General features: G+C 61.8%; 87 protein-coding genes, 1 tRNA gene and 1 pseudogene. 58 read left to right on the top strand and 31 right to left on the bottom strand.

Going from position 1 to position 107,987, the window contains the following annotated elements; all coding sequences use genetic code 11:
• Window positions 1–119: 119 nt before the first annotated feature.
• The 5 genes from spoIVA to H8711_RS06355 all read right to left on the bottom strand — a co-directional run bounded on the left by spoIVA (window position 120) and on the right by H8711_RS06355 (window position 7,840).
• Complete coding sequence (gene spoIVA / locus H8711_RS06335) at window positions 120–1,598, bottom strand: stage IV sporulation protein A (RefSeq protein WP_249282627.1); 1,479 nt, start codon at window positions 1,596–1,598, stop codon at window positions 120–122.
• 19 nt (window positions 1,599–1,617) lie between these two features.
• On the bottom strand, window positions 1,618–3,150 hold the full coding sequence (locus H8711_RS06340; protein WP_249282628.1) for a DUF3794 and LysM peptidoglycan-binding domain-containing protein: 1,533 nt from the start codon (window positions 3,148–3,150) through the stop codon (window positions 1,618–1,620).
• A 163-nt stretch (window positions 3,151–3,313) separates the two neighbouring features.
• On the bottom strand, window positions 3,314–5,278 hold the full coding sequence (locus tag H8711_RS06345) for a sensor histidine kinase (protein ID WP_249282629.1): 1,965 nt from the start codon (window positions 5,276–5,278) through the stop codon (window positions 3,314–3,316).
• Window positions 5,271–7,112 (bottom strand): hypothetical protein, encoded by a 1,842-nt coding sequence (locus H8711_RS06350; protein ID WP_249282630.1) that lies wholly within the window; start codon window positions 7,110–7,112, stop codon window positions 5,271–5,273. The genes H8711_RS06345 and H8711_RS06350 overlap by 8 nt, the downstream gene beginning before the upstream one ends.
• Window positions 7,109–7,840 (bottom strand): LytR/AlgR family response regulator transcription factor, encoded by a 732-nt coding sequence (locus tag H8711_RS06355; protein WP_249282631.1) that lies wholly within the window; start codon window positions 7,838–7,840, stop codon window positions 7,109–7,111. The genes H8711_RS06350 and H8711_RS06355 overlap by 4 nt, the downstream gene beginning before the upstream one ends.
• Before the next feature lie 178 nt (window positions 7,841–8,018).
• On the opposite strand from H8711_RS06355, the gene H8711_RS06360 reads away from it, so the two are divergent.
• The 27 genes from H8711_RS06360 (at window position 8,019) to H8711_RS06490 (ending at window position 47,457) form a co-directional block, all read left to right on the top strand.
• A complete protein-coding gene (locus H8711_RS06360; RefSeq protein WP_249282632.1) occupies window positions 8,019–8,474 on the top strand; it encodes a hypothetical protein in 456 nt (151 codons plus the stop codon).
• A 3-nt stretch (window positions 8,475–8,477) separates the two neighbouring features.
• The gene (locus H8711_RS06365; RefSeq protein ID WP_249282633.1) at window positions 8,478–9,962 is read left to right on the top strand and encodes a helix-turn-helix transcriptional regulator; all 1,485 of its coding nucleotides are present in this window, start codon (window positions 8,478–8,480) and stop codon (window positions 9,960–9,962) included.
• 144 nt (window positions 9,963–10,106) lie between these two features.
• Window positions 10,107–10,943, top strand: a complete 837-nt coding sequence (locus H8711_RS06370) for a hypothetical protein (protein ID WP_249282634.1) — start codon at window positions 10,107–10,109, stop codon at window positions 10,941–10,943.
• Window positions 10,940–12,766: an ATP-binding protein gene (locus H8711_RS06375; protein ID WP_249282635.1), complete on the top strand. Its 1,827-nt coding sequence runs from the start codon at window positions 10,940–10,942 to the stop codon at window positions 12,764–12,766. The genes H8711_RS06370 and H8711_RS06375 overlap by 4 nt, the downstream gene beginning before the upstream one ends.
• Window positions 12,767–12,768: 2 nt before the next feature.
• Window positions 12,769–21,033 carry a chitobiase/beta-hexosaminidase C-terminal domain-containing protein gene (locus tag H8711_RS06380; RefSeq protein ID WP_249282636.1) on the top strand — a complete coding sequence of 2,755 codons (8,265 nt, stop codon included), beginning with the start codon at window positions 12,769–12,771 and terminating at the stop codon, window positions 21,031–21,033.
• 47 nt (window positions 21,034–21,080) lie between these two features.
• Window positions 21,081–22,889, top strand: coding sequence for a hypothetical protein (locus H8711_RS06385; RefSeq protein WP_249282637.1), 1,809 nt, complete (start codon window positions 21,081–21,083; stop codon window positions 22,887–22,889).
• Window positions 22,890–22,922: 33 nt separating this feature from the next.
• On the top strand, window positions 22,923–23,819 hold the full coding sequence (locus H8711_RS06390) for a hypothetical protein (protein WP_249282638.1): 897 nt from the start codon (window positions 22,923–22,925) through the stop codon (window positions 23,817–23,819).
• Window positions 23,820–23,866: 47 nt separating this feature from the next.
• Window positions 23,867–26,533, top strand: a complete 2,667-nt coding sequence (locus H8711_RS06395) for a HAMP domain-containing protein (protein ID WP_249282639.1) — start codon at window positions 23,867–23,869, stop codon at window positions 26,531–26,533.
• Between the two features lie 25 nt (window positions 26,534–26,558).
• The gene (locus H8711_RS06400; protein WP_249282640.1) at window positions 26,559–28,367 is read left to right on the top strand and encodes an MORN repeat-containing protein; all 1,809 of its coding nucleotides are present in this window, start codon (window positions 26,559–26,561) and stop codon (window positions 28,365–28,367) included.
• Between the two features lie 13 nt (window positions 28,368–28,380).
• A complete protein-coding gene (locus H8711_RS06405) occupies window positions 28,381–28,989 on the top strand; it encodes a Pvc16 family protein (RefSeq protein ID WP_249282641.1) in 609 nt (202 codons plus the stop codon).
• Between the two features lie 32 nt (window positions 28,990–29,021).
• The gene (locus H8711_RS06410; RefSeq protein ID WP_249282642.1) at window positions 29,022–29,696 is read left to right on the top strand and encodes a hypothetical protein; all 675 of its coding nucleotides are present in this window, start codon (window positions 29,022–29,024) and stop codon (window positions 29,694–29,696) included.
• Window positions 29,663–30,052 carry a DUF4280 domain-containing protein gene (locus H8711_RS06415; protein WP_249282643.1) on the top strand — a complete coding sequence of 130 codons (390 nt, stop codon included), beginning with the start codon at window positions 29,663–29,665 and terminating at the stop codon, window positions 30,050–30,052. The genes H8711_RS06410 and H8711_RS06415 overlap by 34 nt, the downstream gene beginning before the upstream one ends.
• Window positions 30,053–30,143: 91 nt before the next feature.
• Window positions 30,144–31,832 carry a phage tail sheath family protein gene (locus H8711_RS06420; protein ID WP_346728186.1) on the top strand — a complete coding sequence of 563 codons (1,689 nt, stop codon included), beginning with the start codon at window positions 30,144–30,146 and terminating at the stop codon, window positions 31,830–31,832.
• Window positions 31,833–31,888: 56 nt separating this feature from the next.
• Window positions 31,889–32,338: a phage tail protein gene (locus H8711_RS06425; protein WP_249282645.1), complete on the top strand. Its 450-nt coding sequence runs from the start codon at window positions 31,889–31,891 to the stop codon at window positions 32,336–32,338.
• 65 nt (window positions 32,339–32,403) lie between these two features.
• The gene (locus H8711_RS06430; protein WP_249282646.1) at window positions 32,404–32,778 is read left to right on the top strand and encodes a Trm112 family protein; all 375 of its coding nucleotides are present in this window, start codon (window positions 32,404–32,406) and stop codon (window positions 32,776–32,778) included.
• Entirely contained in the window at window positions 32,775–32,954 is a 180-nt protein-coding gene (locus H8711_RS06435; protein WP_249282647.1) for a DUF6760 family protein, read from the top strand. The genes H8711_RS06430 and H8711_RS06435 overlap by 4 nt, the downstream gene beginning before the upstream one ends.
• A 2-nt stretch (window positions 32,955–32,956) precedes the next feature.
• The gene (locus H8711_RS06440; protein ID WP_249282648.1) at window positions 32,957–33,490 is read left to right on the top strand and encodes a phage tail protein; all 534 of its coding nucleotides are present in this window, start codon (window positions 32,957–32,959) and stop codon (window positions 33,488–33,490) included.
• A 23-nt stretch (window positions 33,491–33,513) separates the two neighbouring features.
• Window positions 33,514–35,592 carry a hypothetical protein gene (locus H8711_RS06445; RefSeq protein ID WP_249282649.1) on the top strand — a complete coding sequence of 693 codons (2,079 nt, stop codon included), beginning with the start codon at window positions 33,514–33,516 and terminating at the stop codon, window positions 35,590–35,592.
• A complete protein-coding gene (locus tag H8711_RS06450) occupies window positions 35,593–36,375 on the top strand; it encodes a CIS tube protein (protein ID WP_249282650.1) in 783 nt (260 codons plus the stop codon).
• A 33-nt stretch (window positions 36,376–36,408) separates the two neighbouring features.
• A complete protein-coding gene (locus tag H8711_RS06455; RefSeq protein WP_249282651.1) occupies window positions 36,409–37,512 on the top strand; it encodes a phage late control D family protein in 1,104 nt (367 codons plus the stop codon).
• On the top strand, window positions 37,509–38,294 hold the full coding sequence (locus H8711_RS06460; RefSeq protein ID WP_249282652.1) for a phage baseplate assembly protein V: 786 nt from the start codon (window positions 37,509–37,511) through the stop codon (window positions 38,292–38,294). The genes H8711_RS06455 and H8711_RS06460 overlap by 4 nt, the downstream gene beginning before the upstream one ends.
• Window positions 38,295–38,322: 28 nt before the next feature.
• The gene (locus H8711_RS06465; protein WP_249282653.1) at window positions 38,323–38,736 is read left to right on the top strand and encodes a GPW/gp25 family protein; all 414 of its coding nucleotides are present in this window, start codon (window positions 38,323–38,325) and stop codon (window positions 38,734–38,736) included.
• Window positions 38,737–38,746: 10 nt separating this feature from the next.
• Entirely contained in the window at window positions 38,747–41,638 is a 2,892-nt protein-coding gene (locus H8711_RS06470; protein WP_249282654.1) for a baseplate J/gp47 family protein, read from the top strand.
• Window positions 41,639–41,653: 15 nt separating this feature from the next.
• Window positions 41,654–43,759: a baseplate J/gp47 family protein gene (locus H8711_RS06475; RefSeq protein ID WP_249282655.1), complete on the top strand. Its 2,106-nt coding sequence runs from the start codon at window positions 41,654–41,656 to the stop codon at window positions 43,757–43,759.
• 12 nt (window positions 43,760–43,771) lie between these two features.
• On the top strand, window positions 43,772–44,890 hold the full coding sequence (locus H8711_RS06480; RefSeq protein ID WP_249282656.1) for a phage tail protein: 1,119 nt from the start codon (window positions 43,772–43,774) through the stop codon (window positions 44,888–44,890).
• 29 nt (window positions 44,891–44,919) lie between these two features.
• Complete coding sequence (locus H8711_RS06485; protein WP_249282657.1) at window positions 44,920–46,857, top strand: hypothetical protein; 1,938 nt, start codon at window positions 44,920–44,922, stop codon at window positions 46,855–46,857.
• 42 nt (window positions 46,858–46,899) lie between these two features.
• Window positions 46,900–47,457 (top strand): hypothetical protein, encoded by a 558-nt coding sequence (locus tag H8711_RS06490; RefSeq protein WP_249282658.1) that lies wholly within the window; start codon window positions 46,900–46,902, stop codon window positions 47,455–47,457.
• Between the two features lie 106 nt (window positions 47,458–47,563).
• Here the strand turns inward: H8711_RS06490 and H8711_RS06495 are convergent, their stop codons facing one another.
• Both H8711_RS06495 and H8711_RS06500 read right to left on the bottom strand, forming a co-directional pair.
• Complete coding sequence (locus H8711_RS06495) at window positions 47,564–49,699, bottom strand: ATP-binding protein (protein ID WP_249282659.1); 2,136 nt, start codon at window positions 49,697–49,699, stop codon at window positions 47,564–47,566.
• 81 nt (window positions 49,700–49,780) lie between these two features.
• The gene (locus H8711_RS06500) at window positions 49,781–50,269 is read right to left on the bottom strand and encodes a deoxycytidylate deaminase (protein ID WP_249282660.1); all 489 of its coding nucleotides are present in this window, start codon (window positions 50,267–50,269) and stop codon (window positions 49,781–49,783) included.
• Window positions 50,270–50,422: 153 nt separating this feature from the next.
• Here H8711_RS06500 and rsmA point away from each other — a divergent pair, with 153 nt between their 5' ends.
• From rsmA to H8711_RS06565, 13 genes are all read left to right on the top strand, one after another.
• Window positions 50,423–51,271, top strand: coding sequence for a 16S rRNA (adenine(1518)-N(6)/adenine(1519)-N(6))-dimethyltransferase RsmA (gene rsmA, locus H8711_RS06505; RefSeq protein ID WP_249282661.1), 849 nt, complete (start codon window positions 50,423–50,425; stop codon window positions 51,269–51,271).
• Between the two features lie 116 nt (window positions 51,272–51,387).
• Window positions 51,388–52,563: a hypothetical protein gene (locus H8711_RS06510; RefSeq protein WP_249282662.1), complete on the top strand. Its 1,176-nt coding sequence runs from the start codon at window positions 51,388–51,390 to the stop codon at window positions 52,561–52,563.
• Window positions 52,564–52,681: 118 nt separating this feature from the next.
• Complete coding sequence (locus H8711_RS06515) at window positions 52,682–53,134, top strand: adenine nucleotide alpha hydrolase family protein (protein WP_249282663.1); 453 nt, start codon at window positions 52,682–52,684, stop codon at window positions 53,132–53,134.
• 13 nt (window positions 53,135–53,147) lie between these two features.
• The gene (locus tag H8711_RS06520) at window positions 53,148–54,080 is read left to right on the top strand and encodes an alpha/beta fold hydrolase (RefSeq protein ID WP_249282664.1); all 933 of its coding nucleotides are present in this window, start codon (window positions 53,148–53,150) and stop codon (window positions 54,078–54,080) included.
• Window positions 54,081–54,197: 117 nt separating this feature from the next.
• On the top strand, window positions 54,198–55,703 hold the full coding sequence (gene cls / locus H8711_RS06525) for a cardiolipin synthase (RefSeq protein WP_249282665.1): 1,506 nt from the start codon (window positions 54,198–54,200) through the stop codon (window positions 55,701–55,703).
• A gap of 314 nt (window positions 55,704–56,017) precedes the next feature.
• Entirely contained in the window at window positions 56,018–57,577 is a 1,560-nt protein-coding gene (locus H8711_RS06530; RefSeq protein WP_249282666.1) for a Na+/H+ antiporter NhaC family protein, read from the top strand.
• Window positions 57,578–57,973: 396 nt separating this feature from the next.
• The gene (alaS, locus tag H8711_RS06535) at window positions 57,974–60,628 is read left to right on the top strand and encodes an alanine--tRNA ligase (protein ID WP_249282667.1); all 2,655 of its coding nucleotides are present in this window, start codon (window positions 57,974–57,976) and stop codon (window positions 60,626–60,628) included.
• Window positions 60,629–60,650: 22 nt separating this feature from the next.
• Window positions 60,651–61,010, top strand: a complete 360-nt coding sequence (locus tag H8711_RS06540; protein ID WP_249282668.1) for an HIT domain-containing protein — start codon at window positions 60,651–60,653, stop codon at window positions 61,008–61,010.
• Between the two features lie 28 nt (window positions 61,011–61,038).
• Window positions 61,039–61,578 carry a phosphoribosyltransferase family protein gene (locus H8711_RS06545; protein WP_249282669.1) on the top strand — a complete coding sequence of 180 codons (540 nt, stop codon included), beginning with the start codon at window positions 61,039–61,041 and terminating at the stop codon, window positions 61,576–61,578.
• 486 nt (window positions 61,579–62,064) lie between these two features.
• Window positions 62,065–63,582, top strand: a complete 1,518-nt coding sequence (locus H8711_RS06550) for an efflux RND transporter periplasmic adaptor subunit (protein ID WP_249282670.1) — start codon at window positions 62,065–62,067, stop codon at window positions 63,580–63,582.
• On the top strand, window positions 63,579–64,937 hold the full coding sequence (locus tag H8711_RS06555) for an ABC transporter permease (RefSeq protein ID WP_249282671.1): 1,359 nt from the start codon (window positions 63,579–63,581) through the stop codon (window positions 64,935–64,937). The genes H8711_RS06550 and H8711_RS06555 overlap by 4 nt, the downstream gene beginning before the upstream one ends.
• A 13-nt stretch (window positions 64,938–64,950) precedes the next feature.
• On the top strand, window positions 64,951–65,580 hold the full coding sequence (locus H8711_RS06560; RefSeq protein ID WP_249282672.1) for a hypothetical protein: 630 nt from the start codon (window positions 64,951–64,953) through the stop codon (window positions 65,578–65,580).
• Between the two features lie 13 nt (window positions 65,581–65,593).
• Window positions 65,594–66,268 (top strand): ABC transporter ATP-binding protein, encoded by a 675-nt coding sequence (locus H8711_RS06565; RefSeq protein WP_343252775.1) that lies wholly within the window; start codon window positions 65,594–65,596, stop codon window positions 66,266–66,268.
• Window positions 66,269–66,335: 67 nt separating this feature from the next.
• Here H8711_RS06565 and H8711_RS06570 read toward each other — a convergent pair whose 3' ends face one another.
• Complete coding sequence (locus H8711_RS06570) at window positions 66,336–66,512, bottom strand: TraY domain-containing protein (protein ID WP_249282673.1); 177 nt, start codon at window positions 66,510–66,512, stop codon at window positions 66,336–66,338.
• A gap of 722 nt (window positions 66,513–67,234) precedes the next feature.
• Here H8711_RS06570 and H8711_RS06575 point away from each other — a divergent pair.
• Window positions 67,235–67,456, top strand: a complete 222-nt coding sequence (locus H8711_RS06575; RefSeq protein WP_249282674.1) for a helix-turn-helix domain-containing protein — start codon at window positions 67,235–67,237, stop codon at window positions 67,454–67,456.
• Between the two features lie 47 nt (window positions 67,457–67,503).
• On the opposite strand, the gene H8711_RS06580 is transcribed toward H8711_RS06575, so the two are convergent.
• The 3 genes from H8711_RS06580 to H8711_RS06590 form a co-directional block, all read right to left on the bottom strand.
• Window positions 67,504–69,735 (bottom strand): heavy metal translocating P-type ATPase, encoded by a 2,232-nt coding sequence (locus tag H8711_RS06580; protein ID WP_249282675.1) that lies wholly within the window; start codon window positions 69,733–69,735, stop codon window positions 67,504–67,506.
• A gap of 33 nt (window positions 69,736–69,768) precedes the next feature.
• Window positions 69,769–70,134 (bottom strand): ArsR/SmtB family transcription factor, encoded by a 366-nt coding sequence (locus H8711_RS06585; protein ID WP_249282676.1) that lies wholly within the window; start codon window positions 70,132–70,134, stop codon window positions 69,769–69,771.
• A 133-nt stretch (window positions 70,135–70,267) separates the two neighbouring features.
• Window positions 70,268–70,540, bottom strand: coding sequence for a hypothetical protein (locus tag H8711_RS06590; RefSeq protein ID WP_249282677.1), 273 nt, complete (start codon window positions 70,538–70,540; stop codon window positions 70,268–70,270).
• 314 nt (window positions 70,541–70,854) lie between these two features.
• On the opposite strand from H8711_RS06590, the gene H8711_RS06595 reads away from it, so the two are divergent.
• The 3 genes from H8711_RS06595 to H8711_RS06605 all read left to right on the top strand — a co-directional run bounded on the left by H8711_RS06595 (window position 70,855) and on the right by H8711_RS06605 (window position 74,215).
• The gene (locus H8711_RS06595) at window positions 70,855–72,255 is read left to right on the top strand and encodes an MATE family efflux transporter (RefSeq protein ID WP_343253224.1); all 1,401 of its coding nucleotides are present in this window, start codon (window positions 70,855–70,857) and stop codon (window positions 72,253–72,255) included.
• 212 nt (window positions 72,256–72,467) lie between these two features.
• Window positions 72,468–73,481 (top strand): uroporphyrinogen decarboxylase family protein, encoded by a 1,014-nt coding sequence (locus tag H8711_RS06600; RefSeq protein ID WP_249282678.1) that lies wholly within the window; start codon window positions 72,468–72,470, stop codon window positions 73,479–73,481.
• A 527-nt stretch (window positions 73,482–74,008) separates the two neighbouring features.
• Window positions 74,009–74,215 carry a helix-turn-helix domain-containing protein gene (locus H8711_RS06605; protein ID WP_249282679.1) on the top strand — a complete coding sequence of 69 codons (207 nt, stop codon included), beginning with the start codon at window positions 74,009–74,011 and terminating at the stop codon, window positions 74,213–74,215.
• Window positions 74,216–74,520: 305 nt separating this feature from the next.
• Here the strand turns inward: H8711_RS06605 and H8711_RS06610 are convergent.
• From H8711_RS06610 to H8711_RS06620, 3 genes are all read right to left on the bottom strand, one after another.
• Window positions 74,521–74,596, bottom strand: a tRNA-Lys gene (locus tag H8711_RS06610).
• A gap of 103 nt (window positions 74,597–74,699) precedes the next feature.
• Window positions 74,700–75,644, bottom strand: a complete 945-nt coding sequence (locus H8711_RS06615) for a glycosyltransferase family 2 protein (protein WP_249282680.1) — start codon at window positions 75,642–75,644, stop codon at window positions 74,700–74,702.
• 21 nt (window positions 75,645–75,665) lie between these two features.
• Window positions 75,666–78,272: a YfhO family protein gene (locus tag H8711_RS06620; protein ID WP_249282681.1), complete on the bottom strand. Its 2,607-nt coding sequence runs from the start codon at window positions 78,270–78,272 to the stop codon at window positions 75,666–75,668.
• Between the two features lie 253 nt (window positions 78,273–78,525).
• On the opposite strand from H8711_RS06620, the gene yfbR reads away from it, so the two are divergent.
• Complete coding sequence (gene yfbR, locus H8711_RS06625) at window positions 78,526–79,107, top strand: 5'-deoxynucleotidase (RefSeq protein ID WP_249282682.1); 582 nt, start codon at window positions 78,526–78,528, stop codon at window positions 79,105–79,107.
• Between the two features lie 203 nt (window positions 79,108–79,310).
• Entirely contained in the window at window positions 79,311–79,898 is a 588-nt protein-coding gene (locus H8711_RS06630) for a hypothetical protein (protein ID WP_249282683.1), read from the top strand.
• A 75-nt stretch (window positions 79,899–79,973) separates the two neighbouring features.
• On the opposite strand, the gene H8711_RS06635 is transcribed toward H8711_RS06630, so the two are convergent.
• The 3 genes from H8711_RS06635 to H8711_RS06645 form a co-directional block, all read right to left on the bottom strand.
• Entirely contained in the window at window positions 79,974–80,711 is a 738-nt protein-coding gene (locus tag H8711_RS06635) for an N-acetylmuramoyl-L-alanine amidase (protein WP_249282684.1), read from the bottom strand.
• A 67-nt stretch (window positions 80,712–80,778) separates the two neighbouring features.
• Window positions 80,779–81,468: a superoxide dismutase gene (locus H8711_RS06640; RefSeq protein ID WP_249282685.1), complete on the bottom strand. Its 690-nt coding sequence runs from the start codon at window positions 81,466–81,468 to the stop codon at window positions 80,779–80,781.
• Window positions 81,469–81,625: 157 nt separating this feature from the next.
• Window positions 81,626–82,102 (bottom strand): TspO/MBR family protein, encoded by a 477-nt coding sequence (locus H8711_RS06645; protein WP_249282686.1) that lies wholly within the window; start codon window positions 82,100–82,102, stop codon window positions 81,626–81,628.
• 170 nt (window positions 82,103–82,272) lie between these two features.
• On the opposite strand from H8711_RS06645, the pseudogene H8711_RS14345 reads away from it, so the two are divergent.
• Together H8711_RS14345 and H8711_RS06650 are read left to right on the top strand one after the other, a co-directional pair.
• Window positions 82,273–82,341 (top strand): annotated as a pseudogene (locus tag H8711_RS14345) (zinc-ribbon domain-containing protein); the annotation flags it as partial.
• 36 nt (window positions 82,342–82,377) lie between these two features.
• Window positions 82,378–82,644 (top strand): hypothetical protein, encoded by a 267-nt coding sequence (locus H8711_RS06650; protein WP_249282687.1) that lies wholly within the window; start codon window positions 82,378–82,380, stop codon window positions 82,642–82,644.
• A 107-nt stretch (window positions 82,645–82,751) separates the two neighbouring features.
• Here the strand turns inward: H8711_RS06650 and H8711_RS06655 are convergent, their stop codons facing one another.
• The gene (locus H8711_RS06655; RefSeq protein ID WP_249282688.1) at window positions 82,752–84,386 is read right to left on the bottom strand and encodes a DUF7743 domain-containing protein; all 1,635 of its coding nucleotides are present in this window, start codon (window positions 84,384–84,386) and stop codon (window positions 82,752–82,754) included.
• 159 nt (window positions 84,387–84,545) lie between these two features.
• Between H8711_RS06655 and H8711_RS06660 the strand changes: the two genes are divergently transcribed.
• Window positions 84,546–85,244 (top strand): response regulator transcription factor, encoded by a 699-nt coding sequence (locus tag H8711_RS06660; RefSeq protein WP_249282689.1) that lies wholly within the window; start codon window positions 84,546–84,548, stop codon window positions 85,242–85,244.
• Window positions 85,241–86,302: a sensor histidine kinase gene (locus H8711_RS06665; protein ID WP_249282690.1), complete on the top strand. Its 1,062-nt coding sequence runs from the start codon at window positions 85,241–85,243 to the stop codon at window positions 86,300–86,302. The genes H8711_RS06660 and H8711_RS06665 overlap by 4 nt, the downstream gene beginning before the upstream one ends.
• Before the next feature lie 37 nt (window positions 86,303–86,339).
• Here H8711_RS06665 and H8711_RS06670 read toward each other — a convergent pair whose 3' ends face one another.
• The 8 genes from H8711_RS06670 to H8711_RS06705 form a co-directional block, all read right to left on the bottom strand.
• Complete coding sequence (locus H8711_RS06670; protein ID WP_249282691.1) at window positions 86,340–86,684, bottom strand: hypothetical protein; 345 nt, start codon at window positions 86,682–86,684, stop codon at window positions 86,340–86,342.
• A gap of 13 nt (window positions 86,685–86,697) precedes the next feature.
• Entirely contained in the window at window positions 86,698–87,711 is a 1,014-nt protein-coding gene (locus H8711_RS06675; protein ID WP_249282692.1) for an NAD(P)H-dependent glycerol-3-phosphate dehydrogenase, read from the bottom strand.
• A gap of 12 nt (window positions 87,712–87,723) precedes the next feature.
• The gene (plsY, locus tag H8711_RS06680; protein ID WP_249282693.1) at window positions 87,724–88,383 is read right to left on the bottom strand and encodes a glycerol-3-phosphate 1-O-acyltransferase PlsY; all 660 of its coding nucleotides are present in this window, start codon (window positions 88,381–88,383) and stop codon (window positions 87,724–87,726) included.
• A 188-nt stretch (window positions 88,384–88,571) separates the two neighbouring features.
• The gene (gene der / locus H8711_RS06685) at window positions 88,572–89,891 is read right to left on the bottom strand and encodes a ribosome biogenesis GTPase Der (RefSeq protein WP_249282694.1); all 1,320 of its coding nucleotides are present in this window, start codon (window positions 89,889–89,891) and stop codon (window positions 88,572–88,574) included.
• Window positions 89,892–91,229: a DUF512 domain-containing protein gene (locus tag H8711_RS06690; RefSeq protein ID WP_249282695.1), complete on the bottom strand. Its 1,338-nt coding sequence runs from the start codon at window positions 91,227–91,229 to the stop codon at window positions 89,892–89,894. It abuts the gene before it with no gap.
• Between the two features lie 139 nt (window positions 91,230–91,368).
• On the bottom strand, window positions 91,369–91,551 hold the full coding sequence (gene rpmF / locus H8711_RS06695; RefSeq protein ID WP_249282696.1) for a 50S ribosomal protein L32: 183 nt from the start codon (window positions 91,549–91,551) through the stop codon (window positions 91,369–91,371).
• A gap of 37 nt (window positions 91,552–91,588) precedes the next feature.
• Window positions 91,589–92,086: a YceD family protein gene (locus tag H8711_RS06700; RefSeq protein WP_249282697.1), complete on the bottom strand. Its 498-nt coding sequence runs from the start codon at window positions 92,084–92,086 to the stop codon at window positions 91,589–91,591.
• A gap of 129 nt (window positions 92,087–92,215) precedes the next feature.
• Window positions 92,216–93,109 (bottom strand): diaminopimelate dehydrogenase, encoded by an 894-nt coding sequence (locus H8711_RS06705; protein WP_249282698.1) that lies wholly within the window; start codon window positions 93,107–93,109, stop codon window positions 92,216–92,218.
• A 602-nt stretch (window positions 93,110–93,711) separates the two neighbouring features.
• Between H8711_RS06705 and rny the strand changes: the two genes are divergently transcribed.
• The 3 genes from rny to H8711_RS06720 all read left to right on the top strand — a co-directional run bounded on the left by rny (window position 93,712) and on the right by H8711_RS06720 (window position 98,087).
• Window positions 93,712–95,268 (top strand): ribonuclease Y, encoded by a 1,557-nt coding sequence (gene rny, locus H8711_RS06710; RefSeq protein WP_249282699.1) that lies wholly within the window; start codon window positions 93,712–93,714, stop codon window positions 95,266–95,268.
• A 188-nt stretch (window positions 95,269–95,456) separates the two neighbouring features.
• A complete protein-coding gene (locus H8711_RS06715; RefSeq protein WP_249282700.1) occupies window positions 95,457–96,425 on the top strand; it encodes a hypothetical protein in 969 nt (322 codons plus the stop codon).
• 177 nt (window positions 96,426–96,602) lie between these two features.
• Entirely contained in the window at window positions 96,603–98,087 is a 1,485-nt protein-coding gene (locus H8711_RS06720) for a DUF1846 domain-containing protein (RefSeq protein WP_249282701.1), read from the top strand.
• Window positions 98,088–98,147: 60 nt separating this feature from the next.
• On the opposite strand, the gene H8711_RS06725 is transcribed toward H8711_RS06720, so the two are convergent.
• Together H8711_RS06725 and pyk are read right to left on the bottom strand one after the other, a co-directional pair.
• Window positions 98,148–99,014: a class B sortase gene (locus H8711_RS06725; RefSeq protein ID WP_249282702.1), complete on the bottom strand. Its 867-nt coding sequence runs from the start codon at window positions 99,012–99,014 to the stop codon at window positions 98,148–98,150.
• A gap of 150 nt (window positions 99,015–99,164) precedes the next feature.
• Complete coding sequence (gene pyk, locus H8711_RS06730) at window positions 99,165–100,925, bottom strand: pyruvate kinase (protein ID WP_249282703.1); 1,761 nt, start codon at window positions 100,923–100,925, stop codon at window positions 99,165–99,167.
• Window positions 100,926–101,268: 343 nt separating this feature from the next.
• On the opposite strand from pyk, the gene H8711_RS06735 reads away from it, so the two are divergent.
• From H8711_RS06735 to H8711_RS06755, 5 genes are all read left to right on the top strand, one after another.
• Window positions 101,269–101,646 carry a GntR family transcriptional regulator gene (locus H8711_RS06735; RefSeq protein ID WP_249282704.1) on the top strand — a complete coding sequence of 126 codons (378 nt, stop codon included), beginning with the start codon at window positions 101,269–101,271 and terminating at the stop codon, window positions 101,644–101,646.
• Entirely contained in the window at window positions 101,639–102,538 is a 900-nt protein-coding gene (locus H8711_RS06740; protein WP_249282705.1) for an ABC transporter ATP-binding protein, read from the top strand. Before H8711_RS06735 ends, H8711_RS06740 begins: the two co-directional genes overlap by 8 nt.
• Complete coding sequence (locus H8711_RS06745) at window positions 102,513–104,840, top strand: hypothetical protein (RefSeq protein WP_249282706.1); 2,328 nt, start codon at window positions 102,513–102,515, stop codon at window positions 104,838–104,840. The genes H8711_RS06740 and H8711_RS06745 overlap by 26 nt, the downstream gene beginning before the upstream one ends.
• A gap of 15 nt (window positions 104,841–104,855) precedes the next feature.
• Window positions 104,856–105,011, top strand: a complete 156-nt coding sequence (locus H8711_RS06750; protein WP_249282707.1) for a hypothetical protein — start codon at window positions 104,856–104,858, stop codon at window positions 105,009–105,011.
• Between the two features lie 198 nt (window positions 105,012–105,209).
• Window positions 105,210–106,142: a polysaccharide deacetylase family protein gene (locus tag H8711_RS06755; protein WP_249282708.1), complete on the top strand. Its 933-nt coding sequence runs from the start codon at window positions 105,210–105,212 to the stop codon at window positions 106,140–106,142.
• 196 nt (window positions 106,143–106,338) lie between these two features.
• Here the strand turns inward: H8711_RS06755 and H8711_RS06760 are convergent, their stop codons facing one another.
• The 3 genes from H8711_RS06760 to H8711_RS06770 form a co-directional block, all read right to left on the bottom strand.
• Entirely contained in the window at window positions 106,339–106,749 is a 411-nt protein-coding gene (locus H8711_RS06760) for a DUF2500 domain-containing protein (protein ID WP_249282709.1), read from the bottom strand.
• Window positions 106,750–106,766: 17 nt separating this feature from the next.
• The gene (metA, locus tag H8711_RS06765) at window positions 106,767–107,681 is read right to left on the bottom strand and encodes a homoserine O-acetyltransferase MetA (protein WP_249282710.1); all 915 of its coding nucleotides are present in this window, start codon (window positions 107,679–107,681) and stop codon (window positions 106,767–106,769) included.
• 88 nt (window positions 107,682–107,769) lie between these two features.
• A partial coding sequence (locus H8711_RS06770) for a hypothetical protein (protein ID WP_249282711.1) occupies window positions 107,770–107,987 on the bottom strand: 218 nt, incomplete at its 5' end.

A 107,987-nucleotide genomic window follows, 5' to 3' on the forward strand; every position in this document is an offset into this window, starting at 1 on the left:
ATTCCCCTGAGCGGTCGATATTGTCGAAAAAGCTGCCGCCTGCGGGCATTTTACCCGACGGAGGAACCGAGCGATCACCCTGCGGATAAGCCACCACCGAAAAAAATGGGTGAACCCGGTTACAGGATGATGCAGATGAGGCCGGTACAGCCCTCGTTGATGATGCGCTCGATCGTCTCCTGCAGCTTGATGCGGGCGTCCTCGGGCATGCGATAGAGCTTGTTGTGCAACCCCTCGTTGACCAGCTCGTGCAGGCTCTTGCCGAAGATGTTGGACTCCCAAATCTTGGCCGGGCTCTCCTCGAACTCCTTGAGCAGGTACATCACCAGGTCCTCGCTCTGCTTTTCCGAGCCCACGATGGGATTCACCTCGGTGTTTATGTTGGCGCGCATCATGTGGATGCTGGGCGCGCTGGCCTTGAGGCGCACGCCGTAGCGGCCGCCCTGCTTGATGATCTCGGGCTCCTCGAGGGAGAGCTCCTCCAGCGAGGGCATCACGATGCCGTAGCCGGTGGCGGCCACCTGGTCGAGCGCGCCCTTGACCTTCTCATATTCCTTCTTCATGCGGGCCAGCTCGATCATACAGGGCATCAGCGCCTCTTCCGATTCGATCTGGATGCCGGTGGTCTCGCCCAGCACCTTGTAGAACAGCGAGCTCTGGATGTTGACGCACAGCCGCGCCGATCCGCTGCCCAGGTCGATGCCGACGATCTGCGCGCTGGAGACATGCTCGCATTCGCACATCACGTCCAGCCTGGCGCGCAGCTCGCGCATGTGGGCGATATCATTGCACGCGCCGAAGATCGAGCCCATCAGCGCGCTCTTGAGCCAGTGGTCCTTGCCGAGCGAGAGAATCCAGCGGGGCATCTCCACGCTGATCTCCCGCACCGGGAACTCATACAGCACCGACGCGAGGATTTCGCGGATATCCGGCTCCTGCAATTCCAGGCAGTTGACGGCGATCACCGGCACCTGGTAGCGGGCCGTCATCTCGTCGCGCATGGCGCGCGCGTCCGGGCTGTTTGGATACATGCAGTTGAGCAGCACCACGAACGGCTTGTTGATCTGGCGCAGCTCGTCGATCACCCGCATCTCGGCTTCCTCATATTCGGCGCGCGGGATGTCGCTGATGCTGCCGTCGGTGGTCACCACTAGGCCGATGGTGCTGTGCTCGGTGATCACCTTCTGAGTGCCGATCTCAGCCGCCATGTTGAAGGGAATCTCCTGCTCGAACCAGGGGGTCATCACCATGCGCGGGGCGTTGTTTTCCACATAGCCCAGCGAGCTTGGCACGATGTACCCCACGCAGTCGATCATCCGCACCTGCAACGAGGCCGCGTCGTCCACCTTGATCTGCACGGCCTCCTCCGGGATGAACTTGGGCTCGGTAGTCATGATGGTGCGCCCGGCGGCCGATTGGGGCAGCTCGTCGGTGGCGCGTTCACGGCGGTAGTCGCTGTCGATGTTGGGGATGACCAGCGTCTCCATGAACTTTTTGATGAAGGTGGATTTGCCGGTGCGCACCGGGCCGACCACGCCGATGTAGATATCCCCGTCGGTGCGGGTCGCGATGTCCTGATAGATGCTCTTCGTTTCCATATCTCTCGCTCCCCTCCTCTCAGACAACCAGCGGGATCAACAGCGTTGCCCGGTCCCTGAGCTGTTCTTTTTCGATGGCGTTCTCCTCCATCACCGCGGCCATCGAGGTGTGGTAGCGCTTGGCGATATCCCACACGTTCTCGCCCGGCTGCGCAAAGTAGATGGTGAGGGCGGCAGAGCCGTCCTGCTGGCGGGGTTTGTTTTCATCCACCGCGAGTTCCCCCATCACCGTGCATTGCACCACACTGTACAGCGCGCCGCAGATGGAAATCTCCGCCCGCACCTCGATGCCGCCCCCGGTCGGTGTGAACTCGCAGGTAAGCGCGCGCATCGCGATGTCCGCGAGCAGGTTGTTTTCGTCGCCGGTCAGCTCCACATGGTGCGAAAACTCCACCGGCTTTTCAAAATAGACCGGGCTGCCCTCGCTGTCCAGTGCGAACATGCACAGGGTCAGGCGGCCGTCCAGCACCGCGGCCTTCTCCTCCAGCTTTCCGCCGGTGAACGCGGCGTCGCACCAGAGGTGGAGCACCGAGCTCACCTCGTCGGGCAGCTCGAGCTGTTCCTTGTAGGTGTGCCGGTCGTCCACCAGCTCGATCAGGCGCAGCGCAGTGACCGTGCGGTCCGCGTAGCTCGCTTCATGCGTGGTGGAGTAGGCGTCAGACACCGCGGAAACCCGCGTGGCGCGGTAGGCCTTGGCGCAGGCGCACAGCGTCACCTCGGCGGACAGCATGGTCGTTTCGCCGTCCAGGTCGGCCTTGGGTTGGATGTCGCAGGAGAGCACCCGCAGGCGAACGTCGCAGCGGCAGTCCTCATCCACGCCGGGCAGGTCGATGATCTGGCTGACCGGCAGGTTGTAGCTCATGGTTTCGGGCTTTTCGTCCTCCTCGGAGAGGTAGAACAGGTCGATCATCAGTTCGCCCTTGATGACCACCTTGTTGGAGATCACCTTGCAGTCGGTGACGACCGCCTGGGCTTGTTTGCGCACGATCGCGCCGAGGGCCGGCTTGCCGTAACCGAGCTCGAGATCCTCGCGCACGGTGAACTGGCGGTCGGCGCAGCCTTCCACACGGGTGGTGTCGATCGCCTCGCGGCGCAGCTGGATGCCCCCGCCCTGGGCGTCGCACACGACGTTTTCGTTCTTCTGGCCGATCACCTTGACCGACAGGGTCATCGCGCCCCGGATATCCACCCGGCGCTGGTTCACCGCGCGGCAGTTGAGGTAATCCACTGTGGCCGATACGCTCACCGCTGGGTTTTCAGGCGTGGTCTTGAGGTCGAGCACGCGCGAAAACGGCATCTTGTGCTCGCTGCACCGGATCTTCATGCTGTCCGACAGGTAGTAAAGCTCCAGAAGGGCGTACCCCTCCACCGTCAGGCTGCTGCCCTCGGTCGTCGTCTGGGTGAACACCGGCGTGGCGCAGCACTTGAGAACCTTCATGATGTCGGGGCAATAATCCGGCAACAGAACGTCGCACTCGATGGGAAGCTCTGTAAACGAATCGTAGACCACCTCGTTGAGGGCAATCGATTCCTTGATAACCTTTAGCTCCATAAGGATACTCTCCCCTTCTTTCAGTTTCTACCCTAACTATATTCGCCCGTTGTCCGGGATATGCAGGAGAGATGCAGAGAATGTCCGCGCGCATAAAAAAATCGCGGCTGCAAACCGCGATTTTTGATGGAGTTGGAGGAGGACCGCCACAAAGCGGATGGGATCAGCGGCGGTTTTGGTTCATCGGCCGCTCGTCCGCTGCCGGTGCGCCGTCCGGTGCGGCAGCGGGCAACGGGATCATCAGCGAGACGCGAAAGACCTCCCCATCCGGTTCAAACAAACAGAGGCCGCCGTGTTGTTCCACAATGGCCTGCACCGAACGCACGCCAAAGCCGAACCCCCGGCGCTTTGAAGAGCAGTACCGGCCCCGCTTTTCCACCACGGCGCCGTCAAAGCTGTTGTCCAGCACCAAGCGGAACCGCCCGCCTGCCGTGTCGCCGCGCAGGTAGATAAACCGCCTGCCCGTCTGTTGGCGCTCGCAGGCCTCCACCGCGTTTTCCAGCAGGTTGCCCAACAGGATGCACAGCTCGTCGTCGGGGAAGCTGAGGTCGGGCGGCAGGGCCAATAGCACGTCGAATGTGGCCCCCGCCCGGCGGGCGGCCGGTGCGAAGTAGCGCAGCAGCGCGTCGGCCAGCGGATGGTTCGAGAAGGTTTCGATCTCCTGCGCGGTCAGGCGCGGCTCGTAGCTCTGCAGATAGGCCCTGATCTTTGCGAGGTCGCCTTGTTCGGCGAAGGCGCTCAGGGCACGCATGTGGTGGCGCAGGTCGTGCGATGCGGCGCGCGCCGCATCCACCTGGCTGGATAGCTGGCGGTAGTGGTCGCGCTGCATCAAGAGCTGGTGCTCCATCTGCTCAAGCTCGATGGCGTAGCTCAGGCGGAAGCGGTAGGCGTCGGCCAGATCGAACCAGAGCGCCCCCGCGAGGGAGGCCGCTAGCACGCTGCCGCCGATCTCGTAGAACCAACCGCCGCAGACCGGCTCATAGAGCGGTAGAAGGCGGTCGAACAGGAGCGAGAGCGAGAGGAACAGCGACGCCCCCAATAGGATAGGGGAGTGCCGCGTGCCGCGCCAGAGGGCCCAGCCGGATACGGCGATGAGATGGAGGGCAGCGTACCATTTGAGGCAAGTGGAAAGGACCGAGAAGGCGCGCACCGCGCCGGCGCCCCACACCGCTGCGCCCGCAGAGCACACCGCCGCAGCGATCAGGCCGAACAGGCAGGGCAGCGGGGTGAGCCATTGGGCCCGCCCACCGACCTCGCACAGCTCGTTTTGCAGCATCACCGCGAACAGCAGCAGGGCGTAAAAGCTGGTGATCTCCAGCGGATACCACGGCTGGTAGGTCGTGGGCGTCAAGGTGTGCAGCAGGGGATAGCAGGTCGTGCCGGCATAGCATAGGCAGCACAGGGCGGACAGAATCCCGCGCTTGAGGCGCCCGCGCAGGCCGAAGCAGAGGGCCAGCGCGCTGCCCAAAAATGCAAGCAGTACCCCCGCGAGGTGCAGCAGATACTGGATATTCCGGGTGTACAGCACCGCGTCGAGCGAACCGAATGCGGGCGGATGGGTGAGCCCGCCGTAGAGGCCGGAGTGGTCGGAGACCGCCAGCAGAAGCTGCACCCGCCCCGCGGCGGACAGGGTGACGATGCGGGTTTGAATCTCCTCGCGGTAGCCCGCCGGGTCGGGATCGCCCATCTCAAGGACCAGGTCGCCGCCGATATACAGCCGGTAAGCCGAAAAGATTTCGGGCAGCTCTAACGCATATTCCCCGGCGGATTCTGGCAGGTCAAGCGTCAGGCGGTAGGTTGCGCTGCCGTGGCGCGCCCGCCCAGGCTGCCCCAAATCCAGCCCGCCGAACCGGCCGACCGGGACGTACCGCCGGTAGAGGTCGGGCGCGCCGCCGTCGAAGTCGTCCGGGGTGAGCAGCACGCCGGGATAGACCTCCCACTCGTAAATCAGATAGTGCAGCGGATTTTCGCGGAGTTCGGCTTCTGAGAGGGTGAGTACGCCGCCGATCGGCTGTCTGCCCGGCCGGGTGTATTTGTTGTCGCAGCGGTAGAACAGGGGGAACAGGGCCAATGCGGCCAGAACCATCAGGAGCGGGACGAGCAGCGGGCGCAGTTTTGATTTATCCATGCCGCGCCCTCCGCCAAAGCCAGAGCGCTGCGGCCGCAATAACGGCAGCTCCGACGGCAAGCAGCACCGGCCACAGCCGTCCGCTGTTGGGCGGGGCGGGCTCCGGCGTGCCCGTCGCAGCGGCGGGCGGCACATCGCCGGCGGAAACCGGCGGATCAGGTTCGCTGTAAACTACGCGGTAGGTGCCGGCGGCGCGGATTGTCATTTTCCCCACCGCATTTTGCGCGTCGTAGGTCACGGCCGAGACCTCAGCGCCGCCGGCGTCTGTGCAGACCAGCCGAGATGGGTCCTCTGCGGGTTCCAGCAGCAGGGGGAGGCGCACCGCCGTTTCGCCGATCTCCGAAACCGGCAGACCGCTTACCTCCACTTTCAGCCGGAACGACCGCTCGTCCGGCTGCTCGATGCGCACCTCCAGCGTCCCGCCGTCAGATAAATTGAGCCCCCGCAGAAACGCCGACGGGAGCTCAACCGCAACCCCTTGCTTTTCAAACAGCACGGAATCCCCGTTGGATGCGAGCATCTTGGCAAGCTGTGCGCCCGAGATCAGGGTGGAGGTCTCGGTCACCTGCTCCCACAGATCCTCCCCGGCAGGGGGAGCCGCTGGGGGCTGCACCGGCTCTGCTTGGGCGGGCGGGGCGATCGCGTCCGCCGTTTCCTCGCTGGTGGCTTCGGGTTCGTCCAGCTCTGGTTCGGGGTCGCGCGAAGAGCCCCCCGAGGATCCGCCCGACGGCGGTGGCTGGATCAGCGGCGGCGGGTCCTCGGGGTTGTAATCCCCGCCGTCCCGGTCGCCGCCGATCTCGCCGGACCATATCTTTTGGTGGCCGTCGTACCAGATGTGCAGGGCGTCGGTGGTCTTGCCCTGGTAGGTCAGGCGGAAATAGAAGTTGTCGCCCTCCTCGCCCGGCAGATAGGCGGTGGACACACCGAACGACGTGGGGGTGATCACCGCGCTTGTGATGTTGCCGGTGGCCATCGGAGGCTCCATGTTGACGGACAGGGTGGTTTCATCCCTTTGCCACGCGCCGTCGTTCACCGCATATTCCAGAGTGACCTGCAAGGGGTCCTCGATCTCGTAGTACCACTGGCAGTAGATGGTGTGGGTGCGCTCGTGGAAGAGGGGAGCGGAGAAGTCGATCCAATCGGTGCGCAGCACATGCAGCGAGGTGATGAAATAGGGCTGCGACTCGGGCATGGCGAAACAGGGCGGCAGCTCCGGCGTGTAGCGCAGGGTGTAGCTGCCGGTCTCGTTGGGGTCGCAGGCCGAGAGGTCCCAGCGCAGCGGCGCCGAGAAGGTCATCCCATTTTGCGCCGTGCAGACCGCGTGGTAGGCGAGAAAGGGCAGCGCGTCCTCAATCACGCCGCCCTGTGGCATCAGTACAGGGGTGATCGGCCGGGCGAACCCATTTTTGTCGCATATGAGGATATTGTCGCGCAGCGATTCGGGCTCCATGCCCTCGTCGTACACCATGACCGGCAGCTCCACGGTGGGGTCGTCGGGCAGCTCAAAGCGGTCCGGGACCGGCAGCAGGATGCCGCGCAGCGCCGTCCATCCGGCGCGGGTGGTGTCCACCGACTCGAGCGGCTCCCACGCCACCGGGCAATTATAGCTTCGGTTATAGCCCACTTCGCAGCGCAGTTGTTCCGGCAAAATGATGTTGGTAAGCGCCTCGCCCCGCCGCACAAGCGGCAGCTCGATATCTTCCACACAGGCGCGGAGAATCTTGGGCGGGGCCGAAACCTCGGGCGGCGCGCCCGTATCCGCAAATGCGGAGAGCGGGCACAGGCAGAACAGTGCGGCCAGCAGCAGGGTCAATGCACGGATGGCAACCTTCACAGAGTTCCCTCCTTTCTGCGCAGCGTTTGCAGCGAATACTCTAAGTATGTTTTTTTGAGCGCGCTCTTTCCGCGGTGGCGGATGGGGGCGCGCTCACCGTTTTTCAGCAGAAAGTCGCCTCCCTCCACCTGGGCGATCTGGTCCATGTTGATCGCGATATCCCGGTTGCAGCAGAGAAAGCGCTCGTCCCGCAGCAGGATGTCGATCACCTCGCCGATCGGGTTGTCCACCTCGACGACCTCGCGCTCCAGGTGGATGCGGGCGCGCCGGGCCGAGCAGTCGGCATAGAGGATATCGCGCAGCGGTATGCTGGTTTCGACCGAACGCACCTGGATAGCCAGGCCGCCGCCGTCGCGCCAAAGGGCGGCACAGGAGGCGTCCAGCGCCTCGGCGAGCTGGCGGTAGGCGAGCGGCTTGGTCAGGTAGTAGGCGGCGCGCACCGCGTAGCTTTCCACCGCGTGGGCGTGGCTGGTGGTGAAGAACAAGAGGCGGCAGCGCGGGTCGTCGCGGCAGACCTGCCGCGCGGCCTCCATACCGGTGAGGCCGCCCAGGTAGATATCGAGAAAGGCCAGGTCGTATTTTCCCGGCACAAAATCTGTCAAAAATTCCTCCGCAGAGGAAAACTCACAATATTTTGCACAGACGCACTTGGCCGCAAAGTAGCGCGTCAGCATGGCGATCAGCTCGGCCCGGTCGTCGGGCCGGTCGTCCACCACCGCGATATACATAGTACCCCTCCATCCGATCAGTTCCGTCTTATTTTAGCATGTCAAAGGGGTAAAACCAACGACGTTCGGTCAAAAAAAGTGATTTTCAGTAGAAAAGGCTTTTTGCCATAAGAATTTTTTGTTAATTTGAATGTAAAAGTTGTTTACAGCGAGCAGAGAGACGGGAGGGGGGACGCGGATGGAACGCCTGTATATCGCAGTCTGCACCGATCGGTGCGGGGACATAATCCAACAGGGAGCGATGATGTTTGAAGCCCAGACAGGGCGGCACACAGAACTGGAATGGTATGCCAGATGCGAGGACCTCCTCTACAGGCTGCGCGAAACGCGCTACAGCGCGGTGATCGTGGATATAGGCGGCGCGCAGGGGATGGAGATTGCGATCGGTGCGCGGGGCATCGACGAGGCGGTTCCCCTTGTTTGGATCTCGGACGACGAGGGCTTTGCCCTGCAGAGCTACCGGCTGCGGGCTAAGCTGTTCCTGGTGCGGCCGGTGGACGCGCAGCAGATCACAGAAGCGCTGCTGCGCTGCGCGGAGCCGGACCCGTACGGGCAGGCCGCAGGTCCACAGATGTTTTTGGCGCAAAGCGGCTTTGCGGTCAACAAAATTTTGAAGGATGGGCAGGGTGTGTAGACGATGGATATATTGGAAGAAATGCGCGGCGCCCTCGTGCAAGGCAGCAGCGAAAGGCTGTCCCGAATATTGGCGCCAGGGGTGTACGGGCGCATCGGTGCAGCGGAGCGCGCCGGCTGCGTCGCGTTGCTGCGCGATCTGCCCTCAGATCAGCTCAAAACTCAGCCGAACCTCTGCCTGTTTCTGGCGCTCGACGCGTTCGAGCGGGGCGAAATACCCGAGGGCAGAAGGTGGCAAAGCGTCCTGGCCGCCCTGCGCGACGCGGCGCCCGACGACTCCGAGGAGCGCAGGCGCCTGGATTACGCGGTGTTCCGCCTGAGCGCGCAGTCGCCCCAGACCGACAACGCGAACCTCCTGCTGATCCTCGCCATCCTGTACAACGAATTTCTCGGCCAACCGGCCGAATACGGCTGGCTGTCCGCCACCGACGGGTTCCCCTCTGTGCTGCGCGGCGCGAAGGACCTCTCGGACTGGGGCAAGAACTACCGCGCCGTGCGCAGTATCGTCAAGCCGATGCTGCACGTGCTGCTCGAGGATGAGGGTCTCGGGGTGTGCGAAGCGGCTGTCGCCGAGCTGCTGTACGAAAAAAACTGCATCAACGAGGCGTCGATTGAAGTAGCGGCGTCGCTCACCGCCGCCGCGCCCGAAATTTTCTTCGCGGGCATGGCCCAGCTCGCGCGCATCAACCGGTTCGACCCGGCTGCAACCCCCGCGCGGGTGATCCTGCGCCAGCTGGGGGAACAGCTAGAGCAGCGCGGCGCGGAACACCTGATAAAAAACTACCGCGCCCTGTGCGTCCGCTTTTTGATCGAAGAAGGGGAGCTCGAGCCGGTGCGGGAGTGGCTGCAGCACTGTGAATCCGACCTGGCCGAGAGCCGCCACCCGCGGGAGGGCTATCTGCTGACCACCCGCGCCAGGGCCTACATCGCGTTGGGCCGCTACCGCGACGCAGCCACCCTGCTCGAGAGCGTTACCCTGATGCTTGAGCGCGGATTCCGCCCGCTGGATACGGCCGATTGCCTGGCCAATTCCGCCATCGCCTGTGAACTGCTGGGCAGCAGCAGCCTGGCGATGGAAAAGCTGGAGCGCGCCCTGGAGCTCACCCGGCCTTATGGTTACATCCGGGTGTTCGCCGACCTCGGCGGCCAGATGCTGCGTCTGCTCGAGCGCTTGAGGGGCTCCCGCCGTGCGGGCGACCCCTACCTCGCCGCCATCTGTGCGGCGACAGAGCAGTTTGCACAGCTGCGCCCGGCGCTATATGCCCCGCCCGCACAGGCTGAGGCCGCCCCTCTGGCCGAAGGGCTCACCCAGGCAGAACTGGGCGTGCTGCGGCTGATCGGCGAGGGCCGCACCAACAACGAGGTGGCCGCCGCCATGCAGATCAAGCTGACCACCGTGAAATTTCATATGAAAAACATCATGGGCAAGCTGGGGGCGAAGAACCGCACCGAGGCGGTGAGCATCGCCAGGAGGCAAAAGATCATTTGAATTTGACAAAATCATCCATAATATTGGAAAAACACACAGAATTATTTATAAAACCTGTACTTTTGGATGGTTTCTTAGGGAAATTTTCCTGATATTCTGAAAATAAAATCAAAATGGCGTCTAAGCGCCGGGGGAGGGATCGCCGTGACCGAACAGCAGAGGCTCGAACATCAGCAGGACCGGGAGACCTACGCCCGGCTGACCGCGCCGCGCCATGTCACGCTCGATCACTTCCGCGGGCACCAGAAGGTCGAAGGATATTTTGAAAACCGCGATCTGCCCGATTTTATGGGCTGCGACCGTCTGCTCAAGATCGACCACCTGTACGGCACGGTCCAGATGGGCTACGACCCGCGCAAGGGCCAACCGTTTCTGTTCGCCAACATCAAAACCTCGCTCTACGATACAGCGGCGTCCCGCTACCAGCGCGAAATCAAGGAATACCGGATGATGCGCAACAGCAAGGCGGGCAACGAAAACCTTTCGTACAGCGCCAATCGCCGCGCGGATACCGCAGTGATCCTCTACCGGGCGGAGCGCAAACCGTGGTCGGAGCTGTCGCTGCTGCCCCACCTCAAACGGATGGACCAGGGGGCGTTGCGCAAGACGATGCCGTTTTTGCTGCGCGACGCCGAGCGGGAGCGCCTGGAGGAAGGGCGGGAACGCAAAAAGGAGCTGGAGCGGGAAATCCGCGGGACCACCGCGGCGGGCGGCTTTGCCGGGCTGTACGCCCTGCGGCGAGAGGAGCTGGAGCTCTCGAAGGAGCGGGAGACGCTGCAATCGCTGCTCACCCGCAAGCTCCAGCAGAGCCGGTTGTTTTTCCGCAGGATCAACATGGCCTACGACATACAGAAACACGAGATGTTCGACTACTACCGGGAGGTGCGCGAGCGCAGACAGCTTGCGTCGGCCGCGCCGCTCGACGAGCCGCCAAAAAAGCCGGCGGACGACCGTGGGAAAGAGGGTAACGGGTACGAATGAGTGAGCACGATCTGGAGGCGCTTTTATCCGCGGGCAAATTGGCCGCGGCGCTGGATATCCCCGCAGCGCTGGAGGCTTGCCGCAGCGCGGCGCAGGATACCGCGGACGGTTCCCCATCGCCCGTCGGGCAGATGCGCTGGGCCCTCGGTTTGGACGACGCGGATATCGTATTAACCGCCCTGTTCCTCTATGAGCTGGTGGAGCGCGCCGGCGTGCCCAGCCCGGAGAGCTACCGCGCGGCCTGCTGTGCGCTCGGCCGCCGGTGCGGTGGAACGCTGCCCCCCATGCTGCGGTGGGGCCGCGGCGGGGTGGAGCTGAGCCCGGTCTGCCGCGACTTTTTGCTGGAGCGCGAGCCCGAGCTGCCCGCCTGTGCGCGGCTGGATTTCTGCGAGGAGCAGCTGGTCTACCACGGCGAGCACCTGATTGAGGAGGTTTGCCGCTTTGTAAACCGCTACACCGCTGTCCCCAAAGGCCCCGCAGCTGTGCTGCTGCACGGCGAGGCAGGCAGCGGGCGGCGGTTCCTGCTGGGCCAGGCAGCCCGTCGCCTGGGGGGATGTCTCCTGCTGGCGCAGGGGGAGAAGCTGGGCGGGGAGGACCTCGAAGAGCTCACCCTGGCCGCCGCGCTTTATAACGCCTTTTTTTGTATCGAAAACTACGCCAGCCGCAATGCGCAGCACCTTCGGGCGCTGGAAAACCGCCTGATGCTGGTGTTTCTCACTGCGGATGACCGCGCAACATCGGCGCCGGGGCGTATGGTTTTGCGCCGCGCGGTCGAGCCGCTGACCCGTTCCGAGCGCCTGTGTGCGATGCGCGCGCTGTTTGCGCCGTTCGGCTTTATACCCGCGCTGTTGGAGCGCGCCGCCGGGCTGTATCCGCTGCGCGTGGGGCAGATGCAAAGCGCCGCCGCGCATCTTTCGGCCGACCTGCTGTGCAGACCGGACGAAAAGCCGGACGAGGAACTGCTGCTGAGCGCGCTGCGGGGGGAGAACCGGCCGGGCTTTTCCGGTTGTGCGCATCCGCTTTCTACAACCAAGCGGATGGCCGACCTGGTGCTGCCAGCGCCGCAGAAGCGGGAGCTCGAGCGCATCTGCGCCTTTGCGCGGGCGCGTTCGGCGGTCTACCGCGACTGGGGCTTTGCGGAAAAAATTCCCTACGGCCGGGGCATCTCGGTGTTGTTTTACGGAGCCAGCGGCACCGGCAAGACGATGGCGGCCTCGGTGCTGGCCAACGAGCTCGGCCTGGAGCTCTACCGGGTGGACCTCGCGCAGATCACCAGCAAATATATCGGGGAGACCCAGAAGAATATCGGAAGGATCTTCGACGAGGCGCAGTCGAGCAACTGCATCCTCTTTTTTGACGAGGCGGACGCCCTCTTTGCGAGGCGTTCAGAGGTAAGCGACGCGCAGGACCGCTACTCCAACGGCGAGGTGGCCTACCTGCTGCAAAAAACCGAGCAGCACGAGGGGGTCACCATCCTCGCCACCAACCTGCTGCAAAACTTCGACGAGGCGTTTCGCCGCCGCATCACCTTTATGCTGCGCTTCCCCCTGCCCGATGCGGGGCTGCGCGAGGCGCTTTGGCAGGGCATCTTCCCGGCCTCCGCGCCGCTGGACGAGCTCGACTACCGGCTGCTGGCCGAGCAGTTTGAGCTTTCGGGCGCGGGCATCAAAAATTGCGCGCTCAACGCCGCGCTGCTCGCCATGTCCGAGGGGACGCGCATCGGTATGCGCGAGATCGTCTTTGCGGTCAAGGGCGAATACGACAAGCTGGGCAAAACCTTGAACCCGCAGATCATCCAGATGTTTTTACCGGAAGGGGTTTGATTATGAACAGACGAAGACGTTTTCTCTGCCTGCTGTTGGTTTTCTGCCTGCTGTTTAGCCTGACGCCCACGGGCGCGGGCGCGGCGGCGTTTTTGCCGGCCCCGGAGGATGCCATCGAAATCCCGGACGCTGCCACCTGGAAGGAGATCGCCGCCTCCGGCGGCTTTGCTGTGGCGACAAACACCTACCGGCTCACCGGCAGCTTCACCCTCAACTGGCAGGATACCGGAGTTCTGCATCAGGATTTGAACGCCAAGCTCTACGGCGAGGGGCATCAGATCACCCTGAACGGCGGGAGCACGCCGGGCAATGTCGGCTCGGTGGTGCGCGCGGGCCTATTCGCCACCGTCGGGCCGACCGGTATCGTCAACGGGGTGTGCGTGTATGTGAACGGGACGCTGGAGGTAAAAGACTCCAGCCGGCACCTGTATGCCGGCATGATCGCCGCACAGAACAGCGGCCTCATCAACCAGTGCTCGGTGACCGGAGGCGCGCTCTGCACCGACCGCGACAACAGCGACACCGAGACCTATCTGGGCGGCGTCGCGGGGATGAATGCGGGCGATATCACCGAATGTTCAGTCACAAATATAGGGCTGCGCTTCAGCGGCTGGGACGTCACCTCAGCCCTCTTTCTGGGCGGCGTGGCCGGCAGGAACTCCGACGCGATCACGGCGTGCCTTGTCAAGGGCGTTGAGCTCAACGCAACCGGCACCGATTTTCCCAGGATGTTTTTCTTTTTCCTCGACACGGAGGTCGAGCCCTATTTTGCAGGCGGCATCGCGGGCTATTCCGACAATGGCCTGATCGATTCCTGTTATTCCGCGCTGGGAAAGGTGAATTTGCAGCGCACCACCTCGACCGGCCGGTACGAGATTAAAAATTATCAGGACTTCTCCAATCAGGTGATCCACCTCAATACTCTGGCGGCCGGAACGGTTTCTCACGGGACGGATAGCTATGTACAACGGCCGGCCTTTACGGTGAGTTGGAGGGATTACTACTCAACGCGCAGCGGCATCTGCGGCGATGTGAACAGCCAGACCGCCGCGTGGGCACGGGAGATGGATGAACAGGAGGCCTACGAAAACCTCTCGGCCGCGGCGGAGGACGTCTGGGCCTACAGCAGCGGGAACGGGCTGGTACTCAGATGGCAGTATGTGCCGGCCCCGCTGGTCGACCTCGCCCAAAACGGCGACGATTACGACATCTCAGTTACCCGTCGGGACGATCTGCCTGAAGATGTCAAGATCGATATCGCCTATTCCGAAAAGGGGATCACCGCGTCGCCCGGCGCGCCGGAGATCACCGCCGCCGACCCGGTGGTGGACGCGGTAGAGAGCCTCTATCTCGGCGGCAAGGAGCTTTCGACGGCGGTGCAGACCATCAAGCAGGGCACCGAGGCGCAGATGATCGCAAAGCTCTCGGGCAGCTACCTGTCGGACGCGGATGCAGCGGAGGTCGAGTGGTCGATCGCCAACGACCCATCCGGCACCCGCGCGCAAATCGACGCCAAGACCGGCGTTTTGAAGGTGAACGGTGCGAGCGGCACCTTCAGCGTGATGGCCACCCCGAAGAACAACAGGGCGGTGGCCAAGGTGGCCAACTTTAGAATCGAATCCAACACCATTTCGGTGACGCCCGAGGTCACCTCGGTGAACCTCGGGGATTCCGCGTCGGGCATCGACGTGCGGCTCACCGTGGACATCGCGGGGCCCGAGGTGCACCCAGCCATCACCGGGTGGTCGGTCACCCGCAAGGACGGCGCTCCGGTCGCGAGCGGTACGCAGGTGATCGATGCCGACTATACCGACGGGCGGGCAATCCTGCACATCGATGCGCGCGAAGACGAGGGCCAGCTGACCATCGTGGCCACCGGCAGCGACAACCAGACCAGCGTCAGCTCCTACCCGGTGAGCGTCGCTGTGCTGCGCCCCAACCTGGGGGATCTCAACCTCTCGGTGGTCGAGGGTACCGGAAAGCTCATCTTTGTCCCGGGGGATACCGGGTCTTACCCGGTAAAGCTGTCGGTTTCGCCCAAATGGGAGAACGACGCGGAGATCACAAATCCGGCGATCACCTGGAGCCTGGCGGGCAGCTACGCGGGGGTGACCCTCTCGAGCGCCAGCGGGCGGGAGACCACGGTGAACATCCCCGCATCGTTCGGCCTGCTCGAGGGCAACGACCAGGTCGAGGTGGAGGTGCAGGTCGCATCCCAGGGCGGGGTGAGCAAAAGCGGCCTCGCCACGATCGAAATCCGGCGGGTGACCGGCTTCTCGATCACCCCGCAGAATCCCACCCTCACCTTTGCTGACCGCGACCCCGCAAACCTGACCTTTACGGCCACGGCCACCCTCTCGGACGGAACCACCGCACCTGCCCAAAGCGCTACCGGCTGGACTGTGACCCCCGATGAGGGATTCACATTGAGCGCCACAGCCGGGCCGCAAACCACGGTGCGGGTGCAGCCCAAATTGGAAAACCCCGGCGCGCCGGGGAAAAGCTACATAATATCCGCCTCGCTGGGGAGCCTCCCCAAAGCGACGGCTGTTTTCACCGTTCTGCCGCCCACCGCGACCATCACCATCACCGGCGGAAAGGCCGAATATGACTTCAACACGCTGAACAACGCGCAGCAGGCCTCCTATTCCGCTGCGGTCATCATGGGCAGCAGCCTGCTCAGCGACCGGCCGGAGTGGTCGGTGGCGCTGGCCGATTCCTCCCCGGTTCCGCCCGAGGGGGATTCCCGCCCCACCATCAGCAGAACCGGCGTGCTCACCGTGCCGATGCCCTCGCGCACCAACACATCGCAGACCTACACCTATGTGGTGACCGCGCAGCTCGAAAACGCGGTGAGCACCGCGACTTTCACCGTCAAGAGCGGGGTGAGCGCCACGCAGACGACTCGGTCAGTGGATATCTCGCCCGCTCTGGTGCAGGCCAAGAGTACCCAGCAGGTCGAGGCTCAGGCCACCCTGAGCGGTGCACCGGGCGGCGGGGTTGCATCCTGGTCGGTGGAACCGGGCGACTCGCTCGTCTCGATCGACCAGACCGGCAGGATCACAGTAGCCCCCTGGATCGACGGGGCGGAGACCGCCTACACCGTCAAGGCCACGCTCGCAGAGGGTGGCGAGACCGTCCAGGCGGGTTTCACGGTAAACGAACCGGTGTCGGCCGCAGGCTATCTGGTGGAAAGCCCGCTGATGAATTTTGCGACGGTGCTGTCCGGCGGGAACCCCATTGCGGAGGAGCCCGATCCCCAGCCGAGCCCTGAGCCCGGGCCGCCCGTGCGGGAGGAGTCCGAGGAGCAGCCGTATACGACGGACTCATTCGCCCAGGTATACGGCGAGCCGCTCCCCGCCGCGGAGGGGACGGCCTCTCTGCCGGATATCCCTGCGGAGGATGTTCTCTACAACGGCAACGTTTGGGTCACGGCCGAGGGCCGGGCGCCCAAGTCGCTGGTCGTGTTTCGGAATATCCCGCAGAACACCAATTATCACTACTTAATTTTGGATGAGGGAACTCCGCCTTACGGGATGGAATACGGGCAGGAGGAGCTGAGCGGTACCCTACAAATGGTGGCCTCGGGGGGCGACGGCATCACCCCGGTGGGCGAGGTGTACGACCCCAGCCAGCCGGTTGAGGTGGTCGGCGACTGTTCCCTAGCGGTTTGCGCCAAGGAGACCGGCGCGGATGCGATCAACATCGAGCACAGCAATACGCAGATATACAACATTGTTTTGGGCGAATCCGGGCTGTCCATCGTGTTGGACGAGCAGCGCAGCCAGCCGGCCAACGCGCGGGCGGACGTGACCCGGCACACCTACGCCGGTATGCTCAGCGACGGAATGTTCACCCAGTCGCCCGACGGGTCCTATTCCACCAGCCTGAATGCCCTGCGCCGCAAGGTGAGCGGCGACAGCTGGTATGAGGTCGGCGATGCCCTCAAACAGCGCGACCGCAAGCTCGCCGAGGCGGAGAGCGTCACCGTGACTGCCACAGTGGACGGCGACTACCAGTTTAACGACGCGGGCAGCGACAGCTCGTCGGTGGGCAGCCGCATCCCGCTGCCGGTCATCAGCCCGTCGCCCAGCGGGGTGGTGGGCCCGGAGGGTATCACCATCACCTGCGGGCGCGAGAATACCACCATCTACTACACCATTACCGACAGCACCACCGTGGCGATCCCCGATCTGAACGCGGTGTCTGTCCCGACCGGCGACATCTTCCAGGACCTCAACAAGACGTTTGTCTACGACCCGCAGGCGGGTATCCCGTTCTATGAGTCGCTCGCGGTGATGACGGTCACCGCCATCGCGGCGGAGACCGGGGATATCACCAACACCAGCAGTACGGTCGCGTCGGCCAGCTACACCGTGGCCAACCGCCCCGTGCCCAGCGGGCCCGTCCTGCTGCTGGGCGCCTCGCGCGAGGAGGCCCAGGAATATTCGAGCACGAGGTACTACAGCGCCACAGGGCTCAAGGTGTTCTTCCAGCATGAGGACCTCGAGAAAGACGGGGCCGTCATCTACTACACCGCGGGCAGCGGCAACGAGGAGCCCACCCGGCTGTCGCAGCAGTACAATCCCAACGATACCGGGGGCATCGCACTGCCCGACCTCAATACCCTGAGCGCACTGGTGGTGCGCGCGCTGTTCACCCGTCCCAACTACCCGGATGTTGAGGTGGCCTACACTATCCAGTTTACCGGCAGCTACACAGTTCCCACCGTGTACAGCGTGCAGGGAATCGACGAGGACGGCTTCCCCATCAAGGGCGCGGCGATCAGCAACGGGGCGAGCATCCGCAGCGGCGCGCAGATCATGCTGGAGCTCGCGCTGGCCGATATCCCCGAGGATATGCTCAGCTCGGCCAAGCCGTACGTCGAGGTCAACCCCGACGGCACCATCACAACCGACACCTCCCGCACCGAGGAGCGCGTCGATCTCAAAGACCGCAGTTACAGCGTGCCGCAGATACGGTACGGCGTCGGCAGCGATGCGGCGGTCGATCAGATCTACCGGCAGAGCGCCCCGATCGTGCTCAGAGAGGTCACCCGGACGGACGGTTCGGTGACCTACACCAAGACAGCCGCCACCGCGGCCGCGGTCATCACCCTGCCCGAAGGGGAGGTGGGCGACCCGATCGTGTTGCGGGTGCAGGTGCTGGGGTCGGACCCCACCAAGACGATGGATACCCCGATCGACCTCACCTACAAGGTGCGGGCCAGCCTGCCCGTGCCGAGGATCACGGTCAACATGGTGGAGGGTACCGAAGACCAGGTGGAGGTAAATACCCCCATCAGCCTGGATTGCGAGGCTACCGGCTACCAAATCTATTACACCACAGAAAATGAAGAGATCACCGAGGAGGCCATCCGGGCGAGCCAAGCCTGGGAGGAGGCCTACACCCAATGGCTGATCGTCAAGCTCAACCTCGTGGACCGCGAACCCACCGCGGCTGAGCGCGCGGAGTACCGGGCCGAATACATCAGGACCAACGAAGTCCGCGAACTGTCTGTGCGCCGGTACGACGTGCCGTTTTTGGTTGAGCGCAATGCCCAGATGGCCTTCTGGGTGCGGGCTGTCGCGGTTTCAGTGAACGATACGCTCGGCAACAGCCCCCAGTTCAAGCAGTATTTCCGCATCAAAGAGCTGGAGAAGGCGCAGCCGGTCACCGCATCGCCCGCCACCGACGACGCCAACCAGACCGGCCTCAAGCGCGGGGCAACCATCACCCTGAGCACTGAGACGGTCAACCCGATGATCTACTACACCATCGATAACACCCCACCGGACCCCGACGAATACCTGCGCTACCTCAAATATGACCAGGAGCATATCGACGAGTGCCCCACCAAGCGCATTTTGTCGGGCGGCAAGATCGAGATGATCCCGGATGAGGACGGCACGTTTATCGTCCGCGCGGTCGCGCGCGAAAACTCCGAGCCGTCCATCCTGGCCGATAGCCCCGAGGCCCGCTTCACCTACCAGCTCGCCAAGGCGAGCGCGCCCACTATCTCGCCGTCCACCAGCGACGAGGAGGTGGCCAAGCTGGCCGAGGGTTCGCAGATCAAGCTGCTCACCAAGGAAACCGGCGTGGAGGTCTACTACACCACCGACGGAACCTCGCCTGTGGTGCCCGCCGGCGGGTCGCCCAGCGGCTCCACCAAGCGGTACGACCCCGCAGCCGGGATTACCATGCCCCTTGTGGACACCTTCTTTATCATCACAGCGGTGGTGCACGACCCGTCGGGCGTCTACGCCGACAGCGAGCCGGTCACCTTCTACTACCAGTCGCCCGCGCCGGTGCAGGCGGTCTACGCCGTGCCAGCGCCCACCGCCCCAGTGGTGAAGGGCGCCGCAGTCCAGCTGCGCTGCAGCACCGACGGCGCGAACATCTTTTATGAGGTCGCCTACGGCGCGGCCCCGCCCAACGACCCGGCGCCCTACCAGAGCCAGTCGTACAGCGCGGACAACCCGATCGTCGTCGATCAGGAGATGACGGTCAAGGCGCTCGCAGAGAAGGATGGGGTTCGCAGCAAGATCGCCACCTACCACTACACGGTGGCGCCCCAGCTCGCCTCGCCCGGCGCTTCGATCGACAGCGGCTCGATCGTCTACCACGGGATCAAGCTGCACCTCTCCGCCGCGCAGGGCGCGACGGTGATCTACACCAAGGATGGCAGCGACCCCACCGACGTGACCAACACCAAACGGCTGTACGGCCGCGACCTGGTGCTCGACGGCAAGGAGGGCGAGAGCATGACCATCCGCGCCTATGCGGTCCAGTCGCAGCACACGCCCAGCGAGGTGGAGACCTTCACCTACTCGATCTGCAAGGAGGAGGATATCCTCCGCGTCACGCCGCCCTCGGGCGCTGTGGTGGGCCAGGGCACGGTCATCAGCATGTCGTCGGCCGTGAGCGATTCGGTGATCTACTACACCGTCAACGGCAGAGATCCGTCGGTGAGCGGGCACAGGGGCAGCACGGTCACCCTGCGCGGCGAGCCGGGCGAGATGATCACCCTGAAGGCGTCGGTTGTGCTGCGCGACAACGACTATGACGACGAAGATTACGAAGACGACGAGGACTACTACGACGACCGGCGGTACAGCGAGGGTTCGGCCCCGGCGGTGTTCACCTTTACCCTGATGGGCCAGACCCAGAGCCCCACCGCCTCGATCCCGTCGGGCGCGGTCACCCTGGACGGCGCATCGGTGGTGCTCTCGGTCAAGGAGGGCGCGATCTACTACACCACCGACGGCAGCGACCCCACCGCCTCAAGCATCCTGTACACCGAACCGGTCGAGGTCTCTGGATCGATGGTGCTCAAGGCCATCGCGATCGCCGACAATATGGCCCCCAGCGCGATCGTCACCTATGTCTACACCCGGGCGGGCGACGTGGCCGCCCCGGTGGCCAGCCTCTCGAGCGGCGAGATCGAGTCGGGTACGCAGGTGGGGCTCACCACCGCGACCGAGGGCGCAACCATCTACTATTCCACCAACGGCATGACGCCCGGCGACGATGTGCGCGAGGAGCTGTTCGAGTACACCGCCCCCATCACCATCACCCGGCCGGTGACGCTGAAGATGTACGCCTACAAAGACGGGATGCACTCCAGCCAGGTGAATGCGGTCACCTACACCGTCTACGACCCGCCCGAGCCGGAACCCGAGCCCGAGCCCGAAGGGGGCCTGCGGAACACCTCGACCGACCGTCTCACCAGCCGCCGCACCTTCGACGCGGAGGTGGCCGGGCCGTCATATGAAGACATCCGGCTCTACGACCGGCAGTATTCCGCCGTGGTTTCGGCCAACGAGGGCGCGATCCCCAGGGACGCGCAGCTCTCGGTCAAGGAGGTGGCCGCCTCGTCCGATGACAGAAAGGCGGTCCAGGCGGCCCAGGAATCGTTCGATATCGTCAACCTGTACGACGTCACCCTGCTTGAGAGCGGGGAGGAGGTGCAGCCCAGCGCCACGATCGAGATCGGGCTGCCCATCCCGGCGGATTACCAGAACGGCATCGTGCTGATCTGCCGCATGAACAACGACGGATCGGCCGAGTTCATCCCGACTCGCCGCGCGGGCGGCGTGGCCTACGCGAAGGTAGATCACCTGAGCCGCTACGCGCTCGCCGCACCCGAACGGGAAGGCGCCGGCGCGGTTGACGACATCCCGCTGGGGCTGGCCGGGGCCGGGGCCGCCGCGGTAGCGGCGGTGACGGCCGGCGCGTTGGCGATCGCGCGCAGGAAACGGCGCTGAGAGGGGACCCTCTCGACTGAATCTTACATAGAAAGCGGGCTGCTGCAATGCTGAATCGAAAATATTTCCCCTTTGAACGCAACAGTTACTACTTCGGCAAGCTCTTGACCGCCAAGGACTTCGAGGCGGAACAGCGCTATTTCAACGACAAGCGCCGGTTTCTCAACCGGCTCACCGGGGCGGACGGCATCCTGTCCGGCCTGGGGGTGATCCGGGCGGACGACGCCTCGGTGGTGATCCAGGCGGGGTGCGCCCTGGACGCCTCGGGGCGGGAGATCGTGGCGCCCGAGACGCGGGTGGTCAAGCTCTCCACCATCGAGGGCTTTGCGCAGCTCACATCCTCCTGCGCCTATCTGGGAATCAGCTACCAGGAGACGCCTGCCGACCGGGTTTACGCCGTGATGGCCCAGGAGGGCGCGGGCGAAGACAGCTACAACCGGGTGCGCGAGGGCTATAAGCTCACCCTGCTCGACGAGGCGCTGGTCGCGCGGGTGCCGCAGCCGATCGACGAATTTATCGACCGGCAGGTGATCTACTCCGACGGCGACATCGAGGTGGCGCAGTATCTACCGCGCTACCTGCCGCTGGGCAGCAGCATCAACCTGCGGGTGGAGCTGCGCAAAATCGGGCCGGGCGCGGAGGAATACTCGTTCTGTTACGAGCTGGCCGCCCCCAACTTTGAGGACGCCGAGGGCAACCGAAGCATTCAGGTGGGGTTGGATCATGTCAAGCTGGCCTGCGGGGACTGCAAGGTGCTCAACTACATCCTCACGCCCGAGCCGCACGTCTGGAGCGGCGGAGGCAGCGTGGCGGTCACCATCACGGATTTTGCCGTGCAGCGCAGCGGCGAGGTGTTCAACCTCAACCAGAACATCGAACTGCTCATCAAGCCGGTGAACTCCGGCTTGGAGGAGTTCTGCCTCGCCCACCTCTACAGCAAGTCGATGGACAAGCTGCTTGAGGAGAGCTACGACGAGCGGCTGTGGATCGCCAAGATCGACCTGATCCGCCAGGACGAGCAGGTCATCATCGACAGCGTCGCCCCGCCGCCCTTCGGCCAGTATACCTACAACGCCCAACAGCTCATGCTGCTGCGGCGGCTGGAACAATATTACCCGGATAGCGCCGCGCCTCGGACATACGGCGCGCCCGCGCCTGCGCAGCCGCCCGAGAGCTACCAGCCTGAGGCCCAGGCCGCGGTGCGCGACACCGCCTGCGGGGTGTTCGAGCTGGGTATCGGCCTGGGGCACGACCAGAAGGAGACGATCTTCTCCGACGAAATTATGCACGGGTTGGGCAAGGGCCCGGTGTATGTGCAGGTGGGAGTCGAATACATCAGCAGCGCCGGGCCGGGCGAGGAGGTCAGCGAGATTCTGCTGGGGGATGTGGACCTCTTCGCGGATGCGGACGGAAACGCGCGCGACGAGCGGGTGTACAACCTCTCCGCCGCGATCAAGGTCCTGCCCGAGCGCGGCACCTTCATCGTGGGCCTGCGGCTGCACGAGACCACCGGTCTCATCAGCCTGCGCATCCGCTGGTATGCCTTCCGCCTGGGCGAGATCGACAAGCAGCTCAAGCCGGCGCACGGCGGCGAGCGGTATATCCTCATCAACCCGGACACCATCGTGCTGCCGCCCAAGGGCACCGCGCACATCTCGCCGGTGTTCATCAATATGCCCACCGAGGCGTGCAACTTCCGCCTGGTGGACGCCGAGGGCGGCCACATCGACCAGAGCGGCGTGTACACCGCGCCCGCCAAGGAGGGCGTGTACGAAATCCGCGTCGAGGCGATCAGCGATCCGTCGATCTATACGCATGCGTTTGCCATCGTATCCCAGAAGAAAAAAGAGGAGTAAGGGGCCTGCCTACCGGCGGGCGGGGGGTGTGAGATGTTTCAGGTTTTGAATATGAACCTCCATACGATGAGGACGGTCTTAAAAAACGCGGTCAACGAGGTGATTGTATGCACCGACCTCAAGCGCGACAGCGGCGTGTTTTACACGGTGGTTTCGATTGCGGACAGCCAGGTGCGCAGGGAGGTCGCGCGGCAGGTCACGGGTGAGGGCTTGTTCTCGGCCAACCGGGATTTTGTGGGCTCGTTTGCCTACCGCGACCGGTTTTGCCTGGTGTTTCGCTACCAGCCGGAGGTGCGCTTGTGCAACCGGGAGATGATCCAGGCAGAGACGTTTGCCGACCGCAAAAGGCTGGCCGCCGCCTTTCTGGTGGCCTGCGCCGAGATCGAAGCGGGCGGAGAGGTGGGGGAGCTGCTCCTGCGCGAGCGCAATATCAACCTCGCCCCGGACGGACGGGTCTACTTCAACTACTTCATCGACTTCGGCGAGCTGGCGGGCCGCGGCCGGCCGGCGGACTTCTACTATGCGGCGGCCACCTGCGCCTTTGACATCCTCGCGCGGGAATACAGCGAGCGGTACGAACGCCAGGTGGACCTCTATCCCCGCGAACTCCAGGCATTTTTCAAAAAGAAGGAGAGCCGGGGCTTTAGCAGCTTCAATCAGATTTTAACGGCTGTCAAGGCGATACCCGACGAGCCCGACGAGCTGCACTTCGGGGTGCGGAGGTTGCTCGACCGGATCATCGGCTTCAAAAAATTTTTAACGCGCAATTCTATGACGATCTTTTTGGCCGTACTGGTCGCGGCAACGGTGATCTATGCGGCCTATCAGATCGTTTTGCGGGTGGCCTGGCGGCAGAATGAAAAGGTGAACACCAGCTATATCGGGATGAACAGCATCGGGGAAGTATACCTGGGCGACGAGGACGTCTGACCCCGGCCCCGTGCAACAAAGGATTAAGGTGGGTAGGAGACATGTCAATGCGGAGCAGAGTGCTGCGGATACTCTTCATTGTGCTGGCGGTGATCGCCTCTCTGGTACAGAATATTGTGTTATCCCCCGGCAAGCTCGACAACATCGTCGGGATTGCGGCGGCCGCTGGCGGGGACACCCTGGTAGCCCAGGTGGAGGGCGGCGACTTGGTGTTTCGCATGGCGGATAAGCGGGGTGTCTACCGCCAGACGATGAAAATCCGGCAGACCAGCGGGGGCGAGACTTCGTCGGTGGCCGATTTTGCGGTGGACGACAGCGCGCGGGTCTATCTGATTCGCGATTACGCCGACGCCCTCACCCAGGAATATCTGCGGCAGGATCTGGAGGTTTACGACCTCAGCCGCTGGTTTTCCAAGCGGGTGGCGGTGCATCCGCTCGAAAATGAGGCGGGGGTGCGCTACAAGTGGCTGTCCCTCTCCAGCGTGGCGGTGCTGATGGGGGTCAACGGGGACGCAAGCGAGCTCACCCGCGCGGCTTTCGATCCGGCCGACCTCGCCAAAAAGGGGACGCCCGCCTCCAAGGGCACCCGCACCTACTCCATCGACCCCGCTGAAGGCATCTATAGGGCGGTGCCCGCGTCCTCGCAGGTGGCCTACGCCACCATGTCCGGCAAGGTGTACCTCGCCGCAGAGGGCGCGGCCGCAACCGAAATCTACCCCGCGCGCGAGCTGCGGGAGCTGATGTATCCGATGTTTATCGCCCCGTATGATGGGGAGTATGTGCTCATCGGGGAGCAGGAGAGCGGCGATATCTCGCTGCTGAACCTCGCGGACGGCAGCACCTCGGTGCTGCAGGGCGGCTCGGAGCGCTTCACCGGCGTCAGCAACTACGCGCCGTCGGATATCCTCACCGCATCGGTGCGCGACGGCGAGAACTACACGGCGGTGGTGCGCAACAACTCCACGGGGTTTTATGAGCTGATCGTCAGCGAGGCGGGCAGCTACTCGGTCGTCGGCCGCCTCACCTCGGGGCTGCTCTTTAAGGTGCTGTCGATGCTGGGCGGCACGGCGCTCTACTTTGTGGGGCTGCTGTTGCTGTACGCCTTTGCGGTGGCGGTGGCGAGCCAGGTGCGCGGCAGCCGTACCATCCTGCTCAAGCTCGCGTTTTCCGCCCTGCCGCTGTTGGCGGTGGCTCTGGTGCTGTTCGGGGTGTTCAGTTACAACGCCTACAGCGATTCGATCAGCGGCAGCTTTCAAAAGCAGGTGGAGGACGAGGGCAACCTGCTGACCGCGCTGTTCGGCACCGAGAGCTTCAACGAGATCGAATACCCCTACGACTACACCACCGAGGGCTACCGCTACCTCGACCAGCAGATGCGCACCCGCGCGGTGTACACCCGCACCGCCTACTACGAAGGCGGCAGGCTGTACACTGGCGTGGACCGCGACCTGCCCTGCTTCTACCCGTTTGAACTGGTGCTGAACAGCGAGGAGATCAGGATGCACCGGGAGGCGGCCTTCACCGGCGAGACCCAGACCGGCGAGATCTCCGACCGGATGGGGCGCAGGGTGATCTGCGTCACCCCGATCGGCGGCGTGGAGGGCGACACCGTCTACCTGCTCGAAACCAGCATCCCGTCGGCCAATATGGACCGCTACACCGGCGCGTACCTGCGCAACTATATCATCATCGCCGCGGTATTCCTGCTGGTGATCGGCGCGCTGCTGCTCGTGGTCTTTATGCGGGTGCTCGGCCCTCTGGTGCGCATCAAGGACGGCCTCGAGGAATTCTCAGAGGGCAACCGCCGCATCCGGCTGGAGAGCGACACCCGCGACGAGCTCTCGGATATCGCGCGGGTGTTCAACAAGATGGCCGGCGACATCGATGTGCAGCTTTACAACCTCAGGGGGGTCAGCGACACCTACTTCCGGTTTGTGCCGCAGCGCATCTTCCGCCTGCTCGGCAAGGATAACCTCGGGGATTTGCAGCCCGGCAGCCATGTGCAGGGCGATTACAACGTGCTGTGCGTCAACCTCTGGCTGAGCTCCGACAAGATGCCGCTGCGCGCCGAGCAGGAGCTCATCAACCGTTTTTTCAATATCATCAACGAAATATCCGATCAATACGACGCCACGCTGGTGGTGGACAGCGTCAACCTGTGCAGCCTCAAGGTGATCTGCCCCAAAGACGGCGAGGACGGGGTCTCGATCGCGCTGGCCGCATTGGCCCAGATCGACGGCCATAACGCTTCGGCCGCGCTGCACAGCCGCCTGGACGTCACCTTCCTGCTGCACCGCGCCGAGCTGTACTACGGCATCTGCGGCGACGAGCAGCGCTACATCCCCGCGATGATCTCGCAGGGGTTGGAGGCGATGACCCAGAGGCTGCCGTTGATCCGTCAGCTCTCCAGCCGCCTGGTCGTGACGCAGGACGCCTACGCCACGCTGGACAGCGAGCGGTACTACAACCGCTTCATCGGCTTTTTGGGCGACCGCGGCCAGCAGAGCAGGGGGCTCTACGACTTCTACGACGGCAGCTCCCCCGAGATCATCCGGCTGATTAACGACACCCGCCTCACCTTCGACAAGGCGATGCAGCTCTACCAGCAGAAGCGCTACTACGACGCGAAAAACCTGTTTGCTGTGGTGCTGCGCGAAAACCAATACGACAACGTGGCGCGCCACTATATCTTCCAGTGTGAAAAGAAGCTCTAAATAACCCCGGAGCTGGACAAAGGAGGTGCCTAGTACGGACCTGTTCAAACTTCTGCTTTCGGCCTTTAAGCGGCTGACCACCGCGATCACCGGGCCGTTCCGAATGATGATTGTCCGCGTACAGCGGATGTTCAACGTCAACATCATCACGGCCAAGCTGATCGCGCCGCTCACCAAAAAGGTAAAATCCCTGATTACCCTGCGGCCGCAGAGCCGCGCGGATTACTACTCGATCGGCCGGTACTGGGTCTATAAAAAGCTCTTTCTGACACTGATCTTGGCGCTCTGCGCCGGAGTATTCCTCTACTTTATCATGTTTGCCCCCAAGCTCCCCGCGCAGCCGGCGCAGCCCGCCGCGGTGCGCACCAGCGTGACCTTTGCCTACGACGACATGAAGCTCAGCGACTTCACCGGCGTGGCCAACATCCAGGCCGCCGACGGCAGAACCGTCTTCACCGGCGAGATCGACGGCGGCGTGTGCAGCGGCAGCGGCGTGCTCTACACCAGGGACGGCAAGCTGCTCTACGAGGGCGAGTTCGACCGCAACCAGTACAACGGCAAGGGCGTCCAATACTACGCGGACGGGGCTGTCCGCTATGAGGGCGAGTTTGCCGATAACCTCTACAGCGGCGCGGGTAAGCTCTACGACGGCAGGGGCGCGATCATCTACGACGGCACGTTTCGGGCCGGCCTCTACGACGGCGAAGGCAAGCTGTACGGCGAAAGCGGCCTGCTGCTCTACGAAGGGGCGTTTGTCAAGGGCGAATATCACGGCGCGGGCGTCAGCTACTACAGCGACGGCGTCGTGCGGTACAAGGGGGAATTTTTCGGCGGAAAGCCCCAGGGGACTGGCACCCTCTACAGCGCAGCCGGCAAGGAGCTCTACACCGGCCCGATGCACGGCGGTGAGATCAACTACCGGGCGCTGATAAACGCCACCCTTGCCGAAGTGGAGGAGGCGTTCACCGAGACGCCGAAGGTTTATTACGACGACCGCGACAGCTGCTTTGTGTTCGAGCAGGCGGGGGTGATCCTCTCCACCGACTGCCGGGTCAGGGTGGATGTCTGGGAGAAACCACGGTCTGTGGAGGAGCAGGCCTCGGAGTACTACTATTTGCCGGACGGTACAGTCTACCAGCCGCCGCTTGTCCAGGAGGGAATCCAGGGGATGAGCGCGGGCCGCCCAGCGACCCCGGCGAAGCTGTCGGGCGGGAGCGCGCTGTTCTCGCCGATGGCGTGGTTCGTGCCGGACGATGCGCCGTCCTCCTCCTCTTCGCGGGATGAAGACGCCACGATGGAGGACCTGATGAACGACCTGATCGAGCGGATGGATGAGCTTGCAAACGCGGCGGGCAACCCGCCCGAGAGCAGCGCCTCCGAGGACGAACCGCCCGCAGCGGATGTCCCGCAGCAGCCGGACGGAGAAACGGGGATGCCCGACTTTGTGGAGAAGAACATCTCGCTCTATTTTGAAATCGACAAGGATGTCTGGCAGTCGGAGGCCGAGCTCGACAAGAGCAAGGTGCTGGTCAACAAGGTGACGGTGATGCGCCCCGGCGAGCCCATCGAAGAGGTGGAACCCTACGACGACAGCCTGCCCCCCAGCATCGAGGATTGCGTGGCGATCGATTTTGCCCGCCAGCAGCAGCCCACCGTATTCAGCAACATCCTGTTTGAAATGGACAAGCAAAACAAGCTGTTTGTCCGCCTGAAAAACATCAGCTACGCGGAACGGATCGTGCGCCGGTGCTACGACTGGGACGGCATGACCTACCGCTACTGCTATCAGCTCGATAACCGCGATGCGGTTATGTACTATTCCATCGAATCGTAAGGGAGAGATGCCAATGGCCGATTACACCGTCATCGCAGACATGAGCGCCGCCCTGCTGCGGGTGCTGCGCACAAACCTATGCCCGGAACCGATCCAATCGTCGGAGGCGATCGCGCTGGCATCGCCCAGCGATAAAAACGGGGATTTTCAGCTGGGCGTCTTTCTCTACGACATCCGGGAGCTGAATGAATACCGCGTGTCCGCCCCGGTGCGCGGCGCGGACAACACCCGCACCTACCCCGATAAGCCGCTCACCCTGCACTATATGTTGTTTGTCAACAGCCGCGCGCAGATGGCCACCGGCGCCGAAACCGAGCAGCGCATCTTCGGCCGGGCGGTGCAGGCGATGATGGACAACCCGTCCATCGACCTGTCGTCGGCGCAGCCGTACGCCCAGCCCTCTGAGGAAGCGGCAGCGGTCTCGCTGCTCAACCTCAGTTACGAGGAGAAAAACAGAATCTGGTCCGGGCTCAACCTGCCGTATCAGATGGGGCTGTATCTCTCGATCTCCCCGGTGATGATCTCTTCGCGCCACAGCGAGCGGTTTATCCGCGTGGTCGAGGCGCAGTTCGAGGCGCAGCAGATACGCGCCGGCGACGCGCGCGGAAGGGGGAGATCGTAATCTTCATCAAAAAGACGCAATTTGTCCTGCTCTTGTACGACGATTTCAGCGGCAGCTGCATCAAGGGCGGCGGGCACCTGTTCACTGTGAACGGCCGCCCGACGGCGCCGCTGCGAAAGCCCGAGGGGTTCTATGTGTTCACCGGGTTGGAGGGCTCCGTCTTCGCTGTGGAGGTCTCCGGCGGGAGCTACTGCCCTGAGCGCGTCCAGGTGGATACCCGGGCGCTCGACCCGCGCCTCCCGGTGGTGGAGCTGCGCCTGCTGCGCAGGCGCGGGGCCGCCTTCTCCGACTGCGAGTTTGTCGAGGGGATCCACCGCCCGGGCGAGATGGTATACGCCCTGCGCCAGGGCGGCGGAGTCAAGCTGCTGTCGGTTTCGGACGGCGAAGAGGGCACGGCGGCGGCGTTCTCCGGATACTTCATCCGTCCCCCGGTGCGCACCCGGTTTTTTGTCGGTACGGGCGGCAGGCGCGAGGTGTTTGTCACCGGCGACTGCGGCCCGGATGGCGCCTATCTGGTTCCGGCGGGGTTTGTGCATCCGCACAAGCCGGGCGAGCCGGTTGTGCGGGCATATGCCGCCCGCTGCGACGGCGACGGCCGGTTTTCTATCCCCGTGGAGCCGGGCCAGGGGGAGCTGATTACCCAAATCGAGTATTACAACAAGGAGGGAAAGCGATGGGTATGCTCGTCTGCAACGGGGCCCAGCTGATGTGCAGCTTTGGCATGGCGCCGTCGACGCTGGTGGTGACGCCGCAGAACAAGACCCTGTGCGGCACGCCCGCGGCGAACATCATGGATATGAAGCCGATGGTCAACATCATGCCGTTCGGCATGTGCTCCTCCCTGGCGAACCCGACAGTGGCGTCGGCGACCGCGGCCGCGCTGGGCGTGCTCACGCCGATGCCCTGTATCCCCTCGATCACCGGCCCGTGGGCGCCGGGCTCCAGCAAGACCCTGTTGGCGGGGATGCCCGCCCTCAACAACACCTGCAAATGTATGTGTGCATATGCGGGCGTGATACAAATTATCAATCCAGGACAGGTCAAAACCATGGTGGGCAACTGAATTCCCGCCAAATAAAGCAAAAGGAGGAGTGGCCACAAAACGACCGTGGCCCAAGAGTAACATGGCAGAGTATTTATCTCCAGGAGTCTATGTGGAAGAATTTGAATCCGGAATGAGGGCGATGGAGGGCGTCAGCACCAGCACCGCCGGATTTATCGGCATGGCGGAGAAGGGCGAGACCGTCGGCACGCCGGAGTTTATCACCAGCTTTGCGGAATATCAGCGCAAGTTCGGCGGCTACCTCTCGGAGAATGCGTTCGGCGGCAACCGTTTCCTCCCCTACGCGGTGGAGCAGTTCTTCAACAACGGCGGCGCACGCTGCTACATCATGCGCGTGGCCCCTGCGGACGCCAAGGCGGCCAGCGCGGTCATGAGCTCGATCGTGGCCACGGCCAAAAGCGTGGGCCGGTGGGGCAACAACATCCGCATCGTGGCCGGCACCGCCTCCAAGGCGAAGTCGCAGGCGCTCGCAGCTGATGCGGATATGACCGCCCTGGGCAAGACCTTCCAGCTCAAAAACGCGTCCGGCTTTACAGTGGGCGACGTGGTGGCGCTGGTGGATAACGGCGCGCCGGTGGGCTACAACCGCATCGTCAAAATCCAAGACGACACCGTCACCTTTGAAACCGAGTTCGAGCAGGATATCGTCGATACCGCGATGCTGCCCAAAAAGGTGATCGAGAGCTGCGAGGTCTCGATTGAAATCTCCTGCGGCGGCGAGGTCGAGACCTATGAGACCGTTTCGTTCAACTCCCAGAGCGCGGATTTCATCGAAAACCGCCTGTCCCGTTCCAACCTGATTTCGATTCAGTACAACGCCATCGACGAGATATTCCCGCCCATGCTCGCCCTTTCAGGCGACGCCCTGGCCACCAAGAGCGTGTTCACCCTCTCGGGCGGTTCCGACGGCAGCTGCAAAAAGGCCGACGATTCGATCTACATTGGCGGCGGCGACGCGCCGGGTAAGCGCACCGGTTTGGAGGCGTTCAAGGAGATCACCAACGTGAGCATCATGGCGATCCCTGGAATCACCTCCCCGGCGGTGCAGCTCGCGCTGGTCTCCCACTGCCAGAACCTCGCGAGCCGCTTTGCCGTGCTGGATATGCCCGGCGCGCTGACCAAACCGCAGAACCTGCTCGAGCACCGCGCGATCGTCGATTCCGACTACGCCGCGATGTACCACCCCTGGCTCCAGGTCTACGATATGGCCGCTAAGAAACCCGCCTACATCCCGCCGTCCGGCGCGATCTGCGGCATTTATGCCCGCAGCGATGTCGCCCGCGGCGTGCATAAGGCCCCAGCCAACGAGGTGGTCAACAACTGCCTGGGTCTCTCCTGCCTGTATAACCGCGGCGAACAGGACCTGCTCAACCCAGCGGGCGTCAACCTGATCCGCGCGCTGCCCGGCCAGGGCATCCGCGTGTGGGGTGGCCGCACCTGCTCGAGCAACAGCCTGTGGAAATACATCAACGTGCGCCGTCTCTTCATCTATCTGGAGGAGACGATCAAGGCGCAGACCAACTGGGCGGTGTTTGAGCCCAACGACGAGGTGCTCTGGGCCAGAGTCGGCATGACGATCCGCTCGTTCCTGCGGGATATGTACCGCAGCGGCGCGCTGGTGGGCGCTACCGAGAGCGAGGCGTTCTTTGTCAACATCGGGCCGGATACCATGACCCAGCAGGATATCCTCAACGGCAAGCTGATCTGCGTGATCGGCGTCGCGCCCAGCCGTCCCGCCGAGTTCGTCATCTTCCGCATCACCCAGAACATGAAGGAGTGATCGTCCCCGCGCAGCCCTCCAGGGGCGCATTCAAACGATGAAAGGATGAATTGAGAATGGCAATCAACGTATATCCATACAAAAAATATAACTACCGGGTCGAGATCGACAGTATCGACGTGGCGGCTTTTTCTGAGGTGAGCGGCTTCGACGCGAGCGTGGACGTCATCGAGTACCGCGAGGGCACCGAGCCGATCAACTCGCCGCGCAAGATGCCCGGCCTCACCAAATACGGCAACGTCACCCTGAAATGGGGCATGACCGAAAATATGTCCTTCTTCGAGTGGGTCGCGGGTATCTCCAACGGTTCAAAGGGCACCGCGGAGGACCGCGTGCAGGATATCACCATCTACCTCCAGGACGACGCGCACAACGACATCGCCAACTGGACGCTGGTGAACGCCTGGCCCTGCAAGTATACCGCGCCCGACTTCAACGCCAGCGCCAGCGAGATCGCCTTTGAAAGTGTCGAGCTCGCCTTTGAGGAGATGCGCCGCAACCTGTAATGAACTGACCAGATCGCGGGCGGCGGGCCACCGGCCCGCCCGCGCCGCAGGAGGAGTGTAGCGATATGGAACTCGATTTTTCAACCGAATACGAATTTGATCTGCCCAAAGGCTATGTGGACAGCGCCGGGGTGCTGCATAAGCACGGCGTGATGCGCCTGGCCACCGCGGCGGATGAGATATTGCCGCTGCGCGACCCGCGCGTGGTGCAAAACCCAGGCTATCTGACGATCATCCTGCTTTCGCGTGTAATCACCTCGCTGGGCACGGTGCCCAAGATCGACCCGCGCGTGGTGGAGAAGTTCTATTCCTCCGACCTCGCCTTTTTGCAGGATATGTACCAGAAGATCAACGCGATCGAGCCGGTGATGGATCAGTGCGTCTGCCCCGAGTGCGGGCATAAGTTCGAGCAGCCGGTAAATTTTACGTCGGCGGAGTGACCGTCTACCCCGAAGCCCAGCTCTATAAAGAGGTCAGCTTTCTCTCGTACTACTACCACTGGAGCTTCGAGACGGTTATGACGCTGGATCACAAAACCAGGCGGCGCTTTTGCGAAGAGATTTCGGCGATTCACAAGGAGCTCAACAACGAGCCCAAAAACATTTTTGAGGTATAGCGATGGCGGATGCAAACAAGTGGATCACCCACTGGGAGGCAAAACCTTCCGATCAGCTCCCGAGAAACCCTTTGCCCGGGTACAAATTTAAAGTGTACATCCAGGGGGTGGAGATGGGTTTTTCTAAGATCACCAATATGGAGACCCTGGTGGAGACCGAGCCGCTCGCAGAGGGCGGCGTGAACGACTACGTGCACTCGCTGCGCAAGCCCGTCACCACAGAGCGCACCTTGACGCTCGAGCGCGGCATGATCGGCGTGAGCGATATGAAGGCGCTCACCCAGATTTTAATGGCCCGGTTTTCGGTGGGCCAACGGCTGCCCATCGATATGGTCATCACCATCTCGGGGCGGAGCGGAAAGCTGGAGAGGATCTACTTTGTGCACGGAGCGGTCGTCAAAAAGTGGCAGTGTTCGCCGCTGGATGCGATGAGCGGCAGCTTTTTGGTCGAGAGCTTTGAGCTCGCCTATGAGACGCTCGAGGACCAGACGGCGATCGCGATGGCCGCCTCCGCCTTCGGCATCAGCGGGATCTAACAGGGAAAGGGGGATGGACACAGATGATGCAGACGGTGATCGACGCCGGTTTCGCCGCGTCCATCCTCTCGCGGTACGCGGGCGCGCTGCCCGCCCCGGTGCTGCCCGCGCGGCTGGTGTTCCTCCAGCCGGACGGCGCGCCGGAGGCTGAGAGCGCCGCGCCGCGCTACGAGACCTATATCCAGAATATCACCAATATCGCGCGCTATGCGCAGGAGAATGTGGTTGTCAACCTGCATCTCAATTTTCATTTTCTCAACCGATTGATGATGCAGAACGTCCGGCTGTATGCGCGGGGCCAGGCGGCTCCGTCTACAAGCGGCACAGCCGGGCGGATTGCCGGAGAAATTTCTGTGCGGGGCGGGCTCAGCGCGGGCGGAGGGGGCGCCGCCGCCCGCGGCGAGGCTATCCTGCGCGAAACGGTGCGGTTTTTGCAGGCGGCGGGAGCGCCGGAGATGATCCAGCGCCTCGCTGCACCCGCTGGAGAGCCGCGGCAGGAGAACGGGATATCTCACGCGGGACATACCCGTGCGGCGGCCGTACAGCGCGTGCCGGCAGGGCGGCCCGATACGGCTATCTCCGCCCCTGCGGAAGATGCCACCCGCCATGCCGCGCCGTCCGCATTGCGGGTGGCCAGCCGAGAAGAGAGGATTCCCCACCCGGCGGCCTCTTCGGACGCCGCGCCAAGGGCCATAGAGCGCACGGCGGGCCCGCAGCGGCCGGTCACGTTCACCCACCCCGAGGCGGCCCGGCAAGCGGCCCACGATTTGGGCGAGCGGAGCCGCGAAAGGGCCGCCGTGGTCAACCGCAGCCGACCGGGGGAGCCGCCAGCGGCTAACCGCACAGCGGCACCGGCGCCCGCCGCACAGAAGCGCGCAGTCCCGGAACGGGGGCGCATGAGCGGCCAACCCGTGTTGGGGCCCAGTTGGTCAGCCGCGCCGGGGGAGCCCGCCGCTGCAACCGGCCGGATACTTTCCCCGGCCGCGCAGACCGGGAATTCGATCCAGATGCAGTATACCGCGGCGATTCTTTCGGCCGCACAGACTGCCGGTGCGGCCGATACAGCCGCCCGAATGATGGCGCTTTCCTCCCCGGCCAAACTCCTCCTGCGGTCTGCGACAGCACGGGGGGCCGAAGCCGGTCAGCGGGGGCTATCCGCCGCCCCGGCGCCCCCCGCCGCCGGGGCGGCGCGGCCCGCTGGAAGAGAAGACGGGGGACATTTGACAGCGGGCAAAGCGCAAATGCAGAGGGGCAATACAGCGTGGGGGCCTGCGCACGCAGCCACTGTGGCTGGCCCCGCCATTTGGCCGGTCACGCACAGCTTGCATCTGGCGGCTGCACAAGCGGCTGCGCCGCTGACCACACTTTTGCTGGGACAGCAGCAGCCCGCCGGTGCGGCGGAATCTTCCCGCAGGGCGACCCGGCAGGCCGGCACAATGTGGGGGGCGGCTGTCAACGCATCGATGGGCGCGCCGTCAGCGATCGGGGCAGTCTCGCCTGGGCTTGCCGCACGGGTATCCGGTGAAGCGGTTCGGCACCCGGCCAGCCTGCGGCTGTATCCGGCGGACGGATCGCCGGGGATAAACCAGCGGCAAGCTGCTGGGTTGCCGGCAACATCAGGGGCGGCGGGCCATGTTGATTTATCCGGCGGCCATCCCGGCACGGCGCAGGGCTCCCCAACAGTTGGACGCTCATCCCCCGCCGCGATGACCCACCGTCAGGCGGGGCCCCAGCGGGGGGCGGAGGCGCCGCAAACCATGTCTGAGGCAACAGCGCGCACAGCGTCCGGCGCTGGGGTGCAGACAGCGCCGGTCATACCGCCGTCGATCGTACACCGCCGCCAGGCCGTGCAGGACGGCGCGCCGGAGCAGCCCGCCGACATCCAGACGATACGCCGGGTGGTCAAGCAGGAGAGCCGGACGGTGGAAACCAGGAAACAAACCGAAAAAAATATCGCGATCAACGCGCCGCCGCCGCTCACAGCGCCGGTGGCGGAACAGAAGCAGAGCGGCCAGGTGCCCATCAACCAGCTGGCCGACCAGGTTTATCAGGTCATTGAAAAACGGCTGCGGTCGGAACGGCTGCGCAGAGGAGGGTTTTAAATGTTGGATGCGCTCACACAGGGCGGGAACGGAAAGCTGGCCAAAGCGAGCCTTCTGGTGTTCGACGGCGGGGAGGGCGCGCCGCCCACCTCGCTCGACGTGCAGTTTAACCCCTCGGAATACACCATCACGCGCGGGGTCAACCTCAGCGAAAAGACCGGCGACGGCCAGCAGGCCAACCCGCAGGACGTCCAGGTGACCTCGGGCGCGCTGTCCACCTTGTCGGTGACGCTCTATTTCGATGCGTTCACCGACCTCAAGAGCCTCGGGGTGATGGATGTGGTCGGGGCGGTGTCCAACGTGGCGTCCAACCCGATGGAGCTGCTGAAGACGCTGGGGCAGGTGGTGATGCCCGACCTTCACGCCGAGGTCAACGATCTGTGCAACAGGGTGGCCACCACCATCCGCTATGTGTCCAGCCTGCACCAGCCGCCGGTTGTGCGGTTTGTCTGGGGGCAGGGGATACAATTCGAGGGCATTGTGCAGAGCAGCACGATCAACTACACAATGTTTGCGCCCAACGGTACGCCGGTGCGCATGAAGATGGTGCTCAAGATCGTGGGCGAAGAGCTGGAGCTGATCCAGGGGGACGCGTCCGCGCCGTTTGAGTCGCCCGACCGCACCAAAGAGCGCTTTTTGCCCTACGGCGATCAGCTTTGGATGGTCGCCGCGGATGAATACGGCGATCCCAACGAGTGGAAGGTGATCGCACAGGCCAACGGGATACTCAACCCGCGCGCCATCGGGCGTGCGGTCCGGCTGAAGGTACCGGCCATCCGGTGACCTGCGGCCATACAAAGAAAGGGGGAGCGGCGGATGGACTTGATGAAGGGGAGCACCACCTTTGCGGGTCTCAAGCGGAAATACCAGGGTATGAGCGCGCCGACCTTCCGGGTTGTGGTGGACGGCGTGGAGCTGACCGAAAAGCTCAAGTGCTCCATCTCCGGCCTCGCGGTCGATTTGACCAGCGGGTACGAGGCGTCCGGCTGCAGCTTTTTGGTGCTCAGCCAATACGACTACGAAAAGACCCGGTTCGACACAGGGGGCGCCTATAAATACCTGCAAATAGGGGCGCAGGTGGAGATCAAGCTGGGCTATATCAGCACCGAATCGGTGTTCAGCGGGCATATCGTCGAGGTGGAATACCTCTTCGACCCCGAGCAGGGCGCGCCGGAAATCAGGGTGGACTGCGCGGACGCCAAATGCCTGCTGATGAAGACACAACGGATGGAGATTCTCAGCGAAAAGAAGCTGACCCAGGCGGTGAACACGCTGCTGGGGGAAAAACCGGTCTCCGCCTATCTCAAGGGCAAACAGGTGGATACGTTGCCGTTAGAGGGCGAGATGATCCACTTCCCGATGGAAAGCGACTACGATTTTCTCGTGCGGTATGCCAAATATACCGGCTGCGAGTTTTTTATCATACAGGGCAAGGCCTACTTCCGCAAGCCGCCCGTATCTGCAAGCCCGATCATGACCCTACAGCTGAAGGGTGGGCTGCTCGCGGCCCGCGCGGGGATGCGGGGGGAAAAGCTGGTGAAGGAGGTTCAGGTCTCGGGTATCAACCCGGAGAACGGCGAGGCGGTCACCGGCAAGGCGGCGTCCAAGGGGAAATTTTCCACCGGGTCGTCGGCCGCCAAATCGATCGATTCCACCGTGCGCTCGTTTTTCGACGAGCGGGTGGCCAGCGCGCAGGAGGCCGGGGACCGCGCAAAAATCCTGATGGCCGAGCTCCAGCAGGACTTTATGGTGGTGCGGTGCACCTGCCTGGGAATCCCCGAGCTGGTGCCCGGCCGGTTTGTCAAGCTCAAGGGGCTGGACCCGGCGCTCGACCGCAGCTGGTACATCTGCGGGGTGCGCCACACGGTGGACGAGCGGGGCTTTGTCACAAATTTTGAAGCGAGGACTGATAGCCTGTGAATAGTTCGATAGCAGACCTGCTGCGGGAGGGCCGCCAGGGGGTGGGGCTCTCGGGGCAGATCGGCAGCTTTGTGCAGGGGATTGTCACCGAGAACAACGACAAAAACTTCCCGGCCATGGTCAAGGTGGAGTTCACCTCCTGGCTGTCGGGTAAAAACATCTGCGAGTGGATACCGCTGCTGCACCCTTACGCGGGCGCTGCCTACGGGCGCTACCTGCTGCCCGAGATCGGCGACGTGGTGCTGGTGGGCTTTTTGGGCGCGGCGCAGACCAAGCCGTTTGTGCTCGGCTGCTTTTACCCGGCGGGCGCAAAAATTTTGAGCGAATCATTTGACGAGAAGAACCTCAAAAAGCGGTTTATCACCAAGGGCGGCGTGGAATGCACGGTCAGCGACGAGAAGGATAAGCAGTCGGTGCTGCTGACCACCCCCAAAGGGCTCAAGTTCACCATTGAGGACGAAACTGAGCAGGTCGCCGTCAGCGACAAGGACGGCAAAAATCTCATCCGGTTGGACTGCAAGAACGGCGCGATTGAAATCACGGCGGACAAGACCATCGCCCTCAAGGCGGGGAAATGTGAAATCACCCTGGACGGGCAGGGCGGTGCGATCGCTATCAAGGGCGATAAGCTCGCGCTGGAGGCGGCCCAGACCGCCAAGCTGGCGGGCAATCAGTCGCTCACGCTGGAGGGCGGGATGCTCAAGGCGGAGGGCAAACAGACGGCCACGCTCAAGGGCGGCACGATGACCGAGATATCTGGGCAGATGCTCAAGCTCAACTAGGCGCGCGCCGCCGGAAAGGCAGGAGACGATGGAAGATACAAGGGCATTTTTGGGGCGGGGGTTTTCGTTTCCGCCGCGGCTGGATCAGACGACTGGGCGCTTTGTGATGTGCAGCGCCGAGGAGGACATCCGCCAGTCGATCTATTTGATTGTGATGACCCGCAGGCGCGAGCGCGCGATGCTGCCCGACTTCGGCTGCGACGTGCACAACTATGTGTTCGGCCTGCCCGACGACGCGAGCCTCTCGATGGTGCGCAGCGAGATTGTGGACGCGCTCACCCGCTGGGAGCCGCGCATCATCAACGTGGGCGTGCAGGTGGATATGAGCGGCCTGAGCGAGGGCAAGGTGGTGTTTTCCATCAGCTACACGGTGCGCGCCACCAACAACCCGAACAACCTCGTGTTCCCGTATTATCTCTACGAGGGCGTCGGTCTGGAATAGGGGGAAGAGCATGAAATACAGCGAGGATAGATCTTTGGAGGAGAAGCTGCGGGAGCTCGCGGCCTCCTATACGCCCGAGTGGCGCTTTTCCGCCGACGATCCGGACCCCGGTTCGGTGGTGGAGCTGCTGTGCTGCGGCATGATTGAAGAGAGCCAAAAACGCTTCGGGCGCATCCTACACAAGCACAAGGTGCAGTATCTCAACCTGTTCGACCGGCTCAAAGAGGAGCCGGTGGAGGCCGCCCGCACCTATGTGAAGTTTTACCCGGTGGCGGGCCTGGATGAGCCGGTCTACATCCCCAAGGGCACGCAGATGCTCGCCGAGACCGGCGACAGCGACCAGCGCATCATCTTCGAGACGGTGTACGGCATCACCGCCACCAACGCCGAGCTGGAGGCGGTCTACGCCACCGACGGGGCGAGCGACCGCATCGTCGCGCTGATGGCGCGCGGGCAGAACGCCGAGACCGCCCGTTTCACCGCGTTCGACCTGACGGCCGAAAACCGCAGCGAGCACCTGCTGCTGCTGGGATACGACCGCCTGTTCGACGGGTTGGGCGCGCTCGACCTCACCCTGCGCCTGTCCGCGCTCACCCCCGAGGGGGCGGAGCAGGCGGCGGCCACCCTCTGTTCGGGCGCGGTGCGGTTCGGGCTTCTACAGGGGGAGGAGATCGAGCCGTTCGACAGCGTCGCGCCCGAGGGGGGCAGTGTCCGCCTGGTCAAACACAGCTACACGCCGGTGAAGACCGAGCTGGGCGGCGCGGAGCGCTACCTGCTGGCGGCGCGGGCCGAACAGCTGTGCGACCTCGAAATCACAGGAATCGAGCTCTCGTTCGGGCGCTCGGACATCCCGGCCGACGAGATATTCTGCAACGGCGTTTTGCAGAATACCGAGCACTTTTTGCCGTTCGGGCGGCCGATGGAGATCTACGCGGAGTGCGGCATCGAGTGCCGTGAGGTGCTCGCGCGCCGCGGCGCGCGGGTGGAGATGTCGTTCGACCTCGACTTTGAGGAGTTCGAGCAGCTTCTGCCCGAATACGAGACGGACGAGGAATATAAAGTCATTATGAAGCGCCCGCGCACCCCGCCGCACCCGGCGATGATGGAGGTCAAGCCGGACTATGTGCTGCTGGAATATTACGGCCAAAACGGCTGGCGCAGGCTGCTGCGGGAGGAGCACGCCGCCCTGCTTTTCAACGGCTCAGCCGAGGGTTCGCTGCGCATCTCCTTCACGGTGCCCAACGACATGGCGGGGGCGGAGGACTTCCCCGGCGACTACCGGCTGCGGCTGCGGCTGCTGCGCGCCGACTCCCTTTACCAGCTGCCGGCGCGGCAGTTTTGCCCGGTGATCGACCGGCTGCGCTTCTCTTACAGCTACGGCGCGGCCCCGCAGCTTCCCGATTACGCCTGCACCCGCAACAACTTCGAGGTGCGCGATGTCACGGCGCTGCTGCACCGCCGGCGGGTCGTCCGCCCGTTTTACAACAGCGAGCTGGAAAAACCCGCGATGTACCTGGGATTTGGGCAGGCGCCGTGGGGTACCCCCGTGAGCCTCTACTTCGACATTGAAAACAACGAGGACCGGCCGGTGGACTTCACCGCCGAGTACCTCTCGCCCGAGGGGTTCGCGCCCCTCAAGGTGGTGGACAACACCGCGGGGATGCTCTACTCCGAGACGATGCTCGCCGTGATCCCCAAGGATATCCGGCGGGGCTCGCTGTTCGGCCAGGACCTCTATTGGGTTCGGCTGATCAACCACAACGATCCCGCGGAGCAGGGAAGCCTGCCGGTCATCCGCGGCATCCACCGGAATATGGCGCAGGCGCGCAACCTGTGCACGCGGGTGGAGACCTTCTATGTGGACGACATCGACACCGCCGTGACGCTTCAGCTCGCCGAACGAAACATCCTGCACGCCGCCGTCTGGATCAACGAGCGGGACGGCGACCCGCCGGAGGGCGAAAACTGGGTGCGCTGGCAGAGGGGCGCCTTTGCGGCCGGCCGGGGGCGGGCCTACCGCTTCGACCCGGCGGCCGGACAGATCGGCTTTGAAAAGAATATCTTCTCCACCTTCCCGCTGCGGGACGGCGGCCCGGCCGTCAAGGTGGAATACCAGAGCTACCAGGGCGCGGACGCCAACGTGCCCGCGGGGAGCATCCGCACCCTCAACCGGTCGATCCGCTATGTCAGCCGCGTGGAAAACCCGATCGCGGCCTACGGCGGGTACGATGGCTACAACGAGCGGACTTCGGCGGCCGTGATCTCCAACATGCTGCGCACCAGGGGGCGCGCGGTCAGCCGCGACGACTACTTCGATCTGATCGCGCAGGTATCCTACGGCGTGCGGCGGATCAAATGCTGCACCGGCGTGGATCAATACGGCGCGCCGCAGGAGGACGCCATCACCATCGCCGTGCTGATTGAGGAGTACGAAAAGGGCAGCCACATCTTTTCGGCCGTCAAAGAGCAGATCAGGGAGAAGCTGCTGGGCAGCAGCGGCGTCCTGCCGCTGGGCAAGTCGCTCATCCTTGCGCAGCCGTACTTTGTCCGGCTGTCGGTGCGGCTCTGGTTGGAATGCGGCAGGATGGAGCACGCCTACGACCTGCAAAAGGAGATCGCCGGCCTGATCGCTACCTTCATCGACCCGCTGGAGGGCGGCTTTGAGGGCCGCGGGTGGGAGATCGGCGAACTGCCCACCATGCAGCAGATTTTGGCGTTTCTCAAGATACGCAGCCCCGAAGCGGTGGTCACCCGCACGGTGCTCACCGCCCAGTTTGGGCGCAACGAATACGCGGTCAACGACGACATCTACCGGCACATCCGCAACCCGTTCGCCATGGCGGTCAACGGGGAACATACCGTATATGTGGACCTCGCCCTGGACGGCAGGCGGGCCACCTGATAAGGGGGAGAGAACATGTTGAGCGTACCTCAGCTCGACGACCTGAGCTTCGACAAGCTGTTTGAGCGGGCGCGCAGCCGCATACCCACCCTCACCGGAGAGTGGACCGACTTCAACGCCCACGACCCCGGCATCACCACGCTGCAAACCTTCGCCTGGCTCACCGATACGCTGAACTACTACATGAACGCCACCGGCGAGGTCCACCGGCTCAAATACCTCAAGCTGCTGGGGCTGGAGCCGCAGCAGGCGGCCGCCCGCTGCCGCGTGGCGGTCGAACCCGAACACGACGAATTCCTGCTGCCGCGCGGGGCCAAGCTCGCGGCGGGCAGCACTGTCTTTGAGGTGAGCGAGACCTGCGGCGGGCGGCGCAACCGGGTGGCCGCGCTCTACAGCGTTGTGGACGGCGTGCCGCGGGAGATCACCCGCATCGCCGGGGTGGACGGCGGCTTTGCCGAGCTGTTTGCCTACGGCGCGGGGGAGCGGGAGCTCTACCTGGGGTTCGAGGCCCCGCTGGATGCGGGCCCGCTGCGCCTGTTTCTTGAGGTGCAGGGGGACGCGCGGCGCAACCCGTTTGACGGGCCGTTCTCATTGGCGGAATTGGAATGGTCCTGCTGCGACGGGCAGCGGTGGCTCCCCGTCCATGTGGCGGAGGACAGCACCGGCGGGTTTCTGCGCAGCGGCTTTGTCGCGCTGGAGCTCCCACAGGGGACAGGGCGGCTGGAAAGCCCGCTGTTCGCGCCCGCCCACTACCTGCGCTGCACCCTGCGCGAAAACGGCTACGACCTACTGCCGCGCCTCGGCCGCGTGACGGTCAACTGCGCCGAGGCGGTGCAGACCGACACCTGCGCCCAAGCGCTGGAGCTCACCTATCAAGGCGGCGAGCTCGCAATCGACTACTGCATCCGGGAGGACGACCTCATCACGGTGGCGGTCGAGTCACCGGACGGCTACGTCACCTGGTATGAGCATACCCCCGGCGAAGGCGCGCTGTGCGAGATCCTGCCCGGCCGGTACCCCTGGCAGCGGGTGATCCGGTTCGACGAAGAACGGTTTGGCCGCGCCCCCGCAGTGGGGCGGAAGGTGCTGGTGCTGATCGCCGGCCAGGCAGTCTATCCGCAGACGGTGGCCGGGGTCACCCTGGGGTGCGCCGGCGAGCGGCTCGACTTCGATTGGCCGGGCCTGTTGGAGCTGCGCCTCGCGCTGACGCGCCGGGCGGGCGGCCGGGTCTGCTACGAGCTGTGGGAGCCGTGCGCCGACCTGAGCGAAGCGGGCTACGCCGACCGGGTGTTCTCCTACGACAGCGCGGCCGGGCAGATCGTGTTCGGCGACGGGAAAAATGGCCTGCAGCCGGACGGCGGGGCCACGGTGGTGGCCGTCACGGTCAAGACCTCCGCATTCGAGGGGGGCAACGTGCTGGCGGGCCGGGTCAACCGGCTGGCGGACGGCCGCCTGGGGCCGCTTACAGTGGTCAACATCGAGGACGCCCGGGGCGGAAAGCACCGGGAGAGCGCGCAGGAGCTGGAAGCCCGGCTGGAAGAAAAATTCCGGGAGGTGACCCGCGCGGTTACGGCGGAGGATTATATCGAAATCGTCAAGCGCACACCCGGGCTGATGATCGACTATGTCAACGTCATCACCATGCGGCAGTTCAGCGACTGTTACAGCGCGCCCTACCGCCCCAATACGGTGCTGCTGGCGGTCAAGCCCTACGCGCACGACCCCCACGCCACCCTCAGCGACCGCTATCAGCGGGCAATTCTGGCGCATCTCGAGCAGCACCGCCTGCTTACCACCCGGCTGCTGGTGATCCCGCCGCAATATGTGGGGGTGAACGTATTTGGCCGGATCGCGCTGGAGGACAAGAGCCAGGCAGCCCGGCAGCGGGTGCAGGACCTGCTGCTTGAGCTGATCGACTTCACCAAGACGGGTGGATTCGGCCGCAATGTGGTGTACGGCAGGGTATTTTCCGCGCTGGAGATGCTCGACTGCGTGCGCGGGGTGCGGCAGCTCGCCTTTGAGGCGGTCGGCAGCGGCGCGGTGCGCAACGAGCGGGGGGACATCGAGGTCTATCCCGACAGCCTGGCCTATCTGCGCACGGTGGAAATCGAGTTTATATAAGGAGCGGGAACCATGAAGCAGCAACTTAAGACCGTCAATTTTTATAAATGCGCGCTCCAGAAAGGGGTTCGCCACGGCTTTGTGCTGACGGACGATCTGACCCTACGGATGGAAAGCCCGACGGCTCCCTGCGCCTACATCACCCGCGTGTTCGATACGGGCGACGCCGAGATGACCTTCAACCGCCTGTACATCGAGGGAGAGTTCCACGACGTCAAGCTGGAGGTGATCGCGGCGGCCTCCGCCGCGCTGGCCGGCCCGGGGGCGGGCAGTCCGGCGCTCGACGCACTGCTGGCTGCGCCCGAGGTTTCCCCCGCCCAGAAGGAATCCGCACTTTATTCGATGGCGCATGTGCGCAGCGTCAACAACCGGGATATCCTGCTGCACGGCCTCACCGGGCGGTATGTGTGGGTCTACCTGGCGGCCTATCCGCTGTCCGCAGAAAGCCGGTGCGAGATCGAGGGGTTCCGGCTGGAGTTCCCCAAATACAGCTTTACAGAATATTTCCCCGAAATCTACCAGGGGGATGCGTTTTTCGACCGCTACATCGCCGTGCTGCAATCGATCTTTCTGGATGAGGAGCGGCGGGTGGACGAGATCCCGCGCCTGCTCGACTACGAGGCCACGCCCGACGAGACGGTCGAGGTGCTGGCCGGGTGGCTGGGCGTCGACAACCGGGACGGCGTCTTTTCGCCCGGTCAGCTGCGGCAGATCATCCGCCATATCGATCTCTACCAGGGGCTCAAGGGCACCAAGCGCGCGCTCGAGCAGGTGGTGGCGCTCGCAACGGGCGTCCGGCCGCGGATTGTCGAGTCGTTCCAATGGGACGCCGCGGGGGTGACGGCGTCCCAGCGCCAGACCTACCACAGGCTGTACGGCGAGACCAGCAACGACTTTTGCGTGATCCTCGACCTGAGCGGCAGGCAAAGCGCGCTGCCCATATCGGAGGAAAAGCTCGAGCGGCTGATCGAGTCGTACAGCATGGTGGGCGCGCGGTTCAAGGTCGTGACGCTGCGGCGGTGCTCCCATACCGATACCCACTGCTACCTGGATGTGAACAGCGCGCTCTCCACGCCCGAGGTTGCCAGCGTGGACCAGGCGGCGCTGGGGTCGCATATCACGGTGGGCTGACAGCGAGATTTTAGAAAGGGGTGGCCGCAATGGCATCGTTTTACAGCAGGTTCCAGAAAAAGCGGGAGGATCGGGACGATCAGGTGCGCAGGATGTACAACGCGCCCGAAACCCACTGGCGCGACGCGGACTACAGCCGCGAGTTCTGGCGGGATAAGGTCGGGGATAAGCTCAAGCTGGTGAAAAATATCGTCGTCCGCTCCACCCCACAGTTTATGTTTAAAAACAGCAAGACCAACGACATCATGGTGATGGAGAGCGCGCAGAAGATCATGGATCAGATCGCGGTGGACCTCAAGCTCAAGAACATCTTCAGCCCCGAAAACGCGGTCATCAACGGCGTCACCAACGCGCTCGCCCAACAGGCGGGCGCGGGCAACCCCGGGGCGGCGGCCCAGCTCGGCGAGGTGTCGCAGGCGGTGGAAAGCGCCGTCCAGCAGGGTACGCCCGCGTCCGGCGAGGAGGCGGAGGCGGAGCGCAGCCTCGGCGAAGATCTGGCCGCGATGTTCGATACCAGTGCGTTTGAATCGAATGATGTGACGGATGGCGAACTGCGGAACCACTACAAGGTGGATAGCCATGAGCTTGCAAAAAAGAAATACGCAGGGTATACCGCGCGCGACCGCCGCGACGCGAGCGCCATCCGGCACGAGCAGCGGGAAAAGAGTAATCTCACCGCACAGGATATTCTGGGATACGGCGACCTCTTTACGGGGTTGGGGGGCACTGCGGTGGGCGTCGGTATCCCCACCCTAACCGATATGGCGCTGGGGGAAGCCACCGACGCGGCGAAGAATTGGCGGGTCGGTGCGGGCAGCACGGGCGCAGGGCTGAACCTTGCGGCGGACCTGATGGCCGTCACCAAGCGGGGTCTCGACACAGCCGATAACTGGGCCGGCCAGGATAAGCGCGACCGCCTGGAGTCGCTGGCCGGGTTCGCGACCGACGCGGGCAGGTTCACCGGCCACTCGATGACGATGGCCTCTGCGATAAAACAGGACCCGGAGCTCAAAACCTGGGGTTTTGTGGCCAGCAACGCCGGCGAGGCCCTCAGCAACACCACCGGCATATTCACCAACCAGAGCCATGTCAACGAGCTGCGCGAGCACGAAAAGGCCACCAAGGCCACCAAGACCTTCCACAAGAAGGAGGGGCAGACCTCGATACAGGCGGCCCAGTCCGCCCAAAAGATGAAGGGCGCCGAGGCGTTTCAAAGGTACCTCGCCAGCAACCCTGGGGATGTGGAGGGCGCGAAAAGGGCGGCGGACGACGCGATTGCGAGCGAGGGCAAGACGCAGGCCCAATATGTCCGCAAGCGCAACAGCGAGCATATGGCAAAGAGTATGCGCACCGACAAGCGCAACCGCGCCGCTATCGGGCTGGCCGGCAACCTCCTGGCCGGGGGCACCTATGCGCTCAGCGCGTTGCTTGGCCCCAAGACGCTGGGCGGTAAGATCGCCGGCTATGTGGCGATGGGCCTGGGTACAGGCACCAAGCTGATCGGCGGACTGGTGGCTGGCATCCTCCGGGGCAAGTCGCAAGTCAAGACGGTCGACAACGAGATCCGGGCGATCAAGCTGAACGGCGGCGAGATGGCCACGGCCCTGGCCGATATCGAAAATTACGACGACCTCAAGAAGCGGTTCAAATTTGAATACGCCAAGCGCACCAAAAACGAATCCCCCCGCGTCCGCAACATCTCCGACGCGGACTTTAAAACCCTGATGAGCAACGCGCTTTCCGGCCAGTCGGGCGGCAAGGCGGGCATTGCAAACGCAATCGCGATGGGCCGCGCCAAAGAGATGGCTGACGGCGGCGAGGCCGACGAGGGGCTGCTCAGCGGCATGGGGGTGCGCAGGCAGGAAGATGGTCGGCTGCCCAGCAGGGAATTTTTGGCGCAGCGCCTGGGCAAGGTCGGCTCGGGGTACGGCCAGTACACATCGCACCAGTTTGCGCCGGGCGTTTAACCGCGCAGCCAGCCGCCCGGTGGGCGGCGGAAGGGAGATAGAATGCAGAGGGATTACAATAGGGAGCCCGCAGCGGCGACCGGCCGGTTTGAAGCCCAGGACGAAGAACTCCTGATGGATTTGTTGGAGGAGCACGCCCGGCTGGCGGGCTGGGAGACCGCATGGGTCGCCTACGGCCAGACCGAACAGCCGGTTCTGCAGGTCGGCATATCCAATCTGGGCAAGATCAAGGCGGCCGTGACGGCCGAGCTCTCGTTTTTGCACCCGGAGGGGGCGGAGGGGAGCTTCACCACGGCGCAGTTCGCGGCTGTGGTGTTTAGCGAGGTCCCGGAGGAGAATCTGCCGGAGGTGATGCACGCCTGCATGCGGGCCAACCAGTATGCGCTGGTGGGCGGGTTCGGCGTGATGGGGCGGACCCTCTACTACCGGCACAACCTGCTTCTGCGGCCCGACTACCCCTTTATCGTCTGCGGGCAGATGCTGGTGGACGCGCTGATCTCGCTGCGCCAGACGCTCGATATCACTGTGGATGGCCTTGCGCTGATCGCACGCGGTGTGAACACGCTCGACGAAGTGATCGGGCAGGGATTTCTCGACTGAACCGGATAACAAAAAGAGGAGCGGACCCGCGGGTCCGCTCCTTGTCGTCTGTCTCTTCGCTTTTGGCGAGAAAGTCTCGGCTGATCTGTGATGTGGAATGCTCGATTCATCCGGTGTAATGCTGAAAATAGCGCGGTTCCGGCTTGCCCGCCTTGCCCAGTTCGATGCGCACCGCGCGCACGATCTGGCGCATCCCGATGGCGCAGCCCTCGTCCGCGGCGAAATAGGCCGCCTGAAGCGCGGCCGACTTGATGACGCTGCCCGAAATCTCCAGGCTGCCTGCGAGCATCTCGAAGTCGATCTCGCTGTCGAGCGGCGCATCCTGTGGGAAGGCGCTGCGCCAGAGCTGGAGGCGCTGCGCCTCGCTGGGCATGTGGATGTTGATCATGTAGTTGATGCGGCGGCGGAACGCGTCGTCGAAGTTGTTGGCGAGGTTGGTCGCCAGGATGCTGATGCCTGAGAACTCCTCGATCTTTTGCAGCAGGTAGGAGGTCTCGGAGTTGGAGTACCGGTCGTTGGCGTTCTGCACGTCGGTGCGCTTGGCGAACAGTGCGTCGGCCTCGTCGAAGAAGAGGATGACGTTGCTGTTGCGGGCCTCGTTGAAGATGGCGTCGAGGTTTTTCGCGGTCTCGCCGATGTATTTGCTGATAATCTGCGCCAGGTTGATGCGGTAGAGCGGCAGCCACAGTTCCCCAGCGAGCACCTGCGCGCTCATCGTCTTGCCGGTGCCGGGCGGGCCGTAGAGCAGCACCGAGATGCCGTTGCCGTAGGCCGATTTGCTGCGGAAGCCCCACTGTTCCTCGACCTGGAACTTGTACTTGATCCGGTTGCAGACCTCGCGCAGCATCCCCTTGGACGTGTCGTCCAAAACCAGGTCGTCCCAGGTGTAAAACAGGTCAATGCGGTCGGCCAGCTCGCTCAAGCGGCTGGTGTTGGCCCGCAGAATCGCGCCGCGCAGAGTCACGCCGTCGATCGGGCCGCCCGCGGCCTCCAGGGCGGCGTCGCGCAGCGCGCCCTTCATCTGGCCGGGCGAAAGCGAAAACCGCCCGGAGATCGCCCGCCAATCCAGCTCGGGGGCCACCGGATAATCTGCGGCGAACTGCGTCCAGAGCCGTACCGCCTGCCCCTGGTCGGGCAGCGGGTAGTCGATGCGGCGGCAGAGGTAGCCGTCGGGACAGAAGTTGCGGCGCAGGCGCTCGGTGAGCAGAAACACCCCCGCGCGGTGCGGGGCGAGCGCCCGGAGAAGCCGCTCGAGGCGGGCGCGCTGTTCGGCGCTGTCCAGGTCCGCTCCGTCCAGGCAGATCAGGCAGCCGTCCAGCAGGACGTACCGCAGCAGGTCGGAGGTCGCAGGCTCCTCGTCGGGGAGCTCCTCCGCGGGGATCAGCAGCAGCCTGCGCCCCAAACGCCCCGCGAGGCGGCGCACGGTCAGCTTTTTCCCGCTGCCGCGGGGTCCGCACAGGATGCCAAGACAGCTTTGACCGCCCTCGTTCAGCCGGGCGGTCAAAGCCTCTGCGGCGCGGTACTGCCCGTCGCAGAACAGGGGCTCGTCCGTCCGGTCGATCGAATCCGGTTGAAAGCGGCCGCGGTATTCGCACCCGCACAGGTAGGCCGTGAGGTGCGGATGGAGCGCCACCGGCCAGAGCGCCAGGGTGGCGGGCTGCTGAGGCACAAACAGCAGCGCTGAGAGCGCGCCGGGGTCGCAGAAGCTGGGCACGCCCGGCGCGGGATGGATCAGCCCGTACAGCGAGCGAAGCACCCCCACCGTGGGGTGCGCGAGCGCATCCTGCCCGTGCAGCAGGGCGAAAGCGGACTCAAAGCCCCGGTCTAGCCCGGCGCACAGGCTGCACACCAGGCAGAACAGGGCGAAGTCGTCGAGGGCAAAGGTGTGCGCCACCCGGCACAGGCGGAAATTTTGCCCGCCCTCCAGGGTGAGCGCGAGGCGCCGGGCGATCATCCGCTCGGCGCGGATGAACAGCAGGATAACCTCCTCGGGGGTATCAAAACCCGCCTGCGGAAAGGCCGAGAGGTAGCGCAAGGTCTCGGCCGGGCCGAAGCTGGCGCCCGCGAGCCCGACCGCCCCGCCTGGGCCGGCGCTCTCCCTTTGGATCGCGCAGCCCAGGCAGAGGTAGCCGGATACCAGCGCCATCCAGTCGTCCAGCAGGGCCGATTCGTCTGGATAGGGCTGGTTTTCCCGTTCAAAGTGGAACCGGTGGAAAAGTGCGATTTCAAACTGTTCTGCCAACCAAGGTGTCCCCCTTTTATCATGGTAGAGAGGCGTGCCCCGCGCGCGTAAGGTCGCCGGCGATTGCCGCCGCCGGGCGGGTCAATAGCCGGTGATCTCCTCGAGGGATTCGTCGTTGATTACCCAATCCTCCACATTGATGACGCGGTAGTGGTCGAGGTCGTCGCGCACAATCACGGTGGAGATGCCCGCGTTGATAATCATGCGCTTGCACATGGCGCAGGGGTTGGCGTTTGCCACATACTCGCCGGAGTCGTACTCCCGCCCAACCAGGTAGAGGGTGGACCCGATCATATCCGAGCGCTCCGCGTGGATGATGGCGTTGGCCTCGGCGTGGACCGAGCGGCACAGCTCGTAGCGGGTGCCGCGCGGCACCTGAAGCCGCTGCCGGGTGCAGAACCCGAGGTCGGTGCAGTTTTTGCGCCCGCGGGGCGCGCCCACATAACCGGTGGAGATAATCTGGTCGTTCTTGACGATGATCGCCCCGAAGTTGCGGCGCATACAGGTGCCGCGCGTCAGCACCGTCTGCGCGATATCGAGATAATAGTTGATCTTGTCCCGCCTTGTCATTCAAAACACCCTTTCCATACAGATGATTTTAATTCCTATTATAAGGGAAAAATCCCGCCGCGGCAAGGCGTGGTTTTTCCCATCTCCCTGTGGTATGATAAAGGGGATTACGGCGGCGCTTTCCGCCGCCCAACGACAGTCAGGAGGACCCTTATGCAGAACCTTTCCAACATCGGCACCATCCGGGAGCTGCTCACCCGGCACGGTTTCACCTTTTCCAAGGCGCTGGGGCAGAACTTCATCGTCAACCCCACCGTCTGCCCGCGCATTGCGGAACTGGGCGGCGCGCGCCACGGCGTGGGGGTCATCGAGATCGGCGCGGGCATCGGCGTGCTCACCCAGGAGCTGGCCCGCCGCGCGGACAAGGTGGTGGTGATCGAGCTGGACAGCCGGTTGCTTCCCATTTTGGATGAGACGCTGGACGGCTTTACCAACATCGAGATCATCAACGAGGACGTGCTCAAGGTGGACCTCGCCGCGCTGATCGCCCGGGCGTTCGCGGGCATGGAGGTGGTGGTGTGCGCCAACCTCCCGTACTACATCACATCCCCCATCCTGATGGGCTTGCTGGAATCCCGCCTGCCCATCTCCGCAGTGACGGTGATGGTGCAGAAGGAGGCGGCCCAGCGCATCTGCGCCCCGGAGGGCTCGCGCGAGACCGGTGCGATCAGCCTGGCGGTGCGGTACTACAGCGAGCCGCAGGTGCTGTTTCAGGTGTCGCGCGGCAGTTTCCTGCCCGCGCCCGACGTCGATTCCACCGTCATCCGGCTGGATATCCGCCCGGAGCCGCCAGTCGAGGTGGAGGATGAAGCGGCGCTGTTCCGCGTCATCCGGGGCGCATTTTCCCAGCGGCGCAAGACGGCCGCCAACTCGATTTCGTCCGCGCTGGGGCGGCCCAAGGGCGAAGTGGCCGCCGCGCTGGAGCGAGCGGGCCTGCCCGCCGCCGCCCGCCCCGAACAGCTCACCCTGGAGCAATTTGCCGCCCTGACGCGCGAACTGTAGTTTTTTGTCGTTTTTCATCGGTTTTTGGTTGTGAGATTCCGAATGTCATGGTACAATTCATGTAGAAATTCGGCGAAAACAATCAAAAAAACCGACATCAGGGAGAACGACTGGATATGAAATCGATTGCTGCACATCTTTGTGCCGTGCTTTGCGGCGTAGTGCTGCTCTGCCCGGTGAAGGCTTATGCCGCGGTGCTCATCGACGACTTTGCGGACGCGCGGGGCGACGACTGGCACAGCTATCAAAATTTGGGGTCCCCATCGCTCACGGTCGGTGCGGAGATGGGCTGGCCGGGCGCGCCCGACGCCAGCGCCATGCCGCTTTCCGGGGCGGGCGGGACTGCGAGCGCCCTCTACGCGGTTTCGGGCACGCAGACGGTGGAGGTCGCTTTGTATAGCGCCTTTTCCACGCTGGCGCTGCGGCGTGCGGACCGCTACGAGCTGGGCCTGTTTTCCGATTCCGACCGGAGCTCCGCGCTCAAGCCGCTCATCTCGGAGGACGGCCGGGCACTCTATCTCAGCACCCCGGACGCGGGTTGGAGGGAGCTGCGCTGCACGGCCGACTACCGCTATGCGTTTGTCGAGCCCGCAGGCGCGCCTTCGCGGGCGTATCCTTACGGGTTATCGGTCTACGCTTCGTCCGACGGCAAGAGCTTTTCGCAGGTTTCCTGCCCTGCGGCCGGGCTGCGCAGCGCGCTGCTCGAAGGCGGGGATTACGCCTATTATTACGAGACCTACCGCTGCGCCGTCCCGTCCGGCACGCGCTTTTTGCGGCTGGACCTGCGGGAGGTGCGGTCGTTTTCGCTGGAGGGCGGCGGCACGCAGGGCAACCTGACGCCGGGCAGCCTCCGCTTTGCGCAGGCCCGCTTCGAGGGGGATAGCGTGCAGAAGGGCAGCTTTTCCGCCCTGCCCGATGAGAGCAGCTCCTCGGGTTCCAGCACAGGCGGCGGCTCAGACCCGGACGTGCAGCGCCCGGGCGGCTCTGCGGAAGAGGACGAACCGTCTGAGGAGCGGAGCGCGTCCTCCTCCAAGGCTGCATCCTCCTCGCGCTCGTCGCCGCCTCCGTCCGCGTCCAAATCCGCGCCGAAATCCTCCTCGTCCGCCAGTTCCGAGCCGTCCGTGCAGGAAAAGGTTTCCGCTGCCGAGCGCTCCGCATCCAGCACAGCGCCGGGCGGAGCGATCGAGCTGGAGCCGGTCGCCGGCACAGCGCAGACCAAAAAGGCCGTGGCGGGCGGTGTTTACATCGTCGCGGCCCTGATCTTATTGGCATTCGCGGCCCGCAAAAAGTAGACGGTTCCCGACCAAAATTCTTCCATCCCCGCTCATAGTTTATTTACATTTGTATTGTATACTAAACTTAAGCGGGAGATGACTGCCCCGCTGCAATAAATCGAAGGGGTATGCCTTTATGAATCTGGCTGAAACCAGCTACAGTAATCCCACCCAGGAGATCATCCTGAATTCCACCGTGGTGTGCGTCACCGACCAGCGGCGCTGCGAGCGTCTGATCAAGGCCGGCCGTGTGATCGCGGATATCTCCAAAACCAACCTCACTGTCATCAGCGTGATGAACCCCCAACGCATCAATAAGGACACCGACGCACTGGAATACCTGTTCGGGGTATCCAAGCAGAACAATGCGGTGATGTCCATTCAATATTCCACCGATCCGCTCGCACGCATCACCGATTTTATCCGTGAGAACAAGGCTGTCAATGTGGTCACCGGTATGCGCGAGGGACAGAATTCCATCCTGCCCAACCTGTGGAAACGCTTTGAGAACACCAGCTTTTTCACCGTCACCCTGGATGGCGAGGTGCTTCCCGGCCGCACTGAGCCGGTGGCGGCCAAGGTAGAATAGAAGGAGGCGCGCCATGGGATACAACACAGAGACCCTCCGTTACCCCAGCGCCAACGGGTCCAGCATGGTGTCCGCCAAGCTGTTTCTCCCGGTGGATACCGATATCCGGGCGATTGTGCAAATCTCGCACGGGATGTGTGAATATATCGACCGCTACCGCGAGTTCGCCGAGTTTTTGTGTGCCAAGGGGATTATGGCCTGCGGCAACGACCACATCGGCCACCGCTATTCGGTGGCCGAGCCGTCCCAGCTCGGCTTTTTTGCCGGACAGAAGGGGGACGAGGCCCTCGTCGAAGATGTGCACGCATTGACCCTGCTGATGAAGGAGCGCTATCCCGGCGTGTCATACTTTATATTGGGCCATTCGATGGGCTCGATGATCGCGCGGTGTGTGCTGGCCGAATACGGCGCGGACTACGACGGCGCGATCATCAGCGGTACGGCCGGCCCGGAACCCGGCGTCAATGCATCGGTGGCCCTGGCCGAGCTGATGTGCCGGCTCAAGGGCCCGCGCGCGCCCGGCCGGATGCTCGACCGCATGGCGTTTGCGCATTACAACGAGCGGTTCGAGGGCCGCACCGACAAGGACTGGCTCAGCCGCGACCGCGCAGTGGTGGATGCCTACCGGGCCGACCCCTACTGCATGTTCCTGTTCACCAACGCGGCGTTCCGCGATTTGGCTGTGCTCAGGCAGCGCTGCAACCGCCCGGATTGGGCCGCAAAGCTGCCGCGCGACCTGCCCATCCTGTTGTTTTCCGGCACGGAGGACCCGGTAGGCGGATACGGCGAAGGGGTGAAAAAGGTCTACGCGATGGTGAAACAGGCGGGGGTGTTCGACGCGACCCTGAAGCTTTACAAAGGCGGGCGGCACGAGATGCTCAATGAGACCAACCGCGCCGAAGTGTACCGGGATGTTTACGACTGGCTACAGCGTAAAATTGTATAAAACCATTTCATCGGGAAGGGCCGTTCGCGCGGTGCTTCCCGTTCCTTTTATCCGGCCTGATTCATAATCGCCGCCCTGTCGTGGTAAACTGGTAGGAGAAGAAAGGGCGGGATCGGCGTGAAAAAGGCGAGAAAACTGCTGATCGGGCGGGTGAGCGCCATCGCGGCGCTGATCGCGCTGCAGCTTGCGCTGGTGGTCGCGATCATCGCCGGGCTGAGCGGGATGTGGACCTACCTCTACTGGGTGTTGCAGGCGGCGAGCATTGCAGCGGTGCTGTGGATTCTCAGCAAGCCCGATAACCCCTCCTACAAGTTGGCCTGGTGCATCCCCATCGCGCTGTTCCCGGTGTTCGGCGGCCTGTTTTATCTGATGTTTGGCAACCGCTGTCTCAACCGCAGGCTGCGGCCTCGCCCCCAAATAAAGCCGGAGGGGAGCCCCGCGATAGACGAACTGGCAGGGGAGAGCCCGCTGCTCGCCCGCCAGGCGGCCTATGTGGCCCGCGTCTCGGGCTTTCCGCTCTACCACGGCGGGGCGGCTGAGTACTTCCCGCTGGGTGAGGACCAATGGGCCTCGCTGCTGGACGAGCTGGCGAAGGCCGAGCGGTTCATCCTGATGGAGTATTTCATCATCCAGCCGGGCCGCATGTGGGACGCGGTGCTGGAGGTGCTGCGCCGCAAGGCGGCGGAGGGGGTGGAGGTCAAGCTGATGTACGACGACCTCGGTTCGATCCGGACCCTGCCCGCGGGCTACAGCCGGCAGCTTGCTGAAATGGGCATCGAGGCGGCGGTGTTCAACCCCTGTCGGCCGCGGCTTTCCAGCGTGATGAACTACCGCGACCACCGCAAGATCACGGTGATCGACGGCAGGGTGGGCTACTGCGGCGGGATCAACCTGGCGGACGAATACATCAACGCCTACCCCAAGCACGGCCATTGGAAGGATACGGCGGTGCTGATCCGGGGGGAGGCTGTGGCGAGCCTGACGCGGATGTTTCTCTCCCTGTGGGAGTTTGCAAGCGGCGTGCGGCTCGACCCCGCCCATTACCGGGCGGAGGCTGCACCGGCCGCCGGGATGGACGGCTTTGTGCAGCCGTTTGGGGACGCGCCGCTGGACGGGTGCAACCTGTCGGAGAACGTCTATATGCAGATGGTCAACTGTGCGCGGCGCTATGTGTATATCACCACCCCTTATCTCATCCTGGACAACGAGATGATCACAGCGCTCTCGGTGGCGGCCCAGAGCGGGGTGGATGTGCGCATCGTCACCCCGCATGTGGCGGATAAGTGGTTTGTGCACATGGTGACACAGGCCAACTACGCGCAGCTGACGGCGGCCGGGGTGCGCATCTACGAGTACACGCCCGGTTTCATCCACGCCAAGATGCTGGTTTGCGACGATGAGGTGTGCATGGTGGGCACCGCGAACCTGGACTACCGCAGTTTCTACCTGCACTTCGAGTGCGGGGTGCTGTTCTACCGCTCTTCGATGGCGCAGCGGGTGCGGCGGGATGTGGAGGCGGTGCTGGCGGTTTCGGAGGAGATTTTGCCGGAGAAGGCGCGGGAGATTTCCCGCCACCGGCTGCTGCTGCGGGCGCTGCTGCGGGCGTTTGCGCCGCTGATGTGATATTTCTGCGCCGGGTGGGAGGCGCTTCCTGCAACCGGGCTTCCTTTTTAACGAGGGGAGCTCGGTTTTTTTACTTTTTTTGCAGGGAACATTTACTTCCCCGTCAGAACGACGAAATTTTCCGTAGAAATGTGCGATCTGTGATGAAATAGATAAAATGTGAAATATTTATGAAATTTCTTCTTGTACCACCCCGCAAATTATGCTATTATGATACCAGTTATCCTTTGCCCGCGGACAGGCTTCGGCCTTCTGCGCCGCTGGTTGCGGCGCTGTCGGGGACAAATACAACAAGAAGGAGAGGTCTATTTCTCATGGAAGCAATTCAAGTCGGCTTTTTATCCCTGTTGCCGCCGATCATCGCCATCAGCCTGGCGCTGATCACCAAGGAGGTCATCTCATCCCTGATGATCGGCATCCTTTCGGGCACACTCATCTATGCGCTGAACACGGGGCTCAACCCCATTGTGGGAACGGTGGAAACCACCTTCCAGTTGATGGCCAACCGTTTCGATTTCAATATCATCCTGTTCCTGGCGCTGCTGGGTGCCTTGGTGGCGGTGGTCACCATGGCGGGCGGCTCGCGCGCTTACGGCCGCTGGGCCAGCTCCAAGCTGAAAACCAAGCGCTCCTCGCTGCTGGCGACCTCTGCGCTGGGCGCGCTGATCTTCATCGACGACTATTTCAACTGCCTCACCGTGGGCACCGTCATGAAGCCGGTCACCGATAAACACAACATCTCGCGCGCCAAGCTGGCTTACATCATCGACGCCACGGCGGCGCCCATCTGCATCATCGCCCCCATCTCAAGCTGGGCGGCTGCGGTCGGCTCCAACCTGGCCGCCACCGGCGCGTTTGAAAGCGACCTGGCGGCGTTTGTGTCCACTATCCCGTACAACCTGTACGCGCTGCTTTCTATCGTCATGGTGGTCGCGCTGTGCGTGGTCGACCTCGACTTCGGCCCGATGGAGCGTGCCGAGATCAAGGCGCAGGCCGGCAACCTGGGCGCGGTGGATGCCGAGGTGCAGGAGCACTACAAGGCGTCTGAGAAGGGCCGCGTGTTCGATATGCTCATCCCCATCGGCGCGCTCATCATCTTCTCGATCCTCGCCATGCTGCACAACGGCGGCTTCTGGGGCGACGATCCGGCCATCGCGGGCAACATCGCCGCGGCGTTCGGCAACTGCGAGGCGTCCCCAGCGCTGGTCGTGGGCGGCTTTGCGGCGCTGGTTGTGGCGTTCGTCCTGTTCGTACCCCGCAAGCTGGTCGGCTTCCGTGAGTTCATGGGCGGCATCACCGAGGGCGCCAAATCCATGGTTCCGGCCGATATCATCCTGATCCTCGCGTGGACCATCTCCGGCGTCTGCCGCGACCTGCTGTCCACCGGCGAATATGTCAAAGGCATTGTGGAGGGCAGCGCGATGCCCGCGTTCCTCATCCCGGCGCTGATCTTTGCGATCGCCGCGTTCCTGTCCTTTGCGATGGGCACCGCCTGGGGCACCTTCGGTATCCTCATCCCGATCATTGTCCCTGTGTGCGAGGGCATTGCGCCCGAGCTGCTGGTGGTTGCGCTCTCCGCGACGCTGGCCGGTTCGGTGTTCGGCGACCACTGCTCGCCCATCTCCGATACCACCATCCTCTCCTCCACGGGCGCGGGGTGCGACCATATCCAGCATGTGTCCACACAGATGCCCTACGCCATCACGGTGGCTGCCTGCTGCTTCGTGGGTTACATTGTGGCTGGCCTGACCAAGGGCCTGCCTACTGCGGCGAACATCGGCGTCACTCTGGGTACTTCGGTTGTCCTGCTGCTGGTTGTGCTGGTGGTTCTGCACAAGTTTTCCCTCAAAAAGGTGAAAGCGGCGGAGGCCTGAGCTGCGGCTTAAGGTGAAAATCTTGCCCCTCGTCCCTGCGGACGGGGGGTTTTTGATGCCCCTACCCCTTGACAAGAAGCAGCGGTTGCCGTAAAATCAAGTGGATAGCGAAATATGCGAAGATAAGACGAGCCGGGGCGCATGAGCACCCACAGAGAGAGGGCTGCACCGCTGAAAGGCCCTCGTTGCCCGCATCTGGCAGCCATCTTGGAGCACCGCGCAGCACGCGGCGTTTTCCCGGCGTTAACGGGTCAAAGTGGCACAGCGATGTGCAATTTGGGTGGTACCACGGAGTCACAAGACCTTCGTCCCTTGCGGATGGGGGTCTTTTCTGTTTTACCATAAACGCTGCGGCGTAATATCAGTAAATTATACAAAGAGGAGAGTAGGATTATTATGAGATGGATGGGACTCAACGAAATCCGCGAGAAATTCCTCGCGTTTTTTGAGAGCAAGGGGCACACGAGGCTGCCCAGCTTCCCGCTGATCCCGATTGACGACAACAGCCTGTTGCTCATCAACTCGGGCATGGCGCCGATGAAAAAATTCTTTCTGGGCCAGGCGGTGCCGCCGAACACCCGCGTGACCACCTGCCAGAAGTGCATCCGCACGCCGGATATCGAGAACGTGGGCAAGACCGCCCGCCACGGCACCTTCTTCGAGATGCTGGGCAACTTCTCGTTCGGCGACTACTTTAAAGTGGAGGCGACCGCCTGGGCGTGGGAGTTCCTCACCACGGTGATGGAGATGCCCGAGGACCGGCTGTGGGTGTCGATCTACGAGGAGGACGACGAGGCGTTCGAGATCTGGACCAAAAACGTGGGTATCCCGCCGGAAAAGATCGTGCGCATGGGCAAGGACGACAACTTCTGGGAGATCGGCTCGGGCCCCTGCGGCCCCTGCTCGGAGATCTACTGGGACCGCGGCCCGGAATACGGCTGCGGCAAGCCCGACTGCAAGGTGGGCTGCGATTGCGACCGCTACATGGAGATCTGGAACTTGGTGTTCTCGCAGTTCGATGGCGACGGCAACGGCCACTATGAGCGCCTGGCCCACCCCAACATCGACACCGGCATGGGCTTGGAGCGCCTGGCGTGCGTGATGCAGAACGTCGGCAACCTGTTTGAAGTGGACACCGTGCAGAACATCATGAAGCACATCCGCGAGATTGCGGGTGTGGAATACGGCAAGGACTACAAGACCGACGTGTCGCTGCGCGTCATCACCGACCACATCCGCAGCACCACGTTTATGATCGCGGACGGGGTCATCCCCTCCAACGAGGGCCGCGGCTACGTGCTGCGCAGGCTGCTGCGCCGCGCCGCGCGCCACGGCCGCCTGCTGGGTATCAACGAGCCGTTCCTGTACAAGGTGTGCGAGACGGTCGCGGGGGAGAACGCCACCGCTTACCCAGAGCTCACCGAAAAGCTGGATTATATCCAGAAGGTGGTGCAGGTCGAGGAGGAGCGGTTCGCCAAGACGATCGATATGGGCATCGAGCTGCTCACCGGCCTGATGGACAAACTCTCGGCCAACGAGATCAACAGCGGCCGCCGTCTGTCGGGCGAGGATGCGTTCAAGCTGTACGACACCTTCGGCTTCCCGATCGATCTCACCAAGGAGATCATCGCGGAGAAGGGCATTGAGGTGGACGAGGACGAATTCATGCGCCTGATGAACGACCAGCGCACCCGCGCGAGGGAGGCGCGCCTGGCGGGCAACGTCATCAGCTGGGCTGACGACATCTTTGCGGATCTCAAGGACCGCCATGTGGAGTTCACCGGCTACTCGAAGTATGCCGACGAGGGCAACATCATCGCCCTGGTCAAGGACGGAGAGATGACCGACAGCCTGCATGCGGGCGACAAGGGCACTGTGGTGCTGGACGAAACCCCCTTCTATGCGGAGAGCGGCGGCCAGATCGGCGATACCGGTATCCTCACGCTGGGCGATGCGGTGTTCCACGTCTATGAGACCAAAAAGACCCAGACCGGCCTGTTCCTGCACAACGGCGAGATGGTCAACGGCATGTTCACCAGCGGCGCCAAGGTGCGCGCGGAGATCGACAGCGAGCGCCGCCGCGCCATCATGCGCAATCACACCGCGGCGCACCTGCTGCAAAAGGCGCTGATCGATGTGCTGGGCAACCACGTGAAGCAGGCGGGCCAGAGCGTGGACGAGCACCGCGTGCGCTTCGACTTCACCCACTTCTCGGCCATGACGGCTGCGGAGCTGCTCCGGGTGGAGGCGATTGTCAACAAGATGATTATGAGCGCCTACGACGTGTGCATCAAGGAGATGCCGATTGCCGAGGCCAAGGCGTTGGGCGCGATGGCCCTGTTCGGCGAGAAGTACGGCGATGTGGTGCGGGTGGTCAACGTGTCCGGCGAGAGCATCGAGCTGTGCGGCGGCACTCATGTCGCGAACACCAGCCGGATCGGCCTGTTCAAGATTATCTCCGAGTCGTCGGTGGCGGCGGGCGTGCGCCGCATCGAGGCGGCCACCGGCCTCAACGTGCTGGCCCTGATGGGTGAACAGCACGACCTGATGGTCAAGACGGCCGAGAACCTCAAGGCGGGTAGCCCGTCCGAGATCGCGGCCAAATCCGCGCAGGTGATGGCGGAGCTCAAGGAGCGCACCCACGAGTTGGAGACGATCAATGCCAAGATCGCGGAGATCCGCTCCAACGAGCTGTTCGGACAGGCAAAGGAGGTCTGCGGCGTCAAATACATCTGTGCGTCGTTCACCGGCACCAAGCCGGAGGCGGTGCGCGCGATGTGCGATAGAATCAAGGCTGAAGCGCCGGAGATGATCGGGGTGATCTCCACCATCTTCGACGGCAAGGCGTCTATTTTTGCGGCCTGCGGAAAGAATACCATCGAAAAGGGAATGCACGCGGGCAAGCTGGTCAAGGCGATCTGCGAGATGGTCGGCGGCAAGGGCGGCGGCCGGCCGGACAGCGCCCAGGGCGGCGCGGCCGAGCTGTTCCAGATCGACGAGGCGTTCGCGCAGGTGCCCTCGCTGATCGAGCAGATGGTGAAAAAGGGCTAAAAAGAAAAGGAGGCGGTCAACAGTGGATTGCTTGTTCTGCAAAATTGCGGCCGGGGAAATCCCCTCCAAAAAGCTGTACGAGGACGACCAGGTGCTGGCGTTTTACGATATCGATCCCCAGGCGCCGGTGCACTTCCTGGTGATCCCCAAGCAGCACATCCCCAGCGCCGACGCGCTCACCGGGGAAAACAGCGCGGTGGTCGCGCATGTGTTCGAGGTGGTGGCAAAGCTCGCGGCCGAGCTGGGGCTCAAAAACGGGTACCGCGTGGTGAACAACTGCGGGGCCGACGGCGGCCAGACGGTGGGCCACCTGCACTTCCACGTGCTGGGCGGCGTGGCCATGGGCTGGCCTCCCTTCCCCCAGAACGACCCGAAGGATTGATTCTATAGAAGAAAGAGGGGCCAAACAGATGGCTGAATATTACAAATTGCAGGTGGCCGGGCTGGAACGCGACCTCAAGCTCTGCCCGGTCGGTGAACACCTTGACATTGCAGCGTTTATCATGTTTGGGGATGTCGAAATGACGGTGAAATGCGCCGAGGAGATTTTAAAGCGCTCCCCGGAGTTCGATGTGATCCTCACCGCCGAGGCAAAGAGCATCCCCCTGGCCTACGAGATGGCGCGCCAGTCGGGCAAGCTGTATATCCCGGTGCGCAAGGGCAAAAAGGCATATATGACCGATCCGGTCTGCGTCAGCGTCAAGTCGATTACCACCGCCAACACCCAGACCCTCTACCTCGATAAAAAGGATCTGGAGATCCTCAAGGGCAAGAAGGTGCTGATCGTGGACGACGTCATCAGCACCGGTATGTCCCTCAAGGCGCTCGAGGAGTTTGTCGAGAAGGCCGAGGGGATCATTGCGGCCAAGGCAGCCGTGCTCGCCGAGGGCGAGGCGGCCGACCGCACCGATATCATCTATCTGGCGAAGCTGCCGGTTTTTCCGCACTAGCCGATAGAACCAACCAGCCAAAGCGCGGCCCGGGGGAATTCCCCCGGGCCGCTTTTTTGCTTTTTTCGCCGAATTTGAGCCGTTCATCCTTACTTTTCAAAAGTTTCATACTATTCTGGCGCAGGCATCACGTTTTCAACACATTGCGGCGGTAAATTATGGTCAGTGGTTCACAAAGAACCACGAAATGCTTTTTTCTCCGTTTTACTCCTCTTTTTCGGTGTCGGTCTCCCTCTAGGCCGGCAGGGCGGCACTCTCTCCGCCCCGGAAGCGGATGTTCACCGCCATCCGTCTTCCAGGGGAACCGCACGTTTTTGTGCTGCACGTGCGGTTCCCCCCCGATTTCTCGGGGAAATACAAGATGGAATGAAACCCGTATCGGCCGGGCAGGGTTGCTGCCCCCGGCGCGGAATTTCCTCACCGATAACCGCTCTTTTTTAGCAGCGGTTTTATTTTGACCCATTTCGATGAAGGAGGTCCCCTTTTATGGATTCTATGACTACCCAACCGGCCGCAAATGAGGTGCTGCAGCCCAAGCGCAGGCGCAAACGTGGAATCGTATTCGGCATCATCGCGCTGGTGCTGGTGATCGCCTGTGTCGTTGTATTCCTGTTCCCAAGGGAGACACAGAGCACCATCTCCACCTATAAGGAAAGCCGCGTCACCCGCGGCGATATCACGGCGGGCATCAGCGAAACCGGGACTGTCTCAATCGACTATGAAACGGTGAAATATGAGATCAGCAACTCCAAGATGGACGATCTCGGGCTTTCGGTGAGCGTGCAGGAGGTCTATGTCAAGTCCGGCCAGAAGGTGGAGGCGGGCGACCCGTTGATCCTCATCTCCACCACCGATTTGCAGGAGCAGCTGGACAACGCTCAGCTCAGCTTGAAGCAGGCGCAGGCCAGCCTGACCCAGGCGCAGCTCGACCAGACCCTCAAAAAGCTGGACGCCGAATCCAACTATGAGACCAACAAAATTCTGGCTGAGAGTGCCGAGCAGACCTACGAGAACACCCTGAAATCGCTGGAAAACAGCATCACTCAGTATGAAAACGAGGTGCTCGACCTCAACAAACAGATCAAATACATCAAATCCTACTGTTACGGCGCGGGCGGCGGCGAATACAGCAGTAAGCACGAGAACCCCACCAAGTACACCGACGAACAGCTCGACGAGATGAGCGAGACGGCGATTAAAAACGTGCTGGAGGGCCTCAACGACGACCTGGATGTGGCCGAAACCGCACTGGAAAAGGCTCAGCTCGAGCTGGAGACCAAGCAGGCGCAGGCCAAGAACCAGCTCGATGCCGACACCTTTACCAGCGAGAACGCCAAGACCCTCTATGAAGTGGAGCTCTCACAGATCGAAAACAGCCTGTCGAGCGCTGAGCTCAAGGTGGAGAGCGCGCAGAACGATGTGGAGCAGTTCAGCGAATACCTGGCCAACAACGGCGTGATCACCTCGCCCATCTCGGGCACCATCATGACGCTGGGCTACTCCGCGGGGGATGAGCTGAGCAGCAACAACCCCATCGCCATCATCTCCAACCCGGCCGAGGCGTACATCTCGGTTTCGATCGTGCAGGAGGATATCACCACCCTGGAACTCGGCCAGGAGGCGTCGATCACCCTGGACGCCTTCCCCGACGATGTGTTCACCGGTACGCTGGACAGCATGTCGGTGCAGCCCTCGCGGTCAGGCGGTTCCACCGTGAGCTATACGGTCGATTCGCGCTTTGATAGCCCGAGCGACAAGTTCTTCGAGGGCATGACCGGCACCGTCACCTTCATCACCAACCAACTCAAGGATGTGCTGATGGTGACCAACCGCGCCATCACCAACAACAACGGGGTACAGACGGTCAAGGTGAAGCACGACGACGGCACAATTGAGGAGCGCGAAATCACCACCGGCTTTTCGGATGGGCGCAATGTGGAAGTGACCAGCGGCCTGGAGGAAGGCGAAGTCGTGCTGATCGAAAGCCAGGTGGTCAGCAGATGATCTTTTCAGAAATTCTGCGCCTGGTTTGGATCAATATCCTGGAAAATAAATTCAAGGTCCTGCTCACCTCACTCGGCGTGATTGTGGGCGCGGCCACCATCGTGATGGTCATTGCGATCGGTAAGGGCGGCCAGCAGGATGTGGCCGACCAGTTCAAAAACCTGAGCGCCGGTGCGATCGAGGTGGTTTCCAACAACTCCTCCAACAGCGGCTTCGGCGGCATGGGCGGCGGTTTCGGCGGTCCTCCCGGTATGGGCGGCGGAGGCGGCGGGATGCGCATGAGCGGCGGCGGTGGCTTTTCCGGCGGCGGTTTCCCCGGCGGCATGGGTGGCGGCATGATGATGGGCGGCTTCCCCGGCGGGATGCCCGGCTTGGAATCCACCCTGAACGTCACCTTTGACGAGGACGATATCGACGAGCTGGAACTGTTTGTGCCGGGGCTCTCCTCAATCAGCTTGTCAGTAAACGGCAAATACGACGTGCTCGGCGGCGATCTGGACGAAGCGGTCTCCACCACTGTGGCAGGGGTGCTGCCCAACTATCAGGAGGTGTCCAACCTCAGCGTGATGCTCGGCGAGTTCTTCACCGATGAGGATAACGAGAATAAGAACAAGGTCTGCGTGCTGGGCTACCAGGTTGCGAGCGATCTGTTCGACAACGTGGCGGAGGCCTACGACAGCGTCATCAACGTGGACGGCCGCAGCTACACGGTCATCGGCGTGCTCTCCGAGATGGGCTCGATGATGAGCGGTATCAGCCCGGACGAGGCGGTCTATCTGCCCTACCGCACCAGCCTCAAGTACATCTTTGGCACCAGCGCCAATCCGCAGATCACGGCGGTGGCGGCCGATGTGAACGACGTGCCCACCATCAAGGAGAATATCGAGACGGTGCTCACCACCACCTATCCGGGCGCGAGCTTCACCATCACCGACGCGGGCAGCAAGATGGAAGCCGCCAGCGAGAGCGCGGACACCCTGTCGATGCTGCTCATCGCGGTGGCCAGCATCGTGTTCGTGGTGGGCGGCATCGGCATTATGAACGTGTTGTTCGTCACCGTCAAGGAGCGCACCCGCGAGATCGGCATCCTCAAGGCGCTGGGCAGCTCCAAGGGCGATATCCTGTTGGAGTTCCTGCTGGAGGCGGCCTGCATCGGCGTGTTCGGCGGCGTGGTGGGCGTGGCCTTGGGCTTTGGCCTGATGCCGGTGGTCGGCAACTTCATGACTGTACTGCCCACCACGGCTTCGGCGATTCTCGCGCTGCTGTTCGCGGTGCTCACCGGCACCCTGTTCGGCTTTTATCCGGCGCTCAAGGCGTCCAAATTGGTGCCGATCGAGGCGCTCAACCAAGAGTAAGGGGGATTGCAGCATGAAAAAACGATGGTTGCCTGTGGCGGTCTCGTTGGCGCTTGTGCTGGGCGGGTGCGCCCGGTTTGGGGCGTCCTCCTCCTCGTCCTCGGCGAGCTCCCTGCCGGAAAACGCCGAGACGGTGTACGGCCGGGTTTCCTACGTGAGCGGCAACGATTTCACCCTGGCGCTGGGCACTTATGGCGCGGTGGGTCAGGGCGGCGCGTACAACGGGGGGGACGACAAAGAGGAGGACAACGGCCGCGGAGCGGGGGAATCCTCCCGCGGTCAGCGCGGCCAGCGGAGCGGCGGCTCCGGTTCCGGCCAAGCGGGCGGGTCCGGTGGCCAAGGGGACTTCAACGGGGGAGGCGAAATGCCTACCGATGGCGCACCGGCGGGTGATCTGCCCGCAGATATGCCAGACTTTGCCGGTGGGGAAGCCGGCGAGGCCGGGGGAGGCCAGGCCGCCCAGCGCTTCACCGAAACCGGCGAGGAGCTGGAGATCCGCATCCCGGTGGGCACGCCGATCTATTACGGCACCCTCAAGGTGGACTTTTCCCAGATCCAGATCGATTACGTCATCAGCGTATCCACCATACCGGACAGCGACGGCGAACCGGTGGTGATCGCAGCAGAAATACTTTCCACATAAAGGGGGATGCGCTGTGGAACATCTGATTACAATGCGCGGCATCAACAAATCCTATGCGATGGGGCAGGAACGCCTGTTGGTGCTCAAAGATATCAACCTGACGGTGGAAAAGGGCGAGTTTCTCGCCATCCTGGGGCCGTCTGGGTCGGGAAAATCCACGCTGATGAACATCATCGGCTGCATGGATAACTTCGACAGCGGCGAGTATATCCTGGACGGCAACGCCATCCAGACGATGAAGGATTCCCAGCTCACCAAGATCCGCAACCGCGAGATCGGCTTTATCTTTCAGCGGTACCAGCTTATCCCCAGCTACAATGTGCTGCAAAATGTGATGATCCCGCTGATTATCCGGGGGTACACCCGCCGCGAGGCGATGCCCATCTGCCGCGAGAGCCTGCGGTCGGTCGGGCTGGACGAACGGCGGCACCACAAGCCCAACGAGCTTTCGGGCGGCCAGCAGCAGCGCGTCGCCATCGCGCGCGCGCTCATCGGCAACCCGAACATCCTGCTGGCCGACGAACCCACCGGCGCGTTGGATACCGCCACAGGCAGCGAGGTGCTGGAGCTCTTCCAGCAGCTCAATGAGCAGGGCCACACCATCATCATGATTACCCACGACCTCAACGTGGCCAGCCACGCCAAACGGGTGGTGCGCATCGTGGACGGCCAGCTCTTCACTCAATAAAAAAGCGCCCCGCCCCGGCCAGAATTGCCGGGGCGGGGGCTGCTTTATAAAAAGAAAGGCCCGAAGATCATTCCTCTTCGACCACGACTTCGCCGTACTCCTCTTCGTATATCGCCATATAATTTTTTAAAATGAATTCAATTTCTTTATTGTAAGAGCGAATATTTTTATTTGCAAGATATTTGAGTTTTTTCGCCAAGGTATGTTCCAGCCGCAGCGGATAAGGGCTTTCTTGTTTTACCATCGCGGTCGCCTCCCCTTCTCAATTATATCATTGCGCTGCTTCTCAAATCAACGATAGAATAAGAGAGAAAAAGAATCTAAGCGGAAAGAGCGATGGGGAAGGCATTGACAGATAAAAAAATTATCACTATAATAAATATAAAGGGATACTGTCGACAGACGGTCAGCCCGAAAGAAAATAGCTAAAGAATAGCCGCTTCTTTTTGACTGGGAAGGCGGCTATTTTTTTGCTCTGAAACAGAGCAATCACGCCAATGATTACAAGACAAAAGCTGAAAAGAGCCTCATATGTAACCATCCGGCATCACCCCCTCTCGTGGGGAGTGGCTAACCGCCTGCCGTTTGCGACAGTATCCGTGCTTATAATAGCATAAAGGACAGATTGTTTCAATTTTTAACGCAAAAAAGGCGGGGCCCGCATGGAGCTCCGCCTTTTTATGAGGCAGACGCCAATATTAAAAAGTGGAGTCTTCTAATTCATAGCGATACAGAAGCTCCTCTCTTTTTTGTTTCAGATAGGATTCTTCGGGGGTAATATAGATGCAATCCTCACATGACCCACGTATATCTAACGTAATGCCATCCAAAGTACATTGATTTTGATTCCAGTAAATGCAAAATAAATTTTGACAAATCATAATATCACCTCGTATAAATTATAGTCCAAATTTGAACAATGTTCAATATGCGGACTATTCGGTAGACTGATAATAGGTGATAAAAATGATTATTTATGACCCTTTATGGAAAACGCTAAAGGATAAGGGAATCACAAAATATGCGTTAATTTATAAATATGGCTTTAGTAGCAACACGATCCATCGGCTGCGGCATAACGGCGGAATATCTACGGCACTAATCAATGATTTGTGTCTGTTGTTAAATTGCAGGGTTGAGGATATTCTGCTTTTTGTACCGGAAGAAAAAGAAAATCAAAAAGAATAAGCTGCTCAGTTCCAAAAGGAAACTGGGCAGCTTATTCTTTTTCTATCCTACAGCTTTTTCACACGCAGGGCGCGCATCGAGTTGAGAATTGCGATCACCGAAACGCCCACGTCGGCGAACACCGCCTCCCACATGGTGGAGAGGCCGAACGCCACCAGCACCAGCACCGCCACCTTGACGAGCAGCGCAAACACGATATTCTGCTTGACAATGCGCAGGGTGCGGCGGGAGATGCGCATCGCGGTTGCGATGCGGGAGGGTTCGTCGGTCATCAGCACCACGTCGGCGGCCTCGATGGCCGCGTCGGAGCCGAGCGCCCCCATGGCGATGCCGATGTCGGCCCGCGCCAGCACCGGCGCGTCGTTGATGCCGTCGCCCACAAAGGCGAGCTTGCCCTTGGCCGATTTGCCGTCCAGCAGCCGCTCCACCTGGTCCACCTTGTCGCCGGGCAGCAGCTCGGCGTGCGCCTCGTCCAGGCCGAGCTCGCGCGCAACCGCCTGGGCGACCGCGTCCGCGTCGCCGGTGAGCATCACCGTTTTTTTCACGCCCGCGGCCTTCAGGTCGGCGATCGCCCGTTTGGCGTCCGGCTTCACCCGGTCCGCGATCACGATCGCACCCAGATACCGGCCCTCCTCGGCCAGGTACACCACCGTGCCCGCTTCGGGGATTTCCGGCGCGTCGATCTTGTGCTCCGCCATCAGGCGGCGGTTGCCCGCGAGCACCAGCTTGCCGTCCACCTGGGCGGATACGCCGTGCCCGCCCGCCTCGGTCACATCGGTCACGCGGGTTTCATCCGGCTGTTTGCCGTAGGCCGCGCGGATCGATTGGGAGATGGGGTGGTTGGAATAGACCTCGGCGCAGGCTGCGCGTTCTAGCAGGGAAGCGGCGGCCGGGTCGTTCTGCGCGGGATCCAGCCGCCCGCCGCCGGCCGGATACACCGCGCTGACCGCGAATTTCCCCTCGGTGAGGGTGCCGGTCTTGTCGAATACCACGACCTCGGTGCGGGCCAGCGCCTCCAGATAGTTGCCGCCCTTGATGAGCACGCCCCGGCGGGACGCGCCGCCGATGCCGCCGAAGAACCCCAGCGGGATCGAGATGACCAGCGCGCAGGGGCAGGAGACCACCAGGAAGGAGAGCGCGCGGTAGACCCATTCGCCCCATGTGCCCAGGCCGGCGAGCGGGGGGATCACCGCCAGCAGCACCGCCAGACCCACCACGATGGGGGTGTAGTAGCGCGCGAACTTGGTGATGAAATTCTCGGCGCTGGCCTTTTTGCTGCCCGCGTTCTCCACCAGATCGAGAATTTTTGAGACGGTGGATTCGCCGAATTCGCGCGTGACGCGGATGTGCAGCAGGCCGGTGAGGTTGATACAACCGCTGAGCACCTCGTCCTGCTCCTTTACCTCGCGGGGCAGCGATTCCCCGGTGAGGGCCGAGGTGTCCACCGTGGAATTGCCCTCGATGACCACGCCGTCCAGCGGGATTTTTTCGCCCGCCTTGACCACCATCACGTCGCCGATCTCGACGTCCTCCGGCGCCCCGGTCACGATCTCGCCGTCCACCAGCACATTGGCATAATCAGGGCGGATGTCCATCAACCCGGCGATCGACCGGCGCGACCGGCTGACCGCGTAGTGCTGGAACAGCTCGCCGATCTGATAGAACAGCATGACCGCGACCCCTTCGGGATATTCGCCGATCACGAACGCGCCCGCCGTCGCGATGGACATCAGGAAGTTTTCGTCGAACACCTTGCCGCGGAAGATGCCGCGCAGGGCCTTCCACAGGATATCGTAGCCGATAAAGAGGTAGGCGATCAAATACATCAGCAGCTCGGAGAGAAAGGACATCTCGTCGCGCATGAACATGGCCGCCACCAGGATCACCGCGCACCCCACAATGCGGATGATCTGCTCCCGCAGGTAGGCCCTGTCGCGTTCGCCGCTGTCCGCGGGGGAGCTGCCGCCGCCTTCGCAGGCGCTGCATTCGTAGCACTCCTGGCAATCGCAGTGGTCGTGGTCGTGCGTATGCTGTTTGGCGCGGCGCTTGCCGTCCCCTGTTTCCTCGGTGAGCTCCACACCCGGTTCCAGCTCGGCGATGGTGGCGCGGGTGCGTTCCAGCACCGCTTCATACTGCTCTTCGGGGGCCTCCAACACCAGGCGCTTTGCCATAAAATTGATCGATGCGCTTGAAACCTGCTCCAGCCCACCGATTGCGCGCTCCAGCTCGGCCGCACAGTTGGCGCAGTCGAGCCCTTCCAGATGATAATACTTTTTCATATCCATTCTCCTGTCGATTGAATTGGATGGCACTTATTCGGTGACATGCTCCAGCCCCTGGTCGAGGATGGTCTTGATGTGATCGTCCGCCAGGGAATAGAAAACCGTCTTACCCTCACGCCGGTTTTTGACCAAACAGGACGCCTTGAGCACCCGGAGCTGATGGGAGATCGCGCTCTGGCTCATGCCCAGAAGCTGCGCGATATCACACACGCACATCTCCGATTCAAACAACACATACAAAATTTTGATGCGGGTGGAATCCGCGAAGATTTTAAAGAGATCCGCCAGGTCGTAGAGAATCTCCTCATCGGGCATACGGCTCTGCACGGCATCCACAATCTCCTGGTGCACAAACAAAAAATCGCACTGTTCAGCCAGCGGTTCGTTGTTGGCCATTGTCAATCACCCTTTCATATGAACAATTATTCATATAATTATAATAGCAACTGTCCACAGCATTGTCAAGAGGTTCGCATAAAAAAGCGAGGCGCGCACCCAATTTGGATGCGCGCCACACATTTTTTATGGTTCAGGTTTTCGAGCAGAGCGCAATTCCTGTGGCCGCCACCACCAACAGGAAGATACCCGCCCCGGCGACCGCCACCTCGGCGGGGGTGGGCCAGCCTAGGGTTCTGGAAGCGTCCTCCCCCGCCTGAGCCGCGGCGCGGGCCTCGCTGGGCGGGGGCGCAGCTGCCTTTTCGGTATGTACGGGGCGAGCCACCCCAGCGCTGGCCGCCAGCAGGATACCGGCGCACACGATCGCCCACAGTCCGCGCCTGTATTTGCGCATCTTTTCATCCATCCTTTCCCGCCCCGTTTCGGGCCTATCTGTAGCACCATCATAACGGCGACAGGGCGCAAAACACGTCTGTTCCAGGGGAAAAATATTTTTTCTCCCCTGGGCGACGATTTTATCTTGTTTTCACAAACTCCCCGCAGGTGATTGACAATTATTTCAAAAAGCAATAGAATAGATAAGAAAGTGGTTGTAATCGGTGACCGATATAAAAAAGGTCCGGTCCTCCGGATAACAGGCAACCTGACATCCCACACTGGAGATAGTGTGGGCTTTTTTTCGCTATATGAGAAGGAAATTTGGAAAAGAAAAGGAGTGTTATGATGGAAGCTTATTCGGAAAATAAGATGGGTACAGCCCCGATGCTGCCCCTGTTGCTGTCCATGGGTCTGCCCGCCATGTGTTCCATGCTGGTGCAGGCGTTTTACAACGTGGTGGACAGCTACTTTGTGGCCAAGCTGGGCCTCAACGCGCTGACCGCGGTCTCCCTCGCCTTTCCGGTGCAGAACCTGATGATCGCCGTCGCGGTGGGCACCGGCGTGGGCATCAACTCGCTGATCTCCCGCCGGTTGGGCGAGGGGCGACATGAGGAGGCCAACCAGGCCGCGACGCACGGCCTGCTGCTGGGGCTGATCAGCGGTTTGGCTGTGGCGTTGTGCGGCGTCATCGGCACCGATCTGTTCTTCAAGGCGTTCACCGACATCCCGGAGGTACACCAGATGGGATGCGACTACGTCTACGTGGTGACCATCTTCTCGTTCGGCATGTTCATGCAGGTCAACATGGAAAAGACCCTGCAATCCACCGGCAACATGATTATCCCCATGTTCTCCCAACTGATCGGCGCGATCATCAACATCGTCCTCGATCCGATTATGATCTTCGGCCTGCTCGGGTTCCCCGCGATGGGGGTCAAGGGCGCTGCGGTGGCAACGGTCACCGGCCAGATCATCGGTATGCTGTTTGTGGTGATCGTCGGTCTGGTGTGCGACCACGCGGTGAACATCTCGCTGCGCGGATTCCGCTGGAACGGGCGCATCGTGCGCGACATTTATGCGGTGGGCTTTCCGTCAATCATCATGCAGTCGATCGGTTCGGCCATGGTGATGGGCATGAACGCCATCCTGACCGGGCTCAACGACGCGGCAGTCGCGGTGTTCGGCATCTACTTCAAGCTCCAGTCGTTTGTGTTTATGCCGGTGTTCGGCATGACCCAGGGCATGATGCCGATCATCGGCTACAACTACGGCGCGCGCAACAAGCACCGGATGATGAGCGCGCTCAAAATCGGCAGTATCATCGCTTTGGTCATCATGGCGGCGGGCACCGTGCTGTTCCGTTTGGCCCCTGAGGCGCTGCTCGCAATCTTCGATGCGGACGCCGCCATGCTGGAGGTCGGCGTACCGGCGTTGAGCACCATCTCGCTGTGTTTTGTTCCGGCTGCGCTGGGCATCGCGTTTTCTACCCTGTTTCAAGCGGTCGGCATGGGTGCCAAGAGCCTGTTCATTTCTTTGCTGCGCCAGTTGATCCTCATTCTGCCGATGGCCTATTTCCTGTCCAAGCTGGGGATCTCCGCCGTCTGGTACGCGTTCCCGCTGGCCGAGACAATCTCGTTTATCGCGAGCCTGCTGATCTTCGTGTCGCTCTACCGCAAGCATATCAAAAACCTGACCCCGCTGACGGGCGGGAACCTGTCCGGGGAGGGCGGCGCGCTGAACTGATGCGCAACCTGAGCCAACACAAAAACCAATCCGAGCCCGCTTAGGGATTTTCCCCTGGCGGGCTCCTTTGCGCCCGATTTTTGCCAGCGGATGCAACACCACAAAAAAATACCATTTTTCCCGGTTGTTTTATAGCTTGAATCCGAGCGATTTGATATAGTGAGTGCAGAAAGAACGACTCGAGGTCAATAAAACAACAGGGAGGTATTTCAATGAAACGCAATATGAAACAATGGCTCAACGATATGATCGACGCACCTGTCAAAAAGGCGATGCCGGTCCTTTCCTTTCCGGCGATCCAGCTCATGGGTATCAGCGTGAAGGACCTGATCTCCAGCAGCGACGCGCAGGCCAAGGGGATGAAGCTGATTGCGGACCGCACCAACGCTGCGGCGTCGGTGAGCCTGATGGACCTGTCGCTGGAAGCGGAATGCTTCGGTTCCACCATCCGCTTCTCTGACGACGAGGTGCCCACTGTGATCGGCAGCATCGTCAGCAGCGAGGAAGAGGCTGAGCAGCTCGAGGTTCCCAAGGTTGGAGCGGGCCGAACCAAAATCTACATCGATGCGATCGAAAAAGCGGTGGCGGAGATCGACGACCGTCCGGTGTTGGCGGGGATCATCGGCCCGTTTTCGCTGGCGGGGCGCCTGATGGATGTCTCGGAGGCGATGATCTACTGCTATGAGGAACCGGATATGGTCCACATCCTGCTCAAAAAGGTGACGCAGTTCCTCATTGAATACTGCCTGGAATACAAGAGGGTAGGCGCCAACGGCGTCGTCATGGCGGAACCGCTGGCAGGGCTGCTTTCCCCTTCGCTGGCCGAGGAGTTTTCCGCCCCGTATGTCAAACAGATTGTGGACGCGGTGCAGGAAGATTCTTTTGTGGTCATCTACCACAACTGCGGCGACAGCACCATCCAGACGATCGATTCGATCCTCTCCACCGGATCGGCGGCCTACCATTTCGGCAACGCCATCGACATGGCTGAGATGATGCCCCACATCCCCAGCGGTACCGTCGCGATGGGCAATGTGGACCCCGCCGGGGAGCTCCGCAACGGCACCCCGGAGTCGGTCAGGGAGGCGACCCTGCGCGTGATGAACGCCTGCTGCAGCTATCCCAACTTCGTCATCTCCTCGGGTTGCGACATTCCACCCCTCTCCAAGTGGGAGAATATCGACGCATTTTTTGCGGCGGTGGAGGAATTCTATCGCGGCAAATGACCGGATCAATAGAGAAAAGGCCCGCCGGTGTGCTGAACGGATTGGGTTGAGCACACATTGAAAAAGTCCCCTATTTTGGAAGGTTTCATCGGAGTGGTACCGTTTTCGCTGCGCCACTCCGATTAAATTTGGTTTCCCGTTCCAGAGCACTTTTCTGCCACTGGTAATTCGTGCCCCTTGCCCGGTTCCCCGCGCTAGCGGTGCGCCAACTTTTATTTCCCAATCACAAGAACTCGCTCAGGCTTTTGCCTGAGCGAGTTCTTGTGATGAGTCGTTTCATTTTTCGGGGCAAGGTGTTATAATAGCCTTGCCGCTGGTTGATTTGTGGTTCGGTCGGTGGTATTTGCCCGCTGGAGGTTGCGTCCTTTGGCGGGTTTCTTTTATCCCTTCCCTGTAATTATAACATACTACCTTTAAATAGCATAGTCAATTGACAAATCTAACAAATATGATACTTATAAAATGTATATTATGCTACTTTAAAAATGTATGATTGAAGAGTATAATGTAAAATAGGAGGGGATTATATGCCGATGAAATACGACAAACTATTTGCCCTAATGAAAACGAAAGGTTTGACCACTTATAAGATTAGAAAGGAACAGATTATTACCGAAACCACATTGCAAAAACTTAGAGAGGGAAAAAATGTTACCACCGAATCTATCGCTAGGCTTTGTGAGGCGCTGAATTGCCAACCGGGAGACATCATGGAATATGTGCCTGATAAATAAAAATAGGCCCAAGAGACGGCATAACGCCATTCTCGGGCCTATTTTTTAAGCAAAAAGCCGGGGACTAATCTCCCCGGCTGAAAATGCATCCAAACAGCCCGCCTGCAAACACATAGACGGGGTTCGGATTTCGCTGGATTTGGTGAGCCACCGGGGATTCTACCCGCGGCAGAACCGGCCCGCCACCGGCGGCCCGGTTGCGCCCGCCCTTCGCCTTCGGCTCGGGGCGGGCTTGCTGCCTGTTCGCATCCTCCGGCTGCTTGCACAAAAAAGGGGGTGAATACCAGTTGGTATTCACCCCTTTTTGGTGAGCCACCGGGGATTCGAACCCCGGACCCTTTGATTAAAAGTCAAATGCTCTGCCAACTGAGCTAGTGGCTCAAAAGCAGCCTGCTTTCACAGGTACCTAATTAGTATATCAAAAACGATCGCTTTTTGTCAACCAATTTGTGGCTTTCAGGCGGTAATTTTTGCATTTTACCGCTCAGCGCAAAGTTTCTTCGATGAGATAGCGCGGACGGCGCTTGACCTCGCCGTAAATTTTACCGATATATTCGCCGATCACGCCGAGGCAGAGCAGCTGGATGCCGCCGATCATCCAGATCGAGCAGACCAGGGTGGTCCAGCCCTGCACGGTGCGGCCCATCAGCCAGATCGCCAGGAAGTAGAGCAGCATCAGCAGGCTGGCTGCAAAGATGATGATCCCCAACGCTGTGATCAGCCGGATGGGCTTGACCGAGAAGGAGGTGATTCCGTCGAATGCAAAGGAGAGCATCTTTTTAAGCGGGTATTTGCTCTCCCCGGCGAAGCGCTCGTGGCGGTCGTAGTAGACCACGGCGCTTGGGTAGCCGATGAGCGGCACGATTCCCCGCAGGAACAGGTTGACCTCGTCGAACTGCGCCAGGCCCTCCAGCGCGCGCTTGCTCATCAGGCGGTAGTCGGCGTGGTTCTGCACGATGTCCACCCCAAGGGCCTTCATAAAGCGGTAAAAGCCAACAGCGGTGGCGCGCTTGAAGGCGGTGTCGGTGTCACGCTTTTTGCGCACCCCATATACCACGTCGTGGCCCTTGTAATATTCCGCCACAAACTGGTCGATCACATCCACGTCGTCCTGCAGATCGGCATCGAGCGAGATGGCCATGTCGCACAGCGGCATGGCGGTCATCAGGCCGGCCAGCAGCGCGTTTTGATGCCCCTTATTGCGCGAGAGCTTCACCCCGCACACCATGGGGTTTTCTTCGTGCAGCGTGCGGATGATCTCCCAGGTGCGGTCGCGGCTGCCGTCGTTGACCAGCAGGATGCGGCTTTCCGGGCTGACCGCGCCGCCCTCGATCATGCCGCTGAGTTTTTCGGTCAGGCGCTTTGCAGTTTCAGGCAGCACCTGCTCCTCGTTGTAGCAGGGCACCACCAAATAGAGAATGTCGGCCATGCGCTCCCATCTCCTCGCTTGTTATTTCTTCGGCTGATCCTTCCCGGTTTCGTCTTCGCCGTCCTCAGGCGGGATCACCGGGCCGGGCGCACCGGTGAAATCCTCCGCTTCCCACCGGACCTCACTGGGGTCGGGCAGCTCGCCGGCAGGCGGATATAATTCTTCGGGCTCGGGCTCCTCCCCATCGTCGCTGAGGGGATGGTCGAGCGAAAAGCCGTCGGCCGGTTCGTCCTCGGCGGGGAAGAGCTGGTCGGGGTCGAACAGCTCGTAGGTGCGCGGCGGGTCGGCGGGCCGCCCGCGCCGCTTGGCGCTGCGGCTGCGGAAGAACAACCAATAGGCCAGCAGCACCAGAATGGCGCCGCCGCTGACGGCCAGGCCGGGCAGCAGGCCGGGGGTCATATAATCGAAGCGGATTTCGCACGCGCCCGCGGGCACGCGCACCGCCATAAAGCCGATATCCACCTTCTCCACCTGCGCCTCCTCGCCGTTCACCGTGGCGCTCCAGCCAGCCTCATAGGGCACGCTGAAGAACACCAGGCGCGGCTGATCGAAGTTGCAGGTCGCGGTGAAGCCGAGGTTGTCCCTCGTAAAGTCCGAGCAGGCCATCGAGCGGCGGGCGTCCACATCGTCGAGAAAATCGGTGTACGCCTCGGGCAGGTTGGTGTCCCCGATCTCCAGGTGCTCCAGCATCGGTCCGTAGGTCGCCGCCCGCTCCTCGTCCAGCACCAAGGCCCGCATCAAAACCTTGTGGCGCAGGTCGGTTGGGATCTCGTCGAACTCCTCCCGAGTGAGATAGGCGTCGAAGGCGAAGCCCATCGGCAGATAATTTTCGTTTTCATAGATGTTGAAATCGAGCTGCTGATCCACCAGGTGATAGCCCGGCATCGGGTCCTGTTCCTCCTTGCTTCTGTCAATAAACAGGTAGCGCACCGAAAATAGGCTGCGCAGCGCGAAATATTCGGGCTGCGGACGGGAGGAGACGTCCCGCTTGACCCCCACCTCGGGGTAAAACTCCATGATCGAGACCGGCACCACCGAATGGAACGCCTGGATGTTGGGCAGGTGCCAGTACATGCCGAAGTTTTCGCCGCTGTCGTAGATATCGGTGCGGTAGAATTCGTCGTCGGGGTCCACGGGCATAGTGAGGTTCGCGCGCCCGTGCACGCCGTTGTCGATGATATAGTTGTCCCGCTCCAGCGTCTGCTTGGACATCGCCAGATAGAGGGTGGTGTACCCGAAGGTGAAGCAGCAGAGCATCACCAATGCGATCCGCTGGAACCGGGCGGTTCTGCGGGCAAAGAACATCAGCAGGTAACACAGCGCCAGCGCGATGACCGCGAGCGCGACATACACCCAGAAGATGCGCATGTCCTTGGCCAGCCCGATCTGTTCGATCTCGCCGTCCTTGATCACCGGGGTGAACCCGATCGGGATGGCGATGGCGGCGGTGATCACGGCCGTCCAGCGGAATCCTCGCGCAAAGTCGATGCGCTCGTTTTCCAGCGTGGCGGCGGTGGCAAGGGCCATCAGGAGGATGAGCATGTAGAACCAGCGGGTGTAGTAGGAGTGGTTGAGGCCCACGAACAGGCTGTTGAGCCCGGGCACCATCGCCACCACAAAGCAGGCGATCAGCAGCTTGCGCAGCCAGTTTTTGCGCACGCTGATGAGGTAGGCGAGCACACCGCTCATGGAGAACAGCGGCAACCAGGCCGACAGGGAGGCCCACTTCGCGCCGTGGTCGGGGAACATGTTGGGGCGCGACGGGGTGTCCGGTGGGAAGAAGAAGCTCGCCACGATGCCCGGCTGGCGCTGCTCGTGGGTGTACAGCCAGAATTGCCAGCCGCTGAGCAGGTTTTCGGGGAAGGTGGTGCGCGGGTTGCCCATCACCGCGAGGGCCGAGGGCAGCAGCGCAAAGGCGGATATCAGCACCCCGAGCAGGCCTTCAAACGCCACCCAGAGGATCTTTTTGAACCCGCCCTTGAGGCCGGTGCAGCGGACGAAATAATAGAGGATGACGAACACCACCTCGCCCACAAAGAACCAGTAGTTGACCATGGCGTTGATCGCCACCGTGACGGCGAACGCGCCCTTGCGGTCGTTCACCAGCAGCTCCTCCAGCCCGATGAGCATGAGCGGGAAGAAGACGATCACCTCGTGGAAGTGGTTGAAGAAGATGTTGTATGCGGTGAAGCCCGAGAAGGCGTAGAGCAGTGCGCCGATCACCGCATAGTTCTTGTCGCGCACAAACCGCTGGATGTAGAAATAGGAGGTCAGGGCCGCGCAGGCGGTCTTGAGCACCAGCAGCGGCGCCATCAGGTAAGGCACTGCCGCGGTGGGGAAGAGCAGCGTCAGCCAGAAGAACGGGCTGAACAGCAGGTAAAAGCTGTAGGAGCCGATGAAGTTTGCGCCGAGGTCGGTGTACCAGTTCCAGAAGATGTCCCCGCTGCGCACCGCCTCGTGCGCCAGCTTGTAAAACGGGATCTGCTGGCAGTTAAAGTCGCCGATATAGACGAAGAGCCCCCGGTTGTAGATCACAAACGGGAGAAAAAAGGCCGCCGCGGTGGCCAGCGCCACCCAAAAGGTCAGCCAATGCTTGCTTTTTTGCGGTTGTCCCAACAGGCTGTTCAAAATCTCACCTCATACTGGGGGTTTCCCAGGAAAAATTTTCATCAACGGTTTTCATTATATCATAAAGCGCCGTTTTTGCCACCCATTCTTCCCGGCCGTCACAAAAATTTAACGAAGCGCGCCGTCGCGGTTTACAAGCCTGCGCGAAAACGGTATCATGGAAGAAAGGACGCGGCCTGCGCTCCCTGTTTAAAGGGTGCCGCGCGGGCCGCAAATTTATGCAGCATTTTTGGGATAATCAGGAGGAAGCGCTATGAAGAACAGCTTTTACGCCATGCTTTCACGCATGAAATATATCGCCCGCTGGGGCCTGATGCGCAACACCCGCGAGGAAAACCTCGCCGAGCACACCCTTGAGGTGGCGCAATTGGCCCACGCGCTGGCCGAGATCGGCAACCGGCGGCTGGGCCGCGGCTACGACCCGGGCAGGGTGGCGTTGGCCGCGCTCTACCACGACTGTGCCGAGATCATCACCGGAGACCTGCCCACCCCGGTGAAATACTACAACAGCCGCATCCGCGAGAGCTATCGCGACATCGAGCGCGGCGCGGAGGACACCCTGCTGGACCTGCTGCCCGACGACCTGCGCCCCGCCTACGAGGACCTGCTCGGCCCCGGCCGGGACGACCCGGAGACCGAGCGGCTGGTGAAGGCTGCGGACAAGCTGTCCGCCCTGCTCAAGTGCATCGAGGAGGAGAAGGCGGGCAACCGCGAATTCGCCCTGGCGCGGCGCTCCACCGAACAGGCGCTGGACGAGCTGGCCCTGCCCGAGGCGGAAATTTTCCGCCGGGAATTTTTAGAACCCTACGGTTTGACCCTTGATGAATTGCGGTGAGCGGTATATGATAGAGGGCGAAAGGGCGGGATTTTTAGCGCGAAAGAACTTCACACAATCCCCCGCGGGGCGATGCGCAAGTTGCGGCCCGCTTCCGCCCTTATGCGCAAAATCATCTTACCATTCCTCTGCTTCGCGTGGTAAGATGCCTGCTTGTATTTTAAATTTGTGCCGGCGCGAAGCGGCGGAATGGATGGTTTTTTATGAAACAACGGACATTATGGATCACACGGACGGCGGTGTTGCTGGCGTTGGTGCTGGTGGCGCAGTTTGTGGGCAAGCTGGTGCCCGCGGGGGCGGTCATCGCCGGCCCGTTCAGCGTCAGCCAGCTGATCACCGGCTCTCTGGTCAACCTGATGCTGGCCATTGCGGCGGGCGTCGTGGGGCTGGGCTCCGGCGTGACGGTCGGGGTGCTCTCGGCCATTCTCGCCACCCTGCTGGGCGTGGGGCCGATCTTTCCCCAGATCACGCCGCTCATCGCGCTGGGCAACGCCATCCTGGTGGCGGTCCTCTGGGGGACCTTCCGAGCGGCGGACCGGCTCCGCGGCGGCGCTGAACTGGCCGCGCGCTTAGGCGGCGTGGTGTTGGCCGCGGCGGTGAAATGCGCATTTTTGTGGCTGACGGTGCCCTGGATGCTGGGCCTCATCCCCGAGGTGAAGCCGCAGCAGGCGCAGATGCTGACGATCATGTTCTCCTGGCCGCAGGCGGTCACGGCGCTGACCGGCGGTCTGCTCGGCCTAGTGGTGATTCCGCCTCTCAAAAAGGCGCTCAAAACCGGGCGCACCTTCTGACCAGCGTAAACGGACAAACAAAAGCCCCGCTGCGAAGAACCATTTCGCGGCGGGGCTTTTGTTTGCGGCTGTGGGTCAGACGTCGATGTAGTTTGAGGAGGCGTAGCCGATTGTGCCGTTGTAGTTGACGACATACCACCCCTGCCACTCACCCAGCACGGTGATGGGGGCGCCGTCGTAGGCGCGGGCCAGGATGGGTGCGCCGGTGTTGGGGTATTGGCGGATGTTCAGGTTGGTGCCGTTGGTGTCCACGGTGCCGCGGCGGGCAGGCTGCGCATTGACGAACGGGATGCCGAAGTATTCGGTGAGGGAGCGCACCACGTTGATGGCGATTTCCTGGATGTGGTTTTTGATCCAGTTTGCGTCGTTGACATTGTCATGGTAGGCAAATTCGATGAGTACACTGGGCGCGCGGGTGAGGCGCACTTCGCCCAGGGCGGTGGTGGGCACCGCCCTCACCAGCGAGGGGATGGGGTAGATATCCCGCAGGTTGGCCGCGATGATCTGGGCGGCGCGCCGCCCGCGGGTGCTCGAGGGGTAGTAATACACGTCGGTGCCGCGCACCTCGCCATAGCGCCCCTCGGGCGCGGCGTTGGAGTGCAGCGCCAGATGCAGGTCGTAGTTCCCGGCGTTGGACTGCCGGATGGAGGACGCGGCGGTCATATCCGGGGTGTTGCGCACATAGCGGATGCCGCTGGAGCGCAGATAGGGCTCCATGGCGTCCGCGATGAGGTTCATGTAGTATTCCTCTGTGCCGCCGGTGACATAGAGGTTGTTCTCCTGCGTCGACGGGCTCAGGTAGATGGTTGGCATGGCGATTCCTCCAGACTGATTGATACGCTTCAGTATACGCAAAAAGTGCTCAAACGGTGCGGCAGGTTTAATCCTCTTCGACCGTCAAACCGGCGCACAGGCGGAACCGCTCGTCGGCCAGCTCCCAGTTGATCGTCTGCGCCCAGTTGTCGAAATATTCTGCGCGCCGGTTTTGATATTTGAGGTAGTAGGCATGTTCCCATACGTCCACCAGCAGGATGGGGCACCAGGGGAAGGGCACATCCTGGTTGGGGGTGCTGAAGATGCGCAGCGCCTGCTCCGATGACGCCGGGGTGCGGAAGGAGGGCTCGCGGCCGGGTTCACCCGTGGCGTTGCCCCACACCAGCCACGCCCAGCCCGAGCCGAACCGGTTCATGGCGGCGGCCTTGAGCTGTTCCAGGAAAAAGTCGGTGCTGCCGTACTGCTGTTCAATCTGCCGGGCCAGCGCGCCCACCGGTTTGCCGCCCGAGTTGGGGGTCATGCCGGCAAAATAGAGGTTGTGGTTGTATACCCCGCCGCCGTTGTTGCGCACCGCCGTCTGGATGGGGCGGGGCAGGCTGCCGAGGGAAAAGAGGAGCTTGGTCAGGCTCCAGTCGTGAAAGCGGGGATAGGGTGCGAGCGCCTTGTTGAGATTTTCCACATAGGCGCCCAGATGTTTGTTGTGGTGCAGGTACATGGTGGTCGCGTCGATGTTGGGTTCCAACGCGTCGTATTGGTACGGCAATGGCCGCAAGCTGAAGGGGTAATGCTCCGCCAAGATCGATCATCCTTTCCAAAGGGCGTTTTGCCGGCCGGTAAAAGGGAAAAAGCCCTGATATTCTGCTGATAGCAATATATGAAAAAGTGCGGAGATAGGTGATTGCATACAAAAAAGCCCCCTGCGCACAAGCACAGGGGGCGGCCGGTTGTAGGATTCAGTTGAGCAGGGCGATGGCGAGGTTGAGGTATCCCGCGAACAGTGTCCACAGCAGATACGGGATTTGTAGGTAGGCGGCCGCGGGGCTCACCCGGAAAAAGAGCACGATCATCCACACGATCAGCAGGAGCAGCAGCACCAGCCACCAGAACGCGGGCATCAGCAGACCCAGGCGGAAGAACAGCAGCGGCCACACAAAATTGACCGCCAGTTGAATGACGTAAATCCACAACGCGGCGCGCCGGCCGGGACTTTGCGCCTCATAGACGAGATAGGCCGAAATTCCCATCAAAACAAACAGCACCGTCCACACCACCGGGAACAACCACGCGGGCGGCGCGAGCGGCGGTTGCTGGTAATTTCCGTAGGCGTCCATACTGTTGCGGGTCAACAGCGCGGAGAGGCCGCCTGTCCCAAGGCTGATGAGCAGGCTGACCACCAGCGGCCACAGCCGTTTGGTAAAGGATGGTTTCATCAGCGTACACCTCTTTCGCAGCGTTTTACTTTAGAATATGCAGAATGCCGCTATTTATGCCTCGGCGGTGCGGGGCATAAATATTTATCGCAAAGCGATTTTCTTTTTTTCGGCAATATGCTACTATAATTGCAGCGATAGGCTCATTTGCTGCAATGAGGAGGAGAGATATGCGTTACTGTGAAAGATGCGGAAATTCTGTCGGCGAGGACGCAGGGTATTGTTCAAAATGTGGAGCGAGATTGAGGAGCGGGGCTGAGTGGGGGGATGGCCCCATGTACCGGCCCGTCCAGCCCCAATTTGTGAAGCCCCCGGCAGGTACGAATCCCGCCCCGATGGTTTTAGGGATTATCGGGGTCATTTTTGCTGTGCTGCTGCCGATGATAGCTTATCCCTGTCTCATTATTGGGCTTGTGCTGGCGAACAACGACATTCGCAACGGCCAGATCAGCACCGCCGGGCGGACTGTCAATATTGTCGGGCTGTGCATTGCGGTGTGCAATTCCATCCTGGGCGCGTGCATGAATTTGGTCCGTTATTGACCAGCGGCGTTTTTTGCTGTGGACGGCACAAGGCCCCTGCGTTCTCAGAACGCAGGGGCCTTGTGCCATTGTGAGGAGAATTTTTAGCTCAGGAGCGGAGGGCGCCGTCAATCCCTGCCGGAGACCGAAAAACCGGTGTCGGGCAGCTTCAGGCGTTCTTCGCTCTCATCGCTCGAATCAATGAGGTCGCGCGCGGCGTAGGATTGGCTGTTGCCGGCGTTGTCGGTCAGCCGCGCGCTCACCAGGTCGAAATACCCGGTGCGCTCGTTATCCGGCACGAGGATAGAGCCCTCATAAGCGCCGGTGGCGGGGTTGTAATCGCGCGCGGTCAGCGTCAGGCTGAGGGTGCGGCCGTTTTCTTCGTTGCGGAACCGCAGATGGATGCGCCGCACACCCGAGCTCGCGTCGTATGCCTTCACCGAGACGCCCAGCGCGCGCCCGGCGTCCGCACCGGCGGCGGAGTAACCGATGTCCTCCAGCTCCGGCGCGTCCGCGTCGGCTTTGGAGGGGATGTTGCTCACCGAGAAGGCAGGCTCCTCGGGCAGCAGCTCAAAGCCGTCCGCATGGTCGTTGCGTTCGCTCCAGGGGCAGTACTGGCTGCGGTTGCCCGCCTCGTCGGTGACGGTGACGCGGTAGATTTGATAATCCCCGGCGGGCTCGTACTGCGGAATCTCGATGACGGCGCAGTAGCGCCCGGTCGCTGGGTCGTAGGATTTATCCGCCAACATCGAGGCGTAGAGCACCCGGCCGTTCTGTTCGTTGCGGAACCGCACCGAGAGCTGCTTGACACCTGAGAGGTCGTCATCAGCGGCTGCCGACACGGTCACGCTCGTGCCCGCTGCTGCGGAGGCGCGATCCACCCACACGCCGGTCAATGTCGGCGCGGCGGTGTCCGGGGCGCTGTTTTTGATCCGGAAGGAGGGCTCCTGCGGCAGGGGGAGATAGGTCCACTTGCCGTCGTCTATGATCTCCTGCTGGGTGAGGTATTTCTGTTGTTGCTTCGCTCCGTCGATCACAGTGGCCTCAGTCAAAGCGAAGGTGCCGCCCGCCTCGAACTCGCCGATTTCCAGCCCGGCGCGGTAGACGCCCGGCCCGACGCGGTCGCCCTGGTGCAGCGCCAGGGTCAGCTCGCGGTCGTCAGCGCGGTTTGTAAAGGTGAGCAGGATGCGGCCGACCGCCGCGTCGGAATCGGTGGCGACGGTGACATTCACCGTCGCGCCGCCCGCGACCTCCGCCCGGTCGAGGGCGATGCCGGTGATGCGCGGCGTTTTGGCCGCTTTCTGGCTGGGCGTCACCGTGAAGCGGGTCGCCAGCCCCAGCGGCAGGTTGTCGTTTGCGGCAGAGATGCGGCCGCGCGCGGAATAGGTTTGCAGGTTTTTGGCCTCGTCGATGAGGGTGACGCTTTTGAGCTCATAGGTTCCGGCCGGTTCACCGGCGGGGATGGCGAGCTCCTTGCGGTAGAGCCCGGCGGATGCGTCGTAATCGCCGGGCAGCAGCGCAGCGCTCAGGATGCGCCCGTTTTCCTGGTTTTCAAACAAAACGGTGGCCTGTTTGATCCCCGAGAGGTCGTCGGTGGCCTTCACCGCGACGCTCACGCTGCCCGGCGCGGTCGCCGAGGACGCCCCGACGATCACGTCCTGTAGCTGCGGCGGGGTGCTGTCCGCCTGGGCGAACGTCGGCAGAGCGCCAGCAGTGAGCAGCGCGGCGAGAGCGGCCGCGGCTGGTCTGAAAAATCTGTTCATAAGGGTGTGCCTCCCATTTGATCGGATTACACATTTATTGTAGCCGTCAATTGTGAAAATGTCCCATACGCCCGATTAAACTTTCTTAATAATTGCGGCGTTCCATTTTTATGGGAAGCTGGTATAATAGGGCATAGGGAACAACCCGAGGGGGGACGGATGCACATGCAAAAAATCCTGATCGTGGATGATGACAGCGCGATTGCGGAGCTGATGTCGGACGCGCTGGAGGACGAGGGCTACGCCACACACATCTGCGGCGACGGCAAGGAGGCGCTGGATTTTCTGGTGCACGCGCCGGATGTGGCCCTCATCCTGTTGGACGTGATGATGCCGCGCATGGACGGGCTGGAGCTCTGCCGGCACATCCGCGACACGGTGAGCTGCCCGATCCTGTTTGTCACAGCGAAAAACCGCACGCTAGACACCCTGCTGGGGCTGGAGATGGGCGGCGACGACTATATCTTCAAGCCGTTTGTGGTGGAGGAGCTGGTGGCCCGGGTGCGGGCGCACCTACGGCGGGAGCGGCGCAGCGCGGCTACGGACGCGGGCGACCGCGTGCGGTTCGAGGGGATCGAGCTGCACAAGGACAGTTTGGAGGCCTACCGCGACGGCAAGCTGGTGGCGCTTTCCCCGCGCGAATTCCGCCTGCTCTATTACTTCATCAAAAACGCGGGCAAGGTGCTCACCCGCGAGCAGATCTTCAACGCGGTGTGGGGCGTGGATTACGGGGATATCGGCACGGTGGCGGTCAACATCAAGAACCTGCGCGCTAAAATCGACCCGCGCGGGGAATACATCAAGACGGTGTGGGGCGTGGGCTACAAGCTGGTGCGCCCCGAGGAGGCCGCGCGATGAGACGCAAACGGTTTCGTCCCAGCATCCGCCGCAAGCTCACCACGACGATTTTGGGGGTGTTTCTGGCTAACTTTCTCCTTTTGGGCGGCTACTACCTGCACCTGATTTCGGCGCGGCTGCCCGAGGCGCTCAGCGAGCTGCAAATCCGCATGGGGAACCAGATCTACCGCCGGATGCTGATTGCGGAGATTCTGCTGCTGGCTGTGGTGCTGCTGGTGGTCACCCTGGTGATCTATTGGGATGTGGTCCGGCCGGTCGAGGCGCTGGGCGGCGAGATGGACGCCTTCCGGCGCGGGGTGACGCCGCAGCCGACCGACCGCTCGGACGAGATCGGCGAGCTGCACAACCGGTTTGTCCAGCTCGCAAGCGACCTGGAGCGGGAGCGACAGACCCAAAATCGCATCATCGCCTCGATCTCGCACGACATCAAGACGCCGCTCACCTCGGTGATGGGGTACGCGGAGCGGCTGCAAAAGAACGGCCTCTCGCCCGAGCGCACCGAGCGATATCTGCGCACCATCTATGAGAAGTCGATGGACATCCGGGAGCTGATCGAGGAGTTCGACGATTACCTGAGCTGCAACCTGCAAAGCGCGCTCAAGCTCCAGTTTCTCACCTCGGATGAGCTGTGCGCCCTGTTTGAAGCGGACTGCCGCGACGAGCTGGAGCAGGAGGGCGTGCTTCTCACGGTACGCAACGAGTGCCCGGGGGAGAAGCTCTGCGCCGACCTCTCCAAGCTGCGGCGGGTGTTTGGCAACCTGATCGTCAACAGCCTCAAGCACTTCGATAAAGCGGAGCGCCGCATCGAGCTGGTGTGCCGCAGGCAGGAGGGCGGCGGCGTGCAGCTCCGGCTGTGCGACAACGGGTCGGGCGTGCCGGGGGACGACCTGGAGCGTATCTTCGAGCCGCTCTACACCTCCGATGCGGGGCGCAGCGTGGCCGGATTGGGGCTTGCCATCTGCCGCGAGATCATCGCGGTGCACGGCGGCCGTATCTGGGCTGAAAACCGGCCGGAGGGCGGGCTGTGCGTCTGCTTCACATTGGCCAAATTATCATGAAAAAACGGGGGCCGTAAGGCTCCCGTTTTATGCTTGCTTATTCCTGTTTTTCGTCCTCAGAAACCGCTGCCAGCGTTTCGCTGTCCTCATTGTCCTCGTCGTCCTCACTGGACGGGGACTCGAGCACTTCCAGTTCCGCCGCCTGCTGCGCGGCCGCCTCTTCGGCTTCCTTTTCGCGCTTGATGTCGCGCAGGGCGGAAATCAGAAACCAGCCGCCCGCCAGCACAAACAAGCCCGCGATCACGCCGATGAGCAATTTTTCGTTGCCCGGCACATCGCCCAGGTTTCGGAAGAGGTCGAAAGCCAAATAGAGGATAAAGATGGAAGCGACAACGCGGAACGCATTGTTCATGCCCTTGCGGGGCGGGGCGCCGTTTGCCATAGGGAAAGCCTCCTTACTTGCTTTGCAGCCAAATGCTCTCCGACTCGTGGCGGCGAGGGCGCCCCATCAGGTCGGAGATCGCTTTTTTAGGGGATTTATCCTGGTAGAGCACCTGATAGCACTCCTCCACGATCGGCATCTCCACGCCTACCTCGCGGGAGAGTTCGTAGGCGGTCTTGGTGGCGAGGTATCCCTCCACCGTCATGCCCACTTTCTCGAGCGCCTGCCGCGCGGTGTTGCCCTGGCCGATGAAGATGCCGGCGCGGCGGTTGCGGGAGTGCATACTGGTGCAGGTGACAATCAGGTCGCCCACGCCGGAAAGCCCGCCGAACGTTTCAAAGCTCGCGCCCATCGCCACGCCCAGGCGGGCGATTTCGGTGATGCCGCGGGTCATCAGGGCGGCCTTGCTGTTGTCGCCCAGCTTGAGGCCGTCGCACACGCCCGCAGCCAACGCGATCACATTTTTGAGCGCGCCGCCGTATTCCACGCCGGCCACGTCGTCGTTGACATAGATGCGCAGGGTGGGGTTCATCAGCAGATCCTGCACCGCCTCGGCCGCCGCGCGGTTCTGCGCCGCCGCCACCACCGTGGTGGGTACCCCGCGGGCGACCTCCTCGGCGTGCGACGGGCCGGAGATGACCACAGTTTGGCACCCGGGCAGTTCCTCGGCGATCACTTGGGAAAGCCGCTTGTAGCTTTTGGCCTCAAGACCCTTGGCCACTGTGGAAACCAGCGCGCCCTGGGACACATAGGGAGCCAGCTTGCGCGCGGTCTCGCGGATGGCAAAGGACGGCACCGCCAGGATAATCAGGTCGCTGCCCTGCACGTCCGCAATTTCGGTGGTGAGCCCGATCTCTTTGGGAATTTTGACCTTGGGCAGAAGCTGTAAATTCTGCCCGTCCCGGATAATCGCGGTGATTTCGGCGGGGAACGCGCTCCACATGGTAACCCGATGTCCCATCTTGTTGCACATCACCGAAAGGGCGATACCAAATCCGCCCGCGCCCAACACACCAATTTTCGCCAAGAAAATCCCCTCCTACTTTTTGTCGTTTTTGGGTTTTCCAAATTTATATTCTGTCCCGTTGATCAGCCGTTTGATGTTGACGCGGTGCATGTAGATCACCAGCAGCGCAATCACGATGGAGCAGATCATGTCGGGGAGGGAAAAATCCCCCATCAGCTTATGTACCATAACGTAGGTCGCCGGGTAGAGCACCGCGCCGCAGATCGACGCGAGCGAGACGATTTTGCAGCAGAGCAGGATGAGCAGCCCGACGCCCAACACGATCAGGAACACCCGCCAGTCGATCACCAGCATCATGCCCAGCGCGGTGAGCACCCCCTTGCCGCCCTTGAACCGGAAATAGATGGGGAACAGGTGCCCCAGGATGGTGAAGATGCCGGCCAGATAGCCGATGTCGAAGGGGAGCTGCCCAAACAGATGGGCAAACACCACGCGGCTCACCGCCACGGTGATGATGCTTTTGCTGAAGTCGCCCACCGTGACTGCGGCGGCCGCCTTTTTGCCGAACGTGCGCAGCATGTTGGTCATACCCGCATTGCCGCTGCCGAAGTTGCGCACATCCTTGTGGTAAAACAGGTTTGAGATGATGACCGACCAGTTGATGCTGCCCACCAGATAGGAACAGAGCGCCACCAGCACCGCCGCGAGGATGATTGTCGTCTGATTGGACATAGCTTACCCCTCCGAGCCTGGGACACCCCGCCGGTATGCCCCAGAAAATATACAAAAACATTCTAATATCATCATACCCTGAAGCGGGCGTGAATGCAAGAGAAAATGGAAAAAACCGGCGGTACAACTTTATGGATAGGAACGCCGCATAATAAAGGGAACAGGCGCCAACGGTCCGGTATTGGCCATTAGTCGCCGCGCTGGCGCACCACCATGCGCACCGGGGTGCCGGTGAGGCCGAAGGTCTCGCGGATCTGGTTTTCCAAATACCGCTGATAGGAGAAGTGGAACAGCTCGGCCTTGTTGACAAAGCAGACGAATGTCGGCGGGCGGGTGGACGCCTGGGTCATGTAGTAGATTTTGAGGCGCTTGCCCTTGTCCGTGGGCGGCTGCACCCGCGCGGTGGCGTAGGCAAGCACGTCGTTGAGTTTGCCGGTGGAGATGCGCATGGCGTTCTGCTCGTTCACCACGCGGATCATCTCATAGAGCTTCTCCAACCGCTGGCCGGTCTTGGCCGAGAGGAACAGGAACGGCGCGTAGGACATGAAGCTGAAATCCTGCTCGAGCTTTTTTTCGTACTCGCGCATGGTCTTGCCGTCCTTCTCCACCGCGTCCCATTTGTTCACCACGATGATGCTCGCCTTGCCCTGCTCGTGGGCGTAGCCGGCGATCTTGCTGTCCTGTTCGGTGAAGCCCTCCAATGCGTCGATCATGATGACGCATACGTCGCTGCGGTCCACCGCCATATAGGAGCGCAGCACCGAATAGCGCTCGATATTTTCGTCCACACGGCTCTTGCGGCGGATACCCGCGGTGTCGATGAACACGAACCGGCCGCGCTCGTCGTCGATCACCGTGTCGGTGGAGTCGCGGGTGGTGCCAGCGATGTCTGAAACGATCACTCGATCTTCGCCCGCAATTTTGTTGATCAGCGAGCTCTTGCCCACGTTGGGCTTGCCGATCACCGCAACCTTGATGAAATCCGGCTCGTACTCCTCCGGACGGTCGAAGTCGATGTGGCGGTAGCACTCGTCCAGCAGGTCGCCGGTTCCATGGCCGTGCACCGACGACACCGCGACCGGGTCGCCCAGGCCGAGGTTGTAAAATTCGTAGAAGTCGGCGGGCAGGCCGCCCGGGGCGTCGCACTTGTTGACGCACAGCACGATCGGCTTGCCGCTCTTTTGCAGCATCAGCGCGATGTCGTGGTCGGTTGCGGTCACGCCGGTTTTGAGGTCCACCACCATGATGATTACGTCCGCGCTGTCAATGGCGAGCTGCGCCTGCCGGCGCATCTGCGCCAGGATGATGTCGTCGGTTTTGGGCTCGATGCCGCCGGTGTCCACCAGCATGACCGTCTTGCCCAGCCATTCGCACTCCGCGTAGATGCGGTCGCGCGTTACGCCCGGGGTGTCCTCCACGATCGAGAGCCGCTTGCCGATCAGCTTGTTAAACAGGGTGGATTTGCCCACGTTGGGCCGCCCCACCACCGCGATAATCGGTTTCGACATTCAGTTGTTACCTCCTTGTTCCGGGCCGAAAACGTCCTCGCCGAGCAGGCTGCCCAGCAGTTCCCAGCCGTCGTTGTCCACCACTGTCACCCGCACCCCCAGCGCCTGTTCCACCTGCTCCACCGTGTAGTCGTCCAGGAATCGGTCCTGCTCGTGGCGCAGCATGGCCGAGGTGATGAGCACCTCCTCGCCCAGGTCGCGGCCGCGCAGTTGGGCGATCAGGTCGGTGGCGGTGATCAGCCCCGCCACGGTGATGGTCTCGCCGAAATACTCGTTGCGGATCACCTGCACCCGGCAGTCCAGGTTGGGGTAGCGGGGGCGCGCGGTGTCGATGATTCCCTGCAAAAACGGCCCCACGGCGGCTCCGGTCGCAACCGTCACCCGGCGCGCCTTGTCGCTCGGGCGCGCCTCCTCCAGCGCGTCCGCGAACTCCTGGCGCAGCAGTGCCAAGAGACCCACGCCGTTTTCCAGTTGGTCGAACCCGCCGTAGTACGCCTCCTGCGGGATCGGACGCCCGGCCAGCAGGAAGAACTCGTCGGACGGGTAGGCGATGCGGTCCCCATGCTGCTCGAGATACCGGTCGGAGTAGCGGTGGATGGTGTCGATCACCGCGTTTGCCTCCTCGGGCGTATAGGGCCGCAACGGGTACAGCCCGTCGCGGAATTTGGTCACCCCCACCGGCACGCAGGCGATGCTCTCCAGCGCGGGATAGAGCGCGGCGAGATCGCGGATGCTGCGCTCCAGCTCAGGGCCATCGTTGACGCCGGGGCAGAGCACCAGTTGGGTGTTGATTTTAATAGCATGCTCCGCCAGCCGCTTTAAATACCGCAGGGAGCTCGCGGCGGCGGGATTTTTCATCAGCTGTACCCGCAGCGCGGGGTTGGTGGTGTGCACCGACACGTTGATGGGGCTGATGTGCATCTTGATGATGCGGTCGATGTCCTCGTCGGTCAGGTTGGTGAGGGTGATGTAATTGCCGAACAGAAAGGACATGCGGGAGTCGTCGTCCTTGACGTACAGGGTGTCGCGCATATTCGGCGGCATCTGGTCCACAAAGCAGAAGACGCACTTGTTTTTACAGGTGTGCTGGCGGTCCATCAGGTAGGTGTCGAACTCCAACCCGAGGTCGTCATATTCCCCTTTGCGCACGGCCACATGCCGCCGCTTCCCCGCGATGTCCTCTACCTCCACGTCCAGCCGCTCCTCAGTCATATAAAAGCGGTAATCCAGTACGTCTACGATGCGGTTGCCGTTGATGGCGCACAGGGTCTCCCCGGCGGCGATGCCGGCTTTCTGTGCGGGGGAACGGCGCTGCACCTGCTTGATTTTTACCGGCAACGCGTCTGCACATCCCTTCAAACCCGGTCTGTCCGCAACGCCGCCGCTTGAAAACAGCGGGGGCTCGGTTTGCCAGCAGACCCAAATTGGTAAAAAAATAGAGAAGGTTGCCACCTTCTCTATCTCGTCTGAGAAGCAATTAAGCCTCTTTCTTGATAACCTCTCTGCCCTTGTAGAAACCACAGTTGGGGCAAACCCGGTGGGGCATTTTCAGCTCGCCGCACTGCGTGCATTTCGAGAAAGCGGGAGCCTCCAGCTTCCAAACATTGGAACGCCGCTTGTCTCTTCTGGTTCTGGATATTTTTCTCTTCGGTACTGCCATGCTCAGCACCTCCTTCTTTTACTCGATGCCGTCCTTTTTAATTCTCCAGCAATTTACTTAATATTTCAAGGCGCGGGTCAATCCGCTTCTGGGTGCATTCACATGATTGTTCGTTCCGGTTCGCGCCGCAAACCGGGCACAGACCCTTGCAATCCTCCTTGCACAACACCTTGCTGGGCAATTCAAGAATCACGTCGGACGACGCCAGCTCATCCAAGTCCAACACAAGGTTGGGCACCACAATGAGTTCATCATTGCTGTCGCGATTGACCTGTTTCACCAAAATGTGTTCAAAGCGATACACAACAGGGGTATCGACCGGGGCCAGGCACCTGTCGCACACAAAGTGCGCCACAGCCCGTGCGGTGTAGCTTAGGGATACCACGCCCGCGCGGTTCCGGATGACGCCATCCAGATGGACCGGCTCGGTGAAGGGGGTCGCATTTCCCAGCTGAAGCTCCGAAAGGTCGAGGTTGCAGTCGATCCTGACGCTCTCGCCTTCGATCTCAAACAGCTGTTTTAAATCAATCATCATATGGACACCTCAAATAACGCCACGCAGAATATTATATTATTCTCAGGTGGCTTTGTCAATAGCTTTTCCAGCTTTTTGTCGATTCATACGGGGGGAAACCGCTTCTTTTCCGGGGTTCCGCGCCCCACCTCAGACCAGGCCGCGGATAAGAGCCTCGCGGTCGCCCTCGAGCAGGTCGATCACCGGGACTTCGATGAGGGTGTAGGCCCCCGGCGCCTGGCGCAGGCTGGCGCGCGCGGCGCCCACCAGAATCTGCGCGGTGAGGGCGGGGTTGTTGATCTTCATATTGAACTCAAAGAGCTGATTTTGGGTGACGCCCGAGACCCCCTTGCGCACCAGGTTGACCCCGTGACCCATGTCCAGCAGCGCGTCCACGTCGTCCACTGCGATCACATGCGTCTCGTCGTGGGCGAAGTAGGGGTCGGCCTTCACCCTGGCGGTGACCTCCTCCAGCGTGTGGCCGCCCTCCAGCTCCACATACACCATGCGGCGGTGGATCGAGGTGCCCAGCGGGATGGTCATCGAGAGGGCTTTCTTCACCCCGTCGATCGCTTTGACCGCGACGGTGTGGCCCATGCTCATACCCGGTCCGAAATTGGTATAGGTGATGCCCTTGGGCGCGGCGGCCTGCAGCAGCGCGCGCACCACCGAGTCCGAGCCAGGGTCCCAACCGGCGGAGTGGATCGAGACCGCGCCGTGGGCCTTGGCCACCGGGTCGAGGGAGGACTTGAGCTCCCAGATGCCGGTGTGGATGTCGTAGCTGTCCACCGTGTTGATGCCGAGCTCCAGGCAGCGGCGGGCATAATCGGGCACCGAGCGGGTGGGCGTGCACAGGATCGCCACGTCGGGCTTCTGCGGCAGCGCGGCCAGGTCGGAAGCCACCGTCACACCCGCGAGTTCAGCCGGCACGTTTGCAGGGTCGCGGCGCACCACGCCGACCAGTTCCATGTCACCCGCGGCGCGCGCCGCCTCCAGCACGCTCCGCCCGATGTTGCCGTAGCCAACAATTGCAATTTTTGTCATCGTCGTTCCTCTCCCTATCATCAGCAAAAATTCTGCCTTTATCATACCGGGTGAAGGGGGGGAATGTCAATTGTTTTTGCAGGATGAATCTCTCTTTCTTGCAAAAAAGGAAAGCGCGGGGAAAAATCCACCCGTCGGGGCGGCGAAGGCGCGGGAGATCATCAAAAATCGTTTTGGTGAGATTGAACGAAATATCGGGCGGTAAATCGGTCAAGATGCGGAAAAGCGGGCCGATTTGGACCCGGAAGCGCCGAAAACGGCCGAAAATGGGCCGGAGAAAATTCGTACAAGTGTTACAATTTCCTTGACAGAAGGATGCACAAGAGATAAAATAACATTAGTGTACAAACATGTTGCATTTTTCATGCGGTTTTTGCCGCTTTTGGATAAGATTCAAACGCATTGTACTCCCCGTGCGCCCTTTTTGCGGAGGCTGCGCGCGGGGGTACCGTAACGAGAATATTGTTCACAAAAATGCCGCCTGTTTTCATACGGACGGCACATATTTTTGCCCAAAATCAAAAATACCTGTGCCGCTCCCGACACTACCAAATCACAATTTTGAATTTTGAGAAATTGCAAAAAGGAGGTTTCAGGAGCCAGTGATATCCATTATAACGTATGTTATCAGCGTCGTCGTCGCTCTGATATTGGGCGCGGTTGTGGCGTTTTTCCTCGGCGTGGCCTACCGCAAGCGCGTGGCGGAGGCGGAGCTCGGTTCGGCTGAGGATGAGGCGAAGCGCATCTTGAGCGACGCGATCAAGTCGGCCGAGGCCAAGAAGAAGGAAGCCATGGTCGAGGCCAAGGACGAGATTTACAAGATGCGCCAGGAGGCCGAAAAGGACGTGAAGGAGCGCCGCTCCGAGGTGCAGCGCCAGGAGCGCCGCCTGGTCCAGAAGGAAGAAAGCCTGGACCGCAAGCTGGAAAACCAGGAGAAAAAAGAAGAACTGCTGCAAGGCAAGATCAAGGACGCCGAAGAAAAGCTGGTGGAGGCCGAGGAGGTCAAAAAGCGCCAGTTTGAGATGCTTGAGCGCATTTCCGGCTTCACCACCGAGCAGGCCAAGGACTATCTGCTCACCCATCTGGAAAACGAGCTGACCCATGAAAAAGCCCTGAAGATCGCGCAGTTTGAGGCGCAGATGAAGGACGAGGCCGACCAGAAGGCGCGTGAGCTCATCACCACGGCGATTCAGCGCTGCGCGGCGGACCACGTGGCCGAGGCCACCGTATCGGTGGTGCCGCTGCCCAACGACGAGATGAAAGGCCGCATCATCGGTCGCGAGGGTCGCAACATCCGCACTCTCGAAACTGCGACCGGCGTGGACCTCATCATCGACGACACCCCCGAGGCGATCACCCTGTCCTCCTACGATCCCGTGCGCCGCGAGGTGGCGCGCATCGCCCTCGAGCGGCTGATCCAGGATGGACGCATCCATCCCGCGCGCATCGAGGAGATGGTGGAGAAGGCGCAGCGCGAGGTCGATCTCAAGATCAAGCAGGACGGCGAGCGCGCGATCATGGAGACCGGCGTGCACGCGATGCACCCCGAGCTCATCAAGCTGCTGGGCCGGATGCGCTACCGCACCAGCTACGGTCAGAACGTGCTCAACCATTCGATCGAGGTGGCCCATCTCGCCGGCATGATGGCGGCGGAGCTGGGCGCGGACGTGAACCAGGCCAAACGCGCCGGGCTCATCCACGATATCGGCAAGGCCCTCACCCACGAGATCGAGGGCTCGCATGTCGATATCGGCGTGGAGATCGCCAAAAAATATAAGGAAAACGACGTGATCGTCAACGCGATCCATGCGCATCACGGCGACGTGGAGCCCAAAACGATCGTGGCCTGCCTGGTGCAGGCGGCCGACGCCATTTCGGCGGCGCGGCCGGGCGCGCGCAGGGAGAACCTCGAGAACTACATCAAGCGCCTCGAAAAGCTGGAGGAGATCGCAAACTCGTTTGAGGGTGTGGAGAAGTGCTACGCCATCCAGGCGGGCCGCGAAATCCGCATCCTGGTCAAACCCGAGGTCGTTTCGGACGACAAGATGGTGCTGACCGCGCGCGAGATCGTCAAAAAGATCGAGAGCGAGCTGGATTATCCCGGACAGATCAAAGTGCACGTGGTGCGCGAAAGCCGCGCCATCGAGTACGCCAAATAATCGCAGCAGACCAGGGGCCACCCGCATGTGCGGGCGGCCCCTTTTTGCCGCGACTGGTCTGTGTTGACAAACCGCCGCGCGGCCACTAGAATGAAAGGGGAGCGGCTGTGCCGGACAATTTGTAGGGGACGGATGGGACGAACGAGGGGCGCGAATCGCGCGCATGTGACGGGATGGTACTGACAGAGATGGAGACGATTTTTTTTGTTGCCGAGGGCCGGATGGGGATGATCCGGGGCGGCGATGTTGTGATGCTGCCCGCGGAAGGCGGGCCGGAGGCCGAGGTGAAGGGCATCAGTGCGGCGGACGGGAAGCTGTACTATTCGCGTCTGGAGATGGAGACCGGGTGCGTCTACGCCAAACCGGCGGAGCGGCCGGCCGGACCGCCCGACGAGGCGGTGTTGCGCTGCCGCGAGATGCCGATCTACGAGATCGGCGGCCGGGAGGGCGCGATGGCGGCTGTGACCTCGCGCGGCGTGGATGGGGTGCGGCGGCAGATCGCGTTGTTCACCCTGCCGCGCGGCTACTACACCCTGATTGCAGACGGCGACGAGGTGGCCGAGAGCCCGAGCTGGGGGCGGGATGGTTCCCTGCTCTATTTTACCACGCGCGCCTGCCGGAGGGATGTCAACGGCCGCGTCACCGGCTATGAGCCGAGCGCGGTGATGGCCTACGACCCCGCGACCCACGAGTGCGTTCGGCTGTTCGCCTCGCCCGATTACGACTACTGCGCCCCTCGCGAGGGCCGGGCGGGGGCGTACTACTTTGTGCGTCGGCCCTACCGCGAGCTGGATAACCGCCTGAGCCGGCGTCTGGCCCGGCTGTTGGGATATTTGGCCGGGCGGCTGCGGGGCGGCAAAAGGGGGAAAGAGGCCCTGCCCGCACCCCCAAAGGGGCCCGTCGCCGCGCCGCAGGGGCGGGATGAGCCGCCTGAGGTTGCGCCGCGCAGTTGGGAGCTGATGCGCGCCAAGCGCTACAGCGCTCCGGCGGTGGTCAAAAAGGGCGTGTTGGCGTTCGATCTGTTGGAGGACGGCTGCATCGTCTATTCCGACGGCAGCCAGGTGCTCAAAATCCACCGGGACGGCAAGGAAAAGGTGTTGGCTGAGGTGCCGAAGGTCACGGCACTGTGCGCGGTGGATGCGGCGAATCCGGGATGAAACAGGCGCCCGGCGGGAAGATTCCCGCCGGGCGCGATGAATTCCGCGGAAAAAACGGGAAAAGCGGTTGTAAATTTCGCGTAGATTCTTTATAATAAAACAGGAGTGAAAAATGCCGGCGTCCGGGTGGCGCGGGGCTTTTTTTGTGTGGAAATCCAATGTTTGAGGGGTAACGGTATGAAAAAAATCGGATTCGACAACAACAAATATCTGGAACTTCAGTCGCAGCATATCCTGGAGCGCATCTCGCAGTCGAACAACAAGCTGTATCTGGAGTTCGGCGGCAAGCTGTTCGACGACTTTCACGCCTCGCGCGTGTTGCCCGGCTTTGCGCCGGACAGCAAGGTGAAGATGCTGCTGCAGCTCAAGGACAGTGCGGAGATCGTCATCGTCATCAATGCGGCTGATATCGAAAAGAACAAGGTGCGCGGCGACCTGGGCATCACCTACGACCTGGACGTGCTGCGCCTGATCGACGCGTTCCGCGGCATCGGGCTGTATGTGGGCAGCGTGGTGATCTCGCAGTATGCGGGCCAGGCCGCGGCGGACACCTTCAAAAAGCGGCTGGAGCACCTGGGGGTGCGGGTGTTCCTGCACTACCCCATCGCAGGCTACCCTTCCAACATCCCCCTGATCGTCAGCGACGACGGCTACGGCAAGAACGAATACATCGAAACCACCCGCCCATTGGTGGTGGTCACCGCGCCCGGCCCGGGCAGCGGCAAGATGGCCACCTGCCTTTCGCAGCTCTATCACGAGTTCAAGCGCGGGGTCAAGGCGGGCTATTCCAAGTTCGAGACCTTCCCGATCTGGAACCTGCCCCTCAAGCACCCGGTGAATCTCGCCTACGAGGCGGCTACTGCCGACCTCAACGACGTCAACATGATCGACCCGTTCCATCTGGAGACCTACGGCAGGACCACCGTCAATTACAACCGCGACGTGGAGATTTTCCCGGTGCTCAACGCCATCTTCCAGAAGATTTTCGGCGAAAGCCCGTACAAATCTCCCACCGATATGGGGGTGAACATGGCCGGCTTCTGCATCACCGACGACGAGGCGGTGTGCGAGGCCTCGCGCCAGGAGATCATCCGCCGTTACTACCATGTGCTGTGCGACCAGCGCACCGGCCGCGCCGAGTCGGATGCGGTGTACAAGCTGGAACTGCTGATGAATCAGGCGAACGTCGCCACCTCCGACCGCCCGGTGGCCGCCGCGGCCTGCGCGCGCGCCGAGGAGACGGGGATGCCCGCCGCGGCCATCGAGCTGCCAGACGGCGCCATCATCACCGGTAAGACATCCTCGCTGCTGGGCGCATCGTCGGCCGTGCTGCTCAACGCGCTCAAATATTTGGGCGGCATCAGCCACGACATGCATCTGATCTCCCCGATCATCATCGAGCCCATCCAGCACCTCAAGGTGGATCATCTGGGCAACCACAACCCCCGCCTGCACACCGACGAGACGCTCATCGCGCTTTCGATGAGCGCCGCGACCAACCCCACCGCCGAGCTCGCGATGAAACAGCTCGAAAAGCTGCGCGGCTGCGAGGCGCATTCTTCGGTCATCCTGTCACAGGTGGACAATTCGATGTTCAAAAAGCTGGGGATGAACCTCACCTGCGAGCCGCAGTATCAGACCAAAAAGCTCTACCACAAGTGAACAGGACGAGAAAGCGCCCCTGGACGGCTGTCCGGGGGCGCTGTTGTTTGTGTGCTCCGATCAGGAGTAGACATCCTTGGGCGAGGGGTTGGCCACCACTGTGACCGGGTCGGTATCCTTCTCGCTCGGGTGCAGCAGGCGGCCCATCACCACAAAGCGCTGGGCGCGGTTATTGAACCCGCCGTACTTATAGGTACAGGTGGACAGGGTGAGGATTTTATCGCTGCCCGTCACACTCACGTCAAAGTTGAACAAAGAGCGGCTCTTGGCCTCGTTCACGAGCTGGTTGAACTGCGCGTTGCTGGTGAAGTTGGTGCGGATGTAGTCGAAGTTGCGCCAGTCCGAGAGATAGAACACCGCGAACACCTTGAACACCATCTCATCCTCGGGGGTGGTCAGGTAGAGGTACGGGTGCTCGGTGGCGTATTCGATGTCGTCGTATTTGAGCAGCCGCGCGAAGCGCTCGCCCTGCTCGTCGTCGTCGTTGAGGTTGTGCCCATAGATGATGGTGTTTTTGCCCAGCGACGCGCGGTTTTTCACGGTGTTGCGGTAATCCGCGAAATAGCAGCCGGAGAGATTGAACTTGCCGTCGTTGTCCAGCCGCTCATATTTTTTGTTGCCGGTGGGGTCCTGGAACACCACATCGTCCATGGTGGTGTCGGGGATGCGGAACCAGGCGACCGCCTCGGGGTTTTTCTCCTGATATTCCTGGATCTTGTCCACAATATTGGTGTCGGGCTCCACCGGGGTGTCGTTGGTGATGCCCTCGGGCTCGGTCAGCGGGTTATAGAACGGGTATTCGCTCGCGCTGGATTGCGGTTCTTCCTCTTCCGGCGCGCTGGATTCCGGCTTCTGGGAGCAGGCGGCGAGCGTCATGGCCATGACTGCGGCCATCAAAAGGCTGAGAAGTCGCGTGCATTTGTTCATATGGGGTAACCTCCAAAGTGAAGAATTGCGCGTACAAAACATGCCGGGCCCGCCTCGGTCCCAACAGGAACCACACATGGCCCGTGGCCTCAGTGGGCCCCGAGCCTTTGTGTTTTACGCTGTCCGCTTTTGTCTGGTGCTCCGGCGGGGTTACGGGCGCTGGGCGCCCCCCGCGCAGACGATGCCTCTGCCGGCGTCGACTGTGACCGCGGTGCCGGATTTTAAAATGGCGGTGGCATGTTCCGCTCCAACAATCACCGGGATATCCAGTGTCATTCCCACGATAGCGGCGTGCGAGTTGAGCCCCGGCGCTTCGGTGATGATGCCGGAAGCCTTTTTGAGCAGCGGCAGAATATTGTTGGAGGTATGCGGCATTACCAATATATCACTATCCTGAAATTTGGTCAATGCTTCTTCCTCATTCTTTGCGACACAGATATTGCCAAACGCGCTGAGCTTGTTCGCGCCCGCGCCCGAAACCAGCACGTCGCCCACCAGATGCACCTTGAGCAGATTGGTGGTGCCTGGGATGCCCAGCGGCACGCCGGCGGTGATCACCACGATGTCGCCGCTCTTCACCAAGTTGGCGCCCTGGGCCATGTCCACCGCGTGCTGGAACAGCTTGTCGGTCGTCTCCTGCTCCTCAATCAGCAGCGGGGTGACACCCCACGAGAGGTTCATCTGGCGGTAGACCACCGGGTCGGGGGTGCCGCCGATGATCGGCACCGACGGGCGGTATTTGGAGATCATCTTGGCGGTGTTGCCCGATTTGGTCACCGTGATGATGGCGGCCGCACCCAGGTCGTAGGCGGTGGTGCAGGTGGCGTGGGAGATCGCGTTGGTCACGTCCTCGCGGACGTTGGCGCTGTCCCGCTTGATGAAGCGGCCGCGGTAGTCGATGTCATCCTCGGCGCGCTCCGCGATGCGCGCCATGGTGCGCACCGCTTCGATCGGGTAGAGCCCGGCGGCCGTTTCGCCCGAGAGCATGATCGCGCTGGTGCCGTCGTAGATGGCGTTGGCCACGTCGGTGGCCTCGGCGCGGGTGGGGCGGGGGTGCTTCATCATGCTGTCGAGCATCTGGGTGGCAGTGATCACCTGCTTGCCCGCCGAATAGGCCTTTTTGATGAGCATCTTCTGCACCACCGGCACATCCTCCAGCGGGATTTCAACCCCCATGTCGCCGCGCGCGATCATTACGCCATCGGAAACATGCAGGATGTCGTCGATGTTGGCCACCCCTTCGGCGTTTTCAATCTTGGCGATGATGCGGATGGTGTGGCAGTTCTTGCTGTCGAGGATTTTTCGCACCTCGAGGATGTCGTCGGCTGAGCGGGTGAAGGAGGCCGCGATGAAGTCAAAGCCCTGGTCGATGCCCCAAAGGATGTCGGAGCGGTCCTTGTCGCTGATATAAGGCAGCGAAAGGCGCACCCCCGGCACGTTGACCCCCTTGTTGTTGCTGATCGGGCCGCCGTTGACCACCTGGCAGATGATTTCGGTGCCGTTTTCCACACTGAGCACCCGCAGCTCAATCAGGCCGTCGTCCAGCAGGATACGGGACCCCGCGTCCACGTCGCCGGGCAGGCCGGCGAACGAGATGCTGGCCCTGGCGGAATCGCCCTCGATCTCCCGCGTGGTGAGGGTGAACACCTCGCCCGCGGTCAGCTCCGCCTTGCCGCCCTGGAACTTGCCCAGGCGGATCTCCGGCCCCTTGGTGTCCAGCAGGGAAGCGATCGGCAGGTGGAGTTCCTCGCGCAGGCTGCGCAGGATCTCCAGCTTCTTCAGGTGCTCCTCATAGCTTCCGTGGGAAAAATTGAAGCGCGCCACGTCCATACCGGCGAGGATCAGCTCGCGGATGCGCTCTTCGCAGTCGGTCGCAGGGCCCAGCGTGCAGATAATTTTTGTTTTTCTCATAGCAAACCACTCTTTCTTATTTGGCCTGGGGCAGCCGCCCCTGCGGGCGCTTCTTCGGCCCGCTGTTACCATCTGTTTCCATCATCTGTCCAGTATAAGGGGAAACGCTTCAAAATGCAATCAAAATCCTGTTAAAATTGCCCTCAAGCGTCCGCTTTTCCTTGTTAGTATGCCCGTTGCGCCGGGGAGTCCGGCGCGGTTTGTGAATTTTTTGCAAACTGGGTTGCATGGCAAGGAAAATTGTGCTATTGTATTGCTGTACTAGATGAGCTAATACAGATAATACACAAGAAGAAATGGTTAAACTGTTTTTATCGCAAGCATTTGTAAGGAGGTGACGGGCGTGTTTGTGTTGGACCTGCAAAGCCGGATCCCGATCTATGAGCAGATGAAGCAGAAGATCACCGAGCTGGTGATGCTCGGCGTGCTGCAAACGGGCGAGCAATTGCCCAGTGTGCGCAGCTTGGCGCGGGAACTGGGGGTCAACCCCAACACCGTGCAGAAGGCGTATCAGGAGCTGGAGCGGGAGGGTGTCGTCTATTCGGTCACCGGGCGGGGCAGCTTTGTGGCGGATGTGGAAAGCGGGGGCGGCGCGGTGCGCCGGCACGCGCAGGAGCAGCTGCTGGAAGCGCTGCGCGGCGCGCGCATGGCGGGGCTGGCCCGCTGCGACGCGGTACAATGCGTCGATGAGATTTACAGGGGGGACGGAACGAATGATTGAAGCAAACGGGCTCACCAAATATTTTGACGACATCGCCGCCCTGAAGGGGATGACAACCCGGATTCCGGCCGGTTCGATCTACGGGCTGGTGGGGAGCAACGGGGCGGGTAAATCGACCTTTTTGCGCCTGCTTGCGGGCGTGTACCGGCCGGATGAGGGCGCCATCGCGGTGGATGGCGCGGAGACCTACGAAAATCCGGCGGTGAAGGACCGCATCTTTTTCTTGGCCGACGAGCTCTACTTTTTCCAAAACGCCACCATGGATCAGATGGCGCGGTTTTACAGCGGCCTGTACGGAAGCTGGTCGCAGGAACGCTACCGGCAGATGTGCGTCACCTTCCCGATCCATGCGGAGCGGAAGATCAACACCTTTTCCAAGGGGATGCAGCGGCAGGCGGCGATCATATTGGCGCTGTCGGCTCAGCCGGATATCCTGCTGCTCGACGAGGCGTTCGACGGGCTCGACCCGGTCATCCGGGGCCTGGTGCGCAAAATCCTCGCGGAGGATGTCGCGCAGCGCGGGGCCACGGTAATTATCGCCTCACACAACCTGCGCGAGCTGGAGGACCTGTGCGACCAGGTCGGCGTGCTGCACGGCGGACGCATCCTGTTCCAGCGCGACATCGACGACCTGAAGCTGGGCTTCTTCAAGGTGCAGTGCGCGTTCCGCCCCGCCAAGGAGCGGGAGGACTTTGCGGGGCTCGACCTGCTGCAATTTGAAAGCCGGGGCAGCCTTATCAACCTGATTGCGCGCGGCGCGCGCGAGGAGATCCTCGGCAAGATCGAGGCGATGGGTCCGCTGTTCGTCGAAACGGTCCCCCTGACCCTCGAGGAGGTATTTATTCACGAAATGGAGGCGGTCGGCTATGACTACAGCAACATCCTGTTCTAGCAGCGGCAAGTTCCGGCATATGGTTGAAAACGCCTTCCGCCGCGCCGCGCCGTTGGGCATTTTCTATGGGGTGCTGATGTTCCTGCTGTTTCCGCTGATGTACCTCATCACCCTGTTTTCCGTCCCGCCGGCCGATTATGCCGCGGTCAACGGCGGTTTCCTGATGGGCAGTGTGCGTTTTTACGGCTATTCGGGCGCGTACACCGGCGGCTCGGGCGTGTTGCTTGCGCTCATCTGCGCGTTCATGCCGATCGTGTTCGGCTCCATCCTGTTCTCCTACCTGCACAACAAGCGCGCCACCGACGTGTACCACGCGCTGCCGATGCGGCGCGAAAGCCTGTTTGCAGCCAATTACCTCGCGGGCCTCACCCTGCTGTGGGCGCCGCTTGTGCTCTGCTTCGGCGTCATTCTGATGGCGGGCGGCTTTTGCACTGCGATCCTCGGCAACCTCTACCATCCGCTGGCCATTTTGGGCGACCTGGCTGGTTGGATGATCGTGACCGCGGCGATCTACACCATCACCTGTGCGGTGGCGGTGCTGGCGGGCAACACCTTCGACACGGTGATGTTTTCGCTCGCCTTCTGCGGCATGTATCCGGTCATCCTGTTTTTCGCCAAGCTGGTGGTGGAGGGGGAGCTGCTCGGCTTCAACGGCTGGAACGGGGGACTGATGGATGTCGGCAACATGATGGCGCTCTCCCCTTTCACGCTCATGGGCTACCGCCTGACCCGCAGCACGGCCAATGAAACCAACTTCTTCGAGATGATGAAGGTCGAGAGCTTCTCCTTCTACTTTTGGGCGGAGATCGCCTGGCTGCTGCTGACAATCGGCCTTTACTTCGGCGCGGTGTGGCTCTACAAGCGCCGCAAGAGCGAGAGGGCGGGGCGAACCACCGCTTCGTCGCTGCTCAACATCGTGGTCAAATATGTGGTCACTTTTGTGTTCGGCGTGGCGTTTGGCCTGCTGCTGCGCGCCACCTTCGACATGCGCTGGATGCTCACTGTCGGCACGGTGATCGGCGGTGCAATCGCCTACACCGTCTTTGAGGCGGTGGCGGCGCGCGGCTTCAAGACCTTCCCCCGCGCATTCGCGCAGATGGGGATTTCGGTGGGGCTCACGGTGGTCTTTGTCAGCGTGGTGTTGACCGGCTGCTTCGGCTTTGAAACCCGCGTCCCCGCGCTTGACGCGATCGAAAGCGTCACCGTCAACTACAACGGCCGCTATGGGATGCGCTACTTCTACGACGAGCTGGGCCGTTCCCGCTACGACCTGAACGACGAGCTGGCGTTGGCGCGCGGCAGCGTGGTGCTCACCTCTCCCGAATCGATCGCGGCGGTGCGCGAGCTGCACCTGAGCACCATCGACGACCTGCGCGGCCTGGGCGACCAGCTGTCGATCGAATGGGAAAGGAGCGCGAACTTCGGCCCTACCATCACCTACAAGCTGAAGAACGGCCGCACCCTCAGCCGCAACTACCGCCAATGCTCCCTCGAGACGGCGCAGGGGCTGGCCGCCCTGGAGAACGACGAGCAGTTTGAGCGCCAAACCAACCCGGCCTTCCTGCTGCATGCGGGCGAGCTGGAGGGGATCACGGTGACCAACCGGCTGTATCTCGGGGAATATTTCAAGGCGCTCGACACCGCGGGGCAGAAGGAGCTGCTGGAAGCCCTGCAACAGGATATTTTGGCCGAGCGGCTGGAGGACTCTGCCAGCGGGACATATGAAGCGGTGGGGTACCTGCGGCTGGAGGCCAAGCGCGATGCGCTTCAAGCCGAAACGATGGTGCCGGAGAACACCGACCTGCTGATCACCGCGCAGTATACCAACACCCTGGCGTTCCTGCAAGCCAACGGCCTGACCGACCGGATGGAGCTCGACCCTGAACAGATCACCCGTGCGGCGGTCTGCCGGTACAGCAAAAACTTTTCGGGCGTCGGCGACTACACAGGAGTCTACGCTTACGCCGATCCGTACGGCGGGGTGGTGCGCAGCTACGACATCATGCCCGACGAGGAGGATTCCTACTATGATGGCAAGTACCGGGGCGAATGGATGCTGGTGACCGACCCCGCGCAGGTCGGCGCCCTCTACCGCGCGGCGAAAAACATCGGCCCCATGGCGCTGGATGAGGAAGGCAAAAGCCAAACCTATCAGGTCTATTTTGAGTACGGCGACGAACAGAAGGCGCTGTGCCTCATCGTCGACCCGTCGCAGATGCCCGCTGGGCTCGCTGAGAGCTATGAACAGTGGATGGGCGAGAGCTGGGACGGCGAGGTCGTGACGGCACAGGCCGTGTATTGAATCGAGGTGTGTGCTATGAAGCGATGGAGCATTGTTTTAGCGGCGCTCGCATTGGCGCTGCTCACCGGGATAAGCGCCCCGGCCGGGGCTTCGGCCCAACATGGGCTGTCCGCCAAGGGGCCGGTCATTCTGATGACCAGTATGGAAGCGGGCGGCGCACAGCCCGCCTGACGATGAAAAGCGGGAGCCCGGCACATGCTGGGTCCCCGCTTTTTGGGCGTGATTGGCCCCTTATTTTCTGTTTTCTTCTGTAAAATAAATTGCAGTTTACATGCCCGCAGGCTTCGACAAAACCGCCTGTTTGCGCATAAGGTGGGCTGTCCGCTTCATATAGTGTAGCATCACAGATGAAACGAGAGTGATCTTGCATTGAAGCATTTGTGGAGCCGTTCGGTATTTACCCTGGCAATCCTGCTGGGGGTGTCGCTGACCTCACTGTTCTATACCGCGTCGCGCGTTCAACGCCAAATTCCGGTGCAGTCTGCCGACGCCAGCTTTTCAGAGGGCGCGTCCTCCCAGCCGGAACCGACGGAGGACACGGTGACGCTGCCGATCGCCATGTATCATCACATCCTCAAGGAGCAGTCGCGCCTCAACAAATACACCATTTCCCCGGATGAATTCCGCCAGGATATGGAATATCTCAAGAAAAACGGCTACACCCCCATCACCATGACCGAGTTGATCGCCTGGAGCAAGGGGGAGGGTATCCTGCCCGAAAAGCCGGCCATGATCACCTTCGACGATGGCTATGAAAGTTTTCACGAATACGCCTACCCCATCCTTCAGGAGTACGGGTTCAAGGCGGTGATCTCGGTGGTGGGCAAGTATACTGACCTGTACTCCGAGACGGATGACCACCACATCCGCTATTCCCACTGCACCTGGGAGCAGCTCAAAGAGATGCAGGACAGCGGGCTGGTGGAGGTGCAGAACCACACCTACAACCTGCACGTCAATGCAAACGGGCGGCACGGCTCGCACAAAAAATCGGGGGAGAGCGACGAGGCCTACCGCAAGGTGCTGTTAGAGGATGTGGGAAAGCTCCAGGAGGAATGCTACGAATACCTCGGGCGATACCCCAACACCTTCACCTACCCGTTCGGGCAGATCAGCAAGGAGGCGCTGCCCATCATCAAAGAGATGGGGTTTCAGGCGGCGCTCATTTGCCAGGAGAAGTTCAATCACCTCACCGGAGATCCCGAAGAGCTCTTCCACCTCAACCGGATCAACCGCCCACACGGCAGTTCGCTGCAATCCCTGTGGGAAAAGGCGCGGGCGGAGGAGCAGAAAAAGAAATAAAACTCCATACGCCTATATACACCACGAATTTGTCAAAAGTTGTGTATATGAAGTTTTTTGTGCATGTGTGCCGTCCCGTCAGAGACGGCACATAGCCGCGTCTCAACTGTTTTTCACGCATCTGGCCGCGCAGCGAAGGTATAAAAAAGACTGCCGCTCAGTTGAAACGGCAGTCTTTTCTCTTTTATATTAGGTATCAGTTCAGCGTGCGCGCAAATCCTTTGTAGCGGGTGCCTTGAAAGGTGAGCCGGCCTTGGTCGCCCTCGACCAACTGGCCATATTCCGCGCCAGACATCGAAAACTCCATCCGGTCCCCGCTTGGAACCTCAAAGGTGACATAATAGGTGGTCGAGGAGGTGGTGTGGTCCATCGCCATATTGTCCCCGTTGTGGTGATGATGGACGCTGACATCGGCGCGCTTGCTGCGCACCACCGCATCCACTGTGAGAACTGGGGAATGGTTGTTTTTGTTCCATTGGGCTGCGCCGCGCACAGCTGAAACCAGAATCATGCCAAAGACCAGCACAAAGCCGATGATAACGATGACGGGGATGATGGAAAACGCAGCGCCGAACGCGCCGCCGCCAAAGGGATCGTAGGGGGACATGGGATCGCCTCCTCTTTTTATAGTTCGCTCAGGTCGAACGGGGTATCCTGATAAACGAAGTAGTTGAGCCAGTTGCTGTAGAGCAGGTGCGCGTGGCTGCGCCACAGGTGCGGCACCGCGCGGGCCGGGTCATCCTGCGGGAAATAGTTGCGGGGCAGTTGGATGGACAGCCCCTTATCCACATCGCGCCGGTATTCGCCCGCCAGTGTGTCGCGGTCGTACTCCGAGTGGCCGGTCACAAAAATCTGGCGGTTGTCGCGGCTCGCGATCAGATAGGGGCCCGCCTGATCGGAGTAGGAGAGCAGCTCCAGCTGGGCATCCGCGAGGATGTCCTCCTGCCGGATACCCGTGTGCCGCGAATGCGGCGCGACGAACACCTCGTCGAACCCGCGCATTAGCTTGTGGCTGGGCGACAGATTGTAATGGGAGAAGATGCCGAACATCTTTTCCGGCAGCGGAATTTTGGGAATGCCGTAGTGGTAGTAGAGCCCCGCCTGCGCGCCCCAGCAGATGTGAAAGGTCGAGTAGACGTGGGTCTTGCTCCACTCCATGATGGAACACAGCTCCGGCCAGTAATCAACCTCTTCAAAGTCCATCTGTTCCACCGGCGCGCCGGTAATGATGAGGCCGTCAAAGCGATCGTCCTTGACATCCGCAAACGTCTTGTAGAATTTGAGCAGGTGCTCGGCCGGCGTGTTGCGCGAGGCGTGCGTCGCGGTGAGCAATAGCTCCACATCCACCTGCAGCGGCGTGTTGGAAAGCAGCCGCAAAAGCTGTGTCTCGGTCTCAATCTTTTTGGGCATCAGGTTCAGGATCGCGATGCGCAGCGGACGGATATCCTGGTGCGCCGCGCGGTCCTCGTTCATCACAAAGATGTTTTCCTGCTCCAATATCCGGCTGGCCGGCAGGGTGTCGGGGATGTTGATGGGCATGGAGCCGCCTCCTGTCGTTCAAAAAACTATTCTTATTATATCGGTGGCCCCCCTTTTTTTCAATAGAGATGTGTTTTTTTCGCGAAAGCTAAACTTTTTTGCCAAAAAAGGTATTGACAAAGGGGGAGGGGCGTGGTAATATAAATAAGCTGTCCGACGGGGTGAGCGAAAGCGAGCCAGAAGCATTGAAAAAAAGTGCTTGACAAACAGTAGGGCGGTGTGGTAAGATAAGAAAGTTCCACTCCTGACGGGGCGGGGCGCTTACCAGAACGGAACCTTGAAAATTGAACAACATTCGGTTTTGAA

The sequence above is a fragment of the Ligaoa zhengdingensis genome, from assembly GCF_014384885.1.
Classification (GTDB): Bacteria; Bacillota; Clostridia; order Oscillospirales; family Ruminococcaceae; genus Ligaoa; species Ligaoa zhengdingensis.

Coding starts and splice junctions, on each gene's coding strand:
- plsY (WP_249282693.1), bottom strand. CDS start 88,383: ATGTCCAATCAGACGACAATCATCCTCGCGGCGGTGCTGGTGGCGCTC.
- H8711_RS06665 (WP_249282690.1), top strand. CDS start 85,241: ATGAGACGCAAACGGTTTCGTCCCAGCATCCGCCGCAAGCTCACCACG.
- H8711_RS06450 (WP_249282650.1), top strand. CDS start 35,593: ATGTTGGATGCGCTCACACAGGGCGGGAACGGAAAGCTGGCCAAAGCG.
- H8711_RS06715 (WP_249282700.1), top strand. CDS start 95,457: ATGGAGACGATTTTTTTTGTTGCCGAGGGCCGGATGGGGATGATCCGG.
- H8711_RS06645 (WP_249282686.1), bottom strand. CDS start 82,102: ATGAAACCATCCTTTACCAAACGGCTGTGGCCGCTGGTGGTCAGCCTG.
- H8711_RS06615 (WP_249282680.1), bottom strand. CDS start 75,644: ATGGCCGACATTCTCTATTTGGTGGTGCCCTGCTACAACGAGGAGCAG.
- H8711_RS06405 (WP_249282641.1), top strand. CDS start 28,381: ATGGCCGATTACACCGTCATCGCAGACATGAGCGCCGCCCTGCTGCGG.
- H8711_RS06555 (WP_249282671.1), top strand. CDS start 63,579: ATGATCTTTTCAGAAATTCTGCGCCTGGTTTGGATCAATATCCTGGAA.
- H8711_RS06655 (WP_249282688.1), bottom strand. CDS start 84,386: ATGAACAGATTTTTCAGACCAGCCGCGGCCGCTCTCGCCGCGCTGCTC.
- H8711_RS06345 (WP_249282629.1), bottom strand. CDS start 5,278: ATGGATAAATCAAAACTGCGCCCGCTGCTCGTCCCGCTCCTGATGGTT.
- H8711_RS06650 (WP_249282687.1), top strand. CDS start 82,378: ATGTACCGGCCCGTCCAGCCCCAATTTGTGAAGCCCCCGGCAGGTACG.
- H8711_RS06760 (WP_249282709.1), bottom strand. CDS start 106,749: ATGTCCCCCTACGATCCCTTTGGCGGCGGCGCGTTCGGCGCTGCGTTT.
- H8711_RS06560 (WP_249282672.1), top strand. CDS start 64,951: ATGAAAAAACGATGGTTGCCTGTGGCGGTCTCGTTGGCGCTTGTGCTG.
- H8711_RS06445 (WP_249282649.1), top strand. CDS start 33,514: ATGATGCAGACGGTGATCGACGCCGGTTTCGCCGCGTCCATCCTCTCG.
- H8711_RS06355 (WP_249282631.1), bottom strand. CDS start 7,840: ATGTATATCGCGGTGGTGGACGACCGGCCCGACGACCGGGCCGAGCTG.
- yfbR (WP_249282682.1), top strand. CDS start 78,526: ATGAAGAACAGCTTTTACGCCATGCTTTCACGCATGAAATATATCGCC.
- H8711_RS06455 (WP_249282651.1), top strand. CDS start 36,409: ATGGACTTGATGAAGGGGAGCACCACCTTTGCGGGTCTCAAGCGGAAA.
- H8711_RS06440 (WP_249282648.1), top strand. CDS start 32,957: ATGGCGGATGCAAACAAGTGGATCACCCACTGGGAGGCAAAACCTTCC.
- H8711_RS06670 (WP_249282691.1), bottom strand. CDS start 86,684: ATGGCAAACGGCGCCCCGCCCCGCAAGGGCATGAACAATGCGTTCCGC.
- H8711_RS06590 (WP_249282677.1), bottom strand. CDS start 70,540: ATGGATGAAAAGATGCGCAAATACAGGCGCGGACTGTGGGCGATCGTG.
- H8711_RS06365 (WP_249282633.1), top strand. CDS start 8,478: ATGGATATATTGGAAGAAATGCGCGGCGCCCTCGTGCAAGGCAGCAGC.
- H8711_RS06515 (WP_249282663.1), top strand. CDS start 52,682: ATGAATCTGGCTGAAACCAGCTACAGTAATCCCACCCAGGAGATCATC.
- H8711_RS06375 (WP_249282635.1), top strand. CDS start 10,940: ATGAGTGAGCACGATCTGGAGGCGCTTTTATCCGCGGGCAAATTGGCC.
- H8711_RS06360 (WP_249282632.1), top strand. CDS start 8,019: ATGGAACGCCTGTATATCGCAGTCTGCACCGATCGGTGCGGGGACATA.
- H8711_RS06380 (WP_249282636.1), top strand. CDS start 12,769: ATGAACAGACGAAGACGTTTTCTCTGCCTGCTGTTGGTTTTCTGCCTG.
- metA (WP_249282710.1), bottom strand. CDS start 107,681: ATGCCCATCAACATCCCCGACACCCTGCCGGCCAGCCGGATATTGGAG.
- H8711_RS06740 (WP_249282705.1), top strand. CDS start 101,639: ATGATTGAAGCAAACGGGCTCACCAAATATTTTGACGACATCGCCGCC.
- H8711_RS06575 (WP_249282674.1), top strand. CDS start 67,235: ATGATTATTTATGACCCTTTATGGAAAACGCTAAAGGATAAGGGAATC.
- rsmA (WP_249282661.1), top strand. CDS start 50,423: ATGCAGAACCTTTCCAACATCGGCACCATCCGGGAGCTGCTCACCCGG.
- der (WP_249282694.1), bottom strand. CDS start 89,891: ATGTCGAAACCGATTATCGCGGTGGTGGGGCGGCCCAACGTGGGCAAA.
- H8711_RS06600 (WP_249282678.1), top strand. CDS start 72,468: ATGAAACGCAATATGAAACAATGGCTCAACGATATGATCGACGCACCT.
- spoIVA (WP_249282627.1), bottom strand. CDS start 1,598: ATGGAAACGAAGAGCATCTATCAGGACATCGCGACCCGCACCGACGGG.
- H8711_RS06580 (WP_249282675.1), bottom strand. CDS start 69,735: ATGAAAAAGTATTATCATCTGGAAGGGCTCGACTGCGCCAACTGTGCG.
- H8711_RS06340 (WP_249282628.1), bottom strand. CDS start 3,150: ATGGAGCTAAAGGTTATCAAGGAATCGATTGCCCTCAACGAGGTGGTC.
- H8711_RS06605 (WP_249282679.1), top strand. CDS start 74,009: ATGCCGATGAAATACGACAAACTATTTGCCCTAATGAAAACGAAAGGT.
- H8711_RS06570 (WP_249282673.1), bottom strand. CDS start 66,512: ATGGTAAAACAAGAAAGCCCTTATCCGCTGCGGCTGGAACATACCTTG.
- rpmF (WP_249282696.1), bottom strand. CDS start 91,551: ATGGCAGTACCGAAGAGAAAAATATCCAGAACCAGAAGAGACAAGCGG.
- H8711_RS06510 (WP_249282662.1), top strand. CDS start 51,388: ATGAAATCGATTGCTGCACATCTTTGTGCCGTGCTTTGCGGCGTAGTG.
- H8711_RS06385 (WP_249282637.1), top strand. CDS start 21,081: ATGCTGAATCGAAAATATTTCCCCTTTGAACGCAACAGTTACTACTTC.
- H8711_RS06550 (WP_249282670.1), top strand. CDS start 62,065: ATGGATTCTATGACTACCCAACCGGCCGCAAATGAGGTGCTGCAGCCC.
- H8711_RS06520 (WP_249282664.1), top strand. CDS start 53,148: ATGGGATACAACACAGAGACCCTCCGTTACCCCAGCGCCAACGGGTCC.
- H8711_RS06415 (WP_249282643.1), top strand. CDS start 29,663: ATGGGTATGCTCGTCTGCAACGGGGCCCAGCTGATGTGCAGCTTTGGC.
- H8711_RS06490 (WP_249282658.1), top strand. CDS start 46,900: ATGCAGAGGGATTACAATAGGGAGCCCGCAGCGGCGACCGGCCGGTTT.
- H8711_RS06480 (WP_249282656.1), top strand. CDS start 43,772: ATGAAGCAGCAACTTAAGACCGTCAATTTTTATAAATGCGCGCTCCAG.
- H8711_RS06750 (WP_249282707.1), top strand. CDS start 104,856: ATGAAGCGATGGAGCATTGTTTTAGCGGCGCTCGCATTGGCGCTGCTC.
- H8711_RS06500 (WP_249282660.1), bottom strand. CDS start 50,269: ATGACAAGGCGGGACAAGATCAACTATTATCTCGATATCGCGCAGACG.
- H8711_RS06595 (WP_343253224.1), top strand. CDS start 70,855: ATGATGGAAGCTTATTCGGAAAATAAGATGGGTACAGCCCCGATGCTG.
- H8711_RS06725 (WP_249282702.1), bottom strand. CDS start 99,014: ATGAACAAATGCACGCGACTTCTCAGCCTTTTGATGGCCGCAGTCATG.
- H8711_RS06395 (WP_249282639.1), top strand. CDS start 23,867: ATGCGGAGCAGAGTGCTGCGGATACTCTTCATTGTGCTGGCGGTGATC.
- H8711_RS06485 (WP_249282657.1), top strand. CDS start 44,920: ATGGCATCGTTTTACAGCAGGTTCCAGAAAAAGCGGGAGGATCGGGAC.
- H8711_RS06475 (WP_249282655.1), top strand. CDS start 41,654: ATGTTGAGCGTACCTCAGCTCGACGACCTGAGCTTCGACAAGCTGTTT.
- H8711_RS06470 (WP_249282654.1), top strand. CDS start 38,747: ATGAAATACAGCGAGGATAGATCTTTGGAGGAGAAGCTGCGGGAGCTC.
- H8711_RS06705 (WP_249282698.1), bottom strand. CDS start 93,109: ATGACAAAAATTGCAATTGTTGGCTACGGCAACATCGGGCGGAGCGTG.
- H8711_RS06430 (WP_249282646.1), top strand. CDS start 32,404: ATGGAACTCGATTTTTCAACCGAATACGAATTTGATCTGCCCAAAGGC.
- H8711_RS06660 (WP_249282689.1), top strand. CDS start 84,546: ATGCACATGCAAAAAATCCTGATCGTGGATGATGACAGCGCGATTGCG.
- H8711_RS06635 (WP_249282684.1), bottom strand. CDS start 80,711: ATGCCAACCATCTACCTGAGCCCGTCGACGCAGGAGAACAACCTCTAT.
- alaS (WP_249282667.1), top strand. CDS start 57,974: ATGAGATGGATGGGACTCAACGAAATCCGCGAGAAATTCCTCGCGTTT.
- H8711_RS06585 (WP_249282676.1), bottom strand. CDS start 70,134: ATGGCCAACAACGAACCGCTGGCTGAACAGTGCGATTTTTTGTTTGTG.
- H8711_RS06390 (WP_249282638.1), top strand. CDS start 22,923: ATGTTTCAGGTTTTGAATATGAACCTCCATACGATGAGGACGGTCTTA.
- H8711_RS06425 (WP_249282645.1), top strand. CDS start 31,889: ATGGCAATCAACGTATATCCATACAAAAAATATAACTACCGGGTCGAG.
- H8711_RS06720 (WP_249282701.1), top strand. CDS start 96,603: ATGAAAAAAATCGGATTCGACAACAACAAATATCTGGAACTTCAGTCG.
- H8711_RS06745 (WP_249282706.1), top strand. CDS start 102,513: ATGACTACAGCAACATCCTGTTCTAGCAGCGGCAAGTTCCGGCATATG.
- H8711_RS06700 (WP_249282697.1), bottom strand. CDS start 92,086: ATGATGATTGATTTAAAACAGCTGTTTGAGATCGAAGGCGAGAGCGTC.
- pyk (WP_249282703.1), bottom strand. CDS start 100,925: ATGAGAAAAACAAAAATTATCTGCACGCTGGGCCCTGCGACCGACTGC.
- H8711_RS06630 (WP_249282683.1), top strand. CDS start 79,311: ATGAAACAACGGACATTATGGATCACACGGACGGCGGTGTTGCTGGCG.
- H8711_RS06530 (WP_249282666.1), top strand. CDS start 56,018: ATGGAAGCAATTCAAGTCGGCTTTTTATCCCTGTTGCCGCCGATCATC.
- H8711_RS06545 (WP_249282669.1), top strand. CDS start 61,039: ATGGCTGAATATTACAAATTGCAGGTGGCCGGGCTGGAACGCGACCTC.
- H8711_RS06465 (WP_249282653.1), top strand. CDS start 38,323: ATGGAAGATACAAGGGCATTTTTGGGGCGGGGGTTTTCGTTTCCGCCG.